The sequence below is a fragment of the Janthinobacterium sp. LS2A genome (assembly GCF_036543145.1).
In the GTDB taxonomy this organism is placed as follows: Bacteria; Pseudomonadota; Gammaproteobacteria; order Burkholderiales; family Burkholderiaceae_D; genus Janthinobacterium; species Janthinobacterium aestuarii.
The window spans coordinates 1-113095 of sequence record NZ_JAZHPB010000012.1; the positions used below are offsets into that span (position 1 = coordinate 1).

110 protein-coding genes, 6 tRNA genes, 1 other RNA gene and 1 riboswitch (1 of these 118 cut by a window edge) are annotated in these 113095 nt (G+C 62.5%); of the genes, 65 read left to right on the forward strand and 52 right to left on the reverse strand.

Going from position 1 to position 113095, the window contains the following annotated elements; genetic code table 11:
• Positions 1–47 precede the first annotated feature (47 nt).
• The 5 genes from V3C40_RS25800 to V3C40_RS25820 all read right to left on the reverse strand — a co-directional run bounded on the left by V3C40_RS25800 (position 48) and on the right by V3C40_RS25820 (position 4377).
• Positions 48–929, reverse strand: a complete 882-nt coding sequence (locus tag V3C40_RS25800; protein ID WP_070300969.1) for a hypothetical protein — start codon at positions 927–929, stop codon at positions 48–50.
• A 37-nt stretch (positions 930–966) separates the two neighbouring features.
• Positions 967–1470 (reverse strand): hypothetical protein, encoded by a 504-nt coding sequence (locus V3C40_RS25805; protein ID WP_331778883.1) that lies wholly within the window; start codon positions 1468–1470, stop codon positions 967–969.
• A gap of 376 nt (positions 1471–1846) precedes the next feature.
• Positions 1847–2767, reverse strand: coding sequence for a DUF4238 domain-containing protein (locus V3C40_RS25810; protein ID WP_083292452.1), 921 nt, complete (start codon positions 2765–2767; stop codon positions 1847–1849).
• A 705-nt stretch (positions 2768–3472) separates the two neighbouring features.
• Positions 3473–3742, reverse strand: coding sequence for a hypothetical protein (locus tag V3C40_RS25815; RefSeq protein WP_139143233.1), 270 nt, complete (start codon positions 3740–3742; stop codon positions 3473–3475).
• Between the two features lie 191 nt (positions 3743–3933).
• Positions 3934–4377 (reverse strand): helix-turn-helix domain-containing protein, encoded by a 444-nt coding sequence (locus V3C40_RS25820; RefSeq protein ID WP_083292451.1) that lies wholly within the window; start codon positions 4375–4377, stop codon positions 3934–3936.
• A 79-nt stretch (positions 4378–4456) separates the two neighbouring features.
• Between V3C40_RS25820 and V3C40_RS25825 the strand changes: the two genes are divergently transcribed.
• From V3C40_RS25825 to V3C40_RS28355, 11 genes are all read left to right on the forward strand, one after another.
• Positions 4457–4660, forward strand: a complete 204-nt coding sequence (locus V3C40_RS25825) for a ribbon-helix-helix protein, CopG family (RefSeq protein ID WP_070300965.1) — start codon at positions 4457–4459, stop codon at positions 4658–4660.
• A 10-nt stretch (positions 4661–4670) separates the two neighbouring features.
• Positions 4671–4874, forward strand: coding sequence for a hypothetical protein (locus V3C40_RS25830; protein ID WP_035820909.1), 204 nt, complete (start codon positions 4671–4673; stop codon positions 4872–4874).
• A gap of 37 nt (positions 4875–4911) precedes the next feature.
• On the forward strand, positions 4912–5100 hold the full coding sequence (locus V3C40_RS25835; RefSeq protein WP_046682347.1) for a hypothetical protein: 189 nt from the start codon (positions 4912–4914) through the stop codon (positions 5098–5100).
• Positions 5097–5360: an ogr/Delta-like zinc finger family protein gene (locus V3C40_RS25840; protein WP_070300963.1), complete on the forward strand. Its 264-nt coding sequence runs from the start codon at positions 5097–5099 to the stop codon at positions 5358–5360. Before V3C40_RS25835 ends, V3C40_RS25840 begins: the two co-directional genes overlap by 4 nt.
• 120 nt (positions 5361–5480) lie before the next feature.
• Positions 5481–5882 (forward strand): hypothetical protein, encoded by a 402-nt coding sequence (locus V3C40_RS25845; protein WP_070300961.1) that lies wholly within the window; start codon positions 5481–5483, stop codon positions 5880–5882.
• Between the two features lie 101 nt (positions 5883–5983).
• Positions 5984–6337 carry a hypothetical protein gene (locus V3C40_RS25850; RefSeq protein ID WP_070300959.1) on the forward strand — a complete coding sequence of 118 codons (354 nt, stop codon included), beginning with the start codon at positions 5984–5986 and terminating at the stop codon, positions 6335–6337.
• On the forward strand, positions 6327–8165 hold the full coding sequence (locus V3C40_RS25855; protein ID WP_331778884.1) for a replication endonuclease: 1839 nt from the start codon (positions 6327–6329) through the stop codon (positions 8163–8165). Before V3C40_RS25850 ends, V3C40_RS25855 begins: the two co-directional genes overlap by 11 nt.
• Positions 8162–8314: a hypothetical protein gene (locus V3C40_RS25860; RefSeq protein WP_175539401.1), complete on the forward strand. Its 153-nt coding sequence runs from the start codon at positions 8162–8164 to the stop codon at positions 8312–8314. The genes V3C40_RS25855 and V3C40_RS25860 overlap by 4 nt, the downstream gene beginning before the upstream one ends.
• On the forward strand, positions 8308–8547 hold the full coding sequence (locus V3C40_RS25865) for a hypothetical protein (protein ID WP_331778885.1): 240 nt from the start codon (positions 8308–8310) through the stop codon (positions 8545–8547). Before V3C40_RS25860 ends, V3C40_RS25865 begins: the two co-directional genes overlap by 7 nt.
• Positions 8548–8561: 14 nt before the next feature.
• A complete protein-coding gene (locus V3C40_RS25870; protein WP_331778886.1) occupies positions 8562–8732 on the forward strand; it encodes a hypothetical protein in 171 nt (56 codons plus the stop codon).
• Positions 8733–8770: 38 nt separating this feature from the next.
• Positions 8771–8908: a helix-turn-helix transcriptional regulator gene (locus V3C40_RS28355; protein WP_442907317.1), complete on the forward strand. Its 138-nt coding sequence runs from the start codon at positions 8771–8773 to the stop codon at positions 8906–8908.
• Here V3C40_RS28355 and V3C40_RS25875 read toward each other — a convergent pair.
• The 6 genes from V3C40_RS25875 to V3C40_RS25900 form a co-directional block, all read right to left on the reverse strand.
• Positions 8873–10054 (reverse strand): tyrosine-type recombinase/integrase, encoded by a 1182-nt coding sequence (locus V3C40_RS25875; RefSeq protein WP_058050302.1) that lies wholly within the window; start codon positions 10052–10054, stop codon positions 8873–8875. The two genes, V3C40_RS28355 and V3C40_RS25875, sit on opposite strands and share 36 nt — an antisense overlap.
• Positions 10055–10248: 194 nt before the next feature.
• Positions 10249–10338, reverse strand: a tRNA-Ser gene (locus V3C40_RS25880).
• Positions 10339–10422: 84 nt separating this feature from the next.
• Positions 10423–12468: a putative bifunctional diguanylate cyclase/phosphodiesterase gene (locus tag V3C40_RS25885; RefSeq protein ID WP_331778887.1), complete on the reverse strand. Its 2046-nt coding sequence runs from the start codon at positions 12466–12468 to the stop codon at positions 10423–10425.
• 1 nt (position 12469) lies between these two features.
• On the reverse strand, positions 12470–13594 hold the full coding sequence (locus V3C40_RS25890) for an EAL and HDOD domain-containing protein (RefSeq protein ID WP_331778888.1): 1125 nt from the start codon (positions 13592–13594) through the stop codon (positions 12470–12472).
• Positions 13595–13858: 264 nt separating this feature from the next.
• Positions 13859–14488: a response regulator transcription factor gene (locus tag V3C40_RS25895; RefSeq protein WP_046682340.1), complete on the reverse strand. Its 630-nt coding sequence runs from the start codon at positions 14486–14488 to the stop codon at positions 13859–13861.
• A gap of 6 nt (positions 14489–14494) precedes the next feature.
• Positions 14495–15868 carry a cache domain-containing protein gene (locus tag V3C40_RS25900; protein ID WP_331778889.1) on the reverse strand — a complete coding sequence of 458 codons (1374 nt, stop codon included), beginning with the start codon at positions 15866–15868 and terminating at the stop codon, positions 14495–14497.
• A 246-nt stretch (positions 15869–16114) separates the two neighbouring features.
• On the opposite strand from V3C40_RS25900, the gene V3C40_RS25905 reads away from it, so the two are divergent.
• The 4 genes from V3C40_RS25905 (at position 16115) to V3C40_RS25920 (ending at position 23703) form a co-directional block, all read left to right on the forward strand.
• Complete coding sequence (locus V3C40_RS25905; protein WP_034759102.1) at positions 16115–18175, forward strand: carbon starvation CstA family protein; 2061 nt, start codon at positions 16115–16117, stop codon at positions 18173–18175.
• Entirely contained in the window at positions 18175–18375 is a 201-nt protein-coding gene (locus tag V3C40_RS25910) for a YbdD/YjiX family protein (protein ID WP_010396213.1), read from the forward strand. Before V3C40_RS25905 ends, V3C40_RS25910 begins: the two co-directional genes overlap by 1 nt.
• Positions 18376–18680: 305 nt before the next feature.
• Entirely contained in the window at positions 18681–21542 is a 2862-nt protein-coding gene (locus V3C40_RS25915) for a hybrid sensor histidine kinase/response regulator (protein ID WP_331778890.1), read from the forward strand.
• A 1-nt stretch (position 21543) separates the two neighbouring features.
• Entirely contained in the window at positions 21544–23703 is a 2160-nt protein-coding gene (locus V3C40_RS25920) for a putative bifunctional diguanylate cyclase/phosphodiesterase (RefSeq protein ID WP_072456361.1), read from the forward strand.
• Here V3C40_RS25920 and V3C40_RS25925 read toward each other — a convergent pair.
• The 7 genes from V3C40_RS25925 to ubiD form a co-directional block, all read right to left on the reverse strand.
• Positions 23672–24805: an esterase-like activity of phytase family protein gene (locus V3C40_RS25925; protein WP_331778891.1), complete on the reverse strand. Its 1134-nt coding sequence runs from the start codon at positions 24803–24805 to the stop codon at positions 23672–23674. The two genes, V3C40_RS25920 and V3C40_RS25925, sit on opposite strands and share 32 nt — an antisense overlap.
• Positions 24806–24943: 138 nt before the next feature.
• On the reverse strand, positions 24944–26164 hold the full coding sequence (locus V3C40_RS25930) for a CaiB/BaiF CoA transferase family protein (protein WP_331778892.1): 1221 nt from the start codon (positions 26162–26164) through the stop codon (positions 24944–24946).
• A gap of 7 nt (positions 26165–26171) precedes the next feature.
• The gene (gene recR, locus V3C40_RS25935; protein WP_331778893.1) at positions 26172–26762 is read right to left on the reverse strand and encodes a recombination mediator RecR; all 591 of its coding nucleotides are present in this window, start codon (positions 26760–26762) and stop codon (positions 26172–26174) included.
• Positions 26763–26809: 47 nt separating this feature from the next.
• A complete protein-coding gene (locus V3C40_RS25940) occupies positions 26810–27136 on the reverse strand; it encodes a YbaB/EbfC family nucleoid-associated protein (protein ID WP_034759121.1) in 327 nt (108 codons plus the stop codon).
• Positions 27137–27178: 42 nt separating this feature from the next.
• Entirely contained in the window at positions 27179–29509 is a 2331-nt protein-coding gene (gene dnaX / locus V3C40_RS25945) for a DNA polymerase III subunit gamma/tau (RefSeq protein ID WP_331778894.1), read from the reverse strand.
• A 239-nt stretch (positions 29510–29748) separates the two neighbouring features.
• Positions 29749–29847: signal recognition particle sRNA small type (gene ffs / locus V3C40_RS25950), an RNA gene on the reverse strand.
• A gap of 248 nt (positions 29848–30095) precedes the next feature.
• Positions 30096–31580, reverse strand: coding sequence for a 4-hydroxy-3-polyprenylbenzoate decarboxylase (ubiD, locus tag V3C40_RS25955; protein ID WP_034759127.1), 1485 nt, complete (start codon positions 31578–31580; stop codon positions 30096–30098).
• A 478-nt stretch (positions 31581–32058) separates the two neighbouring features.
• Here ubiD and V3C40_RS25960 point away from each other — a divergent pair, with 478 nt between their 5' ends.
• Positions 32059–32982: a lytic transglycosylase domain-containing protein gene (locus V3C40_RS25960; RefSeq protein WP_070300916.1), complete on the forward strand. Its 924-nt coding sequence runs from the start codon at positions 32059–32061 to the stop codon at positions 32980–32982.
• A 120-nt stretch (positions 32983–33102) separates the two neighbouring features.
• Here V3C40_RS25960 and nusB read toward each other — a convergent pair whose 3' ends face one another.
• From nusB to ribBA, 3 genes are all read right to left on the reverse strand, one after another.
• Complete coding sequence (gene nusB, locus V3C40_RS25965; protein ID WP_034759129.1) at positions 33103–33573, reverse strand: transcription antitermination factor NusB; 471 nt, start codon at positions 33571–33573, stop codon at positions 33103–33105.
• A 91-nt stretch (positions 33574–33664) separates the two neighbouring features.
• The gene (gene ribH, locus V3C40_RS25970; RefSeq protein ID WP_034759563.1) at positions 33665–34147 is read right to left on the reverse strand and encodes a 6,7-dimethyl-8-ribityllumazine synthase; all 483 of its coding nucleotides are present in this window, start codon (positions 34145–34147) and stop codon (positions 33665–33667) included.
• Between the two features lie 173 nt (positions 34148–34320).
• Complete coding sequence (gene ribBA, locus V3C40_RS25975; RefSeq protein WP_034759133.1) at positions 34321–35442, reverse strand: bifunctional 3,4-dihydroxy-2-butanone-4-phosphate synthase/GTP cyclohydrolase II; 1122 nt, start codon at positions 35440–35442, stop codon at positions 34321–34323.
• A gap of 445 nt (positions 35443–35887) precedes the next feature.
• Between ribBA and V3C40_RS25980 the strand changes: the two genes are divergently transcribed.
• Entirely contained in the window at positions 35888–36313 is a 426-nt protein-coding gene (locus tag V3C40_RS25980; protein ID WP_034759136.1) for an OsmC family protein, read from the forward strand.
• On the opposite strand, the gene V3C40_RS25985 is transcribed toward V3C40_RS25980, so the two are convergent.
• The 11 genes from V3C40_RS25985 to glyA form a co-directional block, all read right to left on the reverse strand.
• Complete coding sequence (locus V3C40_RS25985) at positions 36310–37722, reverse strand: hypothetical protein (protein WP_331778895.1); 1413 nt, start codon at positions 37720–37722, stop codon at positions 36310–36312. The two genes, V3C40_RS25980 and V3C40_RS25985, sit on opposite strands and share 4 nt — an antisense overlap.
• A gap of 99 nt (positions 37723–37821) precedes the next feature.
• A complete protein-coding gene (locus V3C40_RS25990) occupies positions 37822–38457 on the reverse strand; it encodes a riboflavin synthase (RefSeq protein WP_331778896.1) in 636 nt (211 codons plus the stop codon).
• Between the two features lie 27 nt (positions 38458–38484).
• Complete coding sequence (gene ribD / locus V3C40_RS25995; RefSeq protein ID WP_331778897.1) at positions 38485–39585, reverse strand: bifunctional diaminohydroxyphosphoribosylaminopyrimidine deaminase/5-amino-6-(5-phosphoribosylamino)uracil reductase RibD; 1101 nt, start codon at positions 39583–39585, stop codon at positions 38485–38487.
• Between the two features lie 39 nt (positions 39586–39624).
• The gene (locus tag V3C40_RS26000) at positions 39625–40203 is read right to left on the reverse strand and encodes a GspH/FimT family protein (RefSeq protein WP_319993188.1); all 579 of its coding nucleotides are present in this window, start codon (positions 40201–40203) and stop codon (positions 39625–39627) included.
• A gap of 3 nt (positions 40204–40206) precedes the next feature.
• Positions 40207–40707, reverse strand: a complete 501-nt coding sequence (locus V3C40_RS26005) for a type IV pilin protein (protein WP_331778898.1) — start codon at positions 40705–40707, stop codon at positions 40207–40209.
• A 59-nt stretch (positions 40708–40766) separates the two neighbouring features.
• Positions 40767–44600: a pilus assembly protein gene (locus tag V3C40_RS26010; RefSeq protein WP_331778899.1), complete on the reverse strand. Its 3834-nt coding sequence runs from the start codon at positions 44598–44600 to the stop codon at positions 40767–40769.
• Positions 44597–45226 carry a pilus assembly PilX family protein gene (locus tag V3C40_RS26015; RefSeq protein WP_331778900.1) on the reverse strand — a complete coding sequence of 210 codons (630 nt, stop codon included), beginning with the start codon at positions 45224–45226 and terminating at the stop codon, positions 44597–44599. Before V3C40_RS26015 ends, V3C40_RS26010 begins: the two co-directional genes overlap by 4 nt.
• A gap of 39 nt (positions 45227–45265) precedes the next feature.
• On the reverse strand, positions 45266–46234 hold the full coding sequence (locus V3C40_RS26020) for a PilW family protein (RefSeq protein WP_331778901.1): 969 nt from the start codon (positions 46232–46234) through the stop codon (positions 45266–45268).
• The gene (pilV, locus tag V3C40_RS26025; RefSeq protein WP_331778902.1) at positions 46231–46800 is read right to left on the reverse strand and encodes a type IV pilus modification protein PilV; all 570 of its coding nucleotides are present in this window, start codon (positions 46798–46800) and stop codon (positions 46231–46233) included. Before pilV ends, V3C40_RS26020 begins: the two co-directional genes overlap by 4 nt.
• 241 nt (positions 46801–47041) lie before the next feature.
• Positions 47042–47503 (reverse strand): transcriptional regulator NrdR, encoded by a 462-nt coding sequence (gene nrdR, locus V3C40_RS26030; protein WP_034759169.1) that lies wholly within the window; start codon positions 47501–47503, stop codon positions 47042–47044.
• Between the two features lie 143 nt (positions 47504–47646).
• Complete coding sequence (gene glyA, locus V3C40_RS26035; RefSeq protein WP_034759173.1) at positions 47647–48894, reverse strand: serine hydroxymethyltransferase; 1248 nt, start codon at positions 48892–48894, stop codon at positions 47647–47649.
• A gap of 111 nt (positions 48895–49005) precedes the next feature.
• Positions 49006–49130: riboswitch (ZMP/ZTP riboswitch) on the reverse strand.
• A 283-nt stretch (positions 49131–49413) separates the two neighbouring features.
• Here glyA and ybgC point away from each other — a divergent pair.
• The 11 genes from ybgC (at position 49414) to V3C40_RS26090 (ending at position 55713) form a co-directional block, all read left to right on the forward strand.
• On the forward strand, positions 49414–49815 hold the full coding sequence (gene ybgC / locus V3C40_RS26040; protein ID WP_070300900.1) for a tol-pal system-associated acyl-CoA thioesterase: 402 nt from the start codon (positions 49414–49416) through the stop codon (positions 49813–49815).
• A 47-nt stretch (positions 49816–49862) separates the two neighbouring features.
• Positions 49863–50552, forward strand: a complete 690-nt coding sequence (gene tolQ, locus V3C40_RS26045; protein WP_034759183.1) for a protein TolQ — start codon at positions 49863–49865, stop codon at positions 50550–50552.
• A gap of 15 nt (positions 50553–50567) precedes the next feature.
• Positions 50568–51008 carry an ExbD/TolR family protein gene (locus tag V3C40_RS26050; RefSeq protein WP_223278896.1) on the forward strand — a complete coding sequence of 147 codons (441 nt, stop codon included), beginning with the start codon at positions 50568–50570 and terminating at the stop codon, positions 51006–51008.
• A 48-nt stretch (positions 51009–51056) separates the two neighbouring features.
• Positions 51057–52076, forward strand: coding sequence for a cell envelope integrity protein TolA (gene tolA, locus V3C40_RS26055; protein ID WP_080698819.1), 1020 nt, complete (start codon positions 51057–51059; stop codon positions 52074–52076).
• A 5-nt stretch (positions 52077–52081) separates the two neighbouring features.
• Entirely contained in the window at positions 52082–53350 is a 1269-nt protein-coding gene (tolB, locus tag V3C40_RS26060) for a Tol-Pal system beta propeller repeat protein TolB (protein WP_034759574.1), read from the forward strand.
• A 43-nt stretch (positions 53351–53393) separates the two neighbouring features.
• Positions 53394–53915, forward strand: a complete 522-nt coding sequence (gene pal, locus V3C40_RS26065) for a peptidoglycan-associated lipoprotein Pal (protein ID WP_230542412.1) — start codon at positions 53394–53396, stop codon at positions 53913–53915.
• Between the two features lie 134 nt (positions 53916–54049).
• Entirely contained in the window at positions 54050–54808 is a 759-nt protein-coding gene (gene ybgF / locus V3C40_RS26070) for a tol-pal system protein YbgF (RefSeq protein ID WP_034759191.1), read from the forward strand.
• A 67-nt stretch (positions 54809–54875) separates the two neighbouring features.
• Positions 54876–54951 (forward strand) — tRNA-Lys (locus V3C40_RS26075).
• A gap of 89 nt (positions 54952–55040) precedes the next feature.
• Positions 55041–55116: transfer RNA gene (locus tag V3C40_RS26080), tRNA-Lys, on the forward strand.
• Between the two features lie 143 nt (positions 55117–55259).
• On the forward strand, positions 55260–55463 hold the full coding sequence (gene relB / locus V3C40_RS26085) for a type II toxin-antitoxin system RelB family antitoxin (RefSeq protein WP_331778903.1): 204 nt from the start codon (positions 55260–55262) through the stop codon (positions 55461–55463).
• Positions 55438–55713, forward strand: coding sequence for a type II toxin-antitoxin system RelE/ParE family toxin (locus V3C40_RS26090; RefSeq protein ID WP_331778904.1), 276 nt, complete (start codon positions 55438–55440; stop codon positions 55711–55713). Before relB ends, V3C40_RS26090 begins: the two co-directional genes overlap by 26 nt.
• Before the next feature lie 40 nt (positions 55714–55753).
• Here V3C40_RS26090 and V3C40_RS26095 read toward each other — a convergent pair whose 3' ends face one another.
• From V3C40_RS26095 to V3C40_RS26105, 3 genes are all read right to left on the reverse strand, one after another.
• Positions 55754–56881 carry an acyltransferase family protein gene (locus tag V3C40_RS26095; protein ID WP_331778905.1) on the reverse strand — a complete coding sequence of 376 codons (1128 nt, stop codon included), beginning with the start codon at positions 56879–56881 and terminating at the stop codon, positions 55754–55756.
• Between the two features lie 129 nt (positions 56882–57010).
• Positions 57011–58399 carry a hypothetical protein gene (locus V3C40_RS26100; RefSeq protein ID WP_331778906.1) on the reverse strand — a complete coding sequence of 463 codons (1389 nt, stop codon included), beginning with the start codon at positions 58397–58399 and terminating at the stop codon, positions 57011–57013.
• Between the two features lie 77 nt (positions 58400–58476).
• A complete protein-coding gene (locus tag V3C40_RS26105) occupies positions 58477–58791 on the reverse strand; it encodes an ArsR/SmtB family transcription factor (RefSeq protein ID WP_128140087.1) in 315 nt (104 codons plus the stop codon).
• A 106-nt stretch (positions 58792–58897) separates the two neighbouring features.
• Between V3C40_RS26105 and V3C40_RS26110 the strand changes: the two genes are divergently transcribed.
• On the forward strand, positions 58898–59986 hold the full coding sequence (locus V3C40_RS26110; protein ID WP_070300894.1) for an NADH:flavin oxidoreductase/NADH oxidase: 1089 nt from the start codon (positions 58898–58900) through the stop codon (positions 59984–59986).
• Here V3C40_RS26110 and V3C40_RS26115 read toward each other — a convergent pair.
• On the reverse strand, positions 59980–61467 hold the full coding sequence (locus V3C40_RS26115; RefSeq protein ID WP_331778907.1) for an MDR family MFS transporter: 1488 nt from the start codon (positions 61465–61467) through the stop codon (positions 59980–59982). The genes V3C40_RS26110 and V3C40_RS26115 overlap by 7 nt on opposite strands.
• Complete coding sequence (locus V3C40_RS26120; RefSeq protein WP_034759213.1) at positions 61464–61922, reverse strand: MarR family winged helix-turn-helix transcriptional regulator; 459 nt, start codon at positions 61920–61922, stop codon at positions 61464–61466. Before V3C40_RS26120 ends, V3C40_RS26115 begins: the two co-directional genes overlap by 4 nt.
• Before the next feature lie 120 nt (positions 61923–62042).
• On the opposite strand from V3C40_RS26120, the gene V3C40_RS26125 reads away from it, so the two are divergent.
• From V3C40_RS26125 to V3C40_RS26145, 5 genes are all read left to right on the forward strand, one after another.
• Positions 62043–62118, forward strand: a tRNA-Lys gene (locus V3C40_RS26125).
• A 78-nt stretch (positions 62119–62196) separates the two neighbouring features.
• Positions 62197–62272: transfer RNA gene (locus V3C40_RS26130), tRNA-Lys, on the forward strand.
• A gap of 283 nt (positions 62273–62555) precedes the next feature.
• Positions 62556–62930, forward strand: coding sequence for an ASCH domain-containing protein (locus V3C40_RS26135; RefSeq protein WP_331778908.1), 375 nt, complete (start codon positions 62556–62558; stop codon positions 62928–62930).
• 92 nt (positions 62931–63022) lie between these two features.
• On the forward strand, positions 63023–65176 hold the full coding sequence (locus V3C40_RS26140) for a GNAT family N-acetyltransferase (protein WP_331778909.1): 2154 nt from the start codon (positions 63023–63025) through the stop codon (positions 65174–65176).
• 111 nt (positions 65177–65287) lie between these two features.
• Positions 65288–65372, forward strand: a tRNA-Gln gene (locus tag V3C40_RS26145).
• 60 nt (positions 65373–65432) lie between these two features.
• Here V3C40_RS26145 and V3C40_RS26150 read toward each other — a convergent pair.
• Complete coding sequence (locus V3C40_RS26150) at positions 65433–66206, reverse strand: AraC family transcriptional regulator (protein WP_331778910.1); 774 nt, start codon at positions 66204–66206, stop codon at positions 65433–65435.
• A gap of 66 nt (positions 66207–66272) precedes the next feature.
• Here V3C40_RS26150 and V3C40_RS26155 point away from each other — a divergent pair, with 66 nt between their 5' ends.
• Positions 66273–66530 carry a hypothetical protein gene (locus V3C40_RS26155; protein ID WP_331778911.1) on the forward strand — a complete coding sequence of 86 codons (258 nt, stop codon included), beginning with the start codon at positions 66273–66275 and terminating at the stop codon, positions 66528–66530.
• Between the two features lie 66 nt (positions 66531–66596).
• On the forward strand, positions 66597–67202 hold the full coding sequence (locus V3C40_RS26160) for an IMPACT family protein (protein WP_331778912.1): 606 nt from the start codon (positions 66597–66599) through the stop codon (positions 67200–67202).
• A gap of 3 nt (positions 67203–67205) precedes the next feature.
• On the opposite strand, the gene V3C40_RS26165 is transcribed toward V3C40_RS26160, so the two are convergent.
• A complete protein-coding gene (locus V3C40_RS26165) occupies positions 67206–67595 on the reverse strand; it encodes a hypothetical protein (RefSeq protein WP_331778913.1) in 390 nt (129 codons plus the stop codon).
• A 9-nt stretch (positions 67596–67604) separates the two neighbouring features.
• Positions 67605–67982: a nuclear transport factor 2 family protein gene (locus tag V3C40_RS26170; RefSeq protein ID WP_331778914.1), complete on the reverse strand. Its 378-nt coding sequence runs from the start codon at positions 67980–67982 to the stop codon at positions 67605–67607.
• Between the two features lie 263 nt (positions 67983–68245).
• On the opposite strand from V3C40_RS26170, the gene V3C40_RS26175 reads away from it, so the two are divergent.
• From V3C40_RS26175 to V3C40_RS26195, 5 genes are all read left to right on the forward strand, one after another.
• Positions 68246–69646, forward strand: a complete 1401-nt coding sequence (locus V3C40_RS26175) for an L-cystine transporter (protein ID WP_331778915.1) — start codon at positions 68246–68248, stop codon at positions 69644–69646.
• An 80-nt stretch (positions 69647–69726) separates the two neighbouring features.
• Positions 69727–70491, forward strand: coding sequence for a histidine phosphatase family protein (locus V3C40_RS26180; protein WP_331778916.1), 765 nt, complete (start codon positions 69727–69729; stop codon positions 70489–70491).
• An 18-nt stretch (positions 70492–70509) separates the two neighbouring features.
• A complete protein-coding gene (locus tag V3C40_RS26185; RefSeq protein WP_331778917.1) occupies positions 70510–71388 on the forward strand; it encodes an NAD(P)H-hydrate dehydratase in 879 nt (292 codons plus the stop codon).
• Positions 71389–71500: 112 nt separating this feature from the next.
• Complete coding sequence (locus V3C40_RS26190) at positions 71501–74014, forward strand: TonB-dependent receptor plug domain-containing protein (protein ID WP_331778918.1); 2514 nt, start codon at positions 71501–71503, stop codon at positions 74012–74014.
• A 17-nt stretch (positions 74015–74031) separates the two neighbouring features.
• The gene (locus V3C40_RS26195; protein WP_319993172.1) at positions 74032–74955 is read left to right on the forward strand and encodes an SAM hydrolase/SAM-dependent halogenase family protein; all 924 of its coding nucleotides are present in this window, start codon (positions 74032–74034) and stop codon (positions 74953–74955) included.
• A 104-nt stretch (positions 74956–75059) separates the two neighbouring features.
• Here V3C40_RS26195 and V3C40_RS26200 read toward each other — a convergent pair whose 3' ends face one another.
• The 4 genes from V3C40_RS26200 to V3C40_RS26215 all read right to left on the reverse strand — a co-directional run bounded on the left by V3C40_RS26200 (position 75060) and on the right by V3C40_RS26215 (position 80732).
• Positions 75060–75500, reverse strand: a complete 441-nt coding sequence (locus V3C40_RS26200; protein WP_331778919.1) for a hypothetical protein — start codon at positions 75498–75500, stop codon at positions 75060–75062.
• 166 nt (positions 75501–75666) lie between these two features.
• On the reverse strand, positions 75667–78888 hold the full coding sequence (locus tag V3C40_RS26205; protein ID WP_331778920.1) for an efflux RND transporter permease subunit: 3222 nt from the start codon (positions 78886–78888) through the stop codon (positions 75667–75669).
• Between the two features lie 3 nt (positions 78889–78891).
• Entirely contained in the window at positions 78892–80067 is a 1176-nt protein-coding gene (locus V3C40_RS26210) for an efflux RND transporter periplasmic adaptor subunit (RefSeq protein WP_331778921.1), read from the reverse strand.
• Positions 80068–80306: 239 nt separating this feature from the next.
• Positions 80307–80732 carry a divergent PAP2 family protein gene (locus V3C40_RS26215; RefSeq protein ID WP_319993171.1) on the reverse strand — a complete coding sequence of 142 codons (426 nt, stop codon included), beginning with the start codon at positions 80730–80732 and terminating at the stop codon, positions 80307–80309.
• A gap of 247 nt (positions 80733–80979) precedes the next feature.
• Here V3C40_RS26215 and V3C40_RS26220 point away from each other — a divergent pair, with 247 nt between their 5' ends.
• From V3C40_RS26220 to V3C40_RS26270, 11 genes are all read left to right on the forward strand, one after another.
• The gene (locus V3C40_RS26220) at positions 80980–82062 is read left to right on the forward strand and encodes a DUF475 domain-containing protein (RefSeq protein WP_331778922.1); all 1083 of its coding nucleotides are present in this window, start codon (positions 80980–80982) and stop codon (positions 82060–82062) included.
• Positions 82063–82163: 101 nt separating this feature from the next.
• Entirely contained in the window at positions 82164–82739 is a 576-nt protein-coding gene (locus tag V3C40_RS26225) for a TerD family protein (protein ID WP_034759261.1), read from the forward strand.
• A 201-nt stretch (positions 82740–82940) separates the two neighbouring features.
• Positions 82941–83657, forward strand: coding sequence for a TIGR00266 family protein (locus tag V3C40_RS26230; protein ID WP_034759265.1), 717 nt, complete (start codon positions 82941–82943; stop codon positions 83655–83657).
• A gap of 95 nt (positions 83658–83752) precedes the next feature.
• Positions 83753–84790, forward strand: a complete 1038-nt coding sequence (locus V3C40_RS26235) for an ATP-grasp domain-containing protein (protein WP_331778923.1) — start codon at positions 83753–83755, stop codon at positions 84788–84790.
• Positions 84787–85944 (forward strand): phosphoribosyltransferase domain-containing protein, encoded by a 1158-nt coding sequence (locus tag V3C40_RS26240; protein WP_331778924.1) that lies wholly within the window; start codon positions 84787–84789, stop codon positions 85942–85944. The genes V3C40_RS26235 and V3C40_RS26240 overlap by 4 nt, the downstream gene beginning before the upstream one ends.
• Positions 85922–86674, forward strand: coding sequence for an HAD family hydrolase (locus V3C40_RS26245; protein ID WP_034759274.1), 753 nt, complete (start codon positions 85922–85924; stop codon positions 86672–86674). The genes V3C40_RS26240 and V3C40_RS26245 overlap by 23 nt, the downstream gene beginning before the upstream one ends.
• Complete coding sequence (locus V3C40_RS26250; RefSeq protein WP_331778925.1) at positions 86671–87777, forward strand: cysteine protease StiP family protein; 1107 nt, start codon at positions 86671–86673, stop codon at positions 87775–87777. Before V3C40_RS26245 ends, V3C40_RS26250 begins: the two co-directional genes overlap by 4 nt.
• Positions 87770–88756: an HpcH/HpaI aldolase/citrate lyase family protein gene (locus tag V3C40_RS26255; protein ID WP_128140107.1), complete on the forward strand. Its 987-nt coding sequence runs from the start codon at positions 87770–87772 to the stop codon at positions 88754–88756. The genes V3C40_RS26250 and V3C40_RS26255 overlap by 8 nt, the downstream gene beginning before the upstream one ends.
• Positions 88753–89997, forward strand: a complete 1245-nt coding sequence (locus tag V3C40_RS26260) for a TerD family protein (protein ID WP_331778926.1) — start codon at positions 88753–88755, stop codon at positions 89995–89997. Before V3C40_RS26255 ends, V3C40_RS26260 begins: the two co-directional genes overlap by 4 nt.
• Before the next feature lie 86 nt (positions 89998–90083).
• Entirely contained in the window at positions 90084–90458 is a 375-nt protein-coding gene (locus V3C40_RS26265; RefSeq protein WP_034759290.1) for a hypothetical protein, read from the forward strand.
• Between the two features lie 224 nt (positions 90459–90682).
• Positions 90683–91636 (forward strand): hypothetical protein, encoded by a 954-nt coding sequence (locus V3C40_RS26270; protein ID WP_034759310.1) that lies wholly within the window; start codon positions 90683–90685, stop codon positions 91634–91636.
• A gap of 5 nt (positions 91637–91641) precedes the next feature.
• Here V3C40_RS26270 and V3C40_RS26275 read toward each other — a convergent pair whose 3' ends face one another.
• Positions 91642–94080 carry a hypothetical protein gene (locus V3C40_RS26275; RefSeq protein ID WP_331778927.1) on the reverse strand — a complete coding sequence of 813 codons (2439 nt, stop codon included), beginning with the start codon at positions 94078–94080 and terminating at the stop codon, positions 91642–91644.
• Positions 94081–94205: 125 nt separating this feature from the next.
• Positions 94206–95219: a serine/threonine protein kinase gene (locus V3C40_RS26280; protein WP_331778928.1), complete on the reverse strand. Its 1014-nt coding sequence runs from the start codon at positions 95217–95219 to the stop codon at positions 94206–94208.
• A 103-nt stretch (positions 95220–95322) separates the two neighbouring features.
• On the opposite strand from V3C40_RS26280, the gene V3C40_RS26285 reads away from it, so the two are divergent.
• From V3C40_RS26285 to V3C40_RS26310, 6 genes are all read left to right on the forward strand, one after another.
• Positions 95323–96021 (forward strand): UPF0149 family protein, encoded by a 699-nt coding sequence (locus V3C40_RS26285; protein ID WP_034759318.1) that lies wholly within the window; start codon positions 95323–95325, stop codon positions 96019–96021.
• A 77-nt stretch (positions 96022–96098) separates the two neighbouring features.
• Positions 96099–97019 (forward strand): LysR family transcriptional regulator, encoded by a 921-nt coding sequence (locus V3C40_RS26290; RefSeq protein WP_331778929.1) that lies wholly within the window; start codon positions 96099–96101, stop codon positions 97017–97019.
• 102 nt (positions 97020–97121) lie between these two features.
• Positions 97122–98648: an MFS transporter gene (locus tag V3C40_RS26295; RefSeq protein ID WP_331778930.1), complete on the forward strand. Its 1527-nt coding sequence runs from the start codon at positions 97122–97124 to the stop codon at positions 98646–98648.
• 28 nt (positions 98649–98676) lie between these two features.
• Positions 98677–99747, forward strand: coding sequence for an HlyD family secretion protein (locus V3C40_RS26300; RefSeq protein ID WP_331778931.1), 1071 nt, complete (start codon positions 98677–98679; stop codon positions 99745–99747).
• Positions 99744–101183 (forward strand): efflux transporter outer membrane subunit, encoded by a 1440-nt coding sequence (locus V3C40_RS26305; RefSeq protein WP_331778932.1) that lies wholly within the window; start codon positions 99744–99746, stop codon positions 101181–101183. Before V3C40_RS26300 ends, V3C40_RS26305 begins: the two co-directional genes overlap by 4 nt.
• Complete coding sequence (locus tag V3C40_RS26310; RefSeq protein ID WP_051992042.1) at positions 101180–101614, forward strand: hypothetical protein; 435 nt, start codon at positions 101180–101182, stop codon at positions 101612–101614. Before V3C40_RS26305 ends, V3C40_RS26310 begins: the two co-directional genes overlap by 4 nt.
• A gap of 9 nt (positions 101615–101623) precedes the next feature.
• On the opposite strand, the gene V3C40_RS26315 is transcribed toward V3C40_RS26310, so the two are convergent.
• The 5 genes from V3C40_RS26315 to V3C40_RS26335 all read right to left on the reverse strand — a co-directional run bounded on the left by V3C40_RS26315 (position 101624) and on the right by V3C40_RS26335 (position 106595).
• The gene (locus V3C40_RS26315; protein WP_331778933.1) at positions 101624–102412 is read right to left on the reverse strand and encodes an ATP-binding cassette domain-containing protein; all 789 of its coding nucleotides are present in this window, start codon (positions 102410–102412) and stop codon (positions 101624–101626) included.
• Positions 102413–102422: 10 nt separating this feature from the next.
• A complete protein-coding gene (locus V3C40_RS26320) occupies positions 102423–103475 on the reverse strand; it encodes a FecCD family ABC transporter permease (RefSeq protein WP_331778934.1) in 1053 nt (350 codons plus the stop codon).
• A complete protein-coding gene (locus V3C40_RS26325) occupies positions 103472–104410 on the reverse strand; it encodes a heme/hemin ABC transporter substrate-binding protein (protein WP_331778935.1) in 939 nt (312 codons plus the stop codon). Before V3C40_RS26325 ends, V3C40_RS26320 begins: the two co-directional genes overlap by 4 nt.
• Positions 104398–105483, reverse strand: a complete 1086-nt coding sequence (locus tag V3C40_RS26330; RefSeq protein WP_331778945.1) for a hemin-degrading factor — start codon at positions 105481–105483, stop codon at positions 104398–104400. Before V3C40_RS26330 ends, V3C40_RS26325 begins: the two co-directional genes overlap by 13 nt.
• A 212-nt stretch (positions 105484–105695) precedes the next feature.
• On the reverse strand, positions 105696–106595 hold the full coding sequence (locus V3C40_RS26335) for a DMT family transporter (protein ID WP_058051029.1): 900 nt from the start codon (positions 106593–106595) through the stop codon (positions 105696–105698).
• 237 nt (positions 106596–106832) lie between these two features.
• On the opposite strand from V3C40_RS26335, the gene gcvA reads away from it, so the two are divergent.
• The gene (gene gcvA, locus V3C40_RS26340; RefSeq protein WP_070220093.1) at positions 106833–107777 is read left to right on the forward strand and encodes a transcriptional regulator GcvA; all 945 of its coding nucleotides are present in this window, start codon (positions 106833–106835) and stop codon (positions 107775–107777) included.
• Positions 107774–108139, forward strand: coding sequence for a hypothetical protein (locus tag V3C40_RS26345; RefSeq protein ID WP_331778936.1), 366 nt, complete (start codon positions 107774–107776; stop codon positions 108137–108139). The genes gcvA and V3C40_RS26345 overlap by 4 nt, the downstream gene beginning before the upstream one ends.
• Before the next feature lie 120 nt (positions 108140–108259).
• On the opposite strand, the gene orn is transcribed toward V3C40_RS26345, so the two are convergent.
• On the reverse strand, positions 108260–108856 hold the full coding sequence (gene orn, locus V3C40_RS26350) for an oligoribonuclease (protein WP_170846480.1): 597 nt from the start codon (positions 108854–108856) through the stop codon (positions 108260–108262).
• 56 nt (positions 108857–108912) lie between these two features.
• Between orn and V3C40_RS26355 the strand changes: the two genes are divergently transcribed.
• The 5 genes from V3C40_RS26355 to V3C40_RS26375 all read left to right on the forward strand — a co-directional run.
• A complete protein-coding gene (locus tag V3C40_RS26355) occupies positions 108913–110193 on the forward strand; it encodes a M48 family metallopeptidase (protein WP_070300833.1) in 1281 nt (426 codons plus the stop codon).
• The gene (locus V3C40_RS26360) at positions 110190–110555 is read left to right on the forward strand and encodes a 4a-hydroxytetrahydrobiopterin dehydratase (RefSeq protein ID WP_331778937.1); all 366 of its coding nucleotides are present in this window, start codon (positions 110190–110192) and stop codon (positions 110553–110555) included. Before V3C40_RS26355 ends, V3C40_RS26360 begins: the two co-directional genes overlap by 4 nt.
• On the forward strand, positions 110552–111457 hold the full coding sequence (rsgA, locus tag V3C40_RS26365) for a ribosome small subunit-dependent GTPase A (RefSeq protein ID WP_034785059.1): 906 nt from the start codon (positions 110552–110554) through the stop codon (positions 111455–111457). Before V3C40_RS26360 ends, rsgA begins: the two co-directional genes overlap by 4 nt.
• A gap of 269 nt (positions 111458–111726) precedes the next feature.
• Complete coding sequence (locus tag V3C40_RS26370) at positions 111727–112179, forward strand: hypothetical protein (RefSeq protein WP_070300827.1); 453 nt, start codon at positions 111727–111729, stop codon at positions 112177–112179.
• 180 nt (positions 112180–112359) lie between these two features.
• Positions 112360–113095, forward strand: partial view of an ATP-binding protein gene (locus V3C40_RS26375; RefSeq protein ID WP_331778938.1) — the 5' end (the start) only. It continues 2114 nt past the right edge of the window; 736 of the gene's 2850 nt are visible here — the first part of the coding sequence; the start codon lies at positions 112360–112362; the stop codon falls past the right edge of the window.

The following is a 113095-nucleotide window of genomic DNA, read 5'->3' on the forward strand; positions in this document are numbered from 1 at the left end:
CCCCGAAGCGGACGTTCTCAGTAGCCGTTAGAGTTTAAGGCAGCCGGTTAGCGCGACTTATTTTCCGTCCGTGAAGCTATATCAGGTATGGACTCAGAGGGCGAGATGATCGTTTTAATACTCGCTTTGTCGACAAGTCGCTCTTTAGCGACCGATGCAAATGTGCGATTTGTCTTTTTTGCCTCATTTATTACTTCCAACAGCATCTCCCCTGAAATGGGCTTCTCGTCACTAATTATTATGGTCGAAAGATCAAAGGTAGCATCCTCGTAGCGTTCCGTTGGCTCAGTGTCATCGATGACAACCTCTGGATCAAGTTCTACAGCCTCCTGCATTCCAGCTCCCCCAGGGCCGAAACCCGCACGTACTGTCGGCAACTCACTCGCCGCAAACATAAAAAGGTCTCGGTCTGAGAATGGAACATGGAAGTCATTGAAGTTTAAAAATTCACGGCCATCGATTCGCATTTGAAAGTGATAATGTGGATAGGATGAAAACCCATTACCGTGACCGGCTAGATCGTTTCTAGAGCAGTCAAATGTCCACTCAATATTTTTCCATTTAATCGTGTAGCTAATAATCTTACGTTCCGCTTTTTCTTCCTTCAAATCATTGATATTGCGTAGTGGTGTCTCTTGATTTGCACACCAACGCAGAAATGCAGCGATGTTGTGGTAATCGTATTTTTCATAGATTTTGGGGAAGTCCTTTTTTTTAAATTTTGTACGTCTTAGAAGCCAGTGCGTGCACGGAGAGTCGGTACGCATTTTGTCAAAATCCTCACCACAAAGATAACAATTTCCTTTAAGGTAAGCTCCTTCGAAAGCGGCGAATTGTTGGTCGTGTTTTTCTTGGTCTTTTCGATTGCCAAGTTCAATCTGCTCGTCGCTAAGCGACTCGAGAAAGATTCTAACTTTTTCTGCGTCCATAATTTTCGCGCGTCATCGCATCCAAGTTAATAGAAAGTTATGTTGCATCGGGGCACAACCAATCAATTACTTTGATACGAAACGCCTCAAGCGATTGTGCAGTGGCGCTCAGGTTAAGAAGGTCGGAGTCGAACGCCTCAGGCTGGAGTTCCTCCTCCTTAATTTCACGCTCCCCACTACTGCCCCGTAATTTCGAATTGGTGCGAAGAAGACCTTCTCGGCCGTGAAAGTTAATCCAAGGGTTGTATTTGGAGTGAACAAGCTCATTCCGACGTTCACCAAGTTTTCCGAGTTCGACAACAAGCTTGTGAAACTCAGTTTTCGCGAGCGGGTCAGTATTCTTACGAAGATCAATGAAGCGAGCGAAAAGAGCATCAAGGGTTTTTAAGCGCTTGCTATATTCGAGTTCGTTGACCAGGATTCGAACGATCTCACCATCGGTATCCGCGAGCAGCTCAAGTAGGTTGTTTACGGACTCCTCCAGATGCTGGAAAAGAACGACAAAGCGGCCTAGTTGATGATATGCGGTGACTGTGCTCATAATTTTTTAGCTTGGCATATATGGATAATTACCAATATAGCATGTTCAGTTATAGGAAGGAGGAATCTCAGTAGACGCCGGCCACCGGCGGTTTTTGGCCGAACCCGGCCGTTCGGACAAGCACAGCAGGTTGTCAGATGGAAAATCCAACGCGACCCACGACAGGCTGGATTCGCCCCAGAGAAGACATAACAGCTTGCCAGATGCTAAGACCATAGACGTTACGCGAAGCGAACCACCGGTAAATATAAGCGCGTATCGGGCAGATTTTCCTCGCAATAATCATGGGCGGCGAAGTGCTGCGCGTGCATGCGGAGTCGACGTGGTGCCGGCCGACAAGCAGCTGCGCGCCAGCGCCGGCTGTTGTCGTGTCAAATCAGGATGTCGGTTTCAGCGGTGATTTCTCAATTAGATCGGACTCGTCTTGACAACTTATAAGAAATCTTCGGCCAAATCCCGTATGGAATGATCGAAACATATTTAATAACTCTGGTTGCATAGCGCGCCACTTGATTGTGGGATCGAGTCCGTTTCTGCTCGGCAACGACGAAACTGTTTGGTAAAAAAATTTAATTACATCATTTTTCTGGTTCTTGGGGAAGAGTAAACATTGAAAGTGCGGGCCAATAGGGAACGCTAAAAAAGTATCATCTTTGTGGAGTACGTTATAGACTGTCTGGGGCAAATAATTTGGATCGGCGACAACCTCTAGCACCGGGTGGTCGCTAGTAACAAAAGGCTCCACGATCGAATAACTGAGAACAAGGGTATAGGCCTCGTGAAGTCGCTGCGGTAAGCGCTTCATTCCTAGCTTTACTAATTGAAAAGGCTCATTTTGCTCCGTCAATATAGCTAATATCTCTTGAGGATACGTTGAACCCTTGATCGATTTTGAAATTTCTTCAACCGTACGTGGAGTGCGTACAAGCTGCGCACTAATGAAGTCAAATAGTTTTGACTTATCCGCTGGCGACGACAAAATTTGTGCTACCTGTAAGCACATTGCTTCCTGTATTACGATTGCATCCTTACCCGTACACAAAGGCAATTCTGAGATTTTTTTCAGAAGAGGCGCTGCAGCATTCTCAATGGACCCAAGGAATATTTCGATTTCATTATTGGGATTAGCAAGATCTTTTTCGTAAAGGTAATCGTCACCTAAAATGCGTTTAGTTGCCCTCTCCTTTTTTTCATTTAGATGAAGATCATGGCACCACACTTGCCCACTGGAATTTTTCCATAATTTTAAATAGTGTTGTGGCACATAGTGTTGATATACCGTTAGCTGGCTTGTCATATTAGATTTTATGCCTCCAGAAATTTTCTATTTAAATAGAGAGTTTGGTGCAATCAAGACTTCACACATACTAATGCTTTCTTATAAGCGCATATGATAGGTACGCGATAATACCGTTTTTTGCTGATTGCGGACTGCGGGCAGAGCTAGTGTATCCGGCCGTTACCTGAAGAGCAACTACAAAGTCTATCAGGCATTCGTGAGAAGGCGTCCGCGAGCGTCGATCGCGCTACACGTCAGCGCCATGGATCTGCTGCTCGACAGTCGGTTTTTGCACGCATTTAGGTAGCGGCCCACACCCACTCGCTCGCGTGGCTGACTGTCGATGTGGTGCTCACCAACTAAAGCAGCAGTGCGGGTTACAGCTTCCCTCCACATCATTATTTTGATTGGTCATCTTGCATGGAAACTGCCAGTGTTTTAAAGCGCTTTCCGCGTTTTTTACCCGTCAACAGCCTGTACGAGACGTATTCGTTCTGAGCAGCTTGAAGAAGCCGTAAATTTGGCGAAGAGGCTGTCATATATTTCAAAACGCCATCGGCTTGAACGTCTGCTTCTGGCCGATAGCGGCACCAGAGCATAGCGAATTTCCAATCAGAAAAACTCCCAAATTGTCACGTTATCGCAAATAACTGCTTCTGGCCGGTTGCCGTCATTGGCAGGTTCCGCCCCGAAGCAGACGTAACCGACATGTCCAAGATTAACTTAAGTCAGTCGTATTTGACGCGTTTTTAACTGATCGATTTGGCGAGCTTTCGACTCTTCGGAGTAAGGCTCTGAGGATGAATCGAAGGGCTTGTAAACTCCAAAATCGTACATTTCATAATACTTTGTCATTGCTTCTGTCCAGGAAGATGCTTCAAACGTTGCAATAAATCGAGCATCAGCCGTCATAAATTCCGGCCGACTCCCGTTAGCAATACAAACCGTTATTCCATCTTCGTCCTCCCAAACCTCATGTAGTAAAGATGCCATTTCTACCTCTAGATGATTGAGTAGCCAGGTCAAAAAATGAATGTTGCTATACGACCGCTTCTGGCCGAATCCAGCCGAAGTTGCTCAGACGTTGACTTTACGACACCTTCACGCATCAGATCGGTATGCGTAGTATGCAGACAAAACAAGCAGCAATTACAATAAGCATAAGAAGGTGAATCAGTTGCAGACTATTTTTCCTTTTTTCGTCCGCTACCGGCCACATTAAAAGTCTGCGGCCCAATGATATTCCCCACGAAATTTTGCCCAATCTTGCCGTGGGTTTCAACGTGCGGAGTATTTCCTGCAGAAGATGTTGAGGGCGTTGGCATGCGCATGCCGCCAATCATTCCAAGAACACCAGCTCGTCCACGTGCATCTAGGTTCCGGAAACCAGAAACTAACTCGCTTTCATCTGCACTAAGTACAGCAGCTGAAACGCTGCCTGTCATCACATACCAAACGTCTACGCCAATTTCTAACAGCGCGCAGAGGTAGACAGCATCGGGAGAGCGCTCATCTTTTTCATACGAAATTTGAGCGCGTTTTTTGACCCCGCCAACCGCTGCGAAGTCGTCTTGGTTCATGCCCAGACGTTGACGCTCTTGCTTTAATCTTTCACCAAACATGCTCATACTCACATCTTTTTGTTGACTAGTGCGCTTTTGGACACTATAGTTACGCCATCCTGTAGCGATTACACATCATAACATTATGAAAAACGTATCCAATGCCAGGCGTACTGCCAAGGGCGTCACGACTAAGCCCCTTGGCGTCCGCCTGACGTCTGATGAAGTAGCCGAAGTCGAGGGCTACGCAGAGAAACTTGACCGGTCCCGCGCCTGGTTCCTCCGCTTCCTGATCCTACGCGGCCTCGCCGACTACAAGCGTGAACTCGCTTCCAAATCCATTCACTAAGGACAACGTCATGTACCCCGATGCAAAACGTATCCGCAGCCACCGCGTCATGCTGCGCCTCGATGACTATGAGCACCAGCTCGTTTCCTCGATCGCCAACTACCAGGGCGAAGAGCTTGCAGTGCTGGTGCGCCAGATCGTGATGCGTGAAGCCTTGGCCGTGATCGCCTTGGATGACGCCACCATCGACAGCGTACAGCGTCGCAGCGTTTAAACCGAGTCACTTTTGAGCAACTCTAAAGTTACAGAAAATGCCAGACCATCAAATTAACCTCAATGACGAAGAGCGCGCGGTGCTGGAACTCGTGCGCCAACGCCAGGGGCTGGCAAGTATCGATCAGGCGGCCGAATGGCTCGTCAAATCGCGCTTACGCATACAGTCGAAAAACATGACGGGTCGCGGTCGCGCCCTGTACCAAGTGGAAAGAAAGCTGAAATGAGAGTCATCGGCCTGCCCTGCCCGCATTGCGAATACACCGTCCGCGCCGTCAAGAGCCGCACGATGTCCGCCATGTTCAAGGAAATCACCTACATGTGCCAGAACCCCGAATGCGGGCACTCCTTCGTGGCAGGCCTGGAAGTACTGCGCACCCTTTCGCTGTCCGCCATGCCCAAGCCGGATATCCGCATCCCGATGTCCCAGCATGCGCGCACGGCGGCCACCAGCCAGCTAGCCCTGGACCTGACTGCGGGCTGCTGATGACTATCCCGATCCTCGCGCCGCCGTAACCCGGCCGCCGTATCTCCCCTCTTTTGCTGTGCCCTGCTGCGCTCCTTTTTGAGCGTGCGGGATTCGTTCAACCTGAAATAAGGAAAACCGATGGAAACCACGCTGCACGCCACCCCTCATGCCTGCATATCCATGGCATCAAACACGATCCGCCCGACCTTGCAAAATTGCATTGTCCCCGTGGCACCGACGTGTTTTCTGCTGCAAGCCAGCGCGGGCATCGGCATCGCGGCGCTGACCGCCCACATCCATGAGATTGCCAAGACCTATCACGCCTACGGCGCGGCCAATCTGACCTTCATCGTCAGCGATGCGCAGGCACTGGAGCGTGACGGCTTTTTCGCGCCAGCCAAACAACGCGCCCTGGTCGGCAAGCTGCCCATCGAGTTGAACTACATTTTCGCCAATGAAGCGGGTTCCCGGCACTGCTGCGGCGCATCGCACACGCTCCCGTACTGGGCAGAGCAATTTCTCAAGCCAGGGGCACGCTGATGCTGCGCCTAGCCAAAACCTGCCGCATCTGGCTGCTGACGCTCCTGATTGTCATTGCCCCCGGCGTGCTGCGGGCCATCGGCGCCATCAAGGACTGAACCATGCCGGCGTCCCTTATCGACAATCACCTGTCCTTCCAGCCTGCCGCCGAGATTCTGGCCGCGCGCGACAAGGCCATGCCGACGCCACCAGGCGCCGGGCATGCGCTGGCCGCCATCGCCGAAGCCAAGGCCCAGCTACGCAGCATCAAGCCGCGCAACCTGGCGCCCTTCATGGCCCAGGCGTGGGGATTGTCTCCGCGTGGCGCGCGCCGCTCCGTGCTGATCGCCGCAGGCATGGATGCCGACCGCTGGGAATCACCCATCCATTCATTTACCGAGGAAGAGCGCATCGAACTGCGCGCCGCCACCTCCGCCGCTATCCGTGTGTACGAAAGACTGTTGAATGCAATCTAAACAAATCCTGCTGCCAGCCCCGCAGCGTCACGAAGCTTTTTTGCGATCCGCCCAGTTCGCGCCCGAGCTGGCCCGCATTCCGTTCAAGTGGCGCAACCGCGTCATCAACGCGGCCATGGCCAAGATGGCCTGGTCGTCCTGGTACAAAGTCTATGAGTCCGTCGCGACCAGCTTTGTGCGCGAGTTCGCCGAGCAGTACGTGCCGGCCGGCGTCGATCTGTCGCAAAGCGACGCCGACATCGTGGCCACCGCCGAACGCGCAGCGGCCGGCGTCACCAAGATGCTGTGGATGGCCGTGTCCGACACGCACGCCCTGCAGATCATGGAAGACGAATGCGCCTCGTATGGCATCGAGCTGCCCGAGTTCGACGCGCTGGCCGACACCATTGCCCGCCTGGTGGACGCCCGCTGGTGGCGCCGTCAACTGCGCAAGCGCGTCAAGCGCGCCTTTGAAGCGGGCAATATCCGCCTGGGCTATGTGAAATACAGCGGCGAACCCTACGCCAGCAATGACGCCGTGCTGTCGCGCCTGGCGCAAAACCGCCGCAACGCGGCAGCGCTGGCCGCCACCCTAGTGCAGAACGAGAACGGCCAGCAATTCAGCATCGCCGAGCTGGCCGAGAAAACGACCGCCAACAAGGCCATCCGGCGCGGCGAACTGATGTTGCGCATCAACGGTTTTGAGCAGATCGCCCGCGAGTGCGGCGACCAGGGCATTTTCATCACCTGGACGTGCCCATCGCGCTTTCACGCCATGCAGCACAGCGGCAAGCCAAACGACAAATTCGACGGCTCCACACCGCGCGAGGCAAATGCCTACTTGGGCAAGATGACATCGCTGTGCCGCTCTGCCCTGGCGCGCCGTGGCATCGGCCTGTACGGCTTTCGTATCGCCGAGCCGCACCACGACGGCTGCCCGCACTGGCATTTGCTGCTGTTCGTGCGCCCGACCGCGAAATACAAGACGGCCCACCTGCAGGACGTGGCCGGCCGCGCCATCCGCATCATGAAGCGCTACGCCTGGCGCGTGGATCGTGGCGAACCGGGCGCCTTCGCGCGCCGCCTGGACGTGAAACGCATCGACTGGGCGAAGGGCAGCGCCGCCGGCTACATCGCCAAGTACGTGGCCAAGAACATCGACGGCGTGGCCGAGCACAAGACGAAAGAAGGCTACGTCGTCACGGCCGACACCGAAGGCGATGTCGAGCTGACGCCATCGGCACGCGTCGAGTCCTGGGCCGCATGCTGGGGTATCCGTCAATTCCAGCAGTGGGGCGGCGCCCCCGTCACCGTGTGGCGCGAACTGCGCCGCATCGAGGAAAGCATGCTCAACGAAGCCCCGGCCGCCATGCGCCGCGCCTGGGACGCCGTGCAAAAGATCGACGGCGAAAAGCGCGCCTGCTGGGCCGAGTACCTGCGCGCCCAAGGCGGCGCCCTTGTGCCGCGCAAGGAATTGGTCGTCACCCTGGCCAAGGACGAAAAAACCGTCATCGGCCGCTACGGTGAAACGCTGCGCACCACGCCCTACGGCGTGCGCTGCAGCGACCTGATTGGTGTGGTCTTCAAGTCCGTGCGCCATACGTGGACGCCGGTACAGGCCACAGGCGCTCGCGCGGTGGCTGTTGGGGTTGCCGTTCCTCGGACTCGTGTAAATAACTGTACGCACCCCGACCGCCCTGCCCCGGCCAGGCCACCGGCGGCGCCCGCGCCTGACCTGTCCAACGAGGCAAAAACAGCGGTGATTGCCGCCTGGGCGGCCGTCAACGCCTGCCCTTATCCCCGGCTGATCGTCACCGACAACCCACCCCATGAAGGAAATGGCACATGAGCACCTATGCCGTGATCGTTCGCACGCAAACCGAACGCTTTGAATTTTTTGAGGTTGCCGCATCCAGCGGCGACGTGATCGACGCCGCCATCGACCGCTACGGCGTGTGCGGCGTTACCGCCAAACTGAAAGGAGCACCGCAATGCTGAACACCCTGACCGATTCACCACGGCAAATCGCCCTGGGCGACCGCGTGACGTTTGATACCGACGAAGGCTACCAGGCCGGTACCGTCAACGACCTACGCCGCGACGTGGGCAATGGGGAACTGCATGCGTGGGTGGAGCTGGACCACCAGTGGCCGGGTATGTTCCGCGCGGTGCCGCTGGGTGCCATCGAGGCGGTCAAGAAAGCAGCCGCGCCTATCGGTTGCACGGTTTAGAGGCCAGTAAAGAAATGGACCGATACAAAGAATTCTGCCGGCTGCGCGACTACCGCAAGCCTGGCGTCGAAGTTCCGCACTACACCGAGGCGGAGGCGTTCGCACTGGCGGCCCAAAACAAAGCCAGCCATGCAGAGCCAATCCAGCACAAGAAAAGCCAACCCACGAAAGGTAAAAACCAATGAATGAAGACCGAATTATCTACCGCCAGGACTTATACAAAATGCTGGGCGTCACTTCGGAGACGCTGCGCAGATGGGTGAAGGAGAACAAGCTGCCGCCGGCGGACGTCTCCATAACCCAGCGCACGCTGGGATGGCGCCTTTCAACGCTCCAAGCCGCTGGGATCAGGCTGCTTTAATAGCCAGTCAGCGAAGGCCTGAAGCATCACGCGTCGCTGCTTCAGGTACTCCGCTGAGTTGTAGACCCCGCGCACGCCGCCGTCCTTGTGCGCGAGCTGCACCTCGACGTGATCCGAGTTGTACTCGTGCTCGTTGGCCCAGGTAGAACCGACCTTGCGCCAGCCGTGGCCCGTCATCTTGCCCTTGAAGCCGATACGGTGAATGAGGTAAAGAATCGCGTTTTCACTCATGGGGCGGCTGCCGCCCCGGTCGTTCGGGAAAACGTAAATGCTACCCCGCGAACGCAGCTTCATTTCCGCCAGCAGGTCCAGCGCCTGGGATGACAGCGGCACCAGATGTTCGCGGCCCTTCTTCATGCGCTTGCCCGGTATCCGCCAGACATCGCCCTCCACTTCCGCCCAGGTCATGCGCCGCAACTCGTCCGTGCGCGTCCACGTCAACGCCAGCAGCTTGCAGGCCAGCACAGACTGAATTTCATCTTCCAGGTCCAAGCGCTCCATGAATGGATGCACCTCGGCCAATGCCAGGGCGGCGAAGCCTTCGCGCGGCTTGCGGGAAAAGGCGACCTTCGAATTGATGTTCGATGCGGGGTTCTCTTCGCAGTGGCCGTGCTGGATGGACCAGTCGAGCACCTGGCCCACCCACATGCGCACCCGCCGGACGTAGACGGACAGGCCAGCGGCATCCATCGGGCGCAGCGCGGCCATCAAGTCTTCCTTGGTAATTTCACGCACAGTTTTCGCGCCCAGCGTCGGCGAGACATACATGGCCAGCGCGCGCAGTGCATTTGCCTTGTAGCCGGCGCTGATGTCCGTGCGCCCGGCCCAGTAGGTATCGATGGCGGCATCAAGGGTAATAGATGGGCTGCTTGCCTTGCGCTTGGGCTTGAGGTCTACCCCATCGATCAGTTTCAAACGCAAAACGTCGCGGCGCTCGCGTGCTTCCTTGAGGCCGATCAGGGGATACGGGCCGATGACGGCAGTCTGCTGCTTGCCCTCGTCGTTGCGATAGGCCATGCGCCAAACCTTGTTTCCGCTTGGCAGGACTGCCAGCATCAGGCCGTGGCCATCGAAGAGCTTGCGCAGCTTGCCGTCGTTCGGCGTTGCGCGCCGGCAGTCTGCGTCGGTAAGGGTATTGATGGCCATGCGATATCCTGTAGGTACGGTTTTGAGAAAAACCGCATCATACCTACAATTTAGCCTACGCATCATTCTGCGAGAGCGTTTTTGGATATCACCGAATCTGTGACTCGGCGGGACGAAAATCAAGCTAAGTCGTTGATTTTCAATGAAATTCGGTGGAATATAGGTTGAGTATACTCACGAATTTTTTATGTACTTGGCGGAAGCGGTGAGATTCGAACTCACGAACAGTTTAACCCGTCGCTAGTTTTCAAGACTAGTGCCTTCAACCACTCGGCCACGCTTCCAGATGGCAGCATTATACATAAAGGTCCGTGGCTTACCAATGGCTAGCATCGTTTGCCCGACAGGAAAGAGCGGGCATGCTTTCCTTACACGCCCCAGTTTTCCCGCAGCGCCTTCTCGAACTCCACGGCCGGCAATGGCCGCGAGAACAGGTAGCCCTGCACTTCGTCGCAGCCTGAGCTCTTCAGGAAGGCCAGCTGCTCGGCCGTTTCCACGCCTTCGGCGATCACTTTATGGTGCAGTTGCTGGGCGATGCTGATGATGGTGCTGGCGATGGCACAGTCGCTGGCGTCGGTGGGGATGCCGGTGGTGAACGATCGGTCGATCTTCAGGGTGTCGATGGGGAAACGTTTTAAATAGGACAGGCTTGAGTAGCCGGTGCCGAAGTCGTCCAGGGACAGGGCCACGCCCAAGGCCGTGATGCGGTCCATGATGCCGATGACTCTCTCGATGTTGTGCATCAGGGTGCTTTCCGTGATTTCCAGTTCCAGCCAGGCCGCTTCCAGGCCGTAGCGGGCCAGGGTCGCCGCCACTCTGGCGGGCAGCGCTGCCGTGAATTCGCGGGCGGACACGTTGACGGCCAGGCGGATCGGCGGCAGGCCGGCAAGTTTCCATGCTTGCGCCTGGGCGCAGGCCGCCTCCAGCACCCATTCGCCCACTTGCACCACCAGGCCAGTCGATTCGGCCAAAGGAATAAACTCGGCGGGCGGGATCATGCCGTGCTGCGGGTGGTGCCAGCGCACCAGGGCTTCGGCGCCGATGATGCGGCCGCTGCCCAGGGCGTATTTCGGCTGGTAGTGCAGCAGCAGTTGCTGTTCCGACAGGGCCTGGCGCAAGCCTGTTTCCAGGCGCATGCGCGCCTGCATGCCCAGGTTCATGTCCTGGCTGTAGAACGCCACGCTTTCCGCTTCGCCGCCGCTGTCCTGCTTGGCGCGGTACATGGCGATGTCGGCCAGGCGCAGCAGGGTTTCCGCATCTTGCGCGTCTTGCGGATAGACGCTGATGCCGATGCTGGCGCCCACGCGCAAGTCGTGGCCTTCGATGAGGAACGGCTCCACCAGCGAGGCCAGCAACTTTTGCGCCACCATGCTCGCTTCGAAATGCTGGCCGATGTCGAACAGGCCGACGGCGAACTCGTCGCCACCCAGGCGCGCCACCAGATCCTGGTCGCGCAATACCTGGCGGAAACGCAGGGAGACCTGGCGCAGCAGTTCGTCGCCGATGCGCCGGCCCAGGGTGTCGTTGATCAGTTTAAAGCGGTTCAGGTCGATGAACAGCACGCAGCCGAGCATCTTGCTGCGCTGCGCCACACTCAGGGCCTGGTCGACCAGCTTGGCCAGCAAGGTGCGGTTGGGCAGGCTGGTCAGCGGGTCGTAATACGCGAGGTGGTGCAGCCGCTCTTCGGCCAGCTTGCGTTCCGTGATGTCCGTCAGGTAGGCGATGAGTCCGATGGGCTTGTCGTCCAGGTCTTGCAGCGGCGACAGGGACAAGCTGGCCCAGAAGATCTCGCCCGACTTCTTTCGGCGGCGCACCTCCATCAGGCGCCCTCCCTGCTCCAGGAAGGCATCGTGGAAACCCGTGTCTTCGTCGTCGTACAGGAACAAAATGTTGCGCCCCACGGCTTCCACCGAGGTGTAGCCGAACAGGCGCTCGGCGCCCTTGTTCCAGCTGGTGATGTAGCCCGTCAAGTCCATCGTCAGCACGGATTCGTGCAACTGGTCGAGGATTTGCGTCTGCTGCGCCAGCAAGGCTTCGACTTGCGCGTAGGCATGGGTCGAGCGTTGCGCCAGCGAATGCACTTGCAGGACGCCGGCCGTCAACGATGCCAGGCTGGCCAGGTGGCGGCGGTCGGCGTCGTTATACAGCGGGCGGCCGGCCACGCTGTAATGGCCGAAACAGTGGCCGTCGAAACTGACTTCCTGCAGCAAGGTGGGCGTATCGCGGGGAAACGATGCGGCCGGCGCGGCGGCATCCGTGCCGGCCGCGGGCAGGAACTGGCCATGCGGGCTGGCCATCACCGTGCTGGCGATACGGCCCAGCTCAGCGACCAGCGCGGGGCCGCGCAAACGCACGACGGCGTCGCACAGGGCGGCGCTGTCACCGAGGAAATCCGACACCGGAAACAGGGCCATGCTAGAGGTTCCGGCTGACCTGGATGGCCCATTGGTAGGCCTGCAGCAGGCTGCGCCAATAGGTTTCTCCATCGATGCCGGCGCGGCGCAAGCCGTCGGGCGGCGGCGTGGCGCTTTCGACCAGCGCCAGCAAGGTGCCCAGCTCGCCATTGCGTTCCAGCAAGGCGGCGCTGACTTCGGGCGCCAGGTTCAGGGTGGCGATGATCTCTTGCATCGGCATGCCCAGCAGGACATCGAGCAGGGAAAATACGCCCGCCATGAAGGCCAGGTCCTGCGCTTCGCGGTCGCCGCCGCGCAACTGGCACAGCGCTTCCATCTGCGCCGCGCGCACGGCCGCCAGCGGCAGCAGCGCGTGGATCTTGCCGTCGTCCTGTTGCCGCGCATACAGCAGCAGTTGCAGCCAGCGCTGCAGCTGGCGCCGGCCCAGCAGGGTGATGGCCTGGCTGAAGCTGGTAATCGGCGCCGTGAAACCGAAGGCGGCTGAATTGACCAGTTTCAATAAATGATAGCTGAGGGCCGGATCTTGCTTGAGCGGCACTTCCAGCTCGTGCGCGTCGGCATCGCGGGCCAGCAGGCCCAGCAGCGACATCAGCCGGCGCCGCGACGTGGCGTCTTCCGGCTCGCCTTGCTGGCGCGCATGCTGCAAGGCGTAATCGCCGGCAAACCAGCTGACGCCAAGTTCTTGCAATGCGGCAATCTGCCCCGCGTCGGCGATGTTGTAGGCCAGGTGCGGCCCCGGCAAGGGCAGCAGCTGATGCAGGGCCGGGTGTACGCCTGCCGCGTCAAAGCTCAGCGCGCGCGCGTCGACTTGCGCCGCCACCACCGGACCGGCATCGGCGCCATCGAGAAGGATGCGGTAGCCGGCGTCGCGCCATTGCCGGCACTTTTTCTGGAGTTGCTTGTCGTCGGCAAGCTGGGCCGGCAAACGGAAGATGGTGCGTTGCGGCACCAGTTGCGCCAGCACGGCCTCGTCCACGCCATGCGGGTCGGCCAGAGGAATGATGCAATCGAGCGGCGCCAGGAAGGCATACGCGTCGGCAGCGGCCAGCGCCGCCAGCAGCGGCGCCGTCGAGGCCTGCGGTACATGCACGGTGACAGCGACCCACTCGTTATGAGCATTGGCCACTGCTTGTAATCCCACCAACGGAAACAGGTTTGATTCAGACGCTGACATCGGTATCTCAGTGTGGGTAGGGCGCCATAGTAAATAAACTGACCAGCATTGGCAACCCTGGCCCGACAGAGATGCCCTCGACAGCGAGAATCATTCTATCTGAATCTCACCCACGAAACAGTTTAATTTTGGCAATAGATGTTCAAAAAGAACATTCCCCCGCGAGACCCGCCTGCCATGCGGGTCAGCCAAAAACCCGGTACCGCGCACGCATGCTCAGGCGCTGCCGCCATGCGCGTGCTCGACCGCGTATTTGATCAATTCAGCCTGCCCTTCGATGCCGAGCTTGCGCTTGATGTTCAGCCGGTGCGTCTCCACCGTGCGCACGCTCAGGTCGAGTGCGCGGGCGATCTGCTTGTTCGACTGGCCTCCCGCAATGTGCTGCAGCACCTGCTGCTCGCGCGTGGTGAGGAAGGAATCGTGGACTTGCGGGCGCGACAGTTGCCGCGCCAGCGCTGCGCTGTAATAAATGCCGCCGGACATCACGGTCTCGATGGCAAACACAATATCTTTACCTGGAGCATCTTTGAGCACATAGCCGCGCGCCCCGGCGGCGATGGCTTGCGACACGTATTCGAGCTTGTCGTGCATGGACAGAATCAGTACGGCAATCTGCGGAAACGCCTGCTTGAACAGGGCCGTCGCTTCAATGCCGTTCGTGCCGCGCATATTGATATCCATCAGCACGAGGTCCACCTGGTGCGTGCGCGCCTGGCTCAACGCTTCGTCGGCGCCGCCCGCCTCGGCCACGACGTCGAAATGCGCGACCGCTTCCAGGCGCGCGCGCAGGCCGTCGCGCACGAGGGGGTGGTCGTCCACCAGCAGGATGTTGATCTTCTCGGTCATGGTTCTCTATTTTAATGTGGAGGAAAGCTCGAGCCGCGCCAGCACCACGGTGCCGGCCAGGGACGAGGTGATGTGCAGGCTGCCGCCGATGGCTTCCATGCGTTCCGTCATGTTGCGCAGGCCGATGCCGCGCTGCGGGTGCAAGGCGATGCCGTCGAAATCGAAGCCGCCGCCATTATCCCGGATGCGCAACTCCACGGCCTTGCCCGACTCGTGCAGGCTCACTTCCACGCCGCGGGCGTGGGCATGGCGCTCGCAATTGGTCAGCGCTTCCTGGGCGATGCGGAACAGCACGGTATTGACCATATCGGGCAAGCCCTCGCCCGCCGCCGCGGGGCTGGCCGTGAAACTGGCTTGCGCGCTACTGCTGTCATTGAATTCATGCACGAGGTGATCGAGCGCGGCGGCCAGGCCCAGGTCATCCAGAATGGCCGGGCGCAGATTGTGCGAAATGCGCCGCACCTCGCCCAGCACCTTGTTCAGTTGCTCGGCCGCCCGCTCGAAGGTGGCGGGCGCCTTGTCTTTCTGTTCCGCATTGCCGCCCAGGCGCGCGATGCCCGCCTCGATCTGCAGCTTGATCGACACCAGCCACTGGCTGATGCCGTCATGCAAGTCGCGCGACAGCCGCGCCCGCTCTTCCTCCTGCGATTCCACCACGCGCTGCGCCAGCACTTTCAGCTTGGCGTCGGCCACGCGCAGTTCGCGCAAGTTCAGCACGAGGCCGCAGGCGGCCACCAGCAGGGAACCGAGGATGGCGATGGCGGCAATCAGCTCCATGGTCGAGCGGATATTGCGCGACTGCTGGGCATCGACCTTGGCCAGCGCCTGGTCCACGTCATCCATATAAATGCCGGTACCCATCATCCAGCCCCATTCCGGCATCAGGATCACATAGCCGAGCTTGGGCGCGGACTTGTTCGTCGACGGCTTGATCCAGTTGTAGCGCTCGAAGCCGCCGCCGCTCTTGGCCCGCTGCATCAGGCGCTGGATGGTCAGATTGCCTTCGGCGTCGCGCAATTGCCACAGGTTCTGCCCCACCAGTTCAGGCTGGCGCGGATGCATCAGCGACTTGCCCTGCAAATCATAGATGAAGAAATAGCCATCGTCGCCATAGCTGAGGGCGGACAGGATGCGCTTGGCCTCCTCTTGCGTGGCGCCATCCTTGCGCCCCGACTGGTACAGCGAGGCAATGGAATGGCTGGCCAGGGTCACGTAATGCTTGAGCTCGGCTTCCTTGCTGGCCAGATACGCTTGCTGAATGGTGGCGCGCTGCTGCTCGGCCAGGGTAATCGCCTGATGCCGCACGGCAAACGCGATGGCGCACAGGGCGAGGATGAGCGGCGTGATGGCCAGGAAGATGACTTTCTGTCTGAGTTTCATGGCCTTGCGCGCTCGGGCGGCGTCGATGCTGGTGGGAATGCGTGATTTTACGTCGCGGCGCGGTGATCGGTCTGCGTAGTAATACTGAGCGTTACTGCGTAGTGCTGCGCTTGCGGCAATTATACGATTCCTGAATACTCGCCATAAGCTGCAGATACCACGAATTCACACCCAAACTGGCGACGACCAGGCTCGGCAGCACACATCATCGCACGGCACAGCGCCCGTCACATCTCTGGAGGAAGCATGAACCGCATTTTCAAACAGCTCGGCTGGGCAGCGCTTGCGCTGGCAGGCGCCGGGTCCCTGGGCGTCGTCGCCCTGCAACGCGGCGAATCGATCAGCGCGATCTGGATCGTCATCGCCGCCGTCTGCGTCTATCTGATCGCCTACCGTTTCTACAGCCTGTTCATCGCCGACAAGGTGCTGGGCCTGGACTCGCGTCGCATGACGCCGGCTTTCAAGCACAACGATGGCCTCGACCACGTGCCGACCAACAAATATGTGCTGTTCGGCCACCATTTCGCGGCGATCGCCGGCGCCGGTCCCCTGGTCGGCCCCGTGCTGGCCGCGCAGATGGGCTATCTGCCCGGCATGCTGTGGATTCTTGCTGGCGTCGTATTTGCCGGCGCCGTGCAGGATTTCATCGTGCTGTTCATTTCCATGCGCCGCGACGGCCGCTCGCTGGGCGACCTGATCAAGGCTGAACTGGGCGAGATTCCCGGCATGATCGCGCTCTTGGGTTGCTTCATGATCATGGTCATCATCCTGGCCGTGCTGGCATTGATCGTCGTCAAGGCGCTGACTGGCTCCCCATGGGGCAGCTTCACCGTGATGGCGACGATCCCCATCGCCCTGTTCATGGGCGTGTACTCGCGCTTCATCCGCGTGGGCCGCATCGGCGAAATTTCCATTATCGGCTTCGTCTTGCTGATGCTGGCCATCATCGGCGGCCAGTACGTACAGGAACACGCCGTATTGGGCCCGATGTTCACGTTTACCGGCACGGAACTGACGTGGATGCTGATCGGCTACGGCTTCATCGCCTCGGTCCTGCCCGTGTGGCTGCTGCTGGCGCCGCGCGACTACCTGTCTACTTTCCTGAAGATCGGCACCATCTTGGGCTTGGCCATCGGCATCATCGTTGTCGCGCCGTACCTGAAAATGCCGGCCATGACCAAGTTCATCGACGGCTCCGGCCCCGTCTGGTCGGGCAATCTGTTCCCCTTCCTGTTCATCACCATCGCATGCGGCGCCGTCTCCGGCTTCCACGCGCTGATTTCCTCGGGCACCACGCCGAAGATGATTGAAAACGAAAGCCATGCCCGCTTTATCGGCTATGGCGCCATGCTGATGGAATCGTTCGTCGCCATCATGGCCCTGGTGGCCGCCTCGACCATCGAACCGGGCATCTATTTCGCCATGAACAGCCCGGCCGCCCTGATCGGCACCACGGCCGAGTCCGCCGCACAGGCGATCTCGCAGTGGGGCTTTTATGTGACGCCGGAAATGCTGACGCAAACGGCCAAGGACGTGGGCGAGCACAGCATCATCTCGCGCGCCGGCGGCGCACCGACCCTGGCCGTCGGCATGGCCCAGATTCTCTCGGGTGCCATCGGCGGCAAGGCCATGATGGCCTTCTGGTACCACTTCGCCATCCTGTTCGAAGCGCTGTTCATCCTGACGGCCGTCGATGCGGGCACGCGTGCCGGCCGCTTCATGCTGCAAGACTTGCTGGGCAGCTTCGTGCCAGCCTTGAAACAGACGGAAAACGTCATCGCCAACCTGCTGGCCACGGGCCTGTGCGTGGCGGCCTGGGGCTATTTCCTGTATCAGGGCGTGGTCGATCCATTGGGCGGCATCAACACCCTGTGGCCGCTGTTCGGCATCGCCAACCAGATGCTGGCCGCGATTGCGCTGATCCTCGGCACCTGCGTGTTGTTCAAGATGAAACGTGGCCAGTACGCATGGGTCACCATCACGCCGACCATCTGGCTGCTGCTGTGCACCTTGACGGCGGGCTGGCAAAAGATTTTCGACGCCAATCCGCGCGTCGGCTTCCTCGCGCATGCCAAGAAATACTCGGCGGCACTCGATGAAGGCACCCTGCTGGCGCCAGCCAAGTCGGTGGCGCAGATGCAGCAGATCATCTTCAACGATTACCTGGACGCAGGCCTGGCCGCCTTCTTCGTGGTGGTCGTCGTCAGCGTGCTGTTCTTCGGCATCCGCACCATCCTGAAGGCCCGCGCCGACAGCAAGCCGAGCACCAAGGAAACGCCGTTCCAGGCCTTGCCCACGGTGCAATGATGATCGACGAAATCATCAAGGCTGGACGGTATCTGGGGCAAAGCATGCGGCTCATGTGCGGCTTGCCCGAGTACGACACCTATGTGGCCCACCGGGAAGTGACCCATCCCGGCGAGCCGATGATGACGTATGAAGAGTTCTTCCGCGAACGGCAGGAAGCCCGTTACGGCGGCGCCGGCAAGCGTGGTGGTTGTTGTTAGCGGACACCTGCCCCAGCCTACTGCGCGTCGGTATAGGTGGCCTGCGATGCTCACCGTACTTTAGTACGGTTGCGCTTCTCGGCCACCTCTCCCTTCCGCTCGCTACGGCTGGATCAGGTGTTGTAGCTCAGCAATAATTTGAGGGCGGTCTTGCGAGACCGCCCTATTTGTTTCATCTCGTATAAGTTTCCCTCCCCTCTCCTTCCTTAGACCCACATCAATATCATGGTGTGTCTTCGCGTCTATATTTTTCCAATAGGAAATTAAAAAACAGTCAACAGTCCGACCGGAGAAGCGCCGCAACCATGTTCAATTTCCAACGCTCCAGCATCAGCCAGAAGCTGACCATGATTTCGGTACTGTCGTCGGGCTGCGCGCTGCTGCTGGTGTTCGTGGCGTTTGCGCTGACGTCCGTGCTCAGCCACAAGGACGATGAAGGCAAGCAGCTGCTGTCGCTGGCGGGCGTGATCGGTGCGGCCAGCGCGGGGCCCTTGCTGGCAGGCAAATCGGCGCAGCCGCAGGCGGAACAGGTGCTGGCCGCGCTGGCCGCGCGCGACGAGGTCGCCCAGGCGGCCCTTTTCGACCGGAACGGGCGCCTGTTCGCCCTGTACCGCGCGCCGCAGCATGCCGATGGCCTGGCCACGCCGGAGGACCTGGACCCGGCCCTGCTGGCCGACATGGCCGTGCAGCCCGTCACGCAAGGCACGGGCACGACCCTGGCGCCCGCCATGCGCCTATACCGCCCCGTCTACCGGCCAGGCGAGCAGCAGCTGCAGCAGCTGATCGGCGCCGTGCTGATCGAGACGGACCTGAACCACATGTGGCGCGACATCGGCCGCCACGTGGGCGCCATCGGCGGCGCCACCGTGCTGTCCTTCCTGATCGCCGTGTTCCTCGCGCGGCGTTTCAAAAGCGTGATCGCCGAACCGATCACCAAGCTGATCGACACGGCGCAAAAAGTGTCGAGCAGCCAGACCTACAGCCACCGCATCGCGCACCAGCGCAGCGACGAGCTGGGCGTGCTGATCGACAGTTTCAACGACATGCTGGCGCAGATCGACAGCCGCGACAGCACCCTGGCCAATTACCGCGACCAGCTCGAGCGCCAAGTGGGAGTGCGCACGGCGCAGCTGGAAAAGGCCAAGGATGCGGCCGAGGCCGCCAGCCAGGCGAAGAGCGCGTTTCTTGCCACCATGAGCCATGAAATCCGCACGCCAATGAATGGCGTGCTGGGCATGACGGAGCTGCTGCTGGCCAGCCCTTTGAGCCCGCAGCAGCGCCACTACACGAGCATGGTGCAGCGCTCGGGGCAGAATTTGTTGGTGATCATCAATGACATCCTCGACTTTTCCAAGATCGAGGCGGGCAAGCTGAGCGTGGAATACATCCGCTTCAATTTCCGCGAATTGCTCGACGACATAGAACACGTGTTCGCGCCGCAGGCGCAAGCGAAAAACATCAGCCTGGAATTCAACATCGCGTTTGACATTCCCATCGCCATCTGCGGCGACCCGAACCGTTTGCGCCAGATCATCGTCAATCTGCTGGGCAACGCCATCAAGTTTACGGAAACGGGCAAGGTCACCGTGAAAGTGACCGTGTGCAGCGAAGACGCGCCCAGCGTGGGCTTGCGTTTCGAGGTGCACGACACGGGCATCGGCGTATCGAGCGAGGCGCAGACGCGCATCTTCGAATCGTTCTCGCAGGCGGACGGCTCGACCACGCGCAAGCATGGCGGCACGGGCTTGGGACTGACGATCTCGAAGCAGCTGGTGGAGCTGATGGGCGGCACTATCGGCGTTGATAATGCTTTAACGCAAGGATCGATCTTCTGGTTCGAAGTAAATTTCGATAAGCGGCGAGTCGACAGCGACGACCCGTCCTTCAACCTGAAAACCACGCGAGGGTTACGCGCCTTGATCGTCGACCACACACCGGCCACGCGCGCCGTGCTGGAGCGGCAACTGGCCAGCTGGCACATCGTCAGCGACAGCGCCGGCACGGCCAGCGACTGCCTGGCCAAGCTGCACACGGCCGCGCAGGCGGGCACGCCGTATGGCGTGGCGCTGCTCGACATGGAATTGCCGCGCACCAGCGGCCTGGCCCTGGCCGCCACCATCAAGAGCGACCCGCTGCTGGCCGACCTCAAATTACTGCTGCTGAGTACCGAACAGGCGGCAGCCGACCCGGTGCAGCGGCGCGAGGCGGGCGTGGCCTTCCAGCTGATCAAGCCGGCCCGCGAATGCGACCTGTTCGACTGCATCGTCACGCCGCCGCGCGCCAGCGAGGGCATGCGCATCCATCCGCCGCATGCGGCGCGGCAAGTGGGCCGGCGCCAGCGCCGCCGCGTACTGCTGGCCGAGGACAATCCCGTCAACGTGGAAGTGGCGCTGGCCATGCTCGACAGCCTGGGCCTGGACGTGGTCTGCGCGCGCAACGGCGAACAGGCCTTGCAGGCGGCGCAGGCCGAGGATTTCGATTTGATCCTGATGGATTGCCAGATGCCCGTAATGGATGGCTTTGCCGCCACGGCGGAAATCCGCCGCCACGAACAGCAGTGCGGCCACGCGCGCGTGCTGCCCATCGTCGCCATCACGGCCAATGCGCTGCAGGGCGACCGCGAAGCGTGCCTGGCGGCCGGCATGGACGATTACCTGAGCAAGCCGTTCACGCAGCAGGACCTGGGCCACACGATCGCCCGCTGGATCACGCTGCCGCGCGCGGCCACCGTGCATCACAGCGAAGCGCCGGAGCCGCAAGCGCCTGTGGAGGTGCCGCCCGCGCCGCCGCCCGAGCAAACGCAGACATCGGCCCAGCCGCTGAACCGGCAGGCGCTGGAAAACATCCGCGCCCTGTCCGGCACGGATGGCGATGCGCTGCTCGAGCGGGTCATCCTCGCCTTTACCAGCGAAACGCCGCGCCAGTTGAGCGCCATGCGCGCAGCGATTGCCGGCGCCGATGCGGAAGCGCTGCGCAAGGTGGCGCACAGCCTCAAGTCGGGCAGCGCCAACGTGGGCGCCGATAGCCTGGCGCAACTGTGCAAGGAGATGGAAAAACTGGGCCGCGCCGGCAGCACCGAGGGCGCGGCTGCCCTGCTGCAGCAGATGCAGCAAGCCTTCCTGACCGTACGCGAATCGCTGAACGCCATCCTCGTGAAGGAACACTGACATGACAGCGCCCCTTTCCCCTCCCCGCGGCCTGGTGCTGGTGGCCGACGACGACCCCGTGATGCGTTTGCTGATGCGGCAAATGCTCACGCAGGTGGGCCTGGACGTGATCGAGGCCGAAGACGGCGTGCAGGCGCTGGCCAGCTACAAGCACAGCGGGCCGGACCTCGTCATGCTCGACGTCGACATGCCGGCCATGGACGGCTTTGCCGTGTGCCGCGAAATCCGCCACCAGGAAGTGGGCGGCACGGTGCCCATCATCATGGTCACGGGCGGCGACGAGCTGGAAGCCGTCACGCGCGCCTACGAGGTGGGCGCGACGGATTTCATTTCCAAGCCCATCAACTGGCCCATCCTCGGCCACCGCGTGCTGTACGTGCTGCGCGCCAGCGACGCCATTGCCCGCCTGCGCATCGCCGACGCGCACAACCGCGCCGTGCTGGCCGCCATCCCCGACACCTTCTTTCGCCTCAACAGCGAAGGTTTTTATCTCGACTACGAACAGGGCCACGACGCCAGCGCCGGCTTTTCCATCACCGACTGCGTGGGCAGCCATATCCGCGACGTGCTGCCGCCCGAAATCGCCGCGCGCCTGCTCGACCAGGCGCACGCCGTGCTGGCCACGCAGCACATCGGCTCGGTCGACTACACGCTCACGCACGAAGACAGCACGCGCCATTTCGAAGCGCGCCTGGTGGCGACGGGGGCCGATGAAGTGCTGGGCCTGGTGCGCGACATCAGCGAGCGCAAGCGCACGGAAGAACAGATCCGCCGCCTCGCCTATTGCGACAGCCTGACGGGCATCCCCAACCGGCAAGCATTCCTGGAAACCCTGGAACGCGAACTGGTGCGCTCGAAAGAGCACGACAAGAAATTCGCCGTGCTGTTCATGGACCTCGACGCCTTCAAGCGCATCAACGACACCCTGGGCCACGACGTGGGCGACCATTTGCTCAAGGTGGTGTCCGAGCGCTTGCGCGAAACCATCCGCCCCAGCGACCTGGTGCTGCGCGCCGAATACGAGCTCGATGGCGTCTTTGGCGGCAGCAACCTGGCGCGCCTGGGCGGCGATGAATTCACGATATTGATACCCGACCTGGAGCGTGTGGAAGATGCGCTGAACGTGGCGCACCGGGTCAAGGAAGCCATGCGCCGGCCGTTCATGATCGAGGCGCACGAGATTTTCGTCACGGCCAGCATCGGCATTTCGCTGTATCCGGAAGATGGCGAGGATTGCAATTCGCTGCTCAAATATGCGGACACGGCCATGTACCACGCAAAGAACTGCGGCAAGAACAACGCCAAGCTGTACAGTTCTTCGCTGACGATGGAAATCATGAGCCACGTCAAGATGGAAGTGGGCTTGAGGAAAGCCTTGCAGAACAACGAGCTGTACTTGCTGTACCAGCCGCAGATCGACGTGCCCAGCACGCAGATCGTCGGCGTGGAAGCGCTTGTGCGCTGGCGCCATCCGGAACGGGGCATCATTTCGCCCACGGAATTCATCCCGCTGGCCGAAGAGACGGGGCTGATCGTGCCCATCGGCGAATGGGTGCTGCGCACGGCCTGCAACCAGGCCAAGGCGTGGCAAAACGGTAGCGGGCGCGCCATCCGCATGGCCGTGAACCTGTCGGCCAAGCAATTCAAGGATGAAAACCTGATGCAGATCGTGCTCTCGGCCCTGGCCGACACGGGCCTCGATGCGCGCCTGCTGGAACTGGAATTGACGGAAGGGACCTTGATGGACGATGCGCGCGCCACCATGGTGACCCTGGAGCAATTGCGCGGCATCGGCGTGTACCTGTCGATCGACGACTTCGGCACAGGCTATTCGTCAATGAATTACTTGAAACGCTTCGACGTGCGGGCCTTGAAGATCGACAAGAGTTTTATCGCCGGCTTGCCGCAGGATGCGGAAAACGCGGCCATCACGCGCGCCATCATCGCCATGGCACATGGCTTGAAGATGGTGGTGGTGGCCGAAGGCGTGGAAACGGACGAGCAACTGGTGATGCTGGAAGAATACGGCTGCGACATGGTGCAAGGCTATTTCCTGGGCCACCCGTCTCCGCACGACACGATCACGGCCATGCTGGCCAGGCAGACGAAGCAGCTGGCCAGCGTGGAAACTAGAGCACTTCGAAGGCAAGGATTTGCGTGACTTGCAGCGGATTAAAATTGTCGTCGGAAATCAACACGAGGCTGCGGCGGCCGTTTTCCAGGCGCGGCCCCCAGCTGATGCCTTCGATATTGTCGACCCGTGCCAGGCCGGCCTTTTCCAGGTCCAGCAGCAAACGCTTGCGCGCCGGCACGTAGGACGCGGCCGCCAGGGCCGGCAGCGCCTGCACATCGGTGGCGCCCTGCGTTTCCATTTCGTAGATGCGCACGTGGTTCGTATAGACGCCGTCCGCGTTGGCCACGCCGGCCCGCTCTACCACCAGCACCTGGTGATCGTTGACGGCGAGGATTTCGGACACGCCATTGTCCGCTTCGCGTCCGGGCCCGGGCCGCGAAGCGACGGGCTCAATCGGATACGCATACTGGCCCAGCACCTTGCCGGCACGATCGAGGCGCGTGATGCGCACAACGGCGCCGTTATCGGGCGTGGCCAGCGGGCCATCCTGGTACAGGGCCGCCTCCATGCCCAGCCACAGGCTCTTGCCATCGCTGGCAAACGACAGCGCTTCAAATGTCATGTTGTTGCGCGAGCCGATTTCTTCCTTGGAGACATTGAACATGGCCGGTGTCGGCAAGGTGGCCAGGTAACGGCCGCCGCTGTCCGCATGGCGCACGAATGGGTGCAAGCCCACCTTGCGGTTGCCTTCGCTGCCATACCACAGGCTGCCATCCTGCGGATCGACGCGGATGGTTTCGATATCGGCCACCTGGTCGCCTCGGTCCAGCTTGGCATGCGCCAGGTTCGGATAGCGGCTGCCGTCGGGCTGCGTGAAGAAATGCACGCTGTTCAAGGTCACGCCCGCAAACGCCTTGCTGTCATAGTTCAAGGCAGCGCGGTAGAAGCGGGCCGGATTGATTTCCGAGCGGTCATCGCTTTCCATCACCCAGCTCTTGTTGACCGCATCGTAATCGATGCCGGACAAGCCGCCCACCGTGGTGCCCTCGAACGCCTGCCTGAGCGCGATACGCTGCTCGCCGATCAGGCGCAGGCCCGTAATCGGTGCATCATGCGGGAAGCTGGCGCAGGCGGTGAGGAGGATAGTGCTGGATGCCAGGACAAGCGCACGGTGAAAAAAACGATGCATGATAGATATCAGATGAGTTGCGTAGGTCGGCTTAGCGCGAAGCGCGTAAGCCGACAACATTGTTAACTTGGCCGGTGGTGGCGTCGGATTACGCGGCGTGCCGCCGCTAATCCGACCTACCTTCCCGACATCATCCCACTACACCACCCCATCGACCTTGAGCCGCGCGATGGCCGCCGCATCGTAGCCGAGCGACGCCAGCACCTCGTCGTTGTGCTGGCCCAAGGTCGGCCCCAGCCACTGGGTCTTGCCCGGCGTGGCGGACAGTTTCGGGCTGATGGCGGGCAATTTGACGGGCGTGCCGTCGGCAAACTGGTGCTGCTCGAACATCTCGCGAGCGAGAAACTGCGGGTCGCTCATCATGTCGCGCACGGAGTAGATTTTGCCGGCCGGCACATCCGCTGCCTTCAACACGGCCAGCGCGCTGTCTATCGTGTGCGTGGCGCACCAGGCGCCGATGGCGTCGTCGATTTCCTGCGTGCGCGCGACCCGGCCGTCGTTGCGCGCCAGTTGCGGGTCGCCCGCCATGTCGATGCGGCCCATGGCCAGCATCAAGCGCTTGAAGATGGCGTCGCCATTGCCGGCAATCACGATGTTTTCGCCATCGCCCGTCGTGTAGGTATTCGAGGGCACGATGCCGGGCAGCGAGCCGCCCGTGCGCTCGCGCACCACGCCCGCCTGGTCGTACTCGGGCACCAGGGATTCCATCAGGTTGAACACGGATTCGTACAGGGCCACGTCGACCATCTGGCCTTCGCCAGCGGCCGCCCCACCCGTCACGTCGCGGTGGCGCAAGGCCATCATGGCGCCGATCACGCCGTGCAGGGCCGCCACGGAGTCGCCGATCGATACGCCGACGCGCACGGGCGGGCGGTCGGCAAAGCCGGACACATAGCGCAAGCCGCCCATCGATTCGCCGATGGCGCCGAAACCGGGCAAGTCCTTCATCGGCCCCGTCTGGCCAAAGCCGGACAGGCGCACCATGATGAGGGACGGTTTAATCTGCTTGAGCTGTTCGTAGCCGAGATCCCACTTTTCCAGCACGCCGGGGCGGTAGTTCTCGATGATGATGTCCGCTTCCAGGGCCAGCTGGCGCGCGATGGCGCGGCCTTTGGGCGACTTCAGGTTCAAGGTGACGCTTTTCTTGTTGCGCGCTTGCACCGACCACCACAGGGAAGTGCCATCCTTCAGTACGCGCCAGGTACGGATGGGATCGCCGCCATCGGGCGACTCGATCTTGATCACGTCGGCGCCGAATTCAGCCAGCATGCGGGCACAGAACGGCCCCGCGATCAGGGTGCCCAGTTCCAGCACTTTAATGCCTTGCAATGGACCAGTGGTCGCGGAGGATTCTGTCATGTTGTGCTCAGGTTGCCCTGCGGTCGAGCATCGCGCGGGCAATCGTGCCCGCGTCGACGTATTCCAGTTCGCCGCCCACGGGCACGCCGCGGGCCAGGCGGCTCACGCGCAAGCCCCGCGCCTTCAGCATTTCGCTGATGTAGTGGGCCGTCGCTTCGCCTTCATTCGTGAAGTTGGTGGCCAGCACCACTTCGCCGACCACGCCATCGTTGGCGCGGTTCAATAATTTTTCAAGGTGGATGTCTTTCGGGCCGATGCCGTCCAGCGGAGAGAGCCGTCCCATGAGGACGAAATACAGGCCCTTGTAGGTCAGCGTCTGCTCGATCATCAGCTGGTCGGCGGGCGTTTCCACCACGCACAGCAAGCGCTTGTCGCGCTCTTCGTCGAGACAGGTCTCGCACACCTCATGTTCGGTAAAGGTATTGCACAGGCCGCAGTGATGCACGGCATCGACGGCCTGGAACAGGGCGCGCGACAGCATGGCCGCGCCTTCCCTATCGTGCTGCAACAAATGAAACGCCATCCGCTGCGCCGACTTGGGGCCGATGCCGGGCAGGCGCCGCAGCGCCTCGGTCAAGAATTCAAGCGACTTGGACATGGATCAACCTTGCCCCGTGCCATAGATCGAGCGCATGCGGCAGTGCATCAGAATGGCATTTTGAAGCCGGCTGGCAAGTTCATGCCGCCAGTCAAGCCTGCCATTTTTTCCGCCGACGTCGCTTCCGCCTTGCGCACGGCGTCGTTGAAGGCGGCAGCCACCAGGTCTTCCAGCATGTCCTTGTCGTCGGCCAGCAGCGACGGGTCGATGGACACGCGCTTGACGTCGTTCTTGCACGTCATGACGATTTTCACGAGGCCGGCGCCGGACTGGCCTTCCACTTCCACCAGCGCCAGTTGTTCCTGGGCCTTTTTCATGTTGTCTTGCATTGCTTGCGCCTGCTTCATCAGGCCAGCCAGTTGATTTTTCATCATGAGAATGCTCCGTTCAATTCAGTTTATGAGTTTTGTTAATCATTAATGCAGGGTCGGCGCGGCGGAGCCGGCCGGTGCAGGGGTAATCGTTCCCGGCACAACAAAAGCGTCGAATGCACGCTTCATGTCGAGCACGAAGGGATCGCTGGCGATGGTTGCTTCCGCTTGCAGCTGGCACGCCTCGCGGTGGGCCTGCGCTTCCGCGCTGGCCGTGTACCAGACGGCGCCCAGTTCCGTGTCGACATTGACCTTGCGGCCGAAGCGCTCGCTGAGCACGGCCGCCAGTTTTTCCACGTTGGCCGGACTGCGCCACGTATCGATGGGCACGCGCAGGCGGAAAGTCGTGCTGTGCCCATCGTGCAGGCATTCGATCAGCTCGGCCTGCACGGCCAGTTGCTGGGCTATGCCACGCAGGGGCAGCACGGCGGCAACGGCTGGCCAGTTGCCGTCCCAGTCCAGGCCCGGCACGGGCGTGATCACATATGGCCCGCTCGGTGCAGCTTGCTTGGCGGCACGCTGCGGCATGACGACGGCCGGCTGCTCGCTGCTTTGCGCGGCGGGCGCCGACACGGCAGCCGACGCGCTGTCGTCGGAAAATTCGGTGACCCACGGCGGCAAGTCGTCGTCGGCGGGTGCCTGCTGTGGCGGCGGCGCGGCAGGACGCGCCTGCTGCACGGGTGCCGTAGCGGCCACTGGAGCTTCCATCACGGCGACCGGTGGCGCATCGTCCCACGGCGCAGGCGCTTTCGCGGCGGCTGGCGGTGGCGGTGCTGCCTGGACCGGTGCGGCCGGGGCTGGCGCCGCGGCGACAGCTTCCGCTGCCGGTGCGGAGGCAGCCGGCTTGGGCGCCGACGATGGCGCCGATGGCGCGCTGCCCGGACGGCCTTTCGAGGCGGCACGGGCCGCTTCCAGCGCCGCATTGATGGCGGCGCGGGCGGAACTGATCGGGGCGCCCGATGCTGCCGGGGCGGCCACAGCAGGAGCAGGAGCGGCAGGCGGCGCCGCTGGTGCCGGCGCCGGGGCTGCTACAGCTGCCGGTGCCGGTGCCGGAGCAGCCGCGCGTGGTGGCGGCGCTTCGCTGCGGGCCATGCTGGCGGCAGCGGCTGCGACCACGGCGGGCGGGGTCACGGCGGCATGGCTGGCCACGCTGTTCGTCGCGGCGCGGGCGGCCGGTGCGGATGCGCCAGCCGCGGCGCGCGCGGCGGCCACGGCAGCGGGACGGTTGCCCGATACAGAAGCTGGCGCGGCAGCAGGTACACCTTCGGCGCCGCCTATGCCGGGCCGAAAGGCCAGCATGCGCAGCAAGGTCATGGTAAAGCCCGCATATTCGTCGGGCGCCAGGCCCAGTTCATTGCGGCCATGCACGGCGATCTGATAAAACAGCTGGACTTCTTCCGCGTCAAACGCGGCAGCGAGGCGGACGATGTCCGCGTATTCGGGTAAATCCTGCGGCAAGGCGGCGGGCACGGTTTGCGCCAGCGCAATGCGGTGCAACAAGGTGCCCAGGTCTTGCAGGGCACCGTTGTACGACAGGCTGCGCGACGCCATCTCGTCGGCCACGGCCAGCAGATCGGCGCCATCCTGCTGCGCCAGCGCGTCGAGCAGGCGCACCAGGTACGATTGGTCGAGCGCACCGAGCATGCCTTGCACGGCGTCCAGGGTCACCGCGCCGGCCGCGTAGGCAATGGCCTGGTCCGTCAGGGACAGCGCATCGCGCATGGAGCCGTGGGCGCCCTGGGCCAGCAGGCGCAAGGCCGGCTGTTCGAAGCTGATGCCCTCTTGCCCCAGGATATTGTCCAGGTGGCTGATGATGTGGCCGGGCGGCATCTGCTTGAGGTTGAACTGCAGGCAGCGCGACAGCACGGTCACGGGAATCTTTTGCGGGTCCGTCGTGGCCAGGATGAACTTGACATGCTCGGGCGGCTCTTCCAGGGTTTTGAGCATGGAATTGAACGCGTGGTTCGTCAGCATGTGCACCTCATCGATCATATAGACCTTGAAGCGCGCATTGCTTGGTGCATACACGGCTTGCTCGAGCAGCTGCGCCATTTCATCGACGCCGCGGTTCGACGCCGCATCCATCTCTATATAGTCGACAAAGCGTCCCGCGTCGATCGCCGTGCACGCTTCGCACTGGCCGCAAGGCTGGGCCGTGATGCCGCCCGTGCCGTCGGGGCCGATGCAATTGAGCGACTTGGCCAGGATGCGCGACAGGGTCGTCTTGCCGACGCCGCGCGTGCCTGTGAACAGATAGGCGTGATGCAATCGGCCGCTGTGCAAGGCATGCGTGAGCGCGCGCACGACGTGCTCCTGGCCGACGAGCGTCTCGAAATTCTTGGGGCGGTATTTACGGGCGAGGACTTGATAGGACATGCTGAGATTTTACCATGCGATTTTGCGGGTGATCCTGCGCGGCGGGCGCAAGCCTCATGGCCGGGCCAGGACAAATCTGGCAAACGCGGCAAAGCAGCAATTGTATAACATGGCCAGCTAGAAACAGTGAAAACACGGCAAGCCCGGCAATGCTGCGGGTCGGCCCTAAAACGGGGCCGTAAAAGCAAAAAAGCTGCCCATGGCAGCTTGATTGTTGATCCTGATAAAACATTCCCGAAGGAGGCGAGCCTGATCTGCGGCACTCATGGTTAATAGCCGTGGCTGCTTCGTTCCCGACCTGACCAGGTTAGCCATGCCACGATGCGCAGGGGCCCGCCAGGGACAATTATAACCGACCTGCGCAAGATTGGGAAATTGCCGTGTCAATGCTGCGTAGGTGGGCGTAGGTCGGCTTAGGCGTAGGTCGGCTTAGGCGTAGGTCGGCTTAGGCGTAGGTCGGCTTAGGCCGCAGGCCGTAAGCCGACACTGCCAAGTATGCAGGCAATGGGTATCCAAGCGCTGCAGAACAAGCAAGCACCGCAACGTCGGCTTACGCGCTGCGCGCTAAGCCGACCTACGTCACTATCTATAAACCCAACTCCTGCCAAATCCCATCCACCTTGGCCTTCACTTCCGGCGTCATGGCAATCGTCGTGCCCCACTCGCGCGTCGTTTCGCCCGGCCATTTATTGGTCGCATCGATACCCATCTTGCTGCCCAGGCCGCTGACCGGCGAGGCGAAGTCCAGGTAGTCGATTGGCGTGTTGTCGACCAGGGTCGTGTCGCGGATCGGATCGACACGCGTGGTGATGGCCCAGATGACTTCTTTCCAGTCGCGGATATTCACGTCTTCGTCGACCACGACGATGAACTTGGTATACATGAACTGGCGCAAGAAGCTCCACACGCCGAACATCACGCGCTTGGCGTGGCCCGCATACTGTTTCTTGATCTGCACCACGGCCATGCGGTAGCTGCAGCCTTCGGGCGGCAGATAGAAGTCGGTGATTTCGCTGAACTGCTTTTGCAGCAGCGGCACGAACACTTCGTTCAGGGCCAGCCCCAGCACGGCCGGCTCGTCCGGCGGTTTTCCTGTGTACGTGGAGTGGTAGATCGGATCGCGGCGCATGGTGATGCGGTCGATGGTAAACACAGGGAAACTGTCCTGCTCATTATAGTAGCCTGTGTGGTCGCCATACGGCCCTTCCAGCGCATGCTCGTAGCCGCTCGGATGGTTTTCGTCCGGATAGATATGGCCTTCGAGCACGATTTCGGCCGATGCCGGCACGCGCAGCTCGCTGCCGATGGCTTTCACCAGCTCCGTGCGGCTGCCACGCAGCAAGCCGGCGAACTGATATTCGGACAGGCTGTCGGGCACCGGCGTGACGGCCCCTAATATAGTAGCGGGATCGGCACCGAGCGCGACGGCGATCGGATACGGCTTGCCCTTGCTTTGAATCGCGTGCTCGCGGAAGTCCAGCGCCCCGCCCCGGTGCGCCAGCCAGCGCATGATGACCTTATTGCGCCCCAGCACTTGCTGGCGGTAGATGCCGAGGTTTTGCCGCTTCTTGTTCGGCCCTTTGGTGATCACCAGGCCCCAGGTGATCAGGGGGGCGACGTCGCCGGGCCAGCAATGCTGGATCGGCAGGCGCGCGAGGTCGACGTCGTTGCCTTCCCAGACGATTTCCTGGCACTTCGCGCCGCGCAACTCCTTCGGCGACATGTCCCACACGGATTTCACCAGCGAACCGAGGCCCAGCAGATCCTTGAAATCCTTCGGCGGTTCCGGTTCCTTCAAGCGCGCCAGCACATGGCCGATCTTGCGCAACTCGCTGACGTCTTCCGCACCCATGCCCAGCGCCACGCGGCGCGTGGTGCCGAACAGGTTGCCCAGCACCGGCATGGTGTATCCCGTCGGATTATTGAACAGCAAGGCCGGTCCGCCCGCGCGCAAGGTGCGGTCGCAGACTTCCGTCATCTCCAAAATCGGTGAAATGGGGGTCGAAATGGGCTTAAGTTCACCCATTTGTTGCAGTTGAGAAATAAAATCTCGTAAATCTGAATATTTCATGTGTTTTTAATTTTTTTTGACGTCGGACGCCGTTGCTGAAGGATCTATGCCAAGTAATTGATTTTATTGGCTTTTGGCACAATGCAAGTCAAAAAGTAAGACATAAAAGTAATAAAGAAACGATTCGTTAGTATTGACTTGATATAAAACGGCTTCTACAATTCGCCCAACTTGAAAGAGCACGCCGGCCCAGAGCTTGATTTTAGCGTTTCTCTTTCATTCACGGAGTCGGGGCTCCACATGACATTTTAAGGAGTGTTTTCAAAAGGCGTCTGCCTTACCCCCGGTAAAAGTTGTATTGCGACTGATCCAATACCAGCATGGGACCGATCAGCTCAAGCAAGCAATGACGGCGTTTCTCGCACGCATCCATACGCGGCGGAAACGATGATATTTCTGATGCACGGCATTGGCAGTACCCACAACACCGCGACACCGCGGAGGGACTGCCTGTTGACGCGACATTTCGGGGAACTCTATGACTCATCGTAGCACTGAAGCAGCATTACCTGCTTCAACCGTGGCTGGTCAGCCAGCGTTGGCGCGTTTGCGCGCCCGCGCACAAGCCATTTCGGCCCGTGGCGTTTTAACCACTGCGCAACACACACTGACAGTCTTCGGCATTTCCGCCCTGGCACTGATCGCCCTGCTGATGTTCCGCCCTGACCTGGGCAAGCAACTGACGCACAGCCTGTTCCCGCTGCCGATGGCAGAAGCGCAAGCCGTTGAAGCGCCGGCCCTGTCGGCACTGATGGAAGCGCCCGCTTCCGTGCAAACGGCCGCCTCCAGCGACGCACCGCTGAGCAAGGAAGAAAAAGCCTTGCTGGGCACGCAAAAGCAGCAGCAATGGGTTACCAACTGGCTCTCCAAGCGCTACCGCGTGGCCAACGACGCGACCAATATGCTCGTGTCGACGGCGTACCTGACGGCCCGTGAAATCAAGCTGGACCCGCTGCTGATCCTGGCCGTGATGGCCATCGAATCGGGCTTGAACCCGTTCGCGGAAAGCCCCGTCGGCGCACAAGGCTTGATGCAAGTCATGTCGAAAGTGCACCATGAGCGCTTCCAGGAAATGGGCGGCGTGCAAGCAGCCCTGAACCCCGTCGCCAACATCCGCGTCGGCTCCCTGATCCTGAAAGACTACGTCACGCGTGGCGGTTCCGTCGAAGCGGGCTTGAAAACCTACGTGGGTGCCGCCAACTTCGCCACCGATTCGGGCTACGGCTCGCGCGTGCTGGCCGAATACCGCCGCCTGAAACAAGTGTCGGCTGGCCAGCGCGTGCCGACCACGACACCGGTGATGGCATCGAACACGCCAGCACCAGCCAAGGCACCGGCAGCGGTAGCGGAAAGCGGCATCACCATCAAAGTATTGCCCCACAACGAGATCGCCGGCCTGTGACCCTTTAAAAGCCCTCACAGGGGCATCCAAAAAGCAGCACCCAATGAAAAAGCCACCGCACGCAAGTGCCGGTGGCTTTTTTACTGCCTGCGACCATGGCCGCAGGAACTACTCTGTATATTACTTGCGCTTGTTGGCGTTGACTTCTTCCTCGCGGAATTTCACTGCCAGCTTGTCGAGCACGCCGTTCACATACTTGTGACCGTCGATACCGCCAAACGACTTGGCCAGCTCGACCGCTTCGTTGATGACGACGCGGTACGGGATTTCCATGTTGTTCTTCAGCTCGAAAGCGCCGATCAGCAGGATGCCGTGTTCGATCGGCGACAGTTCCGCGATATTGCGGTCGATCAATGGTGCCATGCTTTCGCGCAGCGCCAGCGAATCCTTGATGGCGCCGTACAGCAGCACCGTGAAATGATCGCCATCGGCCTTGTCGAAACCGTGGGCCGCGCGAATATTGTTCACGACGGTGGTCGCGTCTTCATTGTTCAGCAGCCACTGGTACAAGCCCTGCAGCGCAAACTCGCGCGCGCGGTGACGCGGCGTGCGGTTTTTGCTGGGATTGGCGAGCAAATTTTTCTCAGTCATGATTGTTACCTGTTCTTAAATACGTATTTACTGCAGATAGTGACGAATACCGCGGTGCGCTGCCAGGCAGCACACTGCGGCGCAAGCACGATTAATCCTCGTCTGTGTCTTGCAACTCTTCCAGCGCTTGCGCCAGATTGGCCATTTCCACTGCCACGCGTGCCGCTTCGGCTCCCTTGACCAGCATGCGCACTTCCGCCTGCTCGTCGTTTTCGGTCGTCAACACTGCGTTGGCGATCGGGATGCCGTAATCGAGACCGACGCGCGTGATGCCCGCGCCCGATTCGTTCGATACCAGCTCGAAGTGGTAGGTTTCACCGCGAATCACGGCGCCCAGTGCGATCAGGGCGTCGAATTGCTCGGTTTCTGCCATTTTTTGCAGAATCAGTGGGATTTCCAGGGCGCCCGGCACGGTCACGTGCAGGATATCTTCATCGGCCACGCCCAGCTTGCTCAACTCTTCCAGGCATGCCGACAGCAAGCCACCACCGACGATTTCATTGAATCGTGCCTGGACGATACCGACGCGCAAACCTTCGCCGGCAAAATTGGTTTCATATGCTCCTACTGTCATCATAAGCCTCTTTAATCTGGTGGTTCAGGGCGACACACACATGCCGCCATCGTTTACTCTCACATTGACGCCTGACAAAATCGTAGCGAGCGGCAGCGAGTTGTGGTCGAGAAGCGCAACTGTACGAAGGTACAGTGAGCATCGCAGGCCGCAAATCGCGACGCGCAGTAGATTTAGTTAGGCGTCTGGCCAGGATGGCACTGAAAACCTGTTACTTCCAGGTCGAAACCGACCATCGACGGCATCTTGCGGGGGCTGGCCAGCAATTGCATCTTGCTCACGCCCAGGTCGCGCAGGATTTGCGCGCCGATGCCATAGCTGCGCAAGTCCATGCTGGCGGCGCGGCCTTTTGGCTTGGCTTGCGGCGTGTCCAGGGCGGCGAACTGGGCAAACAGCTCGCTCGACGTCTCGCCGCAGTTCAGCAAGACCATCACACCACGCTCGGCCTGCTTGATGGCGGCCATCGAGGCGGCCACCGTCCACGAGTGGGTGGTCGCTTCGCTTTCCAGCACGTCCAGCAGGGAAACGGGCTGGTGCACGCGCACCAGCGCTTCCAGGCCTGGAGCCAGGTCGCCATGCACAAGGGCCAGATGGGCCGACGCGCTGGGCTTGTCGCGGAAGGCGATCAAACGGAATTCGCCATGCGCCGTGTGCAGGGTGCGCTCGGCAACGCGTTCGACCAGGGACTCGGTCTGGCTGCGGTAATGGATCAGGTCGGCAATCGTGCCGATTTTCAGGCCATGTTGCTCGGCAAACACCAGCAAGTCCGGCAGGCGCGCCATGGTGCCGTCGTCCTTCATGATTTCGCAAATCACGGATGCGGGCGTCAAGCCGGCCATGGCCGTCAGGTCGCAACCGGCTTCCGTATGGCCTGCGCGCATCAGCACGCCGCCCTTTTGCGCTTTCAGCGGGAAGATATGGCCGGGCTGGACGATATCGCTGGGCTGCGTGCCCTTGGCAACAGCCACCTGGATGGTCTTGGCGCGGTCGGCGGCGGAAATGCCCGTCGTCACGCCTTCGGCCGCTTCGATGGAGACCGTGAAATTGGTACCGTAGGCGGTGCCGTTGCGCGAGGTCATCATCGACAGGTTCAGCTCGTCGCAACGCTCTTCCGTCAGGGTCAGGCAAACCAGGCCACGCGCATGCGTGATCATGAAATTGATGGCTTCAGGCGTCACGAAATCGGCGGCAAGCACCAGATCGCCTTCATTTTCCCGGTCTTCTTCATCGACCAGTATCACCATGCGGCCGGCGCGCAATTCAGCGACGATCTCTTCGGTGCTGGATATAGACATTGTTCATCCTCGTATGACGCCTGGCCAAACCTGCTGCGCGTCGGTATAGGCGGCCTGCGATGCTCACCGTACCTTCGTACGGTTGCGCTTCTCGGCCACCTCTCCCTTCCGCTCGCGACGGTTTTGCCGGGCGTTGTTAATGTAACTAAAAACTGAACCTAAACCTGAAACATCAAGCGAGAATATTCCGCGAATTTCCGGGAATTTTCTTATAACCTGCTATTTTAAAGGATTTAGCGCTTGCAGACCTGAAATAAGACAGTCCAGCAACACCAATAGGCAGGCCGCCTCCCTGCCTGCCCCACAAAGCGCCGATTCCCCGATCCGGCGCACACGGCGGCGGCAAAGCGCGCGCCGCCGGCCTTGCAAAGAGCATAAGATCAGCCAGTCACCGCCACGGCGCTGATACCCCACTCGCAGCGACACCCCACACAGGAGCGGCAATATGAAAACCAACGGATCGGCCATCTGGTCAGGCGGCATCAAGGATGGCAAGGGCGCCATCAGCACGCGCAGCGGCGCCTTGCAGGAATATCCCTATGGCTTTGCCAGCCGCTTCGAAGGCAAGCCCGGCACGAATCCCGAGGAATTGATCGGCGCCGCCCACGCGGGCTGCTTCACCATGGCCCTGTCGCTGATCCTCGGCGAAGCGGGCCTGACGGCGGAAAAGATGGAGACGACGGCCGAAGTGACTCTCGACAAGGTCGACGACGGCTTCGCCATCACGGCCGTCCACCTGATCCTCAAAGCGAAGATCCCGGGTGCCGACCAGGCGAAGTTCGAGGAATTGACGGGCAAGGCCAAGGCTGGCTGCCCCGTATCGAAGCTGCTGAAAGCCAACATCACCCTGGACGCGACCCTGCTGCCCTAGATTTTAGGCACGGGCTTGACAGGTTCCACGGCAGCGACGGGCGCCACCAGCGGCAGGCGCGAGTCGCTGGCCGGCAATGGCCGATTCATCAAGCCGGGATTCAGGGCTGCATTGTTCAGGTTATAGGCGGCAATGGCCGCCACCACGGATGGGTCTTGCGATGAGGGCAAGGGCACGGCCTGGCCCGCTGCTTGCGTGGCTTGCTGCTGCGCCTGGGCATTTTGCTGGGCCAGCTGGGCCTGGGCCGTCGCCTGCAGTCCTGCTTGCGCCTGTAACTGGGTATCGCGCGCCTGGGTCTGCGCGCGCGCGGCCTCTGCCTGCGCACGCAGCTGGGCATCGCTGTCGGCCAGCTGTGCCGAGGTCAGCCGTGCGCGCTCCGTCGCATCGGCTGCCGCCTGCGCCTGCTCTTCGCGCTGCGTCTGTTGCAATTGATCCTGGCGCAATGCGTCCAGGCGCGCGTCTTCCTGCCGCAGGGCCTGGCGTTCGGCGTCCAGGCGCTGCGTGTCGATATCCTGGGCGTCAAAACGCTGCTGGCTGGCCCTCTGCGCCTGCTGCAAGTCCTGCCCGGCTGTCGCCGGTGGCGGCCGCAGTTCCTGCAAGTCCAGGTTCAGCTCTTCCGCTTCCAGTTGCTGCTGCAGTTCCAGCTGCCGCTGTGCGATGGCAGCCGTTTGCGGCGGCGCCACGTCGACGGCCTGCGGCTGCGTGGCTTGCGACGCCTGCACGGCGCCGGACGGCAATGTTTCGCCCGTTAAATCCGCTTCGACATTGGCCTCCAGCGGCGCGCCCTGCTGCCGGGCCAGCACGGCGCCCACCTGCGCCAGCACGTCCGTTCCCTGTTGCAAGGCGTCCAGGGTGGCATTGCTGTCGGCCGCATAGGCGGCTTGCAACGTTGGCGCATCGACATCTTCATTGCGCAAGTCGATGCCGATACGGGCCAGCTGCGCTTGCGTGAGCAAGCTGCCGTCCTGCGCCAGCGCGGCAGCCGCATCCGTCGTGCCGTCGCGCGACAATAAATCGTAGCGCTGCGCCAGGCTGCCCGGCGTGTCGCCGGCCGTCGCCAGTTGGCTGGCGTCGATGCCGCTCGTTTGCAGCTGGGCGAACGATTCCGTCAACTGCCGCGCCAGCGCCAGCAAGTCGTCATTGACATTGACGGGAGTATTTGCCGCCCTGGCCTCTTCCGTGGCGCCTTGCAAGGCCAGCAGTTGCCGGCGCGACAAGGCCACGCCGGACAGGAACTGCCCCAGCGGGGAGATGTCGACCTGGGTCGAGGACTGGATGGCAAGGGCCGCTGCCGCGCTGGACGGCGGCACGGGCAGCGCAGGTGCCAGCGGCGCCAGCGGTACCGTCTCGCCCACGCGGGACGTGGCCGGGATGGTGTTGGGCACGGTTGCGCGCGAAATCGGGTCCATGGCTAGCCTCCACTGCGGAAAGCTTCATAGTATGCGCGTCTGAAAGAAAAGCAACACACGCTTGGCAAGGCCGCTGGTGTGCTGCTTCAAGCTGTGGTGTTAAGCGGCAGCCTTGTCCAAGGACAGCATGCGCTCGACATAGCGGGCGATCAAATCGATTTCCAGGTTGACCTTGCCATCGACCGTCAAGTGTTTCAAGGTCGTCATGGCGATCGTGTGCGGGATCAGGTTGATCGAGAAACGGCAGCCGTTGACGGCGCCCGCGCCCAGGTCTTCCACGCGGTTGACGGTCAGCGACACGCCATTGACGACGACGGAACCCTTGAAGGCCAGGTATTTCGCCAGCTCGTGCGGTGCTTCGATCACCAGTTCCCACGATTCGCCCACGGCTTCGAACTTGCGCACGATGCCCAGGCCGTCAACGTGGCCGGAGACCAGGTGCCCCCCCAAGCGCTCGGCCAGGGTCAGGGCTTTTTCCAGGTTCACTTCCGTGGTGGTATCGAGGCCCACGGTGCAATTGAGGCTTTCACGCGAGACATCGACGGCGAAACCCGTGTCCGATTTTTCCACCACCGTCATGCAGGCGCCATTGATGGCGATCGAATCGCCCAGGGCCACATCGGCCAGCGGCAAGCCGCCCGCGTGGATGTTCAGGCGCAAGCCTGCATCGAGGCCGCCGTCGAGCGGCTGCACGGTTTCAATCTTGCCGATGGCGGCAACAATTCCTGTAAACATGAACTAACCCTATAAAGTGTAAAAGTATTAATTGCGCTGGGCGAATCTTGCAAGGATACGCACATCTTCGCCCACTTGCTGAACCTGGTGAAATTGCAAAGTGCGCTGTTGCTTGATATCCGTCAATGCGGGCAAGTCAAACATGCCTTGCGCATCGCCCAGCAAGGTGGGCGCCAGGTAGACCAGCAACTCGTCGACGCAGCCTTCGCGTATCAGCGAACCATTCAGCTTAGCGCCGGCCTCGACGTGGACTTCATTGATTTGCCGGCGTCCCAGTTCCAGCATCAGCGCGGGCAGGTCGACCTTGCCGTCCCCGTTCGGCACCACGATGACTTCCGCACCGAGCGCCTGCAGCTGCGCTTCCTTTTCCGGGTTGGCGACGGCCGCCACGATCCACGTGCCGCCACCTTGCAGGATGCGCGCGTCGAGGCTGATGTCGAGCCGGCTGTCGACGACGATGCGGCGCGGCTGGCGCGGCGTCTCCACGGCGCGCACGTTCAGTTGCGGGTCGTCCGCCTTGACCGTGCCGATGCCCGTCAGGATGGCGCAGGCGCGCGCGCGCCACGCGTGGCCGTCGGCGCGCGCCTGCGGCCCCGTGATCCACTGGCTTTGCCCATTGTGCAAGGCCGTCATGCCGTCCAGGCTGGCCGCCGTTTTCATGCGCACCCACGGCTTGCCACGCTGCATGCGCGAAAAGAAGCCGATATTCATTTCATAGGCTTCGTCGGCCAGCACATCCGTGGTGACGGCGATGCCGGCCGCTTGCAGCTTGGCCAGCCCCTGCCCCGCCACCAGCGGGTTCGGGTCCGTCATGGCGGCCACGACGCGGCCCAGCCCCGCGCGCACGAGCGCATCGGAGCATGGCGGCGTGCGGCCATGGTGGTTGCACGGCTCCAGGGTGACATAGGCGGTGGCGCCGCGCACGTCGTTGCCGCGCGCCGCCGCATTGGCCAGCGCTTGCACCTCGGCATGATCCTGCCCGGCCGCCTGCGTCACGCCAGCGCCGATCACCTGGCCATCCCTGACGATCACGCAGCCGATGCGGGGATTGGGCGAGGTCGTGTACAGACCGCGCGCCGCCCATTCCAGCGCCAGGCGCATGCCATCGATATCGTTGAGTATTTCCACGGGCTTCTTTGCTTGAAGGTGAGTAATTGGTCAATCTTGCTACGAACTGTCGGCCACGCCGCTGCAATTGACCGTCTGCTGCTGCGGATCGCACACGCGCACCCTGCCCAGCATATTGATTTTAATATGGCGCACCTGCTTTCCCAAAGCCAGGGACAAGGTACCCCAGCGCGCCGCCAGGCTATTGGTCGCGCTGCAACTGCGTCCTGCGCCATTGTAGGCGATATAAAACGGCGCCGTGGCCGACGAGAACACGAACTGGGCCGTGATGCCCTCCGGCAGCGGCCCCTGGCGGAACAGCAATTCGTCATCGCCATCGAACGCCAGGCTGGCATTGCGGTCGATGAAGATCAGCCAGCCCGTGCGCCAGTCCGTGCCACCTGGCCCGGCCGGCATCAGCAGCACGCGCTGTCCCCGCGCCATCGCCTGTGCCCGCGTCAATTCGATGGCCGAGAACAAGTCCGTGGCCGCCGCGCGCACTTGCTGTCGCGCCAGCACCTGCTGCAAACTGGGCAAGGCAGCGGCCGCCAGCAGCGCGGCAATCGCCAGCACGGCCAGCAATTCGAGCATGGTATGCCCGAGGGTGCGTACAGTCCACGGTGGCCGCTTGCGCGTCATGGCCTAGGGCCAGCAATGGCTGGCCGGGCCGCTGCTGCCGCGCTGGCCCGTGCTGCTCAAGGACATCACGCCGCAATCGGCATCCTGGAACTGCGCATCGACCTTGGACGTGCCCGGCAGGGCGCGCAACAGCACGCATTGCCCGATCGCCAGGCCGGGACAGGCCAGCGCCTCGATTTCATATGCGCTGCCGGCCGCACCTTCTTCGCCCGACCACCACGGGAATTGCTGCGCCTGCGAAGCCGGCGACGACGAGGAAAACGCGAGATAGTGATTGTTTTGCGAGTAATAGCGCTCCTGCTGTTGCATCAGCCGCAGCAGGGCCGCCTGCCCCTGCACCCGCTTGGCGCGCACGATATGGCCATGATAAGCGGGCACGGCCAGCGCCAGCAGCAGGCTCATGATCGCCAGCGCGGACAGCAGTTCGATCAGGCTGAAGCCCATGGCGGCAGAAGGGGCGCCACCGTTTGCTGCGGCCCGGTTCCGGCTTGCCAGTGCTCCCATGCGACCTCCCTTCTTCCCAAAAAAGCGCCAACCGATACGCTGCACCCGCCTTGCCGAGCCTATTTTTTCTTGGCCGCCTCGTGCAATTCGCGCCAGTTCGCTACTTCGCGCCAGCTCAGGCGCCGGGCCGGCAGCGGTGCGCTGACGACCTTGAGCACCGCCCCGCTGGCCGCACCGGGCAAGCCAGGTTGCAGCACGGCCAGTTCCTTGCGCCCCTCGGCCCGCCCTGCCGCCGTCGCGGCACCCACCGTGCTGTTCAATTCCAACGCCAGCGGCGGCGCGCGCGCCAGGCCATCGAACAAGCGCCCCGTCTGCGCGCCCGCCTGCACGACCCCGGCGCCATCGGCGGCAAAACCGCTCAGCACGTCGAGCACGTACAGGCGGGTGACTGGCGTGGCGCAAGGATCGCGCCCGGGCAGGACGGTATTGAACATCACCTTGCCAGCGGCCAGCACGGGACCGCTGATGCTGCGTTCGCCCGTCTGCGCGGTATCGAGAAAATCGAGGTACCAGCCGCGCATCGCGTCGCTGCCTGTGTAGCGCAGTTCGGCGCCGTCCACGCGCACGCCGCCCGCCGTCTCGCCCAGGCTGCGCTGTTCCAGGTCGGACCGGCTGCGCGTTGGGGACGACTCGCGCACATCGTCGTGCACGGCGTAAAACGACTGCGACAGAAAGGCGGCGGGCCAGGTATCGGCCGCTTCGACCAACTTGCCCGTGCCGAACAGCAGCAGATAGCCGCCACCGGGCGCGTAGGCCACGTTCAGTTGCTGCGTCACGGGCTGGCGCCGGCCCAGCGCATCGCGCGCGACAAAGACGAGCTTGCGCCCCTGCCCATCCTTCGACGGCGGCCCGCCAGTCAAGTCGAAGCGCCAGATATTGCCCTGCAAATCGCCCGCATACAGGAAAGCCAGCGCGCCGTCGCCGCCCGGCACCACGGCGGGCGGACCCAGCGCGTGGGGGACGGCATCGGCGTCCGCATCGCCGCCACCGCTGGCCACAGGCACCTTGAGCCGGAAGTAATTACTTCCCAACGTCCATGGCGTGCCGGGCGCCTTGTCCAGCGCCAGCAGGAAGATGGCGGCGGCCGATGCGGGCGCCGTCGTGTCCTTGCCGTCATTGACATGGTTGTTATAGCCGCTGGCGACGACAGCAAAATCGCGGTAGGTCGGCGCACCCTCCTTGCCGCCCATGTTGATGCGGGCGAAAGCAGGCGGCGCACGCACGTTGCCCATCAGCCTGTCGTCGCGGTCCGTGAATTCCCACAGCGCCCCGTCTTGCGCGAAGCGGGCCGGGTCGGTAATGTCGAGTGCAAACACGCCTTGCGCCCCGCCGCCCATACCCGACACCAGCACCGTCTTCCAATGTCCGAGCGCCATTACTTCCGCCGTGGCCGCCGCACCGTCGAGCAGCGGGCCAGGGCTGTAGTGAGTGCTCGCAACGGCTGACGCAGCGCGCAGCAGCGCTTGTGGCAGATAGGCAAACACTTCGCTGCCCGTGCGCGCATCGAAGCCATGCAGCAAGCCATCGTTGGCGCCCAGGTACAGCATTTTGCGCCGCTGCAGCAGCGCCTTGCGGTGCACGCCATAGCCGGCGCCCGGCATGCCCAGCCCCGGCGCGCCCACGTACAACAGATTGCCATGCGGCGCGGCACCCAGGCTGCCTGAGCGGCGCCGCAGGAAGCCACCCGGCTGGCCCACCTCGCTCCCGCGCTGACCAAGCAGATACGCCAGGCGCGCTTCCCCCAGTCCATCGCCGCCGTCGAATGCGCCGCGCTGTTCCGCGTCGAGCCCCTTCCAGGCCAGCGGCATCAGAGCACCCTTGGCGTCGAGCGTATAGACGGGACGCAAGGCCGCCGGCGCGCCATCCGGCGCCGGCTTTCCCAGGCCGCCAGCGCGCCACCATGGCTTGCCGGGAAGCACTCCGCCATCTGCGCCCACGGCAAACGCGGTGCGCGACACGGTCATGCCGCCATCGGCCAAGCGCAGCTGCGTCTGGAACCAGTATGCCTCTTCCATACCGCTGGCCAGCGCCATCAGGGCTGGCCCGGCCAGCGTCGCTGGCAAGGTAGCCTTGTCGGCGGACGCAAAGGCTGCGCGCAGTCCCGCGATCAGGGCGGCCGGATCGCTGCCGGGCAAATAATGGGCGGGCCAGCGGCCGTCCAGGCTCCATTCATCGAACGCGCTGCCCGTCGCGCTCTTGAACGGGTTGGCGTCGCCGTTCGCATCGACAAAGCCGCCATATTTGGCTGCCAGCAGCAAGGGCGTAGAAGCGGGAGTGGCGGCAGGGTCGCCCTGGCGCAAGTCGCCCGCGTAATGCTCGACCTTGGCAACGCCGTCGTTCTTGCCACCGGGACGCAAAGCCTGCACATGCGACCAGTAAGCCAAGCCAGCCGCATGGTAGCTGGCGCCGCCAGCCCCGTCGGCCAGCAATTCCAGTGCCGCCAGGTCGGGCCGCGGCGCGGGATTGCCCTGCGCGCCGCCGCTTTCCAGGCTGCCCACCGCGTGCGTCCAGGCCATCGCGTCGAACGCCGGCGGCGCGAATCCATCGGCAGCGCGTGCGCGGTCGCCGTTGGATGCGGGAATCACAGGAGCATTGCCGGGCACGTAACGGTCGCCCGCCATGCCAGCATCGCCGAGGCTGACGACGATGTGGCGCTGGCAACTGGCTGTTTGCGGGTCGCTCCATGGCGTCACGACCGGCAAGCCATCGTCGATGGCAGGCGGGGCCGTGGCTGGCGGCACGACAGGGCTCGCCTGCCGTCCCTGCAGGTAGCGCAGCGATTCGTACAGCAATTCAGCCAGCGGCGCCGCCTTCGCGTACGCACCGGGATGCCCGGCATTGCCGCGGCCCAAGCCATTGATGTAAGCGGTCACCCCGCCGCCAAAGCCCGCAGCCTGAGACGTAGATTGAGCCGCATACACGCCGTTGGCGGGATTCCACTCGGCGTCGGCATTGTCTTGCGGCATAAAATCGGGCGCCGCCCAGCGCTGCCTGCCCACGTGGGCCAGCGGCGCGCGCAGCACGCCGCCATACACGGGGCCGGCGCTGGCGGGCTGGCCGTTCAAGTGGCCGAACACGCCCACGCGCACCCTGCCGCCATGGCGCTGCACGGCGCCCACCGGCTTGTAGTTCTTGCCATATGCGAGGCACAAGTCGTCGCGCAACGGCCCCTCTTCCGTGTCGCAAACGCGCACGCGCGCGAGGAACACGCCGTGCGAGGCCGCAGCGCCGGGCGCGTCGCAACTGCCGCCCGGGGGCAAGCTGGCGTCGCCGAACAGCAAGCGGTTGCGGCAAGAAACGATGGCCAGTTGCGCCAGCGCAAACGGCGTCGCGGCCGCCACGCCGGTCTGCAGGAGCTTGCGCGGGAAAAAGACGGGGTGGGCAAAGAAGTCGATGGGGCTGTCCGCGTCGGGCAGGTAGGCGCGCTGCAGCACCGTCTTGCGCACTTCGTCGATGACGCGGTCGCCGCCCGTCAGCGCATAGCGGACGATGTCGAGCATGCTGGCACTGGCCCAGTTGAGAAAATTGCCGCTGAAACTGTCACCGCCGCAGCCGTGCAAGGCATCGGCCGGTTTCAGCACGGAAAAGTAAGCGGTCGCTACGCGCAAGTCCGGCAGCATGACGCCATCCTTGCTGCGGTACGGATAGCTGTAGCACATGCGCGCATGGAAGTAGCCTGCATACTCGCGCTGCGGCGCATAGTCGCCGCCATGCGCGGCAGCGGCGGCAGCGTGCGTGAGGGACAGGTTGAGCAGGAGATTCGGCGGCACCCTGGCGCCGTACAAACCCGTGTCGGCCCGCGCCAGCACCACGGGAGGAGCGCCCGCGACGGCGGCGCCGCAAGCCAGGAAAATCCGGCCGAACAGCAGCCAGGCAAACATCAAAGCCCTCATGGCCCCGCTCCCGCCGCCTGTTTGCGGTAATAACTTTGCAGCACGACTTGCGTGCTTTCCTGCGCCCCAAAACCGATGGCCGTGATGCGGTACACATAGCTTTCCGTGGCCATACCGCCGGCCGCTGCCGTGGCCTGCGCGCCGGGCGGGTGAAACGGCAGCAATTCGATCAGGTAGCGGGGCCGGCGCGACGGCAGGAAACCCTGCCCCGTCTGCATGACGGCGCCCGTAAACTGGCCGTATGAAACCGCGCGGCTGCCAGCGTCGGCGCCATCGAGGTCCATGCTTAGCCAGAGCGCCGGCGCGTCCGGCGTTGCGGGCAGACACAGGCCCAGTGCGCCTGCCTCGCCGCAACCGTCCGCGAACCCGGCCGCACTGCCTGGCCCGAAGAGGCTGCTGCGTCCCGGCGCACCGGGCAAACCTTCGATATCGTTCTGCGCATCCACCAATGCCTCCTCCGCCGCCTGAAACGCGATCTGCCGGTCGCGCTCGCCGCGTGCCGCCTTTTCGCCCTGCAAGGCCATCTGCGCTGCCGATATGCCCAGCAACAAGATGATCACCAGCAGGCACAGCACATACACGAGGGTGGCGCCGCTGTGGCATAGCCAAGATGCACAAGAAGGCACGCAACGGCGGACACCCGGGCCAGCCATCGCGCCGCCCGCCTAGGCCGGCCCGTTGCGCAGCATGATGCTCGTCTGCACCAGTTGCCGCAGCCGCGAGCGCGTCGCGGCGGGCAAGGATGCGCGCGCAATGCGCACGCCCGTGTCGCCGGCGCCGTGCGCCTCGGCATACGCCTTGCCGAACAGGTCGAACTGTGCCGGCCCCAGTTCCGCCAGCTTGTCCGCCTGGCCCGCCTCGCCATGCAGCAACAGCGCCACGCGCACGCTGGCCACGCGCTTCCAGTGTGTGCGGCGGTGCAGATCGCGCTGGCGCGCGGCCGCATCCGCGCCCTCCAGTACCAATGCCGCATCGTAGGCGTCGAGCGCGCTGGCGTTGACGTAACGGTTCGCCACGCCGTCAGGAGGCGTATCCGTGTCGAGGCCATACAGCACCTGGAAACCGTCAACGCCACGGATGATGGCGTCCGCGCCCCAGCCGTTCGCGCCACGGTATTTGCAACGCAGCTCGCCCTCGCCATCGGCGCCCTGCGCTACATAGAAAATGCTCCAGCCCCGCTGCGCCTGCGTTTGCGCGGCGCCCACGCCGAAACCCGCGCAATTGAGCACGGAACCGTCGCCGCCCTCTTCCTTGCCGGCGCCGTAATAGCGCAGAGCCAGCACGTCACTGCCATGCAGGGCGCCGGACAGCGCGCCGCTGATGCCCTCGCTGTTCTTGCCCAGGCTGCGCGCGTCGAGCCCGGCCACATTGGCGCTGTCGTCATCGGCATGGGCGACGGGCGCGGCGCTGCTGTCCCAGTTTACGTATGCCGTCTGGCGCACGGCGCGGGCGATGGTGTCGAGTGCATAGCGGCCGTTGTCGTCGAGGCGCGCGCTGGCGGACTGGTCGCCATAGCTGCCGCTGGCGGCCAGCAGCACGCTACTGGCCGCCAGCATCAGCAGCGCGCCCAGCGACAGGGCCACCAGCAATTCGACGAGGCTCATGCCGCGATGCCGATACAGGACCTCGTTCATGCGCCGCCTCCGCCCAGCTGGAATGCCAGCCTGGGCAACGACTCGCCTGCCGCATTCACGGCAGGCGAGCCATCGGGCAGGCGGCCGCGCCAGCCCAGCTTGATAACGATGGGCGCGCCCTTGCCGCCGCTGCACGCCCACTGCAAGCCTTGGGCGGCGGCATCCCACGCGGAAGTGTCGCGGCAAATATGCAGGCGCGCGCCGGGCAAGGCCGCATGCAGCCGCTGCTTCCATTCGGCGATATCGAATTGCGCCAGTTCGGCCGCGCTGCAGGCAGTGGAGCCGAAGCAGTCGGGCGCGCCGCCGCCTGCTTCGGCATCGTCCGCCGCCGCGTAGGCCACGTTCAGGTAGGGATTGCCCGCATCGGGGCCATTCATGAGCACGCTGTTCGCGCGCATGCGTTCGGCCATGCCGGCAGCCAATTGCACGCCCGCCGACAACAGCGCCGACTCATGGCGCGCGCGCAGCGAGTTCAGTTGCAGGATGCTGGCGCCCAGCAGACCCAGCGCCAACAGCAGCAGCGACACCAGCACCTCGACGAGGCTGCTGCCAACTGCAGGAAACATAGTGCGACCGCCATTGCGCATGCGCTACTCCCCTCCGCAGCAAGAGTCGCAGGAACAGGCGGCCCAGCTACAAGATAGGCGCGCGCAAAAAGCCGGGTCTGCGCTGGCGCAAACAGCACGGCGATAAGTCGAGAAGAATAGCGTTGGGATTGATCAGACCGCTTGCCAGGCAAACCTTGGCGTGGTGAAAACGGGGCGCATAAGCAGCCCCGCCTTCACTAAGGTGAACAAGAAGGTGAGGTCAGGGCTTGCGCGCCTGCCCCACTTCGGCAATCGCATCCTGGAACTCGGCCAGGTCTTCGAAATTCTTGTAGACGGAGGCGAAACGGATGTAGGCGATCTTGTCCAGGCGCTTGAGTTCTTGCATGACGAGTTCGCCGATATAGCCGGAATCGACTTCGCGCAAGCCGCTGGTCAGCAGCTTTTCCTGGATGGACGCGATGGCCGTATCCACGGAGGCGGCCGCGACGGGACGCTTGCGCAAGGCCAGCATCAAACTGCCGCGCAACTTATCCGCAGCGAACTCCGTCCGGCTGCCATTCTTTTTGACGACGGCCGGCATGATAAGTTCAATGCGCTCGTACGTGGTAAAACGCTTGTCGCATTTGCCGCAGCGGCGGCGGCGCCGAATGGCATCCCCTTCCTCCGATACGCGCGTATCGAGAACCTGGGTGTCGCCGTGCTGGCAAAATGGACATTTCATGGGCTGGTTACAACTTTATAGTAATAATTACGGGAAATCGCCGTCCTTGTGCAAAGGGCGCCCGAATCACTCCGGGCGCCCTTGGGCACGAAGGAATGTGTCATACAGAATCTTACTCCGTATGACACATTCTGGACAAATTATTATGCGGCGTACACAGGGTGCGCGTCGGCCAGGACTTTCACTGCCGCTTTCACGCGCTCGATGGTGGCGGCGTCATGCGGATTGTCCAGCACGTCGGCGATCAGGTTGCCCACTTCTTCCGCTTGCGCTTCCTTGAAACCGCGCGTCGTCATCGCCGGGCTGCCCAGGCGGATGCCCGAAGTGACGAATGGTTTTTGCGGGTCGTTCGGGATACCGTTCTTGTTGCAGGTGATGTGCGCGGAACCGAGGATGGCTTCGGCTTCCTTGCCCGTCAGGTTCTTGGCGCGCAGGTCGACCAGCATGACGTGCGATTCGGTGCCACCGGAAACGATGCGCAGGCCGCGCTTGATCAGGGTTTTCGCCAGCACGTCGGCGTTCTTGATCACTTGCTTCTGGTATTCGACGAATTCAGGGCTCAGCGCTTCCTTGAAAGCGACGGCCTTGCCGGCGATCACGTGCATCAGCGGGCCGCCCTGGATGCCAGGGAAGATGGCCGAGTTGATGGCTTTTTCGTGTTCGGCCTTCATCAGGATGATGCCGCCGCGCGGGCCGCGCAACGATTTGTGCGTGGTCGAGGTGACGAAGTCGGCGAACGGCACCGGGTTCGGGTACAGGCCGGCGGCGATCAGGCCGGCGTAGTGGGCCATGTCGACCATGAAGTAGGCGCCAACTTCCTTGGCGATCTTGCTGAAGCGTTCGAAGTCGATCTTTTTCGAGAACGCGGACGCGCCGGCGATGATCAGCTTCGGCTTGCGTTCGCGGGCCAGGCGCTCCATTGCCTCGTAGTCGATGTCTTCTTCCGCCGTCAAACCGTAGGAGACGACGTCAAACCATTTGCCGGACATGTTCAGCGGCATGCCGTGGGTCAGGTGGCCGCCTTCGGCCAGCGACATACCCATGATCAGGTCGCCTGGTTTCAACATGGCAAAGAACACGCCCTGGTTCGCTTGCGAGCCGGAGTTCGGCTGCACGTTCGCGCATTCGGCGCCGAACAGCTGCTTGACACGGTCGATGGCCAGTTGCTCGGCCACGTCGACGTATTCGCAGCCACCGTAGTAGCGCTTGCCTGGATAGCCTTCGGCGTACTTGTTCGTCAGCTGCGAGCCTTGCGCTTCCATTACGGCTGGCGACGTGTAGTTCTCCGACGCGATCAGTTCGATGTGATCGTGCTGGCGCGTGTTCTCTTTTTGAATGACGGCGAACAATTCAGGATCGACGTTGGCGAGGGTGTGATCTTTTGCAAACATGTAAAAACTCCAAGTATGAGGGTGCTTGTACTGGCAGATTGGATCGAATGAGGGGAGCCGGCGTTAAGTGAATAACAACATTGGACAGGCAGCCTCTTCGTGCTTTTCCATAGTGGCTACCCAGGCGAACGGCTGATGAAAAATCTCACGTTTCCCGGTGGGTGCCCACCTTTCGCCGGATTGCCGATCGCCACTCATGGAGATCGCCCGACTTTTCGCCAGTCACGTGAGACGTAATGGAATGCAAATTGTAAGTTAAGTGCCCAAATTGAGCAAGGAATGCAAGCGTGCGGCTATAATCGCCGCCCGGGCAGCGCCGGCCCATCGTCTTAAGCTGGATGTAAACTTTGCTCAGGCATGTAAGCGTATGTTACGGGGCTTGCCATTGCAGCTCTCCGTTTTACAATGCTGCGGTGCAACTTATATGCAGCTTTTGCATGGCTTTCCAGCAAGCGCCCACAGTCACAAGAAGAAAAATCGCGTAAAATGTTGCTCAATCTCACTACTGGCGCAATAAACATGCCTTCAGTCTTTACCTGGAACGTACGTGTCTACTATGAAGACACCGACGCCGGCGGCATCGTCTATTACGCTAACTACCTGAAATTCTTCGAGCGCGCGCGCACCGAATGGCTGCGCGCCATCGACGTGGGCCAGCAGGAATTGCTGGAACAGCACGACGCAATGTTCGTTGTCAAAAGCGTCAACGCCGACTATCATGCGCCAGCCAGGCTCGATGACACGGTAAGATTAACCTTAAACATAGAAAAAATGGGGCGCGCCTCCATCGTTTTCCTGCAACAAGCCTGGTGCGGCGACCGCCTGCTCAACACGGCCCGCGTCAAGATCGGCTGCGTCGATTCGGCACTGCGTCCGCGCGCCGTGCCTGATGCAGTCGCGGCCCGCATGCGCGCCGCCTGAGCCCTACCCGCCACCTCCGGACAATTCACCCAACAGACTGCCAGCCAATGAACGTTACACAAGATCTTTCTTTCCTCGCGCTCATCTCCAATGCCCATTTGATCGTGCAACTGATCATGGCCCTGCTGCTGCTGATTTCCCTGACCAGCTGGACCTACATTTTCCGCAAGATGTTTGCCGTGCGCCAGGCGCGCAAGCAAACCATCGAATTCGAACGCAGCTTCTGGGCCGGCGGCAACCTGCATGCGCTGCACCAGAACGCCAGCGGCAACCGCGACCAGAGCGGCGCGCTGGCCCGCATCTTCGACGCAGGCATGGGCGAATTCATCAAGGGCAAGGCTTCCTACGGTTCGCGTGAAGCGCTGGACGTCGGCGCCGTGCTCGACGGCGCACGCCGCGCCATGCGCGCCGCCTTCCAGCGTGAAATGGACGTGCTCGAATCGCATCTGGCCTTCCTCGCTTCCGTCGGTTCCGTCTCGCCATACATCGGCCTGCTCGGTACCGTCTGGGGCATCATGAACGCCTTCCGCGGCCTGGCCAACGTGCAGCAAGCCACCCTGGCCGCCGTCGCGCCCGGCATTGCCGAAGCGCTGATCGCCACCGCCATCGGCCTGTTCGCCGCGATTCCCGCCGTCGTCGCCTACAACCGTTTTTCGCATGACATCGACCGCCTGGCGATCCGCTTCGAGAGCTTCGTCGAGGAATTCTCCAACATCTTGCAGCGCCAGTCGCGCTAAGAGGGGGCAGCGTCCATGGGTTCCTCATTCAATAGCGGCGGCATGCGCGGCGGCCGTGGCCGCAAGTTCAAGTCCGAAATCAACGTCGTGCCGTACATCGACGTGATGCTGGTGCTGCTGATCATTTTCATGGTGATGCCGTCGTCGAACAATCCCAGCGTGGTGAACTTGCCCAACGCGGAAAAGTCGGCCAAACCGCCCGATGACTATATTCAGATCGTGCTGAAACCGAATGGTTCACTGTCGATCGGCGTCATCGGCAAGGAACAGCTGTCGCCGGAAACGGAACCGAACCGCGACGCCCTGCTGCGCAAGCTGCGCGGTTTGCACGAGAGCAATCCCGACTATCCCGTGATGATCGCGGGCGACAAGGAAAGCAAGTACGACGATGTGATCCAGCTCATTTCGGAAGCGAAAAAGATGGGCATTACCCGCGTTGGCCTGGCCACCAAGTAAGCGCAGCATCCTGTTTCCAGACTTGACCGTTTTTAGATAGACTAGACTTTGCAGAACAAACAAATCGACCATGTACTCGGCAAGCCCTACAGCGTGCCGCGCGAACGCAGCCGCTGGCCCTCGCTGGGCCTGGCGCTGGCGATGCACCTTGGGCTGCTGTTTTTCCTGTGGGTGGGCGTACACTGGCAAAATACGGAACCTGTCGCCGTCGAAGCGGAAGTGTGGGACATGAAGGTGCAGACGGCCGCGCCGCCGCCCGAAGTGGCGACGGAACCGGAGCCGACACCGGCCCCGCCGCCGGAACCGGAAGTGGAACAGCCGGCCCCGCCGCCACCGCCGCCGGTGGCCGCGCCCGAGCCGAAGGTCGACCTGCGCGAGGCGGAGATCGCCCTTGAGCGCAAGAAGGCCAAGCTGAAGGAAGAAAAAGAGAAAGCGGCAGCGGAAGAGCGCCGCAAGCAGGAACAGAAGGAACGCGAGGAAGAAAAGCGCGAACTGGAAAAACAGAAGCAGAAAGAAAAAGACAAGGCTGAAAAGCTGGAAAAAGAAAAGGCCGACAAGCTGGAGAAAGCCAAGCAGGCCAAAGAGAAAGAAAAAGCGGCGGAAGAAAAAGCCGAGAAGGAACTGTCCGATAAAAAAGCGGCGGCGGAAAAAGCTGCCAAGGCGAAAAAAGCGGCGGAAGAGAAAAAAGCCGCCGACAAGGCACGCGCTGCGGAAATGAGCCGCATCACGGGTGCGGCGGGCGCCGGCACGACGGGCACGGCCGAGAAATCGACCGCGCCACGCAAGGACAGCGGCTATGTCGCTGCCCTGACGAGCAAGATCAAGAGCAATATCGCGTACAGCGGTAGCACGGACGTGCCGGGCAACCCGCGCGCCGTGTTCAAGATCGAGCAACTGCCAACTGGGGAAATTATTTCGGTCCGAAAGATTAAAAGTAGCGGCCTGCCGGCGTATGACAGCTCGGTGGAAAACGCCATTAATAAATCGTCGCCACTGCCGAAGAAAAAAGACGGCACCGTGGAACGCGAGATTGAACTCATATTCGAGATGAAGGATTTGCCTAAATGATGACCATGAAAAAAATGAGCTATGTCGTGCTCTGCGCCAGCCTGGTGCTGGGAGCGTCCAGCGCCCAGGCGCAGTTGCGCGTGGAGATTACGGGGATCGGCAGCAACCAGATTCCGGTGGCTGTCGCCAGCTTCGTCAATGAATCGGCGGCGCCGCAATCGCTGTCGGGCATTATCAAGGCCGACCTGGCGCGCAGCGGCGTGTTCAAGCTGATCGATGCCGATGCGCCCGTATCGGAAACGGCACCCGTCAGCTACGAACAGTGGAAGTCGCGCGGCGCCGACGCGCTGGCGGCCGGCACCGTGCAAAGCATGGCCGATGGCCGCCTGGACGTGCGCTACAAGCTGTTCGACACCATCAAGGGCGCGCAGATTTCCAGCATGAACAATGCGGCCGCGCCGCAGTTCAACCGCTTGCTGGCGCACAAGATCGCCGACGACATCTATGAAAAGCTGACGGGCGTCAAGGGCGCGTTCGCCACGCGCATCGCCTACGTCACACAATCGGGCCGCGAATACCGGCTGGAAGTGGCCGACGCCGATGGCGAAGGCATCCAGGTCGCGCTGCGCTCGAACGAGCCGATCATTTCGCCTGCCTGGTCGCCGGACGGCACCAAGGTCGCGTATGTGTCGTTTGAAAAGAAAAAGCCCATCGTCTACGTGCAAAACCTGGTGACGCGCCAGCGCACCATCGTGTCGAATGAAAAAGGCAGCAATTCCGCGCCGAGCTGGAGCCCGGACGGCTCGCGCCTGGCCGTGGCCCTGTCGCGCGACGGCCATACCCAGATCTACACCGTCAATGCCGACGGCAGCGGCTTGCGCCGCACCAGCACCAGCAGCGGCATCGATACGGAACCTCAATTCTCGGCCGATGGCCAAAGCATTTACTTCACCAGCGATCGCAGCGGCGGACCACAAATCTACCGTATGTCGGCCAGCGGTGGCGAAGCCAAGCGCGTGACGTTTGGCGGCTCCTACAACATCAGCCCGCGGATCTCGTCCGACGGGAAGACACTTGCTTATATTTCCCGTCGCGACGGCAATTTCCAGCTCTACGCGCTCGACCTGGCTAGTGGCCAGGAACTGCGCCTGTCGGACACCGCCAACGACGAATCACCGAGCTTTTCGCCCAACGGGAAATATATCATGTACGCGACCGAATCCGGACGACGCAAGTCGCTGGCAGTGGTATCGGTGGATGGCCGCGTCAAACAGCGTTTGACTACGCAAGCTGGCAATATCAAGGAGCCCACCTGGGGTCCTTTTATGAAGTAAATGCTGTACAGTTTCACCTTTAACCATGACCCGGAGAATAAAAATGAGTAACTTTAAAAGTTTGGCTTTCATCGCCGCTACCGCAGCTCTGCTGTCCGCCTGCAGCACCCCAGTCAAAGTAGCAGAAACCCCAGTGGTTGAGCGCGCTCCTGAAAAAGTCGTAGCTCCAGTTGACACCCGTCAAGTTCAGCCAGTGACGACCGCATCGGTCGATCCACTGGACGATCCAAAAGGCGTGCTGGCTAACCGCAGCATCTACTTCGACTTCGACAAATACGTCGTGCGCGAAGCGGACACCCCAGTCGTGCAAAACCACGCTGCTTACCTGGTGAAAACGCCTAGCCGCAAGATCCTGATCCAAGGTAACACCGATGAACGCGGTGGCGCTGAGTACAATCTGGCCCTGGGCCAGAAACGTGCTGAAGCCGTGCGCAAGTCGATGGCAGCCCTGGGCGTGCCAGAAGGCCAAATGGAAGCCGTGTCGCTGGGCAAAGAAAAGCCTAAAGCACAAGGCAGCAACGAAGCAGCATGGGCAGAAAACCGCCGCGCTGACATCGTTTATTGATGTTGACAGGTGAGCGCGGCAGCATTGGCGCTTACCTAACTGGCCAGTCATAGGCATAATAATGGGGCGCAGCGCGGTGATTCACCGCCCGGCGCCCCGTTTGCATGTTTGCGTAACCTTAGAAAGCCCGACCCATGATGACATTCTCGAAAGCCGGCGTCGCCGCCGCCTTGATGGCCGCGTTTGCCTACCTGCCCTTGCACGCCAACGCCGCCCTGTTCGATGACGACGAAGCGCGCAAGGCCATCCTCGAGCTGCGCGCCAAGGTCGACGCCATGGCGCGCGACCTGAACAGCCGCGTCGACACCAAGGCGGACAAGACCAGCACCCTGAGCCTGATCAACCAGCACGACCAGACCATGCAAGAGATCGCCCGCCTGCGCGGCCAGATCGAAGTGCTGGGCAACGACCTGGCGAATGTACAAAAGCGCCAGAAGGATTTCTACACCGACATCGATGCGCGCCTGCGCAAGCTCGAGCCGCGCCAGGTCACCATCGATGGCCAGGAAGCGGCCGTGGGCGTATCCGAGCAAAGCGCGTACGAATCCGCGTTCGGCCTGTTCAAGTCGGGCGACTACAAGGGCGCCGTCACGGCCCTGGACGGCTTCGTGAAACGCTATCCGGAATCGGCCTACGCGGCCAACGCGCAATACTGGCTGGGCAACGCCTATTACGCCCAGCGCGACTGCAAGAGCGCCATCACGGCCCAGCAGGCAGTGCTGAAGAACTACCCGGACAGCCCGAAGGCGCCCGACGCCATGCTCAACATCGCCAGCTGCTACACGGAGCTGAAAGACAAGGCCAACGCGACCAAGACCCTGAACGCCCTGATCTCGCGCTACCCGGACTCCAGCGCGGCCCAGGCTGCCAAGGAACGGGGCGGCAAAAAGTAAAAGCGGGGAAAAAGTTGCCCGTTAGGTTTGACAGAATCCCGGGCACCCCCTATAATCTTTCTTCTTCGGGTCGTTAGCTCAGCTGGTAGAGCAGCGGACTTTTAATCCGTTGGTCGCAGGTTCGAATCCCGCACGGCCTACCACGAATACGCAGTACTGATCTGCTTGCGAGTTGTTATAGCAAGCATTTTTTTACGGCACAGTGTTACCGAAGTTGTTGTAAAAAGTTTTTGGGTCGTTAGCTCAGCTGGTAGAGCAGCGGACTTTTAATCCGTTGGTCGCAGGTTCGAATCCCGCACGGCCTACCAAATACTCCAGAGAAGCCAACCGTTCGCGGTTGGCTTTTTTGTTTTCAGCAGCATCACTTGCACGCGATGCCATCGCTGACACAAATCAAACGCCTTGCCACCTGCGATACAGCTTTATCGGACTGTCGTATAATCAGACAATCATGAACTCCACACCATCCTCGACCATGTCCGAGTTTGCTACAACAGAAGCAGCCGAAACCTATGAACAATGGTTTCGCGCAAAGGTGCTGGCGTCGCTCAATGATGACCGCGCTACCGCCTCGCACGAGACAGTCATGGCGCAACTGAGGAAAATCGTCACGCCGCAGACTGACGGCCATGCTGCCGATTCAATGGAAGGTTGAAGCTCAAGAAGATTTGACCGCGATACTCACGTATATCGCGCAGCACAACCGGCCGGCAGCGCTGCAGCTTTACCATGACATCGACAACGCCATCTCCCGGCTTTCCTGCCACCCTCACCTATACCGGTCCGGAAGAGTTTCAGGCACGCGCGAACTGGTTGCACATCCAAACTATGTCGTCGTGTATCGCGTTGAAGCAAGCGCGATAGAAATTCTTGCCGTCATGCATACGCGGCAACTATATCCTTGAGCAACAATACCTCCACCCTTTTGCATGACGCCCCGAGTTTCTAACGCGACACCAGCGCCTGCCGCCCGGCCAGATGCGCCACCACGCTCCCCATCACACGCCCCAGCGGCACCTCCACCCAGCGGTAAAACGCCGCGCCGGCCGCCAGGCTGGCGCCCCAGGCCGTCAGCATGCCCAGTGCCTGCCACTCGGGCTCGAGTGGAACGTAGGTGACAAACAAGGCATTCACCAGCAGGCTGACGGGAAAGTGGACGAGGAACACGGCATACGAGATCCGGCCCAGGGCGTTGATGACATTCCAGGCGCCTCCCTGCGCAGGCGTGCGGGCGCGGCCGAACAGGAACAGGGCGCAGGCGACGATCAGGGCAAAGGCGATGCGGCTGCGGTAGTCGACGGCCAGGGCCAGCAGAACGGGCACGGCGGCCATGGCCATGAGCACGGTCATGGCGCCAGGTTTACGGGCCGGATCGCTGGCCCACCAGGCCAGCATGCCGAGACCATAGCTGCCGAAGAAATACGGCGCCCAATTGTCCCAGTCCGCGTCCAGATTGAAATACAGCAGGGAAAAGGCGATACCGACGGTGACGGCCAGCGGCATCAGCCAGTGCCGGCGCCACTGTCCCGCCACGCGGCCGCTCAGCCACAGCAGCGATACGGTCAGCAGGTACAGCTGGAAGTCGATGGCCACGTACCAGGCGCCGGCCGACAGCGATTCATAGCCCAGCACGCCGTGCAGCAGCAAGGCATGTGCACTCAGCTGGCCCAGGGTGACGGCGGCCGACATGGAGTCGTGCTGCATCCAGATGCCGGCCACTGGCGTGATGATGGCGGCGAGCAAGGTGGCAGCCAGGAAAGGCGGCGCCAGCTTGGCATAACGGCGCCAGACCGCTTGCAGAGGGTTGGCGATGCCGGGACGGCCTGCGGGCGAGAGCGATTTGGCGACGAGAAAGCCGCCGATGACGAGAAACACTTGCACGGCGATGCGCGCGCTGCCACCGAGCCAGTCCAGCAGCTCGGGCCACAGCGGCTGCACGTAATCGGACATGGGCCCGTAAAACGCCAGATGGTGCAACACGATCAACTGCGCCGCGCCTGCCTTCAAACCATTGATCCAGCCAAACTGCGGACGATGTGCCAGGTCCGCCTGTGATACCACTGCTGCTGTCATTCCCTATCCTTGCCGTGCCAGGTAGTCTCGCCAGCCATGCGCGCAACGGGCGCGCGGCCGAGGATTTACCGAAAGGCCGACATCATAGCCGAGCCTGGCATTTCGGTGACGCGCGGCAGACGACCGATATCAATCCTTGCGCGAAAAATCGGCACGCAACAGGGTCTGGATCACGCTGCCGCCCTGCTCGTTCGCGCGCACGGCGACCGCCATGGACGGCATGACGAACAGCACGCCATCGTGCTCTTCCCAGGCATCAACCAGTTGCTCCAGTTCGCGTCCCAGCGACTCCACCCGCCCGATCTGCCGGGCCAGCTGCGCCTCGCACTTGCCGTCATAGCCGACACGGCGGGGGCACTCATCGATGCGCACGAACGGTGTCTTGCTGTCGCGCAAGCGCGCGGACAATTGCGCGGCCACCGCCGCCGGCGCGCCATCGAGATACAAATGGTAAGACGGCACACGGCAGCATCTCCCGGACAACAACAGCACGCCGACCCTGGCGCCGAATGCGGCCGTGGTGGCTACCGGCACATAGGCAAACGGCGGCGTGTTGCCGTCCCATACAAAAGTCTTGCGCTGCTCGGCGGCGTTCGCCCCGCGCCAGCCGGACAGGCAGACGGCATTGTCGGCGGCAAAACAGGTTCGGTAGCCCGTCTGATCGCTGATAAACAATTGCTCTACCGGATTGCGCGCGCCGGCGGCCTCGGGCGCGGTGCCGTCCGGCCGCACTTCCCAGCTGCCCGCGCCGTTCTTGTGCCATGCCAGCGCCGTGCGCGACCAGGCCCATAGCCGCTCGTATGGCTGGAATTGGTAGGTAGGCGTATCGGCCAGGTAAATTCTCGGCAGCGGGATCGGGTCTCGCCGCTTGCCGTCCGCATCGACGACCAGCACCACGGACGGCGCATATTCGCTATCGACATATGCAAACGACCTTCCATCGGGCGAGATGGCCGCCAAGACTTGGGCGTGCAAGTCGCCATCGTTTTCTGGCGGACTGGGCAGTACAGTGGTTTTCAGGGGCAAGCCACGTAACAGAAAACCGGGGCGCTGGTCGCCGGGAAAATAGCGCACGCCGGGAGAGAGGGGAAAGCCATGCGTGTACGTCTCGGTGCCACGGTAGCCGTCTTTCGACGCCGCGACCTTCTCGACCACGGCCTTGCCCGCTTGCTCGTGGACCAGCGCCAGCACGCTGTCATCGTCAGGCAATCTGACAAAATAGACGGGCTGGGCGAAGTCGGTCCAGCGTTCGATGCCATCAGTGGTCTTGACGACAACTTTATCGCTATGGATCAGCCGCATGGAATTGTTGTGCGTGGACATCAGGGAACCGCCACCCTGGCGGTACTCGACCGATAAGGCGGCAAACCGCCCGTACGTGTCGGCCTTGGTCACCTTTTCGCCGCGCCGCAACACATCGGCATATTCGCCCGTGGCCGGCTCCGTGTAAGGCCAGCAGCCAGTGAGCAGTACGAAAGCGGTGGCGCAGCACCAGCGATAGCGTGCAGGAATTCTCATGCGTAATCAACCTTTCAGCTTGAGACTGCACTCCAGTGCTGCAAATTCGGCAATCTTGCAGGCATTCTACGACAGATTCAGGGCTGATTCGCTTGCGGCTGCGCCAGGATGGCGCCGAGCAAGCCGGGAAAGCGGCTCTCGATATCGGCGCGGCGCAAGGTGTTCATATGCGTCGTGCCCGCGTTTTCCGTGTAGACGAGGCCCGCTTCGCGCAAGACCTTGAAATGGTGGGAAACGGTCGACTTCGGCCGCCCGCCGTCCAGATCGCCGCAAGCGGCCGCGTCGACTCTGGCCAGGTGGCGCACGATGTCGAGGCGAATGGAATCGCTCAAGGCGTACAGCACTCTTTCAAGCACGAATTCACTGGCGGCAGGATGTTTGTGTGGACGCATGTGCAGAATCATACAGCATGCGCTATACTAATTCCATTCTTCGAATATTTACGAACTACCGAATCAGCATTCACCCACATTTCCACCAACAAACACAAAGGCCACCATGTCCGCCCTCTTCCAGCCCTACACCCTCAAAGACATCACCCTGCGCAACCGCATCGCCGTGCCGCCCATGTGCCAGTACATGGCCGTCGATGGCCAGGCCAACGACTGGCATCTGTCGCACTACGCGGGCATGGCCCGTGGCGGCGCCGGCCTGGTGATCGTCGAAGCGACGGCCGTGGCTCCGGAAGGCCGCATCACGCCCGGCTGCACCGGCATCTGGAACGATGACCTGGCGCAAGCCTTCGTGCCTGTCGTGAAAGCCATCAAGGCGGCCGGCTCCGTGCCCGGCATCCAGATCGCCCACGCGGGCCGCAAGGCCAGCGCCAACCGCCCATGGGAAGGCGACGACCACATTCCTGAAGGCGACGCGCGCGGCTGGCAAACCATCGCCCCGTCCGCCATCGCCTTTGGCGGCGGCCTGCCGAAAGTGCCGCGCGCCATGGACCTCGACGATATCGCCCGCGTGAAACAGAACTTCGTTGACGCGGCCGTGCGCGCCCGCGAAGTCGGCTTCGAATGGCTGGAGCTGCACTTCGCCCACGGCTACCTGGCGCAAAGCTTCTTTTCCGCCCACTCGAACCAGCGCGACGATATCTATGGCGGCAGCCTGGAAAACCGTAGCCGCTTCCTGCTGGAAACATTGAAAGCCGTGCGCGAAGTGTGGCCCGAACACCTGCCGCTGACGATCCGCTTCGGCGTGCTGGAATTCGATGGCCGCGACGAACAAACCCTGCTCGAATCGATCGGCCTCGTGCGCCAGTTCAAGGATGCCGGCATGGACATGATCAGCGTCAGCATGGGCTTCACGATTCCCGACGTGTCGATTCCGTGGGGCCCGGCCTTCATGGGCCCGATTGCCGAGCGCGTGCGCCGCGAAGCGGGCGTTCCCGTCTCGTCCGCCTGGGGCTTCGGCACGCCAGCGATTGCCGAGCGCGTCGTCAAGGACGAACAGCTCGACGTGGTGATGGTCGGCAAGGCGCACTTGGCCAATCCGCACTGGGCATACTTTGCCGCCAAGGAACTCGGCGTGGAACGCGCCTCGTGGACCCTGCCGGCGCCGTACGCGCACTGGCTCGAGCGCTATTGATCGTCCTTGACCGTCGCCGGATGCCCCTCCAGGGGCAGTTCCGGCAGGAACAGCAGGAAGACCAGTCCCAATAGCAGCAGCACGGCGCCGGCGCCAAACACGCTGGCGATCGCATGGCGGTACACGTCCACCGTCTGCGCCGCCGCCTGCGCACCCAGCGCCGAGACGGCTTCCACGCCGTGCTTGTGCAGCTGATGCGCGAGGATGGCGCCCGACGCCGTCACGCCCAGCAAGCCGCCCAGCGAGCGGAAAAATGCCAGCATGGCCGTGCCAACGCCGCGGCGCGCCAGCGGCAAGGCATTTTGCACGGCGATCGTCATGTTCGGCATCACCAGTCCCAGCCCCGTGCCGAGGAAGAAGATGGCCGGCTCGATGATCCAGTAGCCGCGCGACGTTTCCATGCCCCAGGCCAGCACGGCAAACGCCAGCAGCGCCACGGCCAATCCCGCCACCTGCACCATCTTGTACTTGCCCGAGCGCGACAGCACCCGGCCGTTGAAGATCGACGAGGCCACCAGCCCCACCATCATCGGCACCGTCATCACGCCGGACTCCGCCGGACTCGTGCCCATCACCAGCTGGAAGAACAGGGGAAAGAAGACGCTGGCGCCCATCAGGCCCATGAAGGTCACGGCCATCACCAGGCTGGCGATATTGAAGGTGCGGTTTTCGAACAGGTCGGGCGGCAGCACGGGCTCATCCACCTGCCCCACGTGCACCGCCAGCCAGATCCCCAGCAGCACGGCAATGCCGCCGCACACCTTGATGGCCAGCCCATCCCACGGCCACTCGGTGCCGCCCAGCGCCAGCGCCAGCAGGGCCGCCGTGATGGCGCCCGTCAGCAAGGCCGAGCCCAGATAGTCGATCTTGTGCGCATGCGTGCGCGCCGGTTTGCGCATGGCGCGCGCGATGATGACAAAGGCGGCCGCGCCGATGGGCAGGTTGACATAGAAAATCCAGTGCCACGACAAGGCATCCGTGATCACGCCGCCCAGCACGGGACCGAGCACGCTGGTGACGGCATACACGATGGGCACCATGCCCTGCCGCTTGCCCCGTTCGGCCGGCGGCACGATGTCGCCGATGATGATTTGCGCCAGCGGCATGAAGCCGCCCGCACCGAGACCCTGGATGGCACGGAAGATGATCAGCTCCGTCATGTTCTGCGCCAGCCCGCACAGCACGGAACCGAGCAAAAAGGTCAGCAGGGCAGTAAAGATCATGGGGCGGCGGCCGTACTGGTCGGCCAGCTTGCCGTACAGGGGCATGGTGGCCGTCGAGGCCAGCACGTAGGCCGTCACCACCCACGACAAATGGGCCATGCCGCCCAGGTCATCGACAATGCGCGGCAAGGCCGTGGCGACGATGCTCTGGTCCAGCGCACCGAGTCCCAGCACGGCCATCAGGCCCAGATAGATGGCGCGCACTTCGCGCTCGGTGACGGGCTTTACACCAGTGTTGGCTTGATCGTGATGGCTCATGCTTGTCCGATCTCAAGCAGCGGCTGCATGGCCGCTTCCAGTGCATCGATCTGCTGCGGCGTCAGACGGGCAATGCGCTGCGCCAGCACATCACGGCGGCGCGCACGCAGGGTTTCGAGGATGGCCAGGCCTTGCGCGGACACCTGCAGCCCCGAGCGGCGCCGGTCTTGCGGATCGGGCGCGCCGCGCTCGACCAGTCCCGCTTCTTCCAGCGACTTGACCTGCGCGCTGACGGTCGGCCCGCGCACGTTCTGCAGGCGCGCCAGCGCGGCCACGCCGATGCCAGGCTGCTCGTGGATCAGGGCCAGCAGCATGTATTGCATCATCGACACGCTGCCCTCCAGCTCGCCCCCTTCGCGCTGCATGGAGCGCAGCAGGCGCTTGAACGCCGTGCGCAATTCATCGGACAGCGCCAGCGCGCGTTCGGGGATGGGAAGGTCTTCGGTAGTGGGCATAAGAATTTATAAGTAGGTAGGCTATCTACCTATATTATGCCGTACCCGGGCGCCATGCAAGGCTTTTTTCCATCCCCGCCCTTCCCAAAACCCGCTTTGGCCGTCATAATAGCCGCCCTTGGGTCGTTAGCTCAGCTGGTAGAGCAGCGGACTTTTAATCCGTTGGTCGCAGGTTCGAATCCCGCACGGCCTACCAAGAATTTGCAGTTCGATTGCATGCCGCATGGCAAGCACGTACCGCACAGCGTTACCGTAGTTCAGTTGTAAAGTTTTTGGGTCGTTAGCTCAGCTGGTAGAGCAGCGGACTTTTAATCCGTTGGTCGCAGGTTCGAATCCCGCACGGCCTACCAAATACTTCAGAGAAGCCAACCGTTCGCGGTTGGCTTTTTTGTTTTGGTCCAGTGCTGGACCTGAATATTGAGAAATGCCTAAATCCACACTCAAACAAGCGGATGGTTGCTCTTTTAGTCGCAAGTTCGAGCGCCGCAGAGCCTACCAATGTTCGCAGAAAGTCAGTCTCGGACTGGCTTTTTTTTGGGGGTACCCCTATCATGACGCCACTTTGATCGTGCGCACGTTGGGTGCGCTTCGCGGCTTATTCGCCTGCGCCATGTACTAGACGCTAAGGGAAATATGAAAGTGCTTCTATCAATAAAGCCCGAGTTTGCTGAAAAAATACTCTCGGGGGAAAAGAAGTATGAATTTCGAAAGATTCTACCCAAAGCACAGAACATCAAAATTATCGTCATTTACGCCTCTCGACCAACTGGCAAGGTTGTTGGTGAGTTCGAAATTGCCAAAATTATTTCCGATACCCCCAAAAAAATTTGGAACCAAACCAAAGAAAGTGCAGGGATTAGCCGACGCTATTTTGATGAGTATTTTTCCGGAAAAGCGCTCGCGCATGCTATCCAGATAAAAACCGTGAGACGGTATGCTCGACCTCGCGCGCTCGACACCATACTGCCAAGCGGGATCGCTCCGCAATCTTTTTGCTACATAAAATAATAGCAAATCATTGTCACTATACTCACCAGAATTTCCAATAATCAACGGTAGGTGCACTATAATTATAGTGGATCAACTTCCGGGATAAAGCTGTGAGCAACGACCTGTCTTTCCATATCTTAACTTCCTATTCGGAAGTATCCATGCACCTGCCTGCGGTTGTGGCGGCAGCCGACAATAATAAGCATGCCTTAGGCTTTTTCCCAAAAAGCGTCTTTACGGATTTCGCTCGCCGCGAACTATTATTCGTAATTGCGACAAGAGATGGACAATCAGATGAGTACGCAGGTCACTTGCTTTTCGATGTGACCTTTCCCAAGGCACATGTCAGACAGATTTATGTCAAAAACATATATCGAGGTCATGGACTTGGGCGGCTCATATTGGACGCTCTCAAAGCTCAGCTAACGTCATTACAATACATTTCCATCCAAGCCCGAGTAGCTGAGGATCTACAAGATGCTAACGCGTTTTGGGAAGCACAAGGGTTCTACCCTCAACGTGTATCCACTGGAGGGCAGACCAAGAAGCGAATGATTGTGGTCAGAGCCCATGAGCTGGAAACGCCTCAACTCTTCCAGCCGAGTGGCATTTCAGTAACCAATCCATTAGGGTTTGAAAATAAGCTAGAGGACATTCGACCATTGCTGCTTCTTGATTTGAACGTACTGTTCGATCTTGGCCCACGCCGCGCCCGGCATGAACAGGCAATAGCTGTATTCAGGGCAGAGAGAGGTCAAACCTGCAGTCTTGCAATTAGCTCAGAAATAGATGCCGAGCTTAAGCGCACAGCACATAAGGGAAAAACTGATCCGATGCAAGCCCTTGCACGTGCATTGCCAAGATTTCCAATTCCTCCTGTTGAATACACTGATGTGCTGTGCCCACAATTGGCGAAAATAGTATTTCCCGACCGAACGGCGGCAAACTCACTAACAGCTAACGATATATCGGATCTCCGCCATCTAGCCACTTCCATCTTCCATGGCTTACATGGTCTCATAACATCGGACTCATCCATACTTAATTGTTCTGCGCAACTTCGTAAGGAATTTTCTATTGAGGTCATTTCCCCAGAGTCCTTTCAAAATGACACTGTCGAACGCAGGCCTGTCGAAAGCCAACCCTCTACTGCCGAGGATACTCTTACCCTTTTGACGGCCCAACCTGACGATGAGCCAAGCATCCGCGACATTCTAAATGCGCTCGATGTGACACCTGCGGCAATGGCTAGCCGATGGGCGGCCTTCGATGGTGGTGGACATCCTTCACAGCGAGTAGTGGTACGTGCGGGAAGCAATGTAACCGGTTATTTAGTTCTCGCAAAGACTCTTTTGAAGAATACGCTGATCGGCAGCATCGCAGTTTCAGAGAGCAGTGCGGCGGCATCTGACACCGCTCGCCTCTTGCTTAACTTCGTAGACGAACAGAATGATTTTTCAGCAGTCAATCGAATAAGATTGCACTCTCCTTCCAAGCAAGCGTTAGTACGAGAAATTGCAGCAGGTTATGGTTACAGTCGTCAACTGGCTAATAACGAGCTGCAAAAAGTACGCATCGGCGACGTAATTACAGAAAAAAATTGGGGCATCGTTCGAAGAAAACTCATTGAATGTTGTGATATCACGCTGCCGTCATCACCAGTACAATTTAGCCATATTGACCAACAAATCTCCGTAGGACGCGCAGATGGCGAGCTTGCACTTCTAAGCATCTTTCGGCTCGAGAGCTTATTCAGCCCGGGACTATTTTGCCTGCATGGTCGTAAAGGTGTCTTGGTACCTGTCCAACCTCAATATGCGGAGCCGCTTCTAAATCATTCGCCTCAGTTATCATTACTTCCGAGATCTCGTGCTCAATTATCTCGTCAGCGTCATTATATTGGTGGGCCAGCCACAATTCGATCATTCACTCGTGGCGACATAATTTTATTCTATGAGTCGGGACGGCATTCCGCTCAAGTTGTTGCACTAGCTCGCGTAGCGGGCGCATATCAACGGGATATGAACCTAATCGACCACGAAGACTTAGCCCCATCCGTTCTGGAGGAAAAACTTCTGACGGAAATAGGAAAGGCAAAATTTAAAACGATCGTGATCTTTGAAAATATAATAAGATTTCGGCGTCCAGTGCCAATGGAAACGTTGCAAAAGCTAAAATGCGGAGAACCCCATCAGCTCTTGACCGCCCAACGTTTATCAGCAGAGCAAGTACAAGGAATTCTCCAACTCGGACTCAACGTCTAACAACTTTTCATGTAGAACCAGCAAAGAAAATGATCGATCAGGGTTATCCCTCAGCAGAGATCACTGATCGTCTTAAGTGTATATTCACGGTATTCGGCGAACCAATTAAGCATCTGACTGTGATAGGTCCAAGCTTTCTTCTGGTGACAGACGCGGACTTTGAATCCGCCGGTCGCGGGTTCGAATTCCGCACGGATTACTAAATACGTCAGAGTAACCAACCGTTCGCGATTGGCTTTTTTGTTTTCCACATCAGCTATTCCACCGCTTCCCCATACCTCCCCGGCGTCACGCCCATCACCCGCTTGAACATGGCGATGAATGCGCTGACGTTGTCGTAGCCCAGGTCCAGCGCAATCGTCGTGACGGGCTGGCCGGCGGCCAATAATTCCAGGGCGCGCAGGATGCGGGCGCGCTGGCGCCAGGCGGATGGCGTAAAACCGGTCTCGAGCGTGAAACGGCGGGCCAGGGTGCGCGGTGACACGCCGGCCCAGGCGGCCAGCGCTTCCACGCCCCGCTCGTCGGCCAGGTCATCGAGGATGGCGCGCGCCACGCGCAGCAGGCGCGAGTCTGTGGGCAGGGGCAAGCCGAAGGGCTCGTACGGCGCGGCGGCGATTTCGTCGAGGATCACGCCCGCCACCCGGGCTTGCCGCACGTCGAGCGCGCCATCCTCCCAGGTGCTGGCGCGGCCCACCGCTTCGCGCAGCAGGCCCGAGACACGCATCACGCAAGGCGCGGCGGGCAAGCTGGCGCAACTGGCCTCGTCCACATACACGCTCCAGCCCGCAAACGGGCCATGCGACCGCAGCGCATGGACGTGATGGGGCGGCATCCATACGCAATGGCTGGCCGGCACTACCCACTGCCCGCTGTCGGCGGCAACGGAAAGCAGGCCTCGCATGGCGCCGAACAGCTGGCCGCTGGCGTGGCGGTGCGCTGCCGTCACCCTCTCCTGCGGCTGGGTAATGCGCATGGCGCGCAGCGGCAGCGATGATGACAAGATTGGCGGATTTGACGTATTGAATGACATAAACAACGCAGGCAAGACAATCTGGCCATCATACAGTGAAGTCTTTCCAACATTTAGGAGTGCATCATGCGCGCAGAAGACGTATTGTCGGATCAACAAAACCAGGGCCAGTTCAATGGCGTGACCGTACGCAAGGGCACGGTGGGCGCCTTCCTGGCCAATGCCCGGCTATGGCTGGACGAGTCCAGCGGCATCGCCGAACGGACCATCGCCGAGCGCGACATTGTCGACGCCCTGCCCGCCCTGCACGCGCTGGGACTGTTCGATATTGTGCAAGTGCGCGATGCGGCGCTGCGCGAACTGGTGGCAGCCTCTGCCGCGTGAGCAGACTGACTCGTCCACGGCGCGCATTTCCTCTATCATGCTGCTTTGCCCGCCTTCGCACCCGCCATGCCGTTTACCATTGCCGCCCCAATCCACAGCGAACTGATCATCAAGAAAAGCCGTTTCATCGGTTGCGTGCAGCCGATGACGGACCGCGCCAGCGCGCAGCAGGTGGTCAATGACTTGAAGGCGCAGCATCCTGGCGCCTGCCATGTGTGCTGGGCGCTGCTGGCGGGCGGGCAGTCGGCGGCCGTCGATGATGGCGAACCGAGCGGCACGGCCGGGCGACCCATGCTCGACGTGCTGCGCCACCAGGACCTGGAAGGCGTGCTGGCGACCGTCGTGCGCTATTTTGGCGGGATCAAGCTGGGCGCGGGCGGCCTCGTGCGCGCCTACACGGACAGCGTGGCGCAAGCGCTGCTGCAGGCGGAAAAGACGGCCATCGTGCGCCAGCGAACGCTGCGCTGCACGGTGCCGTATGCGATGGAAGGCATGCTGCGCCGCGAACTCGATGGCGCCGGCGCTACCTTGCTGAACGTGGAACACGGCGAGCACGTGCTGTTCGACTTCAGCCTGCCTGAAACGGCGGCCACCGCCCTGCTCGCCCATCTGCATGAGGCGGGCAATGGCCGCATCGTCTGGCTGAAAGTGGAAGCCGAAGAGGAAGACTAAAACTTACAAATTGGGAGGGCGCTTGATCTGCAGCATGATGAAATGCGTCCACGCCAGCGCCGGCAGCACCATCAACAGCAGCATCAGTCCGGCAGGCATGTCCGGCACGAAACGCACGAAGCAGCCGAGAAAACCGGCGATGGCCAGCCAGAAGCGCCAGTTGAACGCATATGCCTTGCGCGCTACGGTCGCCAGCGCGATGCGCCAGAATTCCAGCAAGGCCCACACGCCGCCCGTCAGCAGCAGCGCGGCCAGCGCATTGGCGCCGGGGGCGTCGGCCCAGGTGCGCACCAGGTTGTACAACAGCACGGGATAGCCGGCCGTGATGGCCAGGGTAGCCGGGCCGGCGGCGATGACAGCTTCAAACAGCTGCCCTTTGGAACGATGATCCACTGATACTCCTCAAGCCACGACGCCGGAATGGGCGGCGATCACTTGCAGCGCGCCGGCCGCGTCCTGCGCCCAGACGCGCGTAAAACGGAAGTCGCCATGCGTTTCCACGTCGTGATAGGTGCCCGTCAGCTGCATGCGCACGGAGACCACGGCCACGCTGCCGTTGATGCGCACATGGCGCTCGGACTCGCGCAAGTCGGTGATGGCCAGCAGGCGCTGCTCGTGCGCGGCCAGGTCCGCATGCTTGCTCAACAAGTGGCCCAGGTGATTCGTAAACAGCAAGTCGTCGGCCAGCAAGGCGTTCAGCGCGGCCACGTCGGAGGCCATCATGGCCAGGCGCAAGCGCTCTTCCGCATCGAGCACTTGTACTTCAGTTAATGCATTCATCTTCTTCCTATCAAATAGTCTGGCGCATCTTAGCAAACGGGAAAAGCATGCTTGCACGAAATAGCTAAATTCACAATCATCCACAAGGCTTATACCTGTGAAGCATATTTATATAGCGTAATATTCGCAGCGGTATTGCGCAAAACGCCACCATAGTACTGTACAGTGCTTGCCCTTCCGCCCCGGGCTGGGGCAGCTGTCAGTTGTAGTACTGTTTTATGTGCTCCGTGCAGTCTCGAATAAAACCAAGATAAGGCCCCTTCATGGCAATTAACATCATCCTGAACCTGCTCGTTGCGTTGCTCGTCTTCGCTTTCATGTTCCACCAGCAACGCAAACACGCGACGTTTACCGTGCGCGTCTTCACGGGCCTGGGCCTGGGCGTGCTGCTCGGCGCGGCCGTGCAGTGGCTGTACGGCGCCGGCTCGCCCATCATCGCCGGCACCAATGAATACATGGACATCGTCGGCAGCGGCTACGTCAAACTGCTGCAGATGATCATCATGCCGCTGATCATGGTGTCCATCATTTCCGCCATCCTGAAACTCAAGGACGCGAGCTCGCTGGGCAAGATCAGCGCGCTGACCATCGGCACCCTGCTCATCACCACGACCGTCGCCGCCGCGCTGGGCATCCTGATGGCCAAGCTGTTCGGCCTGACGGCTGTCGGCCTGACGTCGAGCGCCGCCGAAGTGGCGCGCGGCGTGCAGCTGCAAGGCTCGCTGGAAACGGCGAAAGCCCTGTCCCTGCCGAAACTGCTGGTCAGCTTCGTGCCGACCAACCCCTTCCTCGACATGACGGGCGCGCGCAAGACGTCGACCATCGCCGTGGTCGTGTTCTCGATCTTCATCGGCATCTCGGCCACGGGCATCGCGGCGAAAAAGCCGGAGATTTTCGCCTCGTTCGAGAACTTCATGAAAGTGGCGCACGCCATCGTCATGCGCATGGTCACCCTGGTGCTGCGCCTGACGCCGTACGGCGTGTTCGCGCTGATGTTTGAAGTGGTCGCCTCGTCGAGCTACACGGACATCTTGAAACTGATCAACTTCGTCGTCGCCTCGTACAGCGCGCTGATATTGATGTTCCTCGTGCACCTGGCCATCATCGCCGGCGTGGGCCTGAACCCGCTGCGCTTCGTGAAAAAAGTCTTCCCCGTGCTGGCCTTCGCGTTCACGTCACGCACCAGCGCCGGTTCCATCCCGATGAGCGTACAGACGCAAACCCAGCGCCTGGGCACGCCGGAAGGCATCGCCAACTTCGCCGCCTCGTTCGGCTCGACCATCGGCCAGAACGGCTGCGCCGGCATCTATCCCGCCATGCTGGCTGTGATGATCGCCCCGACCGTCGGCGTCGATCCCTTCACGATCAGTTTCCTGCTGCCCTTGCTGGCCATCATCACCATCGGTTCCGTCGGCGTGGCCGGCGTGGGCGGCGGCGCCACATTTGCCGCGCTGATCGTGCTGTCGGCCATGGACTTGCCCGTCGCGCTGGCTGGCTTGCTGATCTCGGTCGAACCGCTGATCGACATGGGCCGCACGGCTCTGAACGTGAGCGGCTCGATCACGGCCGGCACCGTCACCAGCCGGGTCATGGGACAGACCGACCTGGCCGTCTACAACAGCGACGACGCAGCCGACCTCGACGAAGCGGAACACGCCGCCTAAGCAGCTCTCCAGCGGCGCGCCGCGCCTTGCCGCTTTCCTCTATATTTATCAACAATAAATACGGAGGAAGGCGCAAGGCGATGGAACAGAAATGGCCGCAGCAAATCTGGATCGTGCGTCACGGTCAAAGTGCCGGCAACGTGGCGCGCGATGCCGCCGAAGCGGAAAAACAGTTGTTGATCGCCATCGCCGAGCGCGATGTCGACGTCCCCCTCTCCGAGCTTGGCACGCGCCAGGCGCAAGCCCTGGGCGACTGGTTCGCCACCCTTCCCCCTGAACAACAACCGACCATCGTGCTGTATTCGCCGTACGTGCGGGCACAGCAAACGGCGCAAGCCGTGCTGGCGCGCATCGATGCGGACAGCTTGAACTCCGTGGTGGCCGACGAGCGCCTGCGCGAAAAGGAATTCGGCATCCTCGACCGCCTGACCGTACACGGCATCGCCAGCAAGTACCCGGAACTGCACGAGCAGCGCCAGCACGTCGGCAAGTTTTACTTCCGTCCGCCGGGCGGCGAAAGCTGGTGCGACGTCATCCTGCGCCTGCGCAGCGTGCTCGACACCATCACCCGCGAATACCGGGGCGAACGGGTGCTGATCGTCGGCCATCAGGTCATCGTCAATTGCTTCCGCTACCTGCTCGAGCGCTACGACGAGCAAGCCATCCTGGCCATCGACAAGGCGGCCGACGTGCCCAACTGCGGCGTCACTTCCTATGCTTTCAATCCCGCCCTGGGCAAGCACGGCAAGCTGCAGCTGGACCTGTGCAACTTCGTCGCGCCACTGGAAGAATCGGGTACACCTGTCACGGCCCAGCCCGACATGCCGGCTGCGCCCAAATCCTAGTTTTTTCGGAGGCCATGCATGGACACCACCGACATCACCGCTTCCCTGCTGCGCTCCTGGCCCCTGCCCATGCCGCAGCCCGACGGCGACAAGGAAGTGCGCGGCCATCTGCTGATCGTCGCCGGCTCGGCCGAGATGCCGGGCGCCATCGTGCTGGCCGCTACGGCAGCGCTGCGCGCGGGTGCAGGCAAGCTGACCCTGGCGACGGGTGCATCGGTGGCGGCGCAGGTAGCCATCGCCATGCCCGAGGCGCGGGTCATCGGCCTGGACGAAACGGCGCAAGGCGGCTTCCGGCACGAGGCGCAACACCAGCTGGCGCCGCTGGCCGGCAAGGTCGATGCCGTGCTCGTCGGGCCAGGCATGTGCGACACGGCTGCAAGCTGCGAGCTGATGCGACATTTGCTGCCCCTGTTTGCGAATAGCCGTCTGATCCTTGACGCCTGCGCCATGCAGGTCGTGCGCAAGCCCGCGCACTTCCGCTTCGACCAGCCAGTCCTGCTGACGCCGCACGCGGGCGAGCTGGCCCAGCTGATGGGCCTGTCGAAAGATGCCGTGCTGGCCGACCCGCATGCCTGCGCCACGGACGCGGCGCGGCGCTGGAACGCCATCGTCACCCTGAAAGGCGCGTTGACCGTCATCGCCATGCCCGATGGCACGACCTGGGCACATGCGGGCGGCAATATCGGCCTGGCCATTTCCGGTTCCGGCGACACCCTGGCCGGCATCATCACGGGCCTGGCCGCGCGCGGCGCACCGTTGGAGCAGGCGTGCGCCTGGGGCATCGCCCTGCATGCGCTGGCGGGCGAACAGCTGGCATTGCGCTTCGGCATCCTCGGCTACCTGGCGCGCGAAATCCCGGCCGAGATTCCAGCGCTGCTGCGCAATCTGGCGGCATAAAAACAACAGCATAAGCATATCCAGAAAGAATCGTTAGCGCCGGCGGGCGCCTCCCTTAAGCTCATTGCAACTGTTTCCATACGAACATTAATCGAGCCCAAAGGACACCGCCTTGTATCCGCGCCATTCAACCGCCTCCCCATCCCTTCCCGCCACGCCGCTGCGCGCCATCGTGCTGGCCTGCGCCATGCTGGGCACCGCGCCCGCCTGGGCACAGGACGCGCAAACCAGCACCAGCACAGGTACCGCCGCTGAAACGGCCAGCGCCAGCATCGACCAGGTCACTGTCGTCGGTTCGCGCGCGCGCAACCGCACGGTGTTCGACAGCAGCGTGCCCATCGACCGTTTCGGCGCGCGCGAAGTGAGCAATGCGCTGTCGACGGGCGATGTGGGCGCGGCACTGCAAAACCTGTCGCCGTCGATCAACTTCCCCCGCATCGAGTCGAGCGGCGCGTCGGACTCCGTGCGCGGCATCCAGTTGCGGGGACTGGCGCCCGACCAGGTGCTGGTGCTGATCAACGGCAAGCGCCGCCACACGAGCGCCGTGCTCGACACGGAAAGCAGCTTTGCCGGCACCGTGCCGGTGGACATCAATGCCATTCCGCCCAACGCCATCGACCACATCGAAATCCTGCGCGACGGCGCCGGCGCCCAGTACGGCAGCGACGCCGTCGCGGGCGTCATCAACATCGTGCTGAAAAAAGCGCGCACGGGCGGCGCCGCTTCCGTCAGCTACGGCGCCAACCACACGCATTTCGAGCCGACCGATCAAACCCTGACGGATGGCCAGACCGTCATCGTCAACGCCGACTATGGCGTGCCGCTGGGCGAGGCGGGATTCTTCCGCTTCGGCGTGGAAACACGGCGCCGCTCGCCCACGGAACGGGCCGGCCCCAGCGACGCGGGCTGGACGTCCTACAACTTTACGCCGGCCGACCAGGCGCTCGACGGCAAGGTCGTGTTCAAGTCCGGCGACTCGCGCCAGCGCAACAACTATGTGTTCTACAACACCCAGCTCACCCTGGCCAACGGCCTGGACCTGTACTCGTTTGCCACCCTCAACGAGCGCAAGTCCGACGGCAGCGCCTACTTCCGCTATCCGGGCGACCCGTCGAACGTACTGGCCCTGTATCCGAACGGCTACCGCCCCGTCACCAACGGCGACAAGCGCGACCTCAGCATCGTGGCCGGCGTGCGCGGCAGCGCGGGCGAATGGAACTGGGACGCCAGCGCGCGCCACGGCAGCGACCGCTTTGACTACGGCGTGAGCCATTCCGTCAACGCTTCGCTGGGCGCGGCCAGCCCCACGCGCTTCAGCCTGGCCGGCTTCGATTTCCGCCAGAATGCCTTGAACCTGGACGCCACGCGGACCATCGACATCGGCTTGCCCGCCCCCTTGAGCGTGGCCGTGGGCGCCGAATGGATGCGCGAAACCTACACCAGCTCGGCCGGCGATCCTGCCTCGTATGCGGCCGGCAGCTTCACGGACGCGCCACCGGGCGCGCAAGCGGGACCGGGCTTGCGCCCATCGGACGCCTACGACGGCAGCCGCCAGATCCGCTCCGTGTATGCGGACGTGGAAAGCGATCTCACGCCGCGCCTGCTGGTGGGCGCCGCCGCCCGCTACTCGCACTACAGCGACTTCGGCAGCGCCAGCACGGGCAAGCTGTCCACGCGCTACAAAGTGACGGACAGTTTCCTCGTGCGCGGCTCGCTGTCGAACAGCTTCCGCGCACCGGCCCTCGTACAGACGGGCTTCCGCTTCGCCACACTGAACTTCAACGCCGATGGCACGGCCCTGCAAACGGCGGCCCTGCTGCCGGCCGGCGACCCGCTGGCGCGCAGCTTCGGCGCACAACAGCTGAAACCTGAAAAATCGACCAACGTCTCGCTGGGCCTGGCCTGGAAACCGGCCGCCGCCACCAGCGTGACGGTGGACGCCTACGTGATCCGCATCCGCGACCGCATCACGCGCTCGAGCGACTTGCAAAGCGACGCCGTCACGGCCTACCTGGCCGCGAATGGCCGCAGCGACATCCAGTCCGTCGCCTACCTGGCCAATTTGCTCGACACCGCTACCCGCGGCCTGGACGTGGTGTTGAACCACGACCTGGTGTTCACGTCAGGCAAACTGAACCTGAACGCGGCGCTGAACCTGAACAAGACCAGCCTCGACAAGGTGCGCCAGAGTTCCGCTGCGCTGGCCAATATCGATCCGAGTCTGACCCTGCTGACGGAGACGAGTTTGTTCCGCATCAAACATGCGTCCCCCAACAGCAAATTGATACTCGGCGCCGACTGGCAGGCGGCCGGCTGGGGCGTGCAGGCGCGCGCCACGCGCTTTGGCGAGCTGAAAGATTTTTCGTACGACAGCGATGCGCCCCTGATCGACGGCATCCCCGCACAGCGCTTCGGCGCCGTCTGGTCGCTGGACCTGGAAGGCCAGCTGAAACTGAGCAAACAGCTGACCTTGAGCGTGGGTGGCAACAACATCCTCGACCGCTATCCGCAGCGCGTGCGGGAAACGAATAACGCCACGTATGGCGGCGCCCTGCCCTACAATTTCATCAACCCCATCGGCATCAATGGCGCGTACTTTTACGCCAAGCTGAACTACACCTTCTAACGCCACGGAAAGAACCCATGATCATCAAGAAAATATCCCACCTCGTCGCCGGCGCCTGCCTGAGCGCCCTCATGCTGTCCGCCGCCCAGGCCGCCACGCCGCTGGTGCTGATGACGGACTTCGGCACGGCCGATGGCGCCGTGTCCGCCATGCATGGCGTCGCCTATGGCGTCGATCCCCAGCTGACCATCTCGGACCTGACGCACCAGATTCCCGATTACGACATCTGGCTGGGCGCCTACCGTTTGTACCAGACGGCCAATTACTGGCCACAAGGCACGGTGTTCGTGTCCGTCATTGATCCGGGCGTGGGCACGGCGCGCAAGTCGGTGGTGCTGAAAACCAAGGGCGGCCGCTATTTCGTGGGGCCGGACAATGGCCTGTTCACCCTGATCGCCGAGCGCGACGGCGTGGCGGAACTGCGCGAAATCGATGAAAAGGTCAACCGCCTGGCGGGCTCCGCCGAGTCCTACACCTTCCATGGCCGCGACGTGTACGCTTATGTCGGTGCGCGCCTGGCCTCGGGTGCCATCAGCTATGAACAGGTGGGCCCACAATTGCCGAGCGAATCCGTGGTCAAGATCGCGTATCAAAAACCGGTACGCGACGGCAATACCATCCGCGGCATCGTGCCCGTGCTCGACGTCAAGTATGGCAACGTGTGGACGAATATCCCGAAATCGCTGCTCGACGAATTGCAGGTGAAACTGCACGATCCGCTGCAAGTGCGCATCCTGCACAAGGGCAAGCAAGTGGCCAAGGTCACGGCGCCGTTCGAGCACACGTTTGGCGGCGTGGCCAAGGGCAAGCCCCTCGTCTACCTGAACAGCCTGCTCGACGTGGCCGTGGCCATCAGCCAGGGTGACTTTGCCGCCAAACACCACGTCGAGTCGGGCGTGGATTGGGAAGTGGAAGTGAGCAAGATTTCTCCGTCGAAATAAGCATGGTCCACGGCCAGGGCACACAGTCCTGGCCGTTTCAAATTTTGCTACTGCAAGTTTGCGCTACGTCAAACCAAACGCTCTCCGCGCGCCCACAACGCCGCTCATTTGTAATTGTGGTGAACCTGCGCCCACCTGCCTACTCTAAATTTTGCAAACGATGCCAGCCTTGTTCCAGATGCGCGATCTGGCAAGGCATGCTTTTCCACGACAGCATTCCACTGAAAAGGAACAATCATGACGGCTCCACTCCTGACCACCAGCAAGCTCGTTCTCGGTAGCGCCATCGTCTGTGCGCTGCTGGGCGGATGCAACAAACGTAACGACACCGACACTGGCACCGGTGCCACCACATCGCCGAACACGACGAACCCGGCAACCGCACCCGGCACCAGCGGAACAAGCGGGACCAGCGGCACATCGGGCACCACCACGCCGGATACCACGACACCCGGCATGACGCCGGGGACGACACCAGGCACGACCAATCCCGATGGCACGACCACGCCGCCAACCACGCAACCCAACGGCACCACGCCGGGCACGGGAACCGGCACCGGAGGTACGGGCACAGGCACAGGCACTGGTACGGGTACAGGTACGGGTACCACCACGCCGCCGCGCAGCAGTTAAGCGCAGGCAAAAAAAGAGCCTTCCGCAGAAGGCTCTTGCAATACCACGGCGCAGCGAAAGCTGCGCCTTGGCCCGGTATTACTTTTGCAGGCTGACCGGCGCCGCTTTCGGTGTGCGGCGTCCCATCAGAAACAGCACGGCCTTCTTCAGCATGCGGTAGACGAAGCGCACCATCAGCAGGGTCAGCACGCACTCGAGCAAGGTCAGGATCATGGCCACGGCCACAGGCATGCGCGCGGCGCGGCGATGGAACTTGGCCACGGCGCCATCGCGGGCGATCTCGATGCTGTCATAGAAGGTCGGCACGACCAGCAGGGTCAGAATCGTCGAGGTGATGGTGCCGCCGATGATGGCGATCGCCAATGGACGGTAGAACTCGCCGCCCTCGCCCAGGCCCAGCGCCACGGGGAACATGCCGGCGATCAGCGCAAACGTCGTCATCAGGATCGGGCGCAGACGCATGCGGCCCGCATACATCAGCGCGTCTTCGCGGCCATGGCCCTCTTCCTCGCGCTTGCGCGCCGCGTCCAGCAGCAGGATGGCATTCTTCGCGACCAGGCCCATCAGCATGATGATGCCGATAAAGCTCATCAGGTTGAGGGTGTTGTTGGTGATCACCAGCGCCACCACCACGCCGATCAAACTGAGCGGCAAGGACATCATCACGGCCACCGGCGCCGTGAAGGAACCAAACTGCATCACCAGGATCAAATACATCAGGCCGATACCCATCACCAGCGCGATCAGCATTTCTGTGAACAGCTCTTGCTGGTCTTGGCCCGCGCCACCGAGCGCCAGGCCGTAGCCGGGCGGGAAGTCGATGGAGTTGGCCAGCTTCATGGCGTCGCTCGTCACTTCGCCGTTCGAGCGGCCTTGCGCATTGGCCGACACGGTGATCGTGCGCTTGCCATTCTTGTGCTCGATGCCGGACGGACCCTTGCCCATGGTAATGGTGGCGATCTGGTCGAGCGGCACCATTTGCGACGTGCCCGTCACGCTGATCGGCAGGCGCTCGATGTTTTCCGATGCCACGCGGTCGTCGGGATGCAGGCGCACGGCCACGTCGCGCGTCTCGCCCGTCGGATCGACCCAGTCGCCCACTTCCACGCCGGCAAAGGCCACGCGCAACGATTGCGCCGCGTCATTGACGGAAATACCCATCGAGTTGGCCAAACCACGGTTGAGCTCGATCTGCAGCTCGTTCTTCGGATCCTGCTCGGACAAGCCCACGTCGACAGCGCCAGGAATCGCGCGCAGCTTGTCCATGTAGGCGTTGGTAATTTCCATCAGTTTGCGCGAATCCGGGCCCGTGAATTCCACCTGGATCGGTTTTTGCGAACCGTTGCTCAAGTCGTCCTGGACCACGTATTCGGCACCCACCAGGCGCGACATCTTCTCGCGCAGCTCAACCGCGATTTCCTTGGCCGAACGCTTGCGGGTGTTGCGCTTGCCGATGTCGACATACACTCGTCCGCCGCCCGCGGTGATGGAGCTGTTGGTATCCTTGGTTTCAGGCAAGGTACGCGCCAGCACGGCCGCCGCTTCCAGTTTCAGACGCGAATATTCGATGCTGCTCGACGATGGCGTGCGCACATTGATCATCAGGTTGCCCGAATCGGATGCCGGTAGGAAACTCGTGCCGCCATGCGTTGCATGCAGAACGATGGCGCCCACCAGGCTGCCGAAGGCGATGACGGCCATCCAGCGGCGGTGATGCAGGGCCCAGGCGATCACGCGGCCATAGCGGTCGGCCTGGTGGTCGAACCAATGGTTGAATTTATCGAGCACGCGGCCAATGCCTTTTTTCGGTGCCGAGTGTTCTTCGACCGGGTCGCCCCAGTAGGCCGACAGCATCGGGTCGAGCGTAAACGAGATGCCCAGGCTGACGAGCACCGAGCACGTCACCGTCAAGGCAAACGGGCGGAACCATTCGCCGGAGATACCGGGCATGAAAGCCACGGGGATGAAGACGGCGATGATGGAGAACGTCGTGGCGGCCACGGCCATGCCGATCTCGGCCGTGCCTTCCAGCGCGGCCGTGCGGCGGTCCTTGCCCATTTGCATGTGGCGCACGATGTTTTCGCGCACGACGATGGCGTCATCGATCAGCACGCCGATGGCCAGCGACAGGCCCAGCAAGGTCATGAAGTTCAGGGTAAAGCCGCACAGCCACACGGCAATGAAGGCGGCAATCACGGACGTGGGCAGGCTCAGCGCCGTGATCAGGGTCGAACGCCATGAGTTCAAAAAGGCGTAGACGACGAAAATCGTCAGCACGGCACCCAGCACCAGCGATTCGATCACATTGTTCAAGCTGTGCTGGGCGTTTTCGCCGCCGTCGCGCGTCACTTGCAGCAAGGTGCCCTTTGGCAAGGTCTTGTTGATTTCCGCCACCATGTCGCGGATCTTGTTGGCCACGCTGACGGTGGACGCGTCGCGCACGCGGGTGATGGAAATGCCCACGTTGGGCTTGCCGCTGCGCATGCTCAGGCTGTTGACTTCGGCAAAACCATCTTCGATGGTGGCCACTTGCGCCAGGCGCACGATTTCCTCGCCACGGCGCTTGATCACCACTTTCTCGAAGTCGCTTGGCGACTCGATGCGACCCACGAGGCGGATGCTTTTCTCGTCCAGGATGCCGCGCACCTTGCCCACGGGGGCATTCGTGTTCTGGTTGCGCAAGGCGGTCACGACGTCGCTGACGGACACATTGTATTCACGCAATTTTTCCGCCCGCAGCAGCACGGACAGTTCGCGCTTGAGCGAACCTCCCACGTTGACCAGCGCCACGCCATCGACGGTACGGAAGCGGTCCGACAGCACGTCCTCGGCCAGGCGCGAAATTTCCGCATGGCTTTGCGAATTCGACGACAGCGCCAGTTGCATGATCGGCTCGGCAGCCGGGTCGATGCGCTGCAAGATAGGCTCGCGCATTTCCGTCGGCAACTTGTAGCGCACGGCGGCAATCGCATTGCGGATATTGTCGGACGCTTCGATCAAATTGGTGTTGAAGGAAAACTTCAGGAAGATGCTGGCCGAACCTTCATTCGAATCGCTGTTGACTTCGGTCACGCCGGAAATGCTTTGCAGCGACTTTTCCAGGCGGTTCACCACTTCGCGCTCGACCGTATCGGGCGAGGCGCCAGGGTAAGGAATGCTGACGACGATGAAGGGCACTTCGACGTCCGGATTCTGGTTGACGCGCAGTTTCTTGAGCGCCAGCAAGCCGACGCACATCATCGCCAGGATCAGCACGATGGTGGCGGTGGGCCGCTTGATACTGAAATCGGAAAGGAACATGGCTTAGTTTCCTTTACCGGCAACGGCGGCGCTGCTGCTGGCCACGGCGGCGGCGGGCACGGCCTTGGCTGCCGTCAATTCCACTTTTTGCCCATCCTTGAAGGTCGAGCCCGGCGTGCGCAGCACGGTGTCGCCGCTGGCCAGGCCGCTTTGCACTTCCCACTGACCCGTGCGTACGTCGCGCGCGCCGATGCGCAAATTGACTTTATGCAAGGCCTTGTCCTTGACTTTCCACGTGTAGGTGATGTCGCCCGCCTTCACCAGGGCCGAATCGGGGATCATCAGCGCGCTGACGGTTTCCGTCTCGATGCGCCCTTCCGCATACAGGCCGGCCACGCGCGGCTGTTCCTTGTCGTTGAAATCGACCAGCACGGCCACCTGGCGCGTGACGGCGTTGGCGGCAGGATCGACTCGGCGTACCTTGCCCGCGAAATCCTGGCCCGGATAACCATTGATGCGGAACAGCACGGGCTGGCCCACCTTGACGACGCCGATCTTGTCGGCCGACACCAGGCCTTCGAGGCGCATACTGGTCGGATCGATGACCCTGATCAATTCCTTGCCGATTTGCGCCGTATCGCCATTCGATACCTTGCGCTCGCTCACGATGCCGTCGAACGGCGCACGCACGAGGGTGCGCTGCAACTGCTGGCGGGCCTGGGCGGCACGGCTCTTCGCGGCGGACAGATCGCTCTGTGCATTGTTGCGGCGGATTTCCGCATCTTCCAGCGCCTGCGTCGACGTCATGCCCGAGGCGCGCAGGGTTTTCATGCGCTGGAACATGCGTTCGGACTGTTCCAGCACCTGGCTCGAGGCGCGGCTCGCTTCTTCGGCCGAATTGAGGCTGTCGCGGATGGCCGTTTCGTCCAGGCGCACGAGCACGTCGCCGCGTTTCACGGCTTCGCCGTTTTCCTTCAGGACCCGGATCACCACGGCCGACACTTCGGCGCGCAAGTCCGCGTTGCGCTCGGGCTGCACGGAGCCGGTGATCACAGGGCCCGACGCCAGCGCATTGCTCTGGATGGTCAGCAAGTCTTCCGGCGACACGAGCAGATTGACGCTAGCGCCCGCCTGTTCCTTGCCATCCTTGCCAGCGCCTTTGCCAGGATCTTTGGACTCTTTGCCACAAGCGGCCAAGGCAGAAGCGATTGCCAGAACAAACAGGGTTTTGCGCAACATGGGTATTTCTCCGGATAGATAGCGCCACGACCGTCCCGGCGGCCCGGATAGGGCTGCAGGCGATGGCAGGCATTTATTTTTATTAAAACCACAAGCGCCAAAGTATCCATGAGCGCATCCGGGCATGTCAATCGGCCGTTTCCTGTAACGCTTTAATCAATGGATGAAACGTAGTTTTTACGCCCTGAAACGCAAAACCCCGCCTTGAAGCGGGGTTTTGCGTTTCAGGAAAAGCGAACTTAGCGGGCAAAGACGTAATTGATCAGGAAACCGATCGCCACGCCCGTGCACAGGCCGCCGGCGATTTCCACCAGGGTATGGCCCATGCGCTCGCGCAAGGTCTTGTGCGTGGCGCTGGCCGCTTCGCCGGCCAGGCGGTTGATGGCGGCCGCCTGCTTGCCCACGTGCTGGCGCAGGCTGTTGGCGTCGATGATGACGATGAAGGCCAATGTCACGGCCACGCCGAAGGCGGGATGACCGATGCCTTCGCGCAAGGCGATCAGCGTGGCCATGCTGGACACGACGGCGCTATGGTTGCTGGGAAAGCCGCCATTGCCGACCAGGCCGAACGCCCATTGCCGCGTGCGGGCACTGTTGATCAGAAATTTGATCGGTCCGACCAGGATCCAGGCGATCAGGGGCGTGACGAGGTAAGCGATATCCACGGGGTATTCCTTCTTATATATATGTAGAGAGTGTGTCTGGGGCTGCGGCAGCCAGACAGGCGCGCCGCAATTATCGCAGATCAACCGCGTTAGCAGAACCGTCCTTCGCCATGCCATAAAAACGCCGCCAGCGACGGCGATCATATAAAATCATGGCATATACAACAATTGACGTATATCAACACTGAGTGCGGCGCGCACAGCGGCGCGGATAATCAAACGTCTTCATACTTGCAACGGGGTCCTCATGCGGCATTTCAGAATTTCCTTTTTAGTCACTTTTATCCTGATGGCGGTGTCGGGCTGGTGGGGTTACAGCCATGGCGGCATGGCCGGCATGATCCAGGCGCTGTGGATCACGGGCGTGCTGGGCATCATGGAAGTGTCGCTGTCGTTCGACAATGCCGTCGTCAACGCCTCGGTCTTGCGCCACTGGAATGAGTTCTGGCAAAAACTGTTCTTGACGGTCGGTATCCTCGTGGCCGTCTTCGGCATGCGGCTGCTGTTCCCGCTCGTCATCGTATCGGTGGCCACGGGCCTGGGCCTGGTCGACGTGTGGACCATGGCCACCACGACGCCGGACGTGTATGCCAAGCACCTGACGGACAACCATGCGCAAGTGGCGGCCTTCGGCGGCGCTTTCCTGCTGCTGGTCTTCCTGAACTTCCTGTTCGACGACGAGAAGGAATTGCACTGGCTGGGCTGGGCCGAGGAAAAAGTCAACGCGCTGGGCACCGAAAGCCTGGCCGTACTGATCACCATGGGCGCCGTGGCTGCCTGCGTGGCGATGGGCCCCGTGGACGAAAAATACAGCGTGCTCGCTTCGGGCATCGTCGGCATCGCCGTCTACATCGGCGTGAACTGGATCAGCGGCTTGCTGGAAGAAGGCGAACCGGACTTGCAGGATGACGCGGAAGAAGGCGCAGCGCCGGCCAAAAACGGCAATGGCGACCTGGTAAAAACGGTGGCGCGCGGCAGTATCGGCGGCTTCCTGTACCTGGAAGTGCTGGACGCCTCGTTCAGCTTTGACGGCGTGATCGGCGCCTTTGCCATCACCAACGACGTCGTCATCATCATGCTGGGCCTGGCCATCGGCGCCATGTTCGTGCGCTCGATGACGGTCTTCCTCGTACACAAGGGTACCTTGGACGAATTCGTCTACCTCGAGCACGGCGCCCATTATGCGATCGGGATTCTCGCCTTGATCATGCTGGCATCCGTCAAGTACCATATTCCGGAATGGTTCACGGGCCTGTCCGGCGTGGCCTTCATCCTCGTCTCGCTGTGGTCATCGCTGCGTTATCGCAAACGGCACGCGGCGGAAGCTTGAAATCGGGGGTTTCGCCCCCAGTTGAAAAAGTAATGGCACGAGCGCCCTGGCGCTCATCCCATGAAGGCATGTTTGAGTCAATTATTGAAAAGGAGCACCACATGGCAATCAGTTTGCAAAAAGGCGGCAACGTCAACCTGAGCAAGGAAGCACCGAACCTGAAGAAGATCATCGTCGGCCTCGGCTGGGATCCTCGTTCGACGGACGGCGCCACCTTCGACCTTGACGGTAGTGCTTTCCTCCTGAAAAGCGACGGCAAAGTCCGTGGCGACTCTGACTTCATCTTCTACAACAACCTGAAGTCTACCGACGGTTCCGTCGTCCACACCGGTGACAACACCACGGGCGAAGGCGAAGGCGACGATGAGCGCATCGAAATCGACCTGTCGCGCGTGCCTGCCGACATCGACCGCATCAGCGTCACCGTCACCATTCACGACGCCGACGCGCGCCGCCAGAACTTCGGCATGGTCTCGAAAGCCTTCATCCGCTGCCTGAACGCGGAAGGCGAAAAAGAAATCGCCCGCTACGACCTGTCCGAAGACAGCTCGACGGAAACGGCGATGATCTTTGGCGAAATCTACCGCTACAACGGCGAATGGAAGTTCAAGGCCATCGGCCAAGGCTTCAACGGCGGCCTGGGCCCATTGGCCCGTTCGTTCGGCGTCAACGCCTAATTCACGCTCGTTAAACCTACTGCGCCGCTCACTTTCGGGCCTGCGTTGCTCGCTACCTCGGCGGTCCCGTACCTCCGTACAGCTGCGCGACTTAACCCGAAATCGAGCTTGCTCGCTACGGTTTTCCGAGGTGAATTATCTTAATGTCATATCATTGCTGCCGCCTGCACAGTTCAGGCGGCTTTTTTTTGGAGATTTATCATGCCAGTATTTAGTGTCACCGGCGACGTCGATCCATTCCTGCACGTCAGCATGAAGCAGGGCGAAACCATCTATTGCGAATCCGATGCGATGGTGATGATGGAGACGGCGCTGGACTTGAAAGGCAAGATGACAGGCGGCTTGGGCAGCGCCATCATGCGCCGCTTCGCGAATGGCGAATCGTTCTTCCAGCAGCACATCGAAGCGGTGCGCGGCAGCGGCGACTGCCTGCTCTCGCCCACCCTGCCGGGCGCCATCGAAGTGGTCGACGTGGGCGCGCGCCAGTACCTGCTCAACGACGGCGCCTTTGTCGCCGCCACTTCGGGCACGGAAATGAAGGTGCGCACGCAAAGCATCGGCAACGCCTTGTTCGCCCAGTCGGGCGGCTTCTTCGTCATGGAGACGGCCGGCACGGGACAAGTGGTGGTGTCGGGCTTCGGCTCCATGTTCCAGCTCGACGTCGAGCCGGGCAAGGATGTCGTGATCGACAATTCCCACGTCGTCTGCTGGGACAGCAGCCTGAAATACGAGATTTCCGTGACCACGGGCGGCGGCGCGAGCGGCGGCGGTATCGGCGGCTTCCTCGGCAATATCGTCAACAGCGTGACGAGCGGCGAAGGCATCGTGCTGCGCTTTTCCGGCTCGGGCAAGGTCTTCATCTGCTCGCGCAACCGCGACGCGTTCCTGAAGTGGACGGCGTCGGGCAAAGCCGGCTGATTTCCTCCCTCTAAGGCCAGGTTAAGTCTGGTCGTTTAGAATCCCCGCGCGCGCACCTGCGCGCGGCTTCCCCTATTTCCACCCGGTCCCCGTACATGCAAAGAGTCTGGTTCAACAAAACATTTTCCTCGGTCGGCACGGCCATGCGTCTGATCCGCGAGGCCGATATGGCCGCCACTGGCGGCACGCCCCGCTATCACATCGTGTGCAGCAATACGAACGCGCACGCGGCCGCCTTCCTGTCGGCCCACGAATACGCGGTCGAACCGTCGGGCCTCACGGGCCTCAATTATGTCGAGTGGTGCCTGGAATTTTGCCGCGAGCGGGGCATCACGATTTTCTGGCCCGGCAAGGAAGCGGGCCTGATCGGCAGCGCCAGCGCGCGCTTCGCCGCCATCGGCACGCGCGTACTCAGCGTGGCCAGCGAAGAGACCCTGACCCTGATGCACGACAAGGCACGCTTCTGCGACGGCCTTGATCTGCCGATGGCGCGCCCGGCCGACTACCGCGCCGTGACCACCATCGCCGAATACGACGCCGCCTACGCCGAACTGCGGCCGCTGCATCGCAAACTGTGCATCAAGCCGTCCGAATCCGTGTATGCCCTGGGCTTTGCCATTCTCGATGAAGAGCGCACCAGCGCCCAGCTGCTGCTGGCCGGCGCCGCCTACCAGATCAATGCACAGGAGCTGCGCAACGGCCTGGCGCAGATGGCATCGTTCAAGACCCTGCTGCTGATGGAATACCTCGATGGCCACGAATACAGCGCCGACTGCGTGGCGGACCAGGGCAAGCTCGTTTGCGCCGTGCCGCGCAAGAAGCTGCATGGTGGCGGCAGCGGCCAGCTGATCGAACTGCGCGACGACCTGCTGGCGGCCTGCGAGAAATTGGCACGCGACTACCACCTGAATGGCGTCTTCAACATCCAGTTCCGCGAAGGCGCGAATGGCCTGGCGCTGCTGGAGATCAACCCGCGCATGTCGGGCGGCATCGGCATGGCTTGCGCGGCCGGCCCCAACCTGCCCTACCTGGCGCTGGCCGGTTTCGACCAGGGCTTTGACAAGCTCACCGTGCCCGCCGTCCAGGAAGGCATGCGCGTGGGCGAAGCCGCCTACGCCGTGGAGCTGCCATGAACATCGTCAAGCAGCAGATGCCCACGGGCGAGCTGACCTTGACAGTGGACGAGGCGCGCTTTCCGCTGGACTGGCTGATCGGCTTTGCCGCGCGCGCCAACGCCAAGCGCGGCTTCCTGTTCCTGTCCAAGGTGCTGGGCAAGCACTGGCCCGTCACGCCGCGCGCCATGCAAACCATTCACGACGACCTGGCCGCGCAGATTCCTCCCAGCCTGCCCGGTCCCGTCGTCTTCATCGCCATGGCGGAAACGGCCGTCGGCCTGGGCCAGGGCGTGTTCGAGGCGTGGCTGCGCGCCAACCCGAATGGCAAGGCCCTGTTCTTGCACAGCTCGCGCTACCGCGTGGGCACGGTGCCCTTCTTCGAATTCGAGGAATCGCACAGCCACGCGCCGCGCCAGTTCCTGCATTTATCGGACGCGGCCAGCGCCCTGTTTTCCACGGCGCGCAGCCTGGTGCTGATCGACGATGAAGCGTCGACCGGCAACACCTTCGCCAATCTGGTGCAAGTGTGCCGCGCGCGCTATCCGCAGCTGGAAAAACTGCACCTGGGCGTCATTACCAATTTCATGGGCCAGGCCGCCAACACGGGCTTGAGCGAGCGTTTCGGCCTGCCCACCAGCATCGGCGCGGCGCTCTCCGGCCAGTATGCATTCCAGGCCGGCGTTGCGCCAGCTCCCGTGGCGGCCAGCGCGCAGCGCTTCGAGGCGAATGCGGAACGGGGCGCCAGCCCCGCGTTCGGCCGCATCGGCGTGGGCCGCGCCCTGGCGCCGCCGCAAGGCCTGGCCGTGCAGCTTGCGCAGGAAATCGGCGCCGGCGACTCCGTGCTCGTGCTGGGCACGGGCGAATTCATGCACCCGTCGTTTTTGCTGGCGCGCGAACTCGAAGCGCTGGGCAAGAACGTCGTGGTGCAGTCGACCACGCGCTCGCCGATCCTGTCGTGGGGTTCCGTCGGCCACATCGTCAACTGCGACGACAATTACGGCGAAGGCATCGCCAACTACCTGTACAACGTGGCGCCTGGCCAGTACCAGCACGTTTTCATCTGCCATGAAACCCCGGCCAGCCCGGCCCTCATGCAACTCGCCGGCCAGTTGAACGGCCGCCTGTTCCACTTTCAGTCAGAGACCAAAATTGAAGAAATTCCTGTTTGTTGATCTGGACGACACACTGTTCCAGACCCCTAAAAAATGCCCGGGCGAGACCGACCTGCAAGCGGCCGCCTATTTGAAAAATGGCGACGCCTGCTCGTTTACGACGGCGCGCCAGCGCGCCTTCTTTGAATTCGCGCAAAGCGGCATGACCCTGATACCCGCCACGGCGAGGAATGGCGACGCCTTCCGCAGAGTCGACCTGCCGTTTACCAGCTACAGCGTGCTCGATTACGGCGGCATCGTGCTGCAGCCGGGCGGCGCGCTCGATGCGGGCTGGCTGGCCCTGATGCAGAACGACATGCAGACAGCCTTGCCCGGCCTGCGGGACGCCATGCGCATCATCGACGATTTCCAGGCCAAGGCGGGCATGCCTTCGCGCGCGCGCCTGATCGAAGACTACAACACGCCGTTCTACATCGTCGTCAAGGACCATGAAGCGCGCGGCGAACGCCTGGCCGACATCGAAGAGCAGGTGCTGCAGCAGTGGATCGCCACCGAAGGTTCCGATTACTTCATCCACCGCAACGGCAACAACCTGGCCGTGCTGCCGAAAACCTTGAACAAGGCGCGCGCCGTCGCCTACCTGCGCGCGGAACTGGAAGCCGAACATGGCCCCATCGTCAGCTTCGGCATGGGCGACAGCCGTTCGGACGCGCGCTTCATGGCCGCCTGCGACTACGCCATCATCCCCAACGGCACCCAGCTGGCGGCACTCACGGTGGCGGCGCTATGACCGGCGGCACGCAACATTTCAGCGGCAGCTACCGCCAGGAAGACGTGGAGTTCCTGCTCACGCCGATGGCGCTAGAACCCATCCTCGACCTGGCCGAAAAAGAGCGCTTGATCCAGTCGGGCCAGCGCCACTACAGCGAAATGCTGTCGCCGGAATCCCTGCCTTCGCCCGCCTACCTGGCCCTGTTCCAGAGCGCGTTTGCGGCCAACCGCCTGCAGATGGCGCGCGACTGCCTGCGCCTGGCCGCCCTGATCGCGGCGCGCCGCACGGGTTCCATCACGCTGGTGTCGCTGGCGCGCGCCGGCACGCCCGTGGGCGTCATCCTGGGCCACTTGCTGCGCCAGGTGTTCCAGCGCGAATGCCAGCATTATTCCGTCTCCATCATCCGCGACCGCGGCATCGATGCGAACGCCCTGCAGCACATCCTGGCGCAGGGCCATGCGGCCGACTCCCTCGTCTTCGTCGACGGCTGGACGGGCAAGGGCGTGATTTCGCGCGAACTGCGCCAGACGGTCAATGACTTCAATGCCGCGCATGGCACGGCGATCGACGGCGGCCTGTTCGTGCTATCCGACCTGGCCGGCACGGCCGCCTGCGCCGCCTCGGCCAGCGACTATCTGATCCCGTCGAGCATTCTGAATGCCACCGTCTCGGGGCTCGTGAGCCGCTCCGTGCTCAACGAAGCCATAGCCCCCGGCGACTTCCACGGCTGCGTGTACTACGCGCAATTCGAGCAGCACGACCAGTCGCGTGCTTTCGCCGACGGCCTGGTGGCCGACGCCGTGGCCATTGCCGCCAGCAGCGGCGTGCCGCTGGCCGAAGCGAGCGATGCGCCAGCCATGGCGGCCCGCTCGCAAGCCTACATGGCTGCTACGCAGCAGGAATACGGCATCAGCGACATCAATCTGATCAAGCCCGGCATCGGCGAAGCGACGCGCGTGCTGCTGCGCCGCGTGCCCGAGCGCCTGATCGTGCGCGACACGAATGCGCCGGACGTGGCACATTTGCTGCTTCTGGCGCAGGAAAAAGCCATACCCGTCACAGTAGAACCGGCGCTGCCTTACCAGGCGGTCGCCCTTATCAGGAGCGCAGTCGATGGATAACAACTCCCTACACCCACAAAGCGAGCATAAGGCGGCGCTCGGCGCCTCCATGTATGTGCCGACCACGCACAAGGATTTGCTGGCGATCGCCAATGGCGACAAATTCAGCCATTTGCGCTCGGTGATCCTTTGCACCGAAGACGCCATCGCCGAACGCGACCTCAGTTACGCGCTGTTCAATCTGTCGCTGGCGCTGCAAAACATGTGCGACGACTCGGATACCTTGCGCTTCGTGCGCGTGCGTAATCTCGACGTGCTGGCGCGCGTGCTGGCCATGCCGGGCGCCGACAAATTGAGCGGCTTCGTGCTGCCGAAATCCACGCGCAGCAATTTCAACGCGTATTTCGAGCTGGTGCGCCACACGCACCATCTGCTGATGCCGACCCTGGAAACGGCGGAAGTGTTCGACGACGAGGAAATGAAGCAGTTCCGCATCATCCTGTCCGCGCCGGAGGTGCGGCGCCGCATCCTGGCCCTGCGCATCGGCGGCAACGATCTGCTGGCCCTGCTGGGATTGCGCCGCCCCACCAGCGGCACCATCTACCAGACGCCGCTGGGCCAGGTCATCGGCCGCCTGGTCACCATCTTCAAGCCGCACGGCTTCCAGCTGACGGCACCCGTCTTCGAGCACCTGTCGCAGGGCAGCTGGCTGGACGCCGAAGTGGCGCAGGACATGGCGCACGGCATGATCGCCAAGACCGCCATCCACCCGGACCAGGTGCCGCAGATCGAGCGCCACTACCAGGTGGCGCAGTCGGACATCGAACTGGCGCTGCGCATCATCGACCCGGACAGCCCGGCCGTGTTCCGCATGCAGGAATCGATGTGCGAAGTGGCTACGCATTCCAGCTGGGCGCTGCGCATCATCGAGCAGGCGCGCCTGTTCGGCATCCGCCATGCGGCCGATGGCGCCGCCGCGCACCATCCGACTACCTCATTGACTCAACTCTCAAGCGACGAAGGGATTGCACGACCATGACCAATTTCACACGCGGACAAAAAGGCAAACTGGCGGACCTGGGCTTGAACGGCCCGTTTGCCGTCACGCTCGATATCGTTTCGGGTTCGATGGAAGTGGACGTCAGCTGCTTCGGCGTCGATGCGGCCGGCAAGCTGTCGGACGACCGCTACATGGTGTTCTACAACCAGAAAAGCGCACCGGACAACGCCGTCACGGTGGAGCTGAACGGTCCCCGCTCCACCTTCCAGGTCGACCTTTCCCGCCTGCCCGCCTCGATCGACAAGCTGGTGTTTACTGCGGCGACGGAACAGGGCAGCATGCGCGCGCTGGGCAACTCCAGCATGGCGCTGGGCCAGGCGGCTACGTTCGCCTTCACGGGCAATGACTTCCAGGACGAGAAAGCCGTCATCATCGGCGAACTGTATCGCCGCGACGGCAGCTGGCGCTTCGGCGCCGTGGGCCAGGGTTTCGCGGGCGGCCTGGCGGCGCTGCTGAAGCACTTTGGCGGCAGCGAAGCGGGGGCGTCCTCCCCGGCGCCAGCACCGGCTTCCGTGCCTGCACCAGCGGCACCGCCGCCGGCGAATAAAATCTCGCTGTCGAAAATCCGCCTGGAAAAGCGCGGCGACAAGATCTCGCTCGACAAGCGCGACAGCGGCGGCTATGGCCGCATCAAGGTGAACCTGAACTGGAACCAGAATGCGTCGCAAGGCCAGGCGCCCGCATCGAAACTGGACACGGGCTTCCTCGGCAAGCTGTTCAACAAGCCGGCCGGCCGCTCGGGCGGCATCGACCTCGATATCGGCTGCCTGTTCGAAATGAGCAATGGCAGCAAAAGCGCCGTGCAGGCACTGGGCAACAGCTGGGGCGCCTACGACCGTCCGCCGTACATCCACCTGGAAGGCGACGACCGCACGGGCAGCATCAGCAGCGGCGAAAACATCTTCATCAACGGCACCCATTTCGACCAGATCAAGCGCGTGCTCGTCTACGCCTTCATCTACGAAGGCGTGCCGAACTGGGCCGCCACCGATGGCGTCGTGACGATCGAGATTCCCGGCCAGCCTACCGTGGAAGTGCGCCTCGACAGCGACAGCCAGCACGCCATGTGCGCCATCGCCATGCTGGAAAACCACGGCGGCAACCTGCAGGTGACAAAATTGGTGGAATACTTCGGCGGCCAAGGTAAAATCACGGCGCACCAGGCCATGGACGAAAGATATAACTTTGGCTTGAACTGGAAAGCCGGACGGAAAGACTGAGTGTACGTACACCACTAGCGGAAGGCTGGGGTCAGACCCGCCGGGTCTGACCCCGGGTTTTCTTCAATTTAACGATAAAAGTCAACATGACCCCTACGACCAAAAAAGTCACCTTCGCCTTTGCCATCTTCCTCGTGGCCGGCTTCCTGCTGCTGGCAGCCTACACGTGGATGGCCCTCAGCTTCTCGTACTCGGAAGGCGAACGGGCGGGCTACCTGCAAAAGTTCTCCAAGCGGGGCTGGATCTGCAAGACATGGGAGGGGGAATTGCTGCTGACGGCGCTGCCGGGTACCATTCCGGAAAAATTCCAGTTCAGCGTGCGCGATGAAGACGTGGCGAAGCAATTGACGGCCGCCGCCGGCAAGCGCATCCTCGTCACCTACAGCCAGCACAAGGGCGTACCCACGCAATGCTTCGGCGAGACGGAATATTTTGCCGATAAAGTCGTATTGAGCCAGTAACACTGTAATTTCGCAGCATCGCGCCGGCCGGCCCTTCCAGGCCGGCGCCTCCCTCCCGCCTCATCGCTGGCGCGCCTCACACATTCTCACTTTCTTATACACTTGTGATGAGTTCTGGCCAGTACAGTCCATAAATGTAGCCAATGTGCAAGATGCTTGCGCAATCGCATGATGCTCCGCCAGACGACCGTTAGCGTGTATTCACCTCTGTCACTGGAAACGTCATGCGCCTGCCATACACCGTCCTGGCCCTGCTGGCCGCCGCCCTCCCCCTGTCTGCCCGGGCACAGGATATCTCCGGCATGGCCGGCGCCCTGAAAGTGCACTCGACCAATGAACGCACCTTTGTCGGCGCCATCAGTTACACGCAGCCGGTGGGCAATTACAATGCGGTGAGCCTGTCGTATATCAACGAGGGGCATCCGGAAGACCATCACCGCGACGGCATGGCGGGCCAGGTGTGGCTGCGCACGAAAAACGTGGACCAGGGACTGATGCTGGGCGCCGGCATCGGCCGCTATTTTTTCTTCGACACGGCCAAGACGGACGAAGCGCCGCACAATTTCGACAATGACCACGGCTGGGGTTCCATCGCCAGCCTGCAGGCGCGCTGGCAGTTCGACAACCGCTGGTATGCCTTGGCCCAGGTCAACCGTATCCGTCCCAGCGGCAAGGACACCACCACGCACCTGCTGATCGGCGCCGGCTACCGCTATGACGGCGTGCCGGGCGCCAAGCTGCACCTGCAGAACTGGGCGTATGACGACACCTTGACCCTATCGACAGGCCACACCATCGTCAACAGCTTCCGCTCCGAATCCTCGCGCCCGTTCACCTTGGAATACCGGCGCGCGGCGGGAAAATACGTGGACTGGAGCGCCACCGTCATCGACGAAGGCAGCACGGCGCTGGCGCACCGGCGCGGCGCGGCCGCCCAGCTGTGGCTGATCCGCTCGCTCAATGAAAAGGTGGAATTCGGCATGGGTGCCGGGCCATACGTGGCCTGGGACGGCCGCGACACCCAGGGCCACGACGCGCGCCTGACAGGCTTGCTGTCAGCCGTGGCCCGCTACCACGTCAACCGCCACTGGCTGGCGCAAGTGGCGTGGAACCGGGTGGTAACGGATTACCACCGCGATGCCGATGTGCTGCTGGTGGGCGTGGGCAGGAAGTTTTAAACGTTCTAGCGCGAACGCCATACGGCGCCGGCTGACTCGTTCGGCTGCGTCAATCTCTCGATCACTTCACGCGTCAGACTGGCCGAGCTCACCTGTTCAGCTTTCGCGCGGGCGGCGGTCAGGGAGCTGGAAAACGCGCTTTGCGGCTGCTCCAGGCTGGCGCGCAGGGCGGCCAGTTCGCGCTCCTGCTGCTGCGCGCGCTCCAGCTCCCGTTCCAGCAATTGCTGCTTGGCGGCGGCCATCGCACGCGTCGTCTCGGCCGCCTTGCGCTGCAGGGCCGCATGGGCCTGGGCGCTGGCCAGCAAGGCTTGCTGCGCGTCGAGTTTCTCGCTGGCCGCTTGTTGCGCGGCCAGTTCCAGCTGCTCGCGCTGGCGCATGGCGTCGAGCGCCTGCTGTTCCATGGCGGCGCGCGTTTCGGCGGCTGCCGTGGCCTGCTTTTCCGCTTCCAGGCGGCCGGCGATCGCTTGCGAGGCGCGCTCTTCGGCGCTGCTGGTCTGGCGCTGCTGTACCAGTTTTTGCGCGATCAGGGCCAGCGACTCGCGTTCGGCCGCGACGAAATCGCGCTCGGACGCCAGCAGCGCATCGGCCGCTTGCGCCTTGTCTTCTTCCACGCGGGCGCGCTCGCTATGCACCTGTCCCAGTTCCACGGCCAGGCGCGCCTGCGCCTGCACGGCTTGCGCGGCAGCCGCTTTCTGTTCGCCTTCGACCAAGGCCTGGTCCATCAGGATGCGGATGGCGTCCGCTTCCTTTTGCGCCGCTTCCCGCAAAGCCTGTTCGGCCGCGTGCTGGCCGCGCAGCAGTTCCGCTTGCGCGCCTTCGGCGGCGATGCGTTCCTGCGCCGCGTTGAATGCCAGCGCTTCCGCTTCCAGTTTTTCTTTCAAGGCGGCGATGGCGGCTTGTTCCGCGGCCAGGCGTTCCTGCTCCGCTTGCAGCAGCTGCTCTGCCTGACGGGCTTTTTCCTGCGCCAGTTGCGACGTTTGCTCCTGCGCGGCCAATGTCGCCTTGCCGGCATCGACTTCGGCCTGCTCGGCTTCGTTCTGGCTGGCGACCAGTTCCGATGCGTGGCGCGCCAGTTCGGCCCGTTCCTGCGCCAGGCTGGCGGCGCGCTGCTGCTCTTCCAGTTCGCGGGCGGCGGCCACGGCGGCTGCCTGCTCGGCCGCTTCGCGTGCCTTGGTTTCTTCGAGGGCCGCCGTTTCCGCTTCCAGCTTGGCGTGGCCGGCGATTTCCGCATCCTGTTCGGCGGCCACGCGGGCCAGCGCCACGGCGCGCAGCTGGCGGTCCACCTCGATGCGCGCCTCGGTGGCGGCAAGGATGCGCACGTCGGCATCGCGGCGCGCCTGCGCGCTGGCCACGGCGACCATTTCCAGGCGCTCGCGGTGGATGGCCGCGTCACGCAATTCCTTTTCCGTCTGCAGGCGCAAACGCAGCGATTGCGCTGCATGGCGTTCCGATTCCGCCTGCGCCAAGGCAATGGCTTCGCGTTCCTGTTCCAGGTGCGCCAGCGCGCGCGCTTCTTCCAGGGCGCGCACTTCGGCGGCGGCGCGATTGAAGGCCGATTCCAGCGCGATCTGGTCGGCGCGCTCGCGTTGCACCGTCAAGTCCAGCGCTTCGCTTTCCGCTTCGGCCAGCATCTGCGCAGTCTGGCGCGCGCCGTGCGCATGGCGCTCGCGTTCACGCGCCAGCACGGCCACTCGTGCATCGGCCGAGGCGATGCCCACCATTTCTTCCTTGGCCGCCTGCACGGCGGCGACGCGCTCGACGGCTTGCAGGCGCGCCTGCTCCGTCTGCACTTGCAATTCTTCTGCGGCGCGGGCGGCCTGCTCGGCCAGTTCCGACTGCACGGCCACCTGTTCGCTGGCGCGCAAGCGGCTTTCCTGTTCGGCACGCGAACGCTGTTCGGCGGCCAGGCGGATTTCGTTATCGGACTCCACGCGGGCGCGCAGTTCGGCCGTCTCCTGCTTAACGGCTTCCAGACGGGCCACGCTCGCTTGCGCGGCGGCGCGCATGGTATCGAGACGTTCGCGGTTGGCGGCAATCGCTTCTTCGGCTGCCTGCGCATTTTGCTGGGCGGCGGCGGCGGCCGCCGCGTCGATGGCGGCGCGATCTTCGGCCAGCGAGCGCACGCGCGCCTCGGCCAGCGCCCGGCTTTCGGCGGCGCAGGTAGCTTTCGCTTCCGCTTCCACGCGGGCAATCGCCTCGTGGATGGCTTTCAATTCCATTTTCTGGCGTTCGACGGCGGGCGCCTTGCTGTCGGCTTCGGCTGCCGGTTCAGCTTGCGGTTCGGCTTGCGGTTCGGACGCGATGGCAGCAGCAGGCGCTTCCGCCTTGCTTTCCAGGTCCTTGAAATCATGCAGCGAGACGATGCTGTCCTGGTCGAACTCGTCGTCGGCGGAATACGCGACGGTGAGGGAGGCGGCCTGGCGCTGATTTTGCTGTGCTTGCATGATTTCTCGCTTGTTCGGGTGAATTCCGTTGCTTCTAGGAATTTATTAGCACCATTATCGAACAGGCATGCGCAAATCAGCGCGGCAAGAAGAGCGCCTTTTACCGCCCTTTTCGGGCGTTTAGGTCAAACAGGCCACAATGGCGCTTCGTCCATCAACGCCACCTGCTCCCTGAGTTCCAATATCCGGTCCTGCCAATACCGCTGCGTGTTAAACCACGGGAAGGCGACGGGGAAGGCGGGGTCGTCCCAGCGGCGCGCCAGCCAGGCCGAATAATGGATCAGGCGCAGGGTGCGCAGCGCTTCGACCAGGTACAGCTGGCGCGGGTCGAAATCGCAGAAGTCCTCATAGCCGGCCAGGATGTCGCTCATCTGGCGCACCTGGTCGCTGCGCTCGCCCGACAGCATCATCCACAGGTCCTGGATGGCCGGTCCCATGCGGCTATCGTCGAAATCGACGAAGTGGGGGCCGGCGTCCGTCCACAGCACATTGCCGCCATGGCAGTCGCCGTGCGTGCGCAGCATGGCCACGTCGCCCGCACGGTCATAGCAGTGCTTGACGCCGTCGAGCGCCTGCTGCGCCACGCTGGAATAGGCGGCCAGCAGTTCGGGCGGCAGGAAATTGCCTTCCAATAGAAACTCGCGCGGTTCGACGCCGAACGTCTGGTGGTCGAGGGCCGGCCGTTCCTTGTAGGTCGACAGCGCGCCGACGGCGTGGATGCGGCCGATGAAGCGCCCTATCCATTCCAGGGTGGCCGGGTCGTCCAGCTCTGGCGCGCGGCCGCCATGGCGGGGGAAGACGGCAAAACGGAAGCCCTGGTACTGGTGCAGGGTGCTGCCATTGATGTCCAGCGCCGGCACCACCTGGATTTCGCGCTCGACCAGCTCGGACACGAACGCGTGTTCTTCCAGGATGGCCGTATCGCTCCAGCGCGCGGGACGGTAAAACTTGGCCACCAGCGGCGCGCTGTCTTCGATGCCCACCTGGTAGACGCGGTTTTCATAGCTGTTCAGGGCCAGCAGGCGGCCATCGCCGCGCAGTCCCACGCTGTCGAGGGCGTCGAGCACGCAATCGGGGCTCAGGGCGGAAAAGGGATGGACGGGCCGGTCGTCCTCGTGCGGCTGGTTTTCATTGTGCATAAGCGACATTGTAAGGCGCGCGCGGGCCGCCGGTGCAAACACTTGGGCGGCAAGCCGCAGCAAGGCGTATACTGGCGCCTTACATTCAATAAAAGAGCAAGCCATGCAACTCGAACAGCCATTATCAGAAAAAGAATTTGACGAATTAGACCAATTCCTGTTGTCGGACCGGTGCTCCGAAGACGCGATGACCATGGATATGCTGCACGGCTATCTGACGGCCGTGGCCATCGGTCCGGAACCGATCATGCCGGCCGAGTGGTTGCCGCGCGTGTGGGGCGAAGATGTCAACGACGCGCCGAAGTTCAAGAACAGCAAGGAAGAAGAGCGCATCGTCAACCTGATCATGCGCTTCATGAACGAAGTGCTGGTGACGTTTGAAGTGGCGCCGAAAGAATTCGAAGCGCTGTTCGTCGAGCACGACTACGAAGGCCAGACCCTGATCGACGCCGAAGCGTGGTGCTGGGGCTTCTGGGACGGCATGGAACTGCGTCCGGGCTCGTGGAACGAGATCTGGGATTCCGAAGTGGCCGAACTGATGCAGCCAATCTACCTGCTGGGCGCCGACGAAATCAAGGAAGAAGAACTGAAACTGGTGGAAGACCCGGTCAAGGCGCACAAGCTGGCGCAGGAACTGGAAGCGAACCTGCCGGCCATCCACCGTTTCTGGGTCCCGCGCCGCAAGGCACCGGTGCAAACCATGAAGCGCGAAGAGCCGAAAGTGGGCCGCAACGACGACTGCCCTTGCGGCAGCGGCAAGAAGTTCAAGAAATGCTGCGGCGCCGAGCCGGCAGCTGAGTAATCGCGCAGTAGCATCCCTTTTGCGCCGGCGTCCTGCCGGCGCAGCGCCGGCGCTGGCCCCCGGGCTATAATCGGCGCATGAAACTCCCCGACCTGAACCTGCTCGTCGCCCTCGACATCCTGCTCGAGGAAGGCAGCGCCGTGGCCGCCGCGCGGCGCATGAACCTGAGCGCGCCGGCCATGAGCCGCACCCTGGCGCGCATCCGCGACGCCATTGGCGACCCCGTCTTCGTGCGCTCCGGGCGCGGCCTGGCGCCCACCCCGCGCGCGCTGGAATTGCGCGAGCAGGTGCGCGGCGTGGTGGAGCAGGCGCACGCCATCTTCACGTCGGGCCGCGAAGTCGACTTGCGTACCCTGGAACGCACGTTCAGCCTGTGCGCCAATGACGTGTTTGTCGGCGCCTACGGCGGCAAGCTGCGCGACCTGCTGGCCGTGCACGCGCCGCACACCGTGCTGCGCTTCGTGCCCGAAGGCGACGGCGCCACGGAAAACGACGCCCTGCACGCTGGCCGCATCGACCTGTACATCAGCGCGCGGCGCGCCTTCGCTCCCGACATCAAGCTGCAGCAGCTGTTTAGCAGCGGCTTTGTCGGCATCGCCCGCAGCGACCACCCGATCTTCGACGGCCCCATCAACCTCGACAGTTTTACCGAGTACGAGCATATCAGCGTCTCGCGGCGCGGCCTGGCGCGCGGCCCCTTCGATACGGCCCTGGAGGAGCGGGGCTACACGCGCAGGGTTTCGCTGATCAGCCCCAACTTCCAGTCCGCCATCTTCGCCGTGGCCGATTCGCGCCTGCTGCTGCCCTTGATGCCCACACCGCTGCTGGCCATCGTCGAGCGCCTGGGCCTGAAGCTGCGCACGTTCGAACTGCCCATCCCCGTCGACAGCGTGGAAGTCTTCCAGGCCTGGCACCCGCGCCTCGACCACGACCATGCGCACCGCTGGCTGCGCCGCATGATCAAGGAGCTGTGCGGCAGCGCGCTGCCAGAGGAATAAATTATTGCGCCAGACGCAATTCACACTTCCTTAATTATCAATTTTCACAAGATTAACGGCTACCTATACTGCGTGGACTGATCCTCATCCACGGAGTTCCCTGTGTCCGCTGTCCCCCTTCCCGGCGCCGCCCCTGCGGCCGCGCCGCCTCCCTCACCTCCTATCTTCGGCCTGCGCCTGGCCACGGGCCTGACCGGTGTGCTGCTGGCCGTGCTGGTGTCAGGCCTGAATGAAAACATCACCAAGATCGCGCTGGCCGACATTCGCGGCGCCATGGGCATCGCGCGCGACGACGCCAGCTGGCTCGTGGCCCTGTATGCGGCTGCCTCGGTGTCGGCCATGGCGTTCGCGCCGTGGTGTTCCGTCACGTTCTCGCTGCGCCGGCTGACGGCCGCCGCCATCATCGTCTGCATGGCCGCCGGCCTGCTATGCCCGTTTGCGCCGAACCTGTCCGTGCTGATGTTCCTGCGCGTGGTGCAGGGCGCGGCCGGCGGCGCCCTGCCGCCCATGCTGATGACGGTGGCGCTGCGCTTCCTGCCGCCGAACATCAAGCTGTATGGCCTGGGCGGCTATGCGCTGAGCGCCACTTTCGGCCCCAGCCTGGGCACGCCGCTGGCCGCCTTCTGGACCGAGTACCTGGGCTGGCAATGGGCGTTCTGGCAAGTCGTCCCGGGCAGCATCGTCGCCCTGCTGATGGTGTCCTGGGGCTTGCCGCAAGACCCGCTGCGCCTCGAACGTTTCCGCCAGTTCGACTGGCGCGGCCTGCTGCTTGGCCTGCCCGCCATCAGCATGCTGGTGGTGGGCATGCTGCAGGGCGAACGCCTGGCGTGGTTCGCCTCGCCGCTGATCTGCGTGCTGCTGGGCGGCGGTCTATTGCTGCTGGTGCTGTTCTTCATCAACGAGTGGTCGCACCCGCTGCCCTTCTTCAAGCTGCAGCTGCTGTCGCGGCGCAACCTCAGCCACGCCCTGCTGACCCTGGGCGGCGTGCTGTTCGTGCTGCTGGCCGTGATCCTGATCCCCTCGTCCTACCTGGCGCAGGTGCACGCCTACCGCCCGCTGCAAACGGCGCCCGTGATGCTGATGGTGGCGCTGCCGCAGCTGGTCGCCCTGCCGCTGGTGGCCGCTATGTGCAATCTGCGCGCCGTCGACTGCCGCTGGGTGCTGGCCATCGGCCTGAGCATGCTGGCCCTGTCCTGCGTGCTGGGCGCGCGCATGTCGCCGGACTGGATACGCACGCATTTCTACCTGCTGCAAGCGGTGCAGATCTTTGCACAACCGATGGCCGTGATTCCCTTGCTGCTGCTCGCCACCACGGGCCTGGCGCCGCAGGATGGACCGTTCGCCTCGGCCTGGTTCAACACCATCAAGGGCATGTCGGCCGTCGTCGCCACCGGCGTGCTCGATGCGCTGATCACGCGCCGCAACCATTTCCATTCGACGGTGCTCAGCGAACGCCTGGGCAACCTGCCGGGCGCCGTCGATGTGCCAGGGCTGGCACAGCGCATGCATGCGCAAGTCGTCACCCTGACCTCGTCCGACCTGTACCTCTGCGTGGCCGCCATCGCGCTGGCCATGATTGTGATCATCCCCATCCTGCCGACGCGCGTCTATCCGCCGCGCGCCGCTTGAATTTTCATTTTTACGAAAGAGCCTCACCATGAATGTCCCCATACTGCGCTCGCGCGCTTTCCTCCTCGGCCTGGCCCTGCTGGCCTGCGCCCTCGCCTTTTGCGCCTGGCAACTGCTGTTTTCCCGCAGCGAAGAACAAGGCACCGACGACGCCTTCGTCAGCGCCGACTACACCGTGCTTTCTCCCAAGGTGGGCGGCATCGTGCGGGAAGTGCTGGTGGAAGACAACCAGGCTGTCAAGGCGGGTCAGCTGCTGGCCCGCATCGACGACCGCGATTACCAGGCCGCCGCCGCCTCGGCACGCGCCGAAGTAGCGGGCGCCGAGGCGCAGCTGGACTATGCCCGCGCCACGGTGCAGCGCCAGCAATCTGTGATCGAACAAGCCAGCACCCTGGTCGAGGCCAACCAGGCGGAAGACAAACTGGCGCAGCAGGAACTGGCCCGTTCAACGCACCTGGCCGGCCAGGGCGCGGGCAGCGTGCAGAATGCGCAGCAGGCGCAGTCGCGCTACGACGTGAGCCGCGCGCGCCTGGCGCAAAACCGCGCCGCCCTGGTTGCCACCCGCAAGCAGACGGACATTTTGCAAGCGCAGCAAGGGGCGGCCGAAGCAGCCCTGCTGCGCGCCCGCGCCAGCCTGCAACGGGCCGAACTGGATCTGTCGCATACGCAGCTGCGCGCCCCCATCGACGGCATCGTGGGACGCCGCGCCGTGCGCGTCGGCGCCCTCGTGGCGCCCGGCGCCAGCCTGATGGCCGTGGTGCCCCTGAACCGCAGCTTCGTCGTCGCCAACCTGCAGGAAACCCAGCTCACGCACGTGCGCCAGGGCCAGCGCGCCAGCATCGCCGTCGACGCCTATCCGGGCGTACTCCTGCATGGCACCGTGCACAGCATCGCGCCGGCCACGGGCGTGACGTTTGCCGCCATCGCGCCGGAAAACGCCACCGGCAACTTCACCAAGGTGGTGCAGCGCATCCCCGTGCGGATCGCGCTCGACCCGGAGCAGGATGGCGAACATCGCCTGCGCGTGGGCATGTCGGCCGAAGTGCGCATCGATACGGCCATGCGCCGTCAAGCATTGACACAGGTGAGCGCACGATGAAAGCACTGATCTTGATCACGGCCCTGGGCCTGGCCGGCTGCGGCAGCGTCGGCACCGACTTCCAGCGCCCGCCCCATGACCTGGGACAGCAATGGCGCCAGGCGCAGGATGCCCGCTTCGCGGCGGCACAGGATGGCGCCATCGAGCAGCACTGGTGGGACAGCTTTGGCGACGCGACCTTGTCGTCCCTGCTGCGGCGCGCCGCCGGCGCCAACCTCGACGTGCTGGCGGCCGCCAGCCGGCTCGAACAGAGCCGCGCCGCACGCGGTGTGGCCGGCGCCGCGCAAGGCCCGTCCCTGGGCGCGAATGGCGGCTACAGCCGCACGCGCAACAGCGAACAAGGCTTGAGCGACCCGTCACGCAACAACGGCCAATCCGCCTACAGCCTGTGGCAAGGCAACCTCGATGCGGCCTGGGAGCTGGACCTGTGGGGCCGCGTGCGGCGCGAAGTGGAAGCGGCCGACGCGCGCGTCGACGTGGCCCAGGAAACGCAGCGCGGCGTGCTGCTGGCCGTGCTGGCCGAAACGGCGCGCGACTACATCGAGTTGCGCGGCGCGCAGCAAACCCTGGCCATCACGCAGCAGCTGCTCGACATCGCCCGCCATACCCTGGAGCTGACCCGCATCCGCCTGCGCGAAGGCGCGGCGACGCAGCTCGACGAAGCGGAAGCGGCGGCCCACGTAGCCACCATCGAAGCGCGTTTGCCGCCGCTGCAGCAGCGCGTAGCGCGCCTGGGCAATGCCCTCGCCCTCTTGCTGGCGCTGCCGCCGCAAGCCTTGCAGGCGGAACTGGGGGCCAGCAAGGATATCCCTATTGTGGCCATGCAGGTGCAGCTGGGCGTGCCCAGCAGCCTGGCCGAGCGGCGTCCCGATATCCGCCGCGCCGAAGCGCAGCTGCACGCGGCCACGGCCGCCATCGGCGTGGCGCAGGGCGATTTCTATCCGCGCATCACCCTCTCGGGCAGCATCGGCCTGCAAGCGATGCAGCTGTCCGATATCGGCTGGGACGCCAAACGCTTTGCCTTCGGCCCCGGCTTCAGCGTACCCCTGTTCGATGGCGGCCGCCTGCGCGGCAAGCTGCAATTGCGCGAAGCGCAGCAGCAGGAAGCGGCCATCGCCTACCGCCAGACGGTGCTGGCCGCCTGGCACGAGGTGGAAGACGCCTTGTCCGGCTACCAGGCCAACGCCCGCCGCCAGGCCAGCCTCGATGAAGCCGTCAAACAGGGACGGCGCGCGCTGGGCAGCGCGGAACTGCAGTACCGCCAGGGCGGCACGGACTTGATCAACGTGCTGCACGTGCAAAACACCTTATTGAACAACGAGGCGGCGCTGGTCGACAGCCGCGCCACCGCGTCGCTGTCGCTGGTCCAGGTCTACAAGGCGCTGGGCGGCGGCTGGCAAGCCTTTTCAAGCACCTCGCAAGAAAGTACCCAATGAAACCGGATCCCGCACATTTCTCCATCCACGACGTCAGCGACTTTCCCATCGTGCGCTTTCGCCCTGAAACGGCCGTTACCGGCTATGCCCCGCTGTGGGAAAACGACATGGACGCCCTGCTGCGCCACGGCGAACCGTTCGTCATGCTGTTCGAAGAGGAGCGCAGCGATGAAGCGCATGTCGACCGCAAGCGGCGCGGCCTGTGGCTCAAGCATCACAAGGTGGCGCTGGCCGCCATTTGCCGGGGCCTGGTGTCCATCGAGGCGGACACGGAACAGCGCGCGCGCCTGCAGGAGATGGCGGCCGGCGCCATGAAAGCCTTCGGCATCGTGCAGGAAGTGGCGGCCACCCGCGAACAGGCCGACGCCCTGATGGTGTGGCTGCTGGGCAGCGGCCAGATGGCGCGGCCGCGCGCGGCGGACGTGTGGTGAGTGAGTCGGTCAGGCCGCCCTGCGCACCGCGCTTCTGGCAGGGATGACGCACACGTGGCCGTCGCTGCTGGTGGCCGTCGTCAGGGCGATGCCGTACAGCGCGGCCAGGGCGGGCACGGCGCCGGCATCGCTGGCGATGTCTGCGACCAGCTGGCCCGAACGCACGAGCAGCAGCCGCTCGAAACCCAGCAAGGCGTGATTGATGTCGTGCAGGATGGCGATGACGGCGTGGCCGCGCGCGGCGCAGAACTGCTGCAGGCTGTCGAGCAGATCGAACTGCAGGCCGGGATCGAGCGCCGCCAGCGGTTCGTCGACGAGTATCAAGCCATCGCGTACGTCCCACATCTGCGCGAAGATGCGCGCCAACTGCACCCTGGCCTGTTCGCCGCCGGATAAAGTGTCCAGGCGGCGGCCCAGCAGATGCGCGGCATGCGCCAGGGCGGCAGCGTCCTGCACGATGCGCTCCAGTTGCGGGTCGACCAGGCGCGCCACCCGTCCCAGGCCGATCACCAGCTCGCACTGCAAGCCGAAGGCCACGTTCGAGCCTTGCGGCAGCACGGCGCGGCGCAGGGCCAGTTCGGCCAGCGGCCACTGCGCCAGGGGACGGCCGGCAAGCACCACCTGGCCCGCCTGCGGCTGCAATTCGCACGCCATCAGTTTGAGCAGGGTCGACTTGCCCGCGCCGCTGGGACCGAGGATAGCGATGCGCTCGCCGGGCGACACCCGCACGTTGAAGGGGCCGAAATACTGCTGGCCCAGTTGTGTTGTGGCGAAGGAGAGTTCCAGTATCGGCGTCATGCGCATCCTTTCAGGCCGTGCCGTGGCGGAAGCGCCGCAACAGCATCAGGAAAAATGGCCCGCCCAGCAAGGCCGTGAAAATGCCGACGGGGACTTCCGCGGGAATGGCGACGGTGCGCGCCAGGGTGTCGGCCAACAGCAGCAGCAAGCCGCCGGCCAGCATGGACAGCGGTAGCACGCGGCGCTGGTCGGCGCCCAGCCAGGTGCGTACCAGGTGCGGCGCGATCAGGCCGATAAAACCGATGCCGCCGCACCAGGCGACGGCAAACCCCGTCAGCACGGCCACCAGCACGATCACCTGCGTGCGCAGCCGGCCCACGTCGACGCCCACGTGCAGCGCCTGCGCCTCGCCCAGCGCCAGCGCGTTCAATGAGCGCATCAGGAAGCGCGTGGCCCACAGCGCGCCGGCCAGCACCAGCAGCAAAGCCGCCACCTGGCGCCAGCTGCCGGCCGACAGCGAACCGAGGGTCCAGAAAGTCAGGGTGCGCAACTGGTCGTCGCTGGCCAGGTAGATGCACAGGCCCATGACGGCCACCGTGATGGCGTTCAGCGCCACGCCCGTCAGCAGCAGGCCGACGATGGAGCCGGGCGTGGCCCAGCGGGCAACGCGGTCGAGCAGCACGCAGATCAGCGTGGCGCCCGCAAACGCGGCCCCAGGCAGCAGCCACACGCGCAGCTCGGGCGCCACGTGCAGGCTGGCGGCAAACACGATGGTGGCCGCGCCCGCGCAGGCGGCGCCGCTGCTCACGCCCAGCAGCCCCGGATCGGCCAGCGGATTGCGGAACAATCCTTGCGTCAGGCCGCCGGCCAGCGCCAGCGCGGCGCCGATCAGGGCGGCGAACAGGGCGCGCGGCAAACGGATATGCCACAGCACATACGCGCCGCCGGACAACGCCTCGCCGCCCGCTTGAAACGGCGCCAGCCAGTCAGCCAGTGTCACGGGCATGGCGCCCGCCTGCACGGCGATGAGCAAGCCGCCAGCCAGTGCGGCCGCCAGCAGCCCGCCTGCGCCCCAGCGTGGCCAGCGCCATGGAGCGGCGGACACCACGGAGGCCACGTTCATGCAGCCATGGCTTTCGCAAAGGCGGCGTCGAGTTCCATGAGCGCCTGCGGCATGCGCGGGCCAAAGCCCAGCAGCAGCATGGCTTCCAGCGACACGATGCGGTGCTTGCGCCCGGCCGGCGTCTGCGCCAGGCCTGGCAGTTTCAAGATGCCGTCCACGCCGCCCGAGGCCTTCAAGCCCTGGTCCGTGACGAGCACGATGTCGGGCCGCGCGGCGATCACGGCTTCCGGCGTCAGCGGTTTGTAGCCGGCGAATCCACCCTGCCCGCCCATCACATTGACGGCGCCCGCATACGCGAGCATGGCATCGGCGCCCGTCTCGCGCCCGCCCACCATCACCTGGTTCGGCGCATGCGCGAGGATGAACAGCACGCGCACGGCTGATTGTACCGGCGAGTGGCCGCGCTGGCGCACCTTGCCCAGGGCGCCGTCCCACTGCTGCTGCAAGGCTTGCGCCAGGTGCGCGGCGGGGTCGGGCCGGCCCGTGATCTGGCCCACTTGTTTCACCCGTTCGAGCAAGCCTTCGAATTGGTTATTCGCGTTCAGCACCGCCACCGGCACGCCTGCATCGCGTACCTGGCGCAGCACGGCTTGCGGCCCCGCTTCCTCGGTGGCGATCAGCTGCGTGGGCGCCAGCGACAGCACGCCCTCGGCCGACAAGGTGCGCGCATAGCCGACCTGCGGCAGCTGTTGCGCCACGGCCGGATACAGCGAGGTCGTATCGACGCCCACCAGTTCGCCCTGCGCCTCGAGCGCATAGACGATTTCCGTCAGGGCGCCGCCCACGCTGACGATGCGCCGCGCTTTCGCCACAGGTTTACCCGCGTCGCTGACGGCGGCCAGCACCTGCATCGGCGCGGCCAAGGCCAGCGCGCCCGCCCCCATCTTTTTCAGCGCGATGCGGCGCGCCACGCTGGCGGCGATCATGCGGCGCATAGTTCGCCCTCCTGCGCCACCCGGTCGACGATATGGCGCCATTCGCACAGCTCGTGCACGCCCGGCTTGCGTTCGCCGAAGAACATGGCGATGGTGTCGCCCTTGGCGTCAAACAGTTCCACGGACGTCACCAGGCCATCGACCGTGGGCTTTTTCACCACCCAGGCGCTGGCGATATGGTCTTCGCGCAAATGCAGGTTGAAGCGCGCATCGAGGATATTGATCCACGGTCCCATCACGGCGATCTTGTGCACGGGGCCCGAATGGATCTGGATCATGCCGGCATTGCCGACGAAAGCCATGATCGATACTTTTTCAAGCGCGGCGTCCTTGAGCAGGTCGAGCACGCAGGATTTGTCGAGCTGCTGCACGAAGCGCGGCTCGGCCAGGCGCAAGCCCTGCAGGCGCGAGACCGAGTATTTTTTCAGCATGGTGAAAAATTCATGCGTGTCGCGCAAGTCGGCCCAGGCGGCGCGAAAGCCGGCCACGTCGATCTGCGCGTCGGGCAGCTCGGCCGGCGGCGGCGCCGGCGCCTTCACGGCAATGCCGGCCTCCTGGTGCGCGTCGGCAAAATGCGCGACCAGCGCGTCATAGGCGGCAAGGTCGCTTTGCGGCTTGAGGAAAATCTTGTGCACGGCCTGGCCGGCCGCATCGAAAAACTGCAGGCTGCGCTGCACTTCCTTTTCTCCCATCTCGCGTACGGCAAAGCCATGCGCCCACTGGCGGTAGAACACGCGCAGGTCGATGTCGCCACCGAGCACCAGGCCCACGTGATTGTTGTGGCTGGCTTGTCGATAGACGCCCGTCTTTTCATGCACGCACGAAGCGTTGCGCGTCAGTGCCATGACTTCGCCCAGCGGTTCCAGCGCGGCGATGATGGCGGGCCAGTCGGCCCGCAGGCGCTCGGCGTCCAGCAAGGCGCCATTGGCCAGCGACAGGCCCGCATGTGCGGCGATCAGCTCGCCTTCGGAAATGCCCAGGTCTTCGGCGATGTCGCGGTGGCGGGCTTTTTTCTCGCGGCGCAGGCGGGTAAATTCGCTGGTGACCAGCTCGGTATTGCAAATAGGGGGCATGCTCGACACGGTGTCTCCTTTCAAGGCGAACACTGGCTGGCATGGGCTGGCTGGTGGTGGGGGAATCTTGAAGTCAATTATAAATGAGAATCATTCGCAATCAAGTGTTATTTATGTGAAGAAAATACGCGCAAAAAAAAGCGCCGCGACAGGAAACCCGTCGCGGCGCAAAGGAGACCGATCGATACAACCGATCAGTTCGGGAAAAAAGGTCAGGCGCTCGCTTGCACGGCCGGCATGGAGACCGGCTTGGCAGTGGGCCGCTGCGCCAGCAAGACGACGGCGGCCAGCACCATGGCGCCGCCCAGCAATTGCGTGCCGCTGACGGATTCCTTCAGCAAGGTCACGCCGAACGCCATCGTGATCACGGGCTCGAACGTGGAAATGATGGACGCCTTGGCCGCGCCGATCTGCGCCACGCCGGCAAAGAAGGCGGCAATGGCGATGGCCGTGGAAAACAGGGCGATGGCGCTGACGGCAAGCCAGCCCGTCGCCGTGCCTGGCAAGGACACGCCCTGCCACAAGGCGATCGCGCTGTTCGACAGGCCTGCCGTACCCAGGATCACGACGCATGCGGCCAATGGGTGAATATTCTCGCGGCTTTTCGACAGGCTGTTGCCAAACAGGATGTACACGGCGTACACGCCGGCCGCCATCAATGCCAGGGCGATGCCGATGGGCTGACCCTGCAGCTTGCCGCCCAGGGTGATGGCCATGCCGGCAATGGCCAGCGCCATCAGCACCAGCATGCGGCGGTCCAGCTTTTCCCAGCCCAGGGCCAGCGCGAGGATGGTCACCAGCACGGGATACACGTACAGCAGCATGCCGCACAGGCCGCTGCTGGCATACATGAGGGCATTGAAATAGCCTTGCGACTGGGCCGTGTACATCAGGCCCATCAGCATGTAGCCGGCCAGCAGGCGGCCGCGCGGCAAGCGCCAGCCACCGAGCCACACGAGCGGCAGCAACAGCATGGCGGCGATGACGAAACGCAAGGCCAGCATGGTCGACGGGTTGACCCCGGACGCATATGCCGCCTTGGCAAACACTGCGGAACTGCCGAAACCGGCGGCCGACAGCAACACCAGCGCAACAGCGCGGCGATCAGACATGACTAACCTCTTTGAGTACACCTGGGCAAACCTGCTGCGTATCGCGACGGTTTTCCAGGCGTTGTAACGTTGTAAATATAAATGCCCAGCAAGGCCGGGAGATGATGCATGCGTAAATCCTATTGCGGGTCGCTTCACGCAGTGACGGCATCATATTCGCTTGCGCAAAATGAAACAAACCAATATTCTTCACGGATAGGCCAAATATTACTGAGGCTCAATTCTCTTGAGAGTGCCATGTCACGTCCCCTGCCCCCACTCGCCGCCCTGCACGCCTTCGAGGCGGCCGCCCGCCATGAAGGCTTCCAGCGCGCGGGCGAAGAATTGCACGTGTCGGCCGGCGCCATCGGCCACCATGTGAAACAGCTGGAAGCGTGGCTGGGCATCGTGCTGTTCCAGCGCCTGCCGCGCGGCGTGGTGCTCACCAGCGCGGGCCAGCGCTATGCGGCCTCGCTGGGGCCGATCCTGAACCAGCTGGCCGACGTGTCCGAGCAGGCGCGGCGCCAGGGCGATGACAAGGTGGTGACGGTGACGGCCACCAGCTCGCTCGTCTCGCGCTGGCTGATGCCGCGCCTGGGCCGGCTGCGCGACCGCTATCCGCAGATCGAGCTGCGCGTGCTGGCGTCGATGCACCCGGTCGACCTGGCGCGCGATGGCGTGGACGTAGCCATCCGCCTGGGACCGGGCCGCTATCCGGGCCTCAAAGTCGATTTATTGATGGAAGAATGGTTTTCCGCCGTCTGCAGCCCTGGCTTTCGCGCCAACGCGGCCAGCCTGCGCCAGCCGGCCGACCTGCTGCGCTATCCGCTGCTGCACGACGAGCCGGAGGTGCACCTGCCCGGCGAAATCGACTGGACGCGCTGGCTGCACAGCTGCGGTGTGCATTACAGCGGCAATAGCGGCAACAGCGGCGCGCGCTTTTCGCACACCTATCTGTGCCTGGACGCGGCCGCCAGCGGCCAGGGCGTGGCCATTGCCGCCAGTCCCCTGATCGGCGACGATTTGCGCTCGGGCCGCCTCGTGCGCGTATTCGAACACGCCGTGCGCGGCCCCCACTGCTATTATCTGCTGCGCTCGCCCCAGGCGGAAACGCGGCCCCTCGTGCATGCATTCTGCGAATGGCTGATCGCCGAGGCGCGCGCCGACCAGGAAACCGTCTGGCCCACAGTGGAGACAGCATGACGAGCAAGGAACTGGCGCGCAGCGCCGCATATATTGTCCAGCATGAGTACGAACAGGCAAGCGTGATCGCTGCCGATGGCAGGCAAGCCAGCGTGGGCGAGTTCTATGGCGACCCGGCCGCAGCCTTGATCGATGTCGATGAGCAATGGTGCGCCGTCGCGGGCGAGGGATTGGTGCTGTGCCGGCTGGGCCAGCCGTTCGGCCAGTGCGCGGCCTATTTCCGCCAGCCTGGCGCGGTGCGCTGGATCACGGCTTTACGGCAAACGGGACCGTTTGCGCTGGAATGGCAGGGTGAGGATGGCGCTTGGTCCGCCCTCGATGTCGAGGCAGCGGATGTGTCGGCTTACGCGCCAGGGCGCTAAGCCGACCTACGCCAGCGGCGGTGGATGGCCCGTAACCCGACAACACCACCAAACCAGCCGGAGCAACAGATCAGAGCCCGTAGGTCGGCTTAGCGCGCAGCGCGTAAGCCGACAACATCATTACAACTTGATGAAGTGCTCGCGGTAGTATTTGAGCTCTTCGATCGATTCCAGGATATCAGCCAGCGCCGTATGCTTCTGGTGTTTCTTGAAACCGGTGGCGATTTCCGGCTTCCAGCGCTTGCACAGCTCTTTCAGTGTCGATACGTCAACATTGCGATAGTGGAAGAACGCTTCCAGCTTTGGCATGCCGCGCACCATGAAGCGGCGGTCCTGGCCGATGGTGTTGCCGCACATGGGCGACTTGCCTGCCGGTACGTATTTCTTCAGGAACGCGATCAGTTCCGCTTCCGCCTGCGCTTCCGTCACGGTCGACGCTTTCACCTTGTCGATCAGGCCCGAGCGGCCATGCGTGCCCTTGTTCCAGGCATCCATCTTGTTCAGGGTTTCATCGGATTGATGAATCACGAACACGGGGCCTTCGGCCAGCAGGTTCAAGTGCATGTCCGTCACCACGACGGCCACTTCGATGATGCGGTCGGTATCGGGCTCCAGGCCCGTCATTTCCATGTCGACCCAGACCAGGTTCATCTCGTTTGGACGTGCCGGCACGGCGGGTGCGGGGGTGGATGCAGTTAAGTCGGTCGCTTGTGACATAATTCTCTCTTGGCCTAATCAAACTAAATAATCAGCCATTTTCTCACAGGCACAGAATGTATTCACTCGCGTTTTCGATTTTGTTTGTATCCGTCCTCGTTTTGACCCTGGCCGTCCGCTTCTGGCTCGCTTCGCGGCAGATTCGCCACGTGCTGGCCCACCGCGCCGCAGTGCCGCCCGAATTCGCGGAAAAAATCCCGCTGGCCGCGCATCAGAAGGCCGCCGACTACACGGTGGCGAAGACCAAGTTCGGCCTGCTGACTTTACTGGTCAACTACGCCGTGCTGATCGGTTTTACCTTGCTGGGCGGCCTGCAATGGCTGGCGCTGCACCTGAATGAATGGATGGGGCCGGGCTCGCCCATGCTGTACCAGATCGGCCTGATCGCCGCCTTTGCCGCCATTTCCGGCCTGATCGACCTGCCCTTCGATTACTACCGCCAGTTCGTGCTGGAGCAGCGCTTCGGCTTCAACACCATGGCGCGCAAGCTGTTCTTCACGGACATGCTCAAGGGCGTGGGCCTGGGCGCGGCCATCGGCTTGCCGCTGATCTGGGTCGTGCTGACCCTGATGGCCAAGTCGGGCGACCTGTGGTGGCTGTACGCGTGGTTCGTCTGGAGCGGCTTCCAGCTGCTGATGATGGTGCTGTTCCCGACCGTCATCGCCCCGCTGTTCAACAAATTCACGCCGCTCGCCGACGAAGCGCTGAAAAGCCGCATCGAAGGCTTGATGCAGCGCGTCGGCTTCGCCTCGAAAGGCCTGTTCGTCATGGATGGCTCGAAGCGCAGCGCCCACGGCAATGCGTATTTCTCGGGCTTTGGCGCCAACAAGCGCATCGTCTTCTTCGACACCCTGCTGTCGCGCCTGGCGCCGCAGGAAATCGAAGCCGTGCTGGCGCATGAACTGGGCCACTTCAAGCTCAAGCACATCGTCAAGCGCATCGCCATGATGTTCGTCATCTCGCTGGGTTTCCTCGCGCTGCTGGGCTTCCTGAAGACGCAGCCATGGTTTTACGCGGGCCTCGGTGTCGACCCTGTCGCCCTGGCCTTGACGGGCCAGCCGACCGATGCGCTGGCCCTGCTGCTGTTCATGCTGGCCTTGCCCGTCTTCACTTTCCTGCTGGGACCGTTGACGTCGCTCAGCTCGCGCAAGCACGAATTCGAAGCGGACGCCTTTGCCGCCACGCACACGCAGGCGGACGACCTCGTCTCGGCCCTCGTCAAAATGTATGAAGACAATGCGTCGACCTTGACGCCCGACCCGCTGCACTCGGCCTTCTACGACTCGCACCCGCCGGCCAGCGTGCGCATCCGCCACCTGAAAGGGGCTGCCACATGAATACGCCATCGACTTCGCAAGACCTGGCCCAACTGTCCTGCGCGCCGCGCCAGCAGGCGCTGGGCGACACGGACATCGCCACCCTGCACGCCCTGCTGCCCCAGTGGACGGTGCAAAATGGCAAGCTGTGCCGCGACTTCGGCTTCAAGAATTACTACCAGACCCTGGCGTTCGTAAACGCCCTGGCCTATATGACCCATACGCAAGACCACCATCCGGAGCTCATCATTACTTACAAAACCTGCGCCGTGCGCTACGACACGCACTCGGTCAACCAGGGCGCCGGCGGCCTGTCCGAAAACGACTTTATCTGCGCCGCCAAGGCAGACCTCATCTACCAGAGCAGCCAGGTGTCCGCATGAGCGAAGGCAAGTTGACGGGCGTCATCATCGCCGCCCACGGCCGCCACTACCTGGCCGACGTGGACGGCGCCAAGCTGCAATGCGTGACGCGTGGCAAGAAAACCAATGTGGCCGTGGGCGACATCGTGCACCTGACGCGCACCTCGAACGACCAGGCCGTCATCGACCGCATCGAGGAACGCAAGACCCTGCTGTACCGCTCGGACCAGTACAAATCGAAATTGCTGGCCGCCAATTTGACGCAGCTGTTCATCGTCGTGGCGACGGAGCCGGGCTTTGCCGACGACCTGATCTCGCGCTCGCTGGTGGCGGCCGACGCGGCCGGCATCGAAGCGCGCATCATCCTCAACAAAACGGACGTGACGGCTTCGCTGGAGCGCGCCCGCGAACGCCTGCTGCCGTATTCCTCGATGGGTTACCCCGTCGATGAAGTGTCGGCCCGTGCCGAACCCGAGCACGCCGTGGCCACCCTGGCGCCGCTGCTGGCGGGCCAGTCGTCGATCCTGATCGGCCAGTCGGGCATGGGCAAATCGTCGCTGATCAACCTGCTGGTGCCGGACGCCGACATCGCCGTGCGCGAAATCTCGGCCGCGCTCGACACGGGCAAGCACACGACGACCTTTACGCGCTTGTACAAGCTCGACGAACTGGGCGCGAACAGCTCCATCATCGATTCGCCCGGCTTCCAGGAATTCGGCCTGTACCATTTGTCCGAGGGCATGCTGGAGCGGGCCTTCCGCGAATTCCAGCCGTATCTTGGCGGCTGCAAGTTCTATAACTGCCGCCACCTGATCGAGCCGCAATGCGCCATCCTGCAAGCCTTATCGGAAGGCAAGATTGCCAAGATGCGCCATACCCTGTATGGCCAACTGCTGCATGAATCGGCGCAGACCTTGTATTAAGAAATATTTCCCTCATTCAAATATAGCGCCGCAAAACACCCGGCAGGCGAAATTTAATTTCGCCGCCGAGCACGCCTTCCGACTTTAATCCCAAAACCGTTCATCTGCCGTTTTATGCACTTCATCGCGTAAAACCTGCCTTCCATCGCCTGCCGCTGGCGATGGCAAAGGTCGTTTGCTACCTTGTCACCAGTCCCTGCCGGAAACCTGCCAGCGACCACACGATCTAACTCCCATCCATCCAGCCATCCTGATCGAAGGTGAATGTCATGCATACCAAACGTTTCCTCCCCCTTGCCGCCGCCCTGTTCGCGCTTGTCGCCGGCACCGCCCACGCGCAAACCGTTGCGACTCCACAAACCACTGGCAGTGTCAGAGTCAGCAGCAACGCGTACTACCATGTGACGGCGCAGGAAGCGTCCGAGATCGAACGGCAATACCGCCTGTCGAACGGGCAACGGCTGGAAGTGCGCCAGCAAGACAGTCACTTCTATGGCCGCCTGATCGACGACCGCGAAATGCAGCCAAAACCCAGTGTGAGAATCCTTCCCATCGGAGCTGGCAAGTTTGCCACCCAAAAAGGTGCAACATTCGCCTTCAGCAATGCGGGCGAACAGGTGACCATCGACAACGCCCAGCTGCTGTCGGGCTTGCGCCTGCCTGACGACACGCGCAGCATCAGCGGCGTCAGCGTCAACAGCGTTCGTCTGGTTTCACGCTAAGCGCACGGCAGAGCGCATGCGGCATGGGGCAAATCGCCCCGCCTGCGGCGTCATGCCGGCGACATAATTCTGACAGGCGTACTGAACAATTCCCCTGAATGCAGCTTACAATGCCATGACACATGGCCTGTGCGGACACAGGCTGGCGCCACTGTTTGCGGGGAGAATGCTTGAATGGAAATGTTCGCGCTCGAACATGACGTAGCGCAGTGGGAAAGCGCATTGCTGCCGTTGCGCGGCGCCGGGCGCGTACCGCTGCTGCTGTTGCTGTCCTGGCATTTGCGCCAGCGTGACGGCAACAGAGCAATTGCGCTGAGCGAGGAAGCGCATCTGCTGCTGCCGCTGGCCGACTTCGATGCGGCCGCATTGGAACAGGCGCGCGCGCGTCTGCAACTGGTGCAGGCGGAAGTGGCCTGGCTGCAAGGCGCGCTCGACTCCGCGGAAAGCCTGGCCATGGCCGCGTGCGCCACCTGCGGCGCACACGGCGACGGCGCCGGCTGCGCCGACGCCCACTGGCTGCTGTCCTCGATCGCCGTCGACCGCGGTGACCATGCCCGCTGCGATGCCGAACTGCTGGCCGCGGCGCAGCAAGCGCGTGGCGCCGGCGATGCGATGCGCGCCAGCCTGGCCGACGCGGCCACGGCGCGCTGGGCCGTCTTGCGCGACGCGCCGGCCGCCCAGGCCCGCTGGGGCGGCCACTTCCAGGCCGACGGCGCCAGCGGCAAGCTGCCCGCGCCGCTGGCCGCCTGGGTGCACGATTTCCGCGGCTTGCTGGCGCACACGTCGCGCGACCTGGGCGCGGCCGCCGGCCACTACATGCAAAGCTACGAAGCGGCCCTGGAAAGCGGCCAGCTGCGCGGCGCCATCACGGCCGCCATCAATATCGGCGACTGTTTCTCCAGCCTCAACGACAACG

Coding starts and splice junctions, on each gene's coding strand:
- V3C40_RS25800 (WP_070300969.1), bottom strand. CDS start 929: ATGGACGCAGAAAAAGTTAGAATCTTTCTCGAGTCGCTTAGCGACGAG.
- V3C40_RS25805 (WP_331778883.1), bottom strand. CDS start 1,470: ATGAGCACAGTCACCGCATATCATCAACTAGGCCGCTTTGTCGTTCTT.
- V3C40_RS25810 (WP_083292452.1), bottom strand. CDS start 2,767: ATGACAAGCCAGCTAACGGTATATCAACACTATGTGCCACAACACTAT.
- V3C40_RS25815 (WP_139143233.1), bottom strand. CDS start 3,742: ATGGCATCTTTACTACATGAGGTTTGGGAGGACGAAGATGGAATAACG.
- V3C40_RS25820 (WP_083292451.1), bottom strand. CDS start 4,377: ATGAGCATGTTTGGTGAAAGATTAAAGCAAGAGCGTCAACGTCTGGGC.
- V3C40_RS25825 (WP_070300965.1), top strand. CDS start 4,457: ATGAAAAACGTATCCAATGCCAGGCGTACTGCCAAGGGCGTCACGACT.
- V3C40_RS25830 (WP_035820909.1), top strand. CDS start 4,671: ATGTACCCCGATGCAAAACGTATCCGCAGCCACCGCGTCATGCTGCGC.
- V3C40_RS25835 (WP_046682347.1), top strand. CDS start 4,912: ATGCCAGACCATCAAATTAACCTCAATGACGAAGAGCGCGCGGTGCTG.
- V3C40_RS25840 (WP_070300963.1), top strand. CDS start 5,097: ATGAGAGTCATCGGCCTGCCCTGCCCGCATTGCGAATACACCGTCCGC.
- V3C40_RS25845 (WP_070300961.1), top strand. CDS start 5,481: ATGGAAACCACGCTGCACGCCACCCCTCATGCCTGCATATCCATGGCA.
- V3C40_RS25850 (WP_070300959.1), top strand. CDS start 5,984: ATGCCGGCGTCCCTTATCGACAATCACCTGTCCTTCCAGCCTGCCGCC.
- V3C40_RS25855 (WP_331778884.1), top strand. CDS start 6,327: ATGCAATCTAAACAAATCCTGCTGCCAGCCCCGCAGCGTCACGAAGCT.
- V3C40_RS25860 (WP_175539401.1), top strand. CDS start 8,162: ATGAGCACCTATGCCGTGATCGTTCGCACGCAAACCGAACGCTTTGAA.
- V3C40_RS25865 (WP_331778885.1), top strand. CDS start 8,308: ATGCTGAACACCCTGACCGATTCACCACGGCAAATCGCCCTGGGCGAC.
- V3C40_RS25870 (WP_331778886.1), top strand. CDS start 8,562: ATGGACCGATACAAAGAATTCTGCCGGCTGCGCGACTACCGCAAGCCT.
- V3C40_RS28355 (WP_442907317.1), top strand. CDS start 8,771: ATGCTGGGCGTCACTTCGGAGACGCTGCGCAGATGGGTGAAGGAGAAC.
- V3C40_RS25875 (WP_058050302.1), bottom strand. CDS start 10,054: ATGGCCATCAATACCCTTACCGACGCAGACTGCCGGCGCGCAACGCCG.
- V3C40_RS25885 (WP_331778887.1), bottom strand. CDS start 12,468: ATGGCCCTGTTTCCGGTGTCGGATTTCCTCGGTGACAGCGCCGCCCTG.
- V3C40_RS25895 (WP_046682340.1), bottom strand. CDS start 14,488: ATGACCGAGAAGATCAACATCCTGCTGGTGGACGACCACCCCCTCGTG.
- V3C40_RS25900 (WP_331778889.1), bottom strand. CDS start 15,868: ATGAAACTCAGACAGAAAGTCATCTTCCTGGCCATCACGCCGCTCATC.
- V3C40_RS25905 (WP_034759102.1), top strand. CDS start 16,115: ATGAACCGCATTTTCAAACAGCTCGGCTGGGCAGCGCTTGCGCTGGCA.
- V3C40_RS25910 (WP_010396213.1), top strand. CDS start 18,175: ATGATCGACGAAATCATCAAGGCTGGACGGTATCTGGGGCAAAGCATG.
- V3C40_RS25915 (WP_331778890.1), top strand. CDS start 18,681: ATGTTCAATTTCCAACGCTCCAGCATCAGCCAGAAGCTGACCATGATT.
- V3C40_RS25920 (WP_072456361.1), top strand. CDS start 21,544: ATGACAGCGCCCCTTTCCCCTCCCCGCGGCCTGGTGCTGGTGGCCGAC.
- V3C40_RS25925 (WP_331778891.1), bottom strand. CDS start 24,805: ATGCATCGTTTTTTTCACCGTGCGCTTGTCCTGGCATCCAGCACTATC.
- V3C40_RS25930 (WP_331778892.1), bottom strand. CDS start 26,164: ATGACAGAATCCTCCGCGACCACTGGTCCATTGCAAGGCATTAAAGTG.
- recR (WP_331778893.1), bottom strand. CDS start 26,762: ATGTCCAAGTCGCTTGAATTCTTGACCGAGGCGCTGCGGCGCCTGCCC.
- V3C40_RS25940 (WP_034759121.1), bottom strand. CDS start 27,136: ATGATGAAAAATCAACTGGCTGGCCTGATGAAGCAGGCGCAAGCAATG.
- dnaX (WP_331778894.1), bottom strand. CDS start 29,509: ATGTCCTATCAAGTCCTCGCCCGTAAATACCGCCCCAAGAATTTCGAG.
- ubiD (WP_034759127.1), bottom strand. CDS start 31,580: ATGAAATATTCAGATTTACGAGATTTTATTTCTCAACTGCAACAAATG.
- V3C40_RS25960 (WP_070300916.1), top strand. CDS start 32,059: ATGACTCATCGTAGCACTGAAGCAGCATTACCTGCTTCAACCGTGGCT.
- nusB (WP_034759129.1), bottom strand. CDS start 33,573: ATGACTGAGAAAAATTTGCTCGCCAATCCCAGCAAAAACCGCACGCCG.
- ribH (WP_034759563.1), bottom strand. CDS start 34,147: ATGACAGTAGGAGCATATGAAACCAATTTTGCCGGCGAAGGTTTGCGC.
- ribBA (WP_034759133.1), bottom strand. CDS start 35,442: ATGTCTATATCCAGCACCGAAGAGATCGTCGCTGAATTGCGCGCCGGC.
- V3C40_RS25980 (WP_034759136.1), top strand. CDS start 35,888: ATGAAAACCAACGGATCGGCCATCTGGTCAGGCGGCATCAAGGATGGC.
- V3C40_RS25985 (WP_331778895.1), bottom strand. CDS start 37,722: ATGGACCCGATTTCGCGCGCAACCGTGCCCAACACCATCCCGGCCACG.
- V3C40_RS25990 (WP_331778896.1), bottom strand. CDS start 38,457: ATGTTTACAGGAATTGTTGCCGCCATCGGCAAGATTGAAACCGTGCAG.
- V3C40_RS26000 (WP_319993188.1), bottom strand. CDS start 40,203: ATGACGCGCAAGCGGCCACCGTGGACTGTACGCACCCTCGGGCATACC.
- V3C40_RS26005 (WP_331778898.1), bottom strand. CDS start 40,707: ATGGGAGCACTGGCAAGCCGGAACCGGGCCGCAGCAAACGGTGGCGCC.
- V3C40_RS26010 (WP_331778899.1), bottom strand. CDS start 44,600: ATGAGGGCTTTGATGTTTGCCTGGCTGCTGTTCGGCCGGATTTTCCTG.
- V3C40_RS26020 (WP_331778901.1), bottom strand. CDS start 46,234: ATGAACGAGGTCCTGTATCGGCATCGCGGCATGAGCCTCGTCGAATTG.
- pilV (WP_331778902.1), bottom strand. CDS start 46,800: ATGTTTCCTGCAGTTGGCAGCAGCCTCGTCGAGGTGCTGGTGTCGCTG.
- nrdR (WP_034759169.1), bottom strand. CDS start 47,503: ATGAAATGTCCATTTTGCCAGCACGGCGACACCCAGGTTCTCGATACG.
- glyA (WP_034759173.1), bottom strand. CDS start 48,894: ATGTTTGCAAAAGATCACACCCTCGCCAACGTCGATCCTGAATTGTTC.
- ybgC (WP_070300900.1), top strand. CDS start 49,414: ATGCCTTCAGTCTTTACCTGGAACGTACGTGTCTACTATGAAGACACC.
- tolQ (WP_034759183.1), top strand. CDS start 49,863: ATGAACGTTACACAAGATCTTTCTTTCCTCGCGCTCATCTCCAATGCC.
- V3C40_RS26050 (WP_223278896.1), top strand. CDS start 50,568: ATGGGTTCCTCATTCAATAGCGGCGGCATGCGCGGCGGCCGTGGCCGC.
- tolB (WP_034759574.1), top strand. CDS start 52,082: ATGAAAAAAATGAGCTATGTCGTGCTCTGCGCCAGCCTGGTGCTGGGA.
- pal (WP_230542412.1), top strand. CDS start 53,394: ATGAGTAACTTTAAAAGTTTGGCTTTCATCGCCGCTACCGCAGCTCTG.
- ybgF (WP_034759191.1), top strand. CDS start 54,050: ATGATGACATTCTCGAAAGCCGGCGTCGCCGCCGCCTTGATGGCCGCG.
- relB (WP_331778903.1), top strand. CDS start 55,260: ATGAACTCCACACCATCCTCGACCATGTCCGAGTTTGCTACAACAGAA.
- V3C40_RS26090 (WP_331778904.1), top strand. CDS start 55,438: ATGCTGCCGATTCAATGGAAGGTTGAAGCTCAAGAAGATTTGACCGCG.
- V3C40_RS26095 (WP_331778905.1), bottom strand. CDS start 56,881: ATGACAGCAGCAGTGGTATCACAGGCGGACCTGGCACATCGTCCGCAG.
- V3C40_RS26100 (WP_331778906.1), bottom strand. CDS start 58,399: ATGAGAATTCCTGCACGCTATCGCTGGTGCTGCGCCACCGCTTTCGTA.
- V3C40_RS26105 (WP_128140087.1), bottom strand. CDS start 58,791: ATGCGTCCACACAAACATCCTGCCGCCAGTGAATTCGTGCTTGAAAGA.
- V3C40_RS26110 (WP_070300894.1), top strand. CDS start 58,898: ATGTCCGCCCTCTTCCAGCCCTACACCCTCAAAGACATCACCCTGCGC.
- V3C40_RS26115 (WP_331778907.1), bottom strand. CDS start 61,467: ATGAGCCATCACGATCAAGCCAACACTGGTGTAAAGCCCGTCACCGAG.
- V3C40_RS26120 (WP_034759213.1), bottom strand. CDS start 61,922: ATGCCCACTACCGAAGACCTTCCCATCCCCGAACGCGCGCTGGCGCTG.
- V3C40_RS26135 (WP_331778908.1), top strand. CDS start 62,556: ATGAAAGTGCTTCTATCAATAAAGCCCGAGTTTGCTGAAAAAATACTC.
- V3C40_RS26150 (WP_331778910.1), bottom strand. CDS start 66,206: ATGTCATTCAATACGTCAAATCCGCCAATCTTGTCATCATCGCTGCCG.
- V3C40_RS26155 (WP_331778911.1), top strand. CDS start 66,273: ATGCGCGCAGAAGACGTATTGTCGGATCAACAAAACCAGGGCCAGTTC.
- V3C40_RS26160 (WP_331778912.1), top strand. CDS start 66,597: ATGCCGTTTACCATTGCCGCCCCAATCCACAGCGAACTGATCATCAAG.
- V3C40_RS26170 (WP_331778914.1), bottom strand. CDS start 67,982: ATGAATGCATTAACTGAAGTACAAGTGCTCGATGCGGAAGAGCGCTTG.
- V3C40_RS26175 (WP_331778915.1), top strand. CDS start 68,246: ATGGCAATTAACATCATCCTGAACCTGCTCGTTGCGTTGCTCGTCTTC.
- V3C40_RS26180 (WP_331778916.1), top strand. CDS start 69,727: ATGGAACAGAAATGGCCGCAGCAAATCTGGATCGTGCGTCACGGTCAA.
- V3C40_RS26185 (WP_331778917.1), top strand. CDS start 70,510: ATGGACACCACCGACATCACCGCTTCCCTGCTGCGCTCCTGGCCCCTG.
- V3C40_RS26195 (WP_319993172.1), top strand. CDS start 74,032: ATGATCATCAAGAAAATATCCCACCTCGTCGCCGGCGCCTGCCTGAGC.
- V3C40_RS26205 (WP_331778920.1), bottom strand. CDS start 78,888: ATGTTCCTTTCCGATTTCAGTATCAAGCGGCCCACCGCCACCATCGTG.
- V3C40_RS26210 (WP_331778921.1), bottom strand. CDS start 80,067: ATGTTGCGCAAAACCCTGTTTGTTCTGGCAATCGCTTCTGCCTTGGCC.
- V3C40_RS26220 (WP_331778922.1), top strand. CDS start 80,980: ATGCGGCATTTCAGAATTTCCTTTTTAGTCACTTTTATCCTGATGGCG.
- V3C40_RS26225 (WP_034759261.1), top strand. CDS start 82,164: ATGGCAATCAGTTTGCAAAAAGGCGGCAACGTCAACCTGAGCAAGGAA.
- V3C40_RS26230 (WP_034759265.1), top strand. CDS start 82,941: ATGCCAGTATTTAGTGTCACCGGCGACGTCGATCCATTCCTGCACGTC.
- V3C40_RS26235 (WP_331778923.1), top strand. CDS start 83,753: ATGCAAAGAGTCTGGTTCAACAAAACATTTTCCTCGGTCGGCACGGCC.
- V3C40_RS26240 (WP_331778924.1), top strand. CDS start 84,787: ATGAACATCGTCAAGCAGCAGATGCCCACGGGCGAGCTGACCTTGACA.
- V3C40_RS26250 (WP_331778925.1), top strand. CDS start 86,671: ATGACCGGCGGCACGCAACATTTCAGCGGCAGCTACCGCCAGGAAGAC.
- V3C40_RS26255 (WP_128140107.1), top strand. CDS start 87,770: ATGGATAACAACTCCCTACACCCACAAAGCGAGCATAAGGCGGCGCTC.
- V3C40_RS26260 (WP_331778926.1), top strand. CDS start 88,753: ATGACCAATTTCACACGCGGACAAAAAGGCAAACTGGCGGACCTGGGC.
- V3C40_RS26265 (WP_034759290.1), top strand. CDS start 90,084: ATGACCCCTACGACCAAAAAAGTCACCTTCGCCTTTGCCATCTTCCTC.
- V3C40_RS26270 (WP_034759310.1), top strand. CDS start 90,683: ATGCGCCTGCCATACACCGTCCTGGCCCTGCTGGCCGCCGCCCTCCCC.
- V3C40_RS26275 (WP_331778927.1), bottom strand. CDS start 94,080: ATGCAAGCACAGCAAAATCAGCGCCAGGCCGCCTCCCTCACCGTCGCG.
- V3C40_RS26280 (WP_331778928.1), bottom strand. CDS start 95,219: ATGCACAATGAAAACCAGCCGCACGAGGACGACCGGCCCGTCCATCCC.
- V3C40_RS26285 (WP_034759318.1), top strand. CDS start 95,323: ATGCAACTCGAACAGCCATTATCAGAAAAAGAATTTGACGAATTAGAC.
- V3C40_RS26290 (WP_331778929.1), top strand. CDS start 96,099: ATGAAACTCCCCGACCTGAACCTGCTCGTCGCCCTCGACATCCTGCTC.
- V3C40_RS26300 (WP_331778931.1), top strand. CDS start 98,677: ATGAATGTCCCCATACTGCGCTCGCGCGCTTTCCTCCTCGGCCTGGCC.
- V3C40_RS26305 (WP_331778932.1), top strand. CDS start 99,744: ATGAAAGCACTGATCTTGATCACGGCCCTGGGCCTGGCCGGCTGCGGC.
- V3C40_RS26310 (WP_051992042.1), top strand. CDS start 101,180: ATGAAACCGGATCCCGCACATTTCTCCATCCACGACGTCAGCGACTTT.
- V3C40_RS26315 (WP_331778933.1), bottom strand. CDS start 102,412: ATGACGCCGATACTGGAACTCTCCTTCGCCACAACACAACTGGGCCAG.
- V3C40_RS26320 (WP_331778934.1), bottom strand. CDS start 103,475: ATGAACGTGGCCTCCGTGGTGTCCGCCGCTCCATGGCGCTGGCCACGC.
- V3C40_RS26325 (WP_331778935.1), bottom strand. CDS start 104,410: ATGCGCCGCATGATCGCCGCCAGCGTGGCGCGCCGCATCGCGCTGAAA.
- V3C40_RS26330 (WP_331778945.1), bottom strand. CDS start 105,483: ATGCCCCCTATTTGCAATACCGAGCTGGTCACCAGCGAATTTACCCGC.
- V3C40_RS26335 (WP_058051029.1), bottom strand. CDS start 106,595: ATGTCTGATCGCCGCGCTGTTGCGCTGGTGTTGCTGTCGGCCGCCGGT.
- gcvA (WP_070220093.1), top strand. CDS start 106,833: ATGTCACGTCCCCTGCCCCCACTCGCCGCCCTGCACGCCTTCGAGGCG.
- V3C40_RS26345 (WP_331778936.1), top strand. CDS start 107,774: ATGACGAGCAAGGAACTGGCGCGCAGCGCCGCATATATTGTCCAGCAT.
- orn (WP_170846480.1), bottom strand. CDS start 108,856: ATGTCACAAGCGACCGACTTAACTGCATCCACCCCCGCACCCGCCGTG.
- V3C40_RS26355 (WP_070300833.1), top strand. CDS start 108,913: ATGTATTCACTCGCGTTTTCGATTTTGTTTGTATCCGTCCTCGTTTTG.
- V3C40_RS26360 (WP_331778937.1), top strand. CDS start 110,190: ATGAATACGCCATCGACTTCGCAAGACCTGGCCCAACTGTCCTGCGCG.
- rsgA (WP_034785059.1), top strand. CDS start 110,552: ATGAGCGAAGGCAAGTTGACGGGCGTCATCATCGCCGCCCACGGCCGC.
- V3C40_RS26370 (WP_070300827.1), top strand. CDS start 111,727: ATGCATACCAAACGTTTCCTCCCCCTTGCCGCCGCCCTGTTCGCGCTT.